The sequence below is a fragment of the Shimia sp. CNT1-13L.2 genome, assembly GCF_024331145.1.
GTDB lineage: Bacteria > Pseudomonadota > Alphaproteobacteria > Rhodobacterales > Rhodobacteraceae > Shimia.
Map to the genome: position 1 here is coordinate 115,344 of NZ_JANDJO010000002.1, position 115,343 is coordinate 230,686.

Here is a 115,343-nt window from a genome sequence, read left to right on the forward strand (position 1 = left end):
CTGGCGGCGGGCGATCAGGTGGCGGCGGTTCGGCTCGCCGCGTTCGAGGTGGTACTGGCGGGCCAGTTTGATGGCGCTTTCCACCGCTTCCGAGCCGCCGGAGACGAAATAGACCCGATCCAGCGTGCCGGGGGCGTTGGCGATCAGCAGATCGGCAAGCTGTTCTGCGGGTTCAGTCGTGAAAAAGCCGGAGTGGGCAAAGGCCAGTTGATCGACCTGTTTCTTGACGGCCTCGGCGACGCGCGGGTTGGAGTGGCCGAGGCAGGAGACGGCAGCGCCGCCCGAGCCGTCGAAATAGCGTTTGCCTGTCTGGTCGATCAGGAAGCAACCGTCGCCTGAGGTGGCGGTGGGTAAGCTGGCGTGACAGTGGCGCGGGAATACGTGGCTCATGCGGCCTTCCTTTCAAGCATCTGGCAGAGGGTGGCCACGGATGTGGCGTTGTCTGTGTGAGGGGTGCCGTTGGCGGCGGTGAGGCTGTTTTCAAAACCGACGCGCAGGTTGCCGCCAAGGGCGGCGGCAGCGGCGAGGCAGGCGTGTTCCTGCGGGCCGAAGGCGCAGACCATCCAGTTGGTGACCTGCGGCAGGGCGGCGCGGAAGGGTGCGATGTCTGCCGGGGACGAGCCGTCGGCGGTGGCGTAGCGGCCCAGCACGAAGATGGCGCTGGTCTGGTGGGCGTGGACGATGCCGCGATCCCACCAGTCCCGCAAGAGGGCGGCGTCATCGGTGTTGTAGAGGATATGCTGTACCTCGGTGCCCTGCGCGGCGCAGAGATCGTAGACGCGGGGCGCGAGGGCGGGATCGCGGGCCATTTCGCGTACCGAGATCGAGGCCCATTCCGGTTTCACATCCCGCAAGCAGGCATGTTGGGTGCGCACATCGAAAAGGCCTGCGGCCTCGGTGGTGATCTGGATGCGCAGGGTCGGTAGATGCGCCCCGAGTTCGGCCAGCGCCTCTTTGTAGCGGTCCGCGTCGAGGGTGTGCCTGCCGTCGGCGTCGCGGACGTGCAGGTGTAAACCATCCGCGCCTGCAAGGTGGCAGGCGCGGGCGGTGTCGAGGATGTCGGTCAGGGTGACGGGCAGGGCGGGGTGATCCGCCTTGCCGCGCCGGGCCCCGTTGGGGGCGACCATGATGAAGGGTCGGGACACGTGGGTCAGCCTTTCATGCGGGTGCCGTCCGGGTCGAACAGCGGCCCGTGGACGATGGTGGCATCAAAGAGGGTGCGGGCGATATCGATCTGCACGCGCGCGCCATCTTCGAGCGGGGTGTGGGTGTGGCCAAGGGCAACGGGTTTGCCGACCCGGTAGCCAAAGGCGCAGGAGGATGTCTGGCCGACGATCTTGCCCTCGAAATAGATCGGCTCGTGACCAAGGGGCATGGCGGCCTCGTCGTCGAGCCTGATCGAGACCACCTTGTTGGTTGCGCCGCCGTCGCGGGCTTCGGCAAGGGCCTCGGCGCCGATGAAGCCGCCTTTCTTGCGGGTGGCGAAATCGAGGCCGGTGGCGATCGGGGTGGTATCGCCGTCGAGTTCATGACCCATCGCGCAGAAGCCCTTTTCGATCCGCATCGAGGTCTGCGCAAACAGGCCCGCAGGCTTGGCCCCTGCTGCGGTGAGGGCGGCGTAGACGGCGGATGCGTTCTCGGCCTTCATGGTGATCTCCCAGCCGGCCTCGCCCACATAGGACATGCGGGCCGCACGGACGTGTTTGCCCGCGATATGGGCGGGGCCGACCTTGAAGTAGCCCAGCTCGTTCAGCTCGGGCGCACCGCATTCGGCGACGATGCGTGCGGCTTCGGGACCCATGAGACCAAGGACGGCATAGTCTTCGGTCGAGTCGGTCAGGGTGACGTCAAAGCCCTCAGAATGGCGACGGAACCACGCGAGATCGCGTTTGATTGCGGCGGTGCCGACGAAGAGGCGATAGTGGTCTTCGGCGATGCGTTGGGCGGTGATGTCACTTTCAAAAGTGCCACGTTCATTGAGAACAGAGGTATAGATCACCGACCCCGGTGTGCGGCCGAGGAAACCGGCGCAGGTTTTCAGAAGGAAGGCTTCGGCATCAGGGCCTTGCACTTCGATCTTGCCAAAGGGCGAGGCGTCGAAGATGGCCGCGCTTTCGTGGGCGGCGGCGACTTCGGCCTTTACATTTTCGAACCAGTCGGGCCGTTCGAAGGTCATGCGTGGCTCTTCGGTCTTGCCAAAGTAGAGCGGGCGTTCCCAGCCGTAGAACTGGCCCATGTGCGCGCCTGCCGCGCGGTATTCGCTATCGAGCGGCAGGGCGCGGAGGTTCCGGGCGGTTGAGAGCTGTTTGCCCGGATAGGCGATGTCGTAGTGGGTGCCGAGGATCTCGGGCGCGCGGGCCATAAGGTGTTCGACCGAGTTGAAGAACGGGGCAAAGCGTTTGGCGTCGGCTTCGCCGAGATCATAGGCGGTGTGGCCGTGCACGATGGCATGGGCGAGGTTCATGCCCGCGCCGCCACCCGAGGCGATGCCGACCGAGTTCATGCCGCAGCCAAGGAACAGGCCCTTGGTCTCGGCGGTTTCGCCCAGCATGAAGGTGCCGTCCGGGGTAAAGCTTTCGGGGCCGTTGAGGAGCATTTTGACTTCGGCGTTTTCCAGCGCGGGCAGGCGGTGGAGCGCGTTCATCATCATCGGCTCAAAGTGGTCCCAGTCTTCGGGCAGGAGGCCGAATTCGAAGCTTCCATCGAGGCGGCCGGGTTCGATGGGTTTGCCCATGGGCTCAAAACAGCCGACCAGAAGGCCACCGGAATCGTCGCGGATGTAGAGATGGTTGTCGTGGTCCGAGAGGGTGGGGGTGTTGCCGACGATGCCGTCGATCGGCTTGGTCAGCAGGTAGAAGTGTTCACAGGCCAGTGCGGGAACCTCGGCGCCTGCCATCGCGCCCACTTCGCGGGACCAGAGACCGGTGCAGAGCGCGATGGCATCGCACATGACCGTGCCTTGGGTGGTCTCGACCCCCTTGATGCGGCCGTTTTCTGTCAGGATGCCAGTGACGCCAGTGCGTTCGAACAGTTTTGCGCCAAGCCCCTTGGCGGCCTTGATCAGCGCGGCACAGACATCGGAGGGCGAAACGCGGCCATCGTCGGGCGACCAGACGGCGCCCAGGACGTCATCGGCATTCATCAGCGGCCAGCGTTCCTTGGCCTCTTCGGGGCTGACGGACACGGCGTCGATGCCGTAGGCGTGGGCGAGGGCCTCCTGACGTTTGACGTGGATCAGGCGGTCGGGATTGGTGGCAATCGAGAGCGAGCCTTTTTGAATCCAGCCGACGTTCTGGCCGGTTTCCTGCTCGAGTTGCGAGTAGAGATCGACGGAATACTGGATCATGCGGGTGAGGTTCTGCGAGTGGCGCAGGGCGCGCACCTGGGCCGCCGAGTGCCATGTGGTGCCAGAAGTAAGTGCATTGCGTTCCAGCAGGATCGCGTCGGAAACGCCCATCTTTGCAAGGTGATAGAGCGTCGAACAGCCCATGATGCCGCCGCCGATAACGACGACTGAAGCGTGTGCGGGCAGGGTTTGTGCCATTTTGGTATCTCTCGTGGCCTGCCGGTGGGCAGGGGTGGGGTGTGATACGAAAAGGATGGAGAAATTACGGAATCAGTCAATCTTTCGGAAAAATAACTTATGTTTTGAACTCGAGGATGGGCAAAGGGGATGATTCGCGATGGATCCGACATTAAAAAACAAAACGATTTCAGAGCTTAAGGCGACGCTGCCTGACCTTTCGCCGCGCCTGAAGTCGGTGGCGAAGTACATCGTGGACAACCAATCGGACTTTGGATTGGACTCGATCCGGGAGACGGCGCGCAAGGCGGGAGTGAGCACTTATACCCTTGTGAGGATGGCCGAGAGGATGGGGTTCGAGGGCTATGACGAGATGCGCGAGCCGTTTCGCCATGCGCTTGTTTCGGCCACCGCGGTGGTGGATCGGCCCGAGTGGATCGACACCCTGCGGGAAGACGGGGAGCTAGGGCGCGTGCAGGCAGATGCTGCGTTCAACACGATGGCGATTGTGGAGCGGTCTCTGGAACGGCAATCTTCGGACCAGATGGAGCGGGTGGCAGAGATGTTGCTTGGGGCGCGGAATGTTTACCTGACGGCAGTCCGTGCGAGCTATGCGTTGGCGTACTATCTGCATTACGTTGGCCGTATGGCTTTGCCATCATTACAATTAATTCCCAGACACATGAACAGCGCCATCGACGAGTTGAACTATGCCGGCGAGGGAGATGTGATGATTGCGATCACTTTCACGCCCTATTCGCGGGAAACAATCGAGGCCTGCAAGTTCGCGGTTCGCAAGGGCGTGAAGTTGATCATGATCTCGGACAGCGACGTGATTTCCTCAGAATTCACGGCCCAGGAGACGCTTGTTGCCTCGGTTCTGTCGACCCATCATTTCGGATGTTACGCAGGGGCAATGGCCGTCATCGAAAACCTGCTCGCGCTGTTGGTGGCGCAGGGTGGAGTTGATGCAAAACACCGAATCAAGTCTTATGAAAGCCTGCGCAAAGAAAATAACGCCTACTGGATCGCCCAAAAAAAACATTAGTTTTTAGGTGACATAAAAAATAACCTTGGCGACTCTGCGCATGTTCTTTAGGCGCCTCGGCGCTAGACCACTGACAGGGAGATTATCAGTATGTCGATCAAACAGACCATTTTTGGCGCAGTTGCCGTTGCGGCGATGGGCGTTGCGGGTGCAGCTTCGGCAGCAGACCAGCAGTTCGTGACCATCGGGACCGGCGGTGTGACTGGCGTTTACTATCCGACTGGCGGCGCGATCTGCCGTCTGGTCAACAAGGGCCGCAAAGAGCACGGCATCCGTTGCTCGGTGGAATCGACCGGTGGTTCGGTCTACAACACCCGCACCATCCGCCAGGGTGAGCTGGACTTTGGTGTTGTTCAGTCCGACGTTCAGGCCGCTGCTGTTGCAGGTACCGGCAAGTTCGCGGAAGACGGTGCTTATCCGGGCCTGCGCGCTCTGTTCTCGGTACACCCGGAGCCGATGCACCTGATGGCGCGTGCCGACGCTGGCATCGCATCGGTTGACGACCTGAAAGGCAAGAAGGTCAACATCGCGAACCCCGGTTCAGGTACCCGCGTTCTGGCGGAAACCCTGATGAAATACTCGGGTCTGACCGCGGATGACTTCTCGCTGGCAGCCGAGCTGAAATCGTCGGAGCAGGCAGCAGCGCTGTGCGACGGCAAGATCGACGCGACCATCTGGGCCGCAGGTCTGCCGAACGGCTCTTCGCAAGAGGCCACCTCGACCTGTGACGTGACCCTGGTTCCGCTGGCCGGCGCCAACATCGACACCCTGCTGGGCGAGAACTCGGCCTATGCCGCGGCCACCATCCCGGGCGGCATGTACCCCAACAACCCCAACGACGTTCCGTCGTGGGGCCCGAAAGCCACCTTTGTGACCTCGGCTGACGTGTCGGACGAAGTGGCTTATGCCGTTGTTTCGGCTGTCTTCGAAAACTTCGATGCCTTCAAGAAACTGCACCCTGCCTTCGGTCGTCTGAAGGAAAGCGAAATGATCGTTGACGGTCTGACCGCCGAGATCCACCCCGGTGCGATGAAGTACTACAAAGAGCGCGGCTGGAAGTAAGCCTGTGATTTGACGAAGAAATCGCCTCCGGCGCCCAAGCGGTGCCGGGGGTTTTTGTGATACGAATAAACGCAACGAGGGTGGTATGGCTCAGAACGAGACCGCAGCGGCGCAGGATACCTCGCTAGAGGATTTTGTAGCTGACAGCGACACCGGCGGACGGCTTCCGCAAGACAAATTCGGGCGCAGTGCGCTTTGGTATATTCCTCTGGTTTGGTCGCTCTACCAGTTATGGATCGCATCTCCGCTTCCGTTCATCCTTGGGGTGGGCGTGTGGAACGACACGCAGACACGGGCCATTCACCTCGGGTTTGCGGTGCTTCTGGCCTTCATCGCCTTCCCGGGTTTCAAGAACAGCCCGCGCAACCGGATTCCGATTGATACCTGGGTGATCGCCATCGTGGGCGCGCTTTGTGCCTCGTACCTGTTCTATGCCTATAGCGGCGTGGCGGCGCGGACCGGGAACCCGAACACAACCGATGTTGCTGTGTCGGTTGTCGGCATCGTGCTTCTTCTGGAAGCGGCGCGGCGATCGCTGGGCTTCCCGCTCATGGGCGTGGCCCTGTTCTTCCTGGCCTACGTGTTCTTTGGATCATGGGACGGGTTGCCGGAAGTGGTGCAATGGAAAGGCGCTTCGCTGAACAAGGCGATGAGCCATATGTGGCTGACCACCGAAGGGGTCTTTGGGGTCGCGCTGGGTGTGTCCTCCGGCTTTGTGTTCCTGTTCGTGCTGTTTGGTGCCTTGTTGAACCAGGCGGGCGCGGGCAACTATTTCCTGCAACTGGCCTTTGCGGCGCTGGGGCACCTGCGTGGCGGCCCCGCCAAGGCGGCGGTGATCGCGTCTGCGGCAACCGGCCTGATTTCGGGCTCGTCGATTGCCAACGTGGTGACAACCGGCACCTTTACCATCCCGCTGATGAAGAAGGTCGGTTTCCCGGCCACCAAGGCAGGCGCGGTTGAAGTCTCGTCCTCGATCAACGGGGTTCTGACACCGCCGGTGATGGGGGCCGTGGCCTTCCTGATGACGGAATATGTCGGCATCTCTTATGTCGAAGTGGTGAAAACCGCGATTGTTCCGGCGGCGATTTCCTATGTCGCGCTGGTTTATATCGTGCACCTTGAGGCCCTGAAGATGGGCATGACCGGCACCAGCCGCATGCACCCGATCAAGTTCATCCTTGGCGCGATCTTCATCATTGCCTCGTCGATCGTGATTGCCGGTGGCACCCTGTTCCTTTGCGGTGTGATCGTGGATACGCTGCAAGGTATGTTCGGCGGCGCGTCGACATGGGTTATCGTGGTGGCGATGGCGGTGCTTTACGTGCTGGCCGTGCGCTTTGCCGCGAGCCGTCCGGACCTTGAGATGAGCATCGAGTCGATGCAGCATCTGCCGCCCGCGCGCGAGATCTTCAAGACCGGCATCCACTATATCATGCCGATCCTCTTGCTGATGTACCTGCTGATGATCGAACGGAAATCGCCGGGCCTTTCGGCCTTCTGGTCGGCGATTGCGATGCTGGTGATCCTGGCAACGCAGAACCCGCTCAAGGCGTTCTTCCGTGGCAACAGCGACATCATGGGCGAGTTGAAGCGCGGCTTGGACGATATTGCCGAGGGGCTGATCATCGGCGCGCGCAACATGATCGGCCTTGCGGCCGCGATGGGTGTTGCGGGGATCATCGTTGGCGCCGTGACCCTGACCGGGATCGGGCAGGTGATGGCCGAGTTCGTCGAATTCCTGTCGGGCGGCAACCTGCTGGCGATGCTGTTCTTCGTGGCGCTGATCTCGATTGTGTTGGGTATGGGGCTGCCGACCACTGCGAACTATATCGTGGTGTCGTCACTCATGGCCGGTGTGGTTGTCGAACTGGGCGCGCAGTCTGGCCTGATCGTGCCGCTGGTTGCGGTGCACATGTTCGTCTTCTACTTCGGGATCATGGCGGATGTGACGCCACCTGTGGGGCTTGCGAGTTTCGCGGCCGCGGCGATTTCGAAAGGCGATCCGCTGCGCACAGGTTTCCAGGCGTTCTTCTATTCGATCCGGACCGCGCTGTTGCCGTTCCTGTTCATCTTCAACACCGATCTTCTGTTGATCGACGTTGGACCGGTGCAGGCGGTGTTCGTGTTCGTGGTGGCGCTGATCGCGATGCTTTTGTTCGCGGCGGGGACGATGAACTATTTCATGGTCAAGTCGCAGATTTGGGAAAGCGCGGTTCTTCTGCTGGTGGCCTTTACGCTGTTCCAGCCGGGGTTCTGGCTGGATCAGGTTTCACCCAAGTATTCGGTTGTGACCGGGTCTGATGGTCTGGCGCAGATGAGCGCGCAGGCCGATGGTCACGAGGTGCGATTGTCGATCTCGGGGCCGGACTTTGGCAGCGGAGAGATCACGCCAACCACGATCATCGTGCCCACCAAGGCGGGTGATGCCGAAGGGGCGCTGATGGATCAGGGACTTGCCGTGATGGAAGACGGTGGCCAGCTGGTTCTGGAAGAGCCGTTCCCGGGCACACCGCATTTCGAAACACTTGGCAATGATTACGATTTCTATGGTGATACGCCGGTCACGATCTCGGCCATCGAGATCGAGAACGAGCGGATGCCGAAAGAGGTGTTCTATCTGCCGGGGTTCCTGTTGCTGGGTCTTGTGTACCTGCTTCAGATGCGCCGCAAACGTAAAGAGACGGAAGGAGTGCCAGCATGACCGAACATGTTCTTTGCGCAATCGACCTGACCCACCTTGAAGACGAGGCCGGCCTGCTGAAGCAGGCCGCCGCCCTTGCCAAGTTTCACGATGCCAGCCTGAGTGTGGTGACCGTGGTGCCGGACTATGGGATGACCATTGTGGGGTCGTATTTCAAGGAAGGCACGATGCGGGAGGCGCTTGATGCGGCGAACGCGCAGTTGCATGACTTTGTCGCGCGGACCCTGCCGGATTTCGGAACGGTCCAGCATATTGTCGAGAAGGGGACCGCCTATGAGCAGATCCTTGCGGCGGCAGAGCTGAGCAAGGCGGACCTGATCGTGTTGGGGGCGCACAAGCCGAACCTGATGGATCACTTGCAGGGGCCGAACTCGGCCCGCGTGGCGCGTCACGCCAAGTGTTCCGTGCTGGTTGTGCGGGACTAAGAGAAGGCGGGCCGCCTGTTCCCTTCCCGATTCCGGGATGGGCGGCCTGACCGATTATTCGACGAGAATTGTCGCGTTCTCGAGAATGGCCGACTGCCAGGTTTCCGGATCGGTCACCGGGGTCAGAGCACCCCGCAGTGTCATGCGGCGGCTTTCGTCAAAGGTTTCGATCGGATCGGCCAGCGTGATTTGCAGGCTGGCACCATGTTCGGCGCTGCCACAAAGCGGGCAGAGGCCCATGTCGGAGACAAGGATCAACTCGCGGATGGCTTCGCCCGGCAGGGCAGGGACGGCATAGCCGGTGATTTCCACGTCCAGAGCGCCCTGTTGCAGGGCCTCGGGGAAGGTTTTGCGCACCTCGTAGGAGGTTTCGGTGACGATCTCTTCGATCTCGATCTGGTCGAGGATCTGCCAGGCATCGGCATGGGCCGTGGACCCGTAAGCGGCGGCGAAGGCGGCGGCAATGGCAATGGGTCTGGTGGTCATTGATATTGGTCCTGCGTGTCGTCTTGTCCGGCGCATATGACACCAAGGCCGCGCGGTTTTGAAGTCTCTTTGTCGACGAAGACGGGAATTAGGCCGATTCTTGCAGGTCGAAGAGAATTTCCGCAGCCATTTCAAAGGATTTTATGCGGGCGGCGGGGGCGTGGATCATGCCGGTGACCATCAGTTCATCAGGTTGGTAGCTGTCGATGATCTGTTTCAGACGCGCGTGGGCGGTGCCGGGGCTACCGGTGGCCGACACCGACAGGGCGTGCTGAACCTGCGCGAGCACCGGGCCGGGGATGTGATCGGCGATGGTGTCGACGGGCAGGGGGAGCTTGCCGGGCTTGCCGGTGCGCAAGCGGGCAAAGGCGAGCATCTGGGAGGACCGCAGGAAGGCGGCCTCTTCATCGGTGTCGGCAATGCAAACGCCGGCGGCCACGATGGCGTAGGGCTCTTTCAGGGTGTCGGACGGGCGGAAGGTGGTGCGGTAGACGTGCAGGGCCTCTTCCAGCATGGCGGGCGCGAAATGCGAGGCAAAGGCATAGGGCAGGCCCAGCATGGCCGCGAGTTGTGCGCCATAAAGGCTTGAGCCGAGCAGCCAGATCGGCACGTTGGTGCCCTGGCCGGGAATGGCACGGACGCGGGAGGTCTCGTTGGTGTCGGTCATATAGCCCATGAGTTCCTGAACGTCCTGCGGAAACCCGTCTTCCGGGGCCATGTGGCGGCGCAGGGCGCGGGCGGTGGCCATGTCGGTGCCGGGGGCGCGCCCGAGGCCAAGGTCGATGCGGTCGGGGAAGAGGGTGGCAAGGGTGCCGAACTGTTCGGCCACAACGAGGGGTGCGTGGTTGGGCAGCATGATTCCGCCCGCGCCGATGCGCATGGTGTTGGTGGCGGCGGCGACCTGTCCGATCATGATGGCGGTGGCGGAGCTGGCGATACCGGGCATGTTGTGATGCTCGGCCAGCCAGTAGCGGTGATAGCCCGCAGCCTCGGCCGCGCGGGCGAGGTTCAGGGTGTTGGTCAGCGCGTCGGCGGCGGTGCCGCCTTCGGGGATCGGGACGAGGTCGAGCAGGGAAAAGCGTTTCATGAATGGCAGTTAGGTGTGACGGGGCGGGGCTGCAAGGTGAAGGGGGACACAAAAAATCCCGCCGGGGCAGGGCCGCGGCGGGATCGGGATTTTCAGCTGTTCGCGATTTTTATTCGCGGTTGCCCAGCAGCGAGAGCAGCATCATGAACAGGTTGATGAAGTCCAGGTACAGGTTCAGCGCACCCATGATCGCCGCCTTGCCCAGCCATTCGGTGTCGCCGTGGTGGGCGTGAGCCAGGTAGGTGTTCTTGATGTTCTGGGTGTCGTAGGCGGTGAGGCCTGCGAAGACGAGAACACCGATCACCGAGATGGCGAATGCCATTGCCGAGGACGCCAGGAAGATGTTGACGATCGAGGCAACGATCAGGCCGATCAGACCCATGATCAGGAAGGCACCGATCGGGCCGAGATCACGCTTGGTGGTGTAGCCGTAAAGCGACAGACCCGCGAATGCGATCGAGGTGATCAGGAAGACCTGAACAATCGAGTCACCGGTGAAGACCAGGAAGATCGAGCTGATCGACAGGCCCATGACGGTTGCGAAGATGTAGAACACCAGCTGTGCGGCAGCGGCCGACATGCGGTTGATGCCCGCGCTGAAGCCGAAAACGAAGAGTAGCGGTGCAAACATGATGACCCATTTCAGCGGCGAGGCATAGATCGCGGCGCCGAAGCTGGTCAGGTATTTGGTTGCGCTGATCTGGGCCGCGGCATTGGCCGGATCCGTGGTGACGGCCAGGCCGGAAATTGCCCATGCAGCCAGGAAGGTGATGAACGTACCTACGGACATGGTGCCGTAGACCTTGTTCATGTGGGCGCGCAGCCCGGCGTCAATCTCGGCAGCGCGTGCACCTGCAACGCCGCGGATTGTGTCAAATTCAGCCATTCAAGCCTCCGATATTGAACCTTTTGGCCACCGCACCGTGGCGATGGCCTTTGGGGGGAATATCGGTGAGCTTGCCGCCGTTTTCAAGAAAATCCGCCCCAAAAGACGCGAATTTTCCATACCTTTTAGCGCAGCCAGGTGCTGGGCACGTCCCAGATCTTGCGGCGGGCTTCGGTGATGGCTTCCTGGCGGGTCAGGCCGAGGTCGCGCAGGGCGGCATCGTCGAGGCGGGCCAGGGCTTTGCGCTGACGGCGCAGTTCCGCGAGCTGGCCGAAGGTCGGGGCTTTCGGCGAGGAGAGGCCGACTTGGCGACCGAGGGTTGCAATGAGGGTCATCGTCTTGTCCTTTCTCTGCTTGCGATGAATTTTCAGTTTTTCATCAAGTTGCTTGATGTATATGGCAATGTGTGGTTATTTTGAAAACGAATGTTTGTGAGATGATACATCAAGGATGTTGATGAAATGCGGAATCTCGATGTCACCACGTTGCGTAGTTTCGTTGCGGTCGCCGATCTGGGCGGTGTGACCAAGGCTGCAGGGTTTCTTCACTTGACCCAGTCAGCGGTTTCCATGCAGTTGAAAAGGCTGGAGGAATTGATTGGCGTGTCATTGCTTGACCGGTCGGGGCGCGGGATCGCGTTGACGCCGGCGGGTGAGCAGCTGTTGGGCTATGCGCGGCGCATGGTGTCGCTGAATGATGAGGTGATCCGCCGCCTGACTCATGATGAATTCGAGGGATCCATTACGCTTGGTGTGCCGCATGACATCGTTTATCCGGTGATCCCGCGCGCGATGCAGCAGTTCGCGGCAGCCTATCCGCGGATCAAGGTGCATTTGATTTCGTCTTATACGCGGGCCTTGCGTGGTCAGTTCGAAAAGGGCGAATGCGATCTTATCCTCACGACCGAAGCGGAAACCGGGGCCGGGGCAGAGTTGCTGTGCACCCTGCCAATGGCCTGGATCGGTGCGCCGGGCGGGGCCACCTGGCGGCGGCGTCCGTTCCGGTTCGCAACGGGCGAGAACTGTCTGTTCCGTACGCCGTCTATCCGGGCCTTGGACGAAGCGGGAATCGAATGGGAGATGGCGGTCGAGACCACATCCGAACGCACAGTGGAGGCAACGGTCAGTGCTGACCTTGGCGTGTGTGCGATGATCAAGGGAACCGAGCCACCCTTTTTGGAAGTGATCGAGCATGGCGGCGCCTTGCCTGATCTCGGATGCCAGAACATCAACATGTACGGGGCGCAGGCCGGCAAGGGGGACGTGATCGCCTATCTTGCCGATCTGCTGAGAGCGGGGTTCCATCCGATGCGGGGCAACCTGGAACTGGTCACGCCGAAGCGGATGTCCGCCGTCGGACGTTAATCCATCGTCACCACGACTTTGCCGGTGGACTTGCGCGTGCGCAGCAGGTCCATCGCGTCGTTTGTCTGCTCGAGGGGCAGGATGTTGCTGACGTGTGGTTTGATCTTGCCTTGGGCGTACCAGTCAAAGAGCGTGGACAGGCTGTCGGTGATGACCTTGGGGTTGTGAGCAAGATAGGCCCCCCAGTAGAGGCCGATCACGGTCAGGTTCTTGACCAGCAGGTGGTTGGCCGGGATTTGCGGCACGTCGCCGCTGGCGAAACCGATGGGCAGCAGGCGCGCGTCGGGGTTGCAGGCCCGGAAGGCCGCTTTGAACTGATCTCCGCCAACCGGATCATAGACAACGTCAGCGCCGCCGAGGGATTTTACAACCTCGCGGATATCTTCCGTGGTGGCGTCGATCAGGTGATCCGCGCCCGCCTGCTTGGCAATTTGAAGCTTATCAGCGCCACGTGCGCAGGCGATCACCTTGGCGCCCATGACCTTGCCGATCTCGACGGCAGTGAGGCCGACCCCCCCGGCCGCGCCAAGCACCAAAAGGGTTTCGCCGGGCTGCATGCGGGCCCGATAATCAAGCGCGACGTGACTCGTTCCATATGCGACCAGAAAGGCAGCTGCGTCGGTAAATGACATCGTTTCCGGAATCGCGACACATCGTTTCACATCAAAGCAGCCATACTCGGCCAGGCCGCCTTTTCCCCCGAATACCGCTATGCGTGTGCCAACCGCAGGCCCTTCGGTGTCCGGCCCGAGGGCATCAACGACACCCGCCACTTCGAGACCGCCAACAAAGGGCAGAGGGGGGGTATCCTGATAGGTGCCCTTCTGCATCAGCAGATCGGCGAAATTTAGCCCGCATGCACCAATTTTAACGCGAATCTCGCCTTTTTGGGGTATTGGGAGTGGTAAATCGACGATTTCGGGCTTGGTTTCGAAAGAGGCGACCTGATACGCGCGCATTGATTTTCTCCTGGCTGGGTGACTGGCTTTTTAATGGGATATGACGCGCCGTCAAAAAACAATTGCAATCACGCACTTTACGTTTGTTCCGTTGCGTGCGGAAAACGCGCTATGATTGTATTGTTCACAACTTCGCTAGCGGCACACTTGTGTCAAAATTCTTGATCCGTGAGGAAAAACTGTTACATTGCCCATATCGCTGTAGGGATGCATAGCGACGCATAAAGGTACCCGGAATAGGTCAGATTAATGTCCTGACGGGGTTAAATTCGGCGGGGAGCCGGGAAGGTAATTAAGGAGTCGTGTGATGGCCCACCCAGTGGACGTGCATGTAGGTAAGCGGATTCGGCAGCGCCGATGGCTCACCGGAATGACGCAGCAGCAGCTTGCAAACCAGGTTGGAATCAAATTCCAGCAAATTCAGAAATACGAAACCGGTGCGAACCGCGTGAGTGCATCCCGTCTTTGGGACATCGCTGACGCACTGGATGTTCCTGTCAGCTTCTTCTTCGAGGGCATCGAAGGCGACGAGGGCGCGAACGAAGCGGCATCGGCAAAAGTGCCTGCGGACATCATGGGCGACAAGGAAGCTCTTGATCTGGTCCGTTCGTACTATGCGATCCCGGAAAACCAACGCCGCCGACTGTTCGAGCTGGCGCGGGTCTTATCTGACGTCGCTTGAGTTTAGGCCTTTGCTGCGATAGCGGGGATGCAAAGCGGCAAAGGGATGGCTCAGGTGGATCAAGACACTCAAAGAGATATTGTACGGGCGGCACACGCGATGGCGGATGCCGCCCGATCTGCGATCATGCCTTACTTTCGGCAATCGGGCCTTTCGGCGGACAACAAGCTGGAAGGGGGATTTGATCCGGTGACCGAAGGGGATCGCGCGGGCGAATTGGCCATGCGCGCGGTGTTGGCCGAGATGCGGCCCAATGACGGAATTCTTGGTGAAGAGTTCGGCCAGAGTGGGGGGACCAGCGGTCTGACCTGGGTTCTGGACCCGATCGATGGCACGCGTGGGTTCATCAGCGGTACGCCGACATGGGGCGTGCTGATTGCCGTGTCGGATGCGAACGGGCCGGTTTTCGGGATCATCGAACAACCCTATATCAAGGAACGGTTTGTCGGCGGTTTCGGCGAGGCCTATGTGGATGGGCCTTACGGAAAGAGCGACCTTGCCGTGCGCAAGGACAGCCGGCTTGGCGATGCGATTGTCTTCACCACCTTCCCCGAGGTCGGCACGCCTGCGGAAGCGGCCGGGTTCAAGGCGGTTTCGGAGCAGGCGAAGCTGACGCGCTATGGTATGGACTGTTACGGATATGCGCTCTTGGCGCTGGGTCAGATCGACCTGGTGATTGAGGCGGGGCTGCAATCCTACGATATTCAGGCACCAGTGGCCGTTGTCGAAGCGGCGGGCGGGATCGTCACGGACTGGCAGGGTGGCCCTGCGCATGAGGGCGGACGCGCCCTTGCGGCGGCGAACCCGGAAATCCATGCGGAAGCCTTGAAAATCCTCAAAGAATATTGAGTTGCGCGCGGCGCCGGTCTAACCTGTTCCGGCGTCGAGTCCTTTGCCCGTCTTCTGTCGGCGCGTTTCACACTTCACCTTACCGAAGCGGGCCACAGGAAGTGTGAAAGGACGTCTTATGCCCGAAATTCTGATCCGAAATGCCGACCACGTTCTGACGATGGATGACGCGCGCCGTGAATTGCGCGGGGCGGATGTGCGGTTGCGTAACGGGGTGATCGTCGAAATCGGTGTTGGGCTGGCAAGCGAGGGCGAGGTGGTCGAGGCCTCGGGCTGTGTTGTGACGCCGGGTTTGGTGAACACGCACCACCATCTTTACCAGACCCTGACGCGGGCCGTGCCGGGCGGGCAGGATGCGTTGCTGTTTGGCTGGTTGAAAACGCTCTACCCGATCTGGAGCCGGTTTGGTCCTGACGAGATGTTTGTCTCGGCGCAGGTGGGAATGGCCGAGCTGATGCTGTCGGGCTGTACGCTGACGTCGGACCACCTTTACCTGTATCCCAACGGTGCGCGGCTGGAGGATACGATCCATGCGGCGCGCGAGATCGGGATGCGCTTCCATCCAACCCGTGGCGCGATGAGCATCGGGGAGAGCGATGGCGGTCTGCCGCCGGATTCGCTTGTCGAGCGGGAGGAAGACATCCTGAACGACATGGTGCGCGTGGTGGATGGGTTCCATGATGCCAGCGAGGGATCGATGTGTCGCGTTGGTCTTGCGCCCTGTTCGCCCTTCTCGGTCAGTCGGGGGCTGATGCGGGATGCGGCGATCCTTGCGCGGGACAAGGGGGTGATGCTGCACACCCACCTTGCCGAAAACGACGAGGACATTGCCTATTCACTGGAGAAATTCGGCTGTCGGCCGGGGCAATACGCCGAAGACCTTGGCTGGACCGGAGATGACGTGTGGCATGCCCATTGCGTGAAGCTGGACATGCAGGAGATTGATCTTTTCGCGCGAAGCGGCACCGGGGTGGCGCATTGCCCCTGTTCCAACTGTCGCCTTGGCAGCGGTATCGCGCCGGTACGCCAGATGCGGGATGCGGGGGTGACTGTGGGCCTTGGCGTGGACGGGTCGGCCAGCAATGACACCAGCAACATGGTGCTTGAGGCGCGGCAGGCGATGCTGTTGCAACGGGTCAGCCAGGGTGCGGATGCGATGAGCGCGCGCGAGGCGCTGGAGATTGCCACACGCGGCGGGGCCGAGGTTCTGGGGCGTGATGACTGTGGCCAGGTGGCCGTGGGCAAGCGGGCTGATCTGGCGCTTTGGGATGTCACGGGGGTGGAGAGTGCCGGCAGCTGGGATTCGGCGGCGCTGTTGCTTGCGGGGCCAAGCAGGGTGCGGGATCTGTTTGTCGAGGGGCGACAGGTGGTGCGGGACGGGCATGTGACCACGGTTGACCTGCCGCGCGTGATTGAACGGCAGAATGCGCTGGCGCGACAGCTGGCCCAATAAATCGCGGTCTTGAAACGATGCCCTGAAAAACGAAAAGGCGCTGGAAAATCCAGCGCCTTTTTCGGTTTCTTTTGGAGCGGGCGAGGCGATTCGAACGCCCGACCCTAACCTTGGCAAGGTTATGCTCTACCCCTGAGCTACGCCCGCATGCCAAAAGACAACTTTTTTACTCAATGGAGCGGGCGAGGCGATTCGAACGCCCGACCCTAACCTTGGCAAGGTTATGCTCTACCCCTGAGCTACGCCCGCCTCCTTGAGTGAGGCGTGAGATATAAAGTCTGGGCCGGAGCCGCAAGAGGAAAAATGCGGTCAGGCGAAAAAAATTTCGAAACGGGCGACGGGATTTAGCGGGCGGTGCGTATCACCTGGCAGATGTTCAACAGGATGCGTCGTCGGGTGGTTGTCGAAGGGCCTTTGGTTATTGGGCTTTGCCGATCCCCGTGGCCACGACGCGGGGAAATTGCCGGTCAACGGCGTGGGAGAGAAAAGATGTGTGTGAGTCAAAACCTGCGGATGGGGCTTTTGGTTCTGGCGATCATGGCGGGGCTAGCGGCCGAGCGTCACATGCAGGAGATCGTTGCTGATCTTGATGCGGTGGTGGTTGTGCGGGTCGGCTGATTTCCGGTTGGTTTTCCAAGGCTTCCCACGCTTTGACGCATCGTCTGGATATGCTAGGGGAGAGGGCAAGAGCAGCCTTGGAAGGAACGGGATTTGAGCAGGTACATCATTACGCTCTCGTCGATCCCGCCACGATTCGACGTCCTGTCGGAGACGCTGGACAGCCTTCTGACGCAGACCGTTCCGGCAGAACGGATCATTCTTTACATCAACGACAGTTACCTGCGGTTCCCTGACTGGGATGGCACCCTGCCCGTGGTTCCCGACGGGGTGGAAATTCGCCGCGTGGCTGAGCATTGGGGGCCAGCGACGAAGGTTTTGCCGGCGCTGCGTGATTTCGCCGATGAGGATGTGGACATCCTGTTCTGCGATGATGACCAGATCTATGCGCCCTACCTTGCCGAACGGATGCTGAACGAACGCAAGCGGCGGCCCGAAGACTGTATCGGTATCAGCCCGATGGATGACTATGCCCCCCCAGAAGGGGAGACCCGCAGGACGTGGGATGCGCGACCGCGTGTGCTGCGACTCTGGAAAGTGACCAACGTGCTGCATCGTCTCCAGCTGGGCCTTGCCAACTGGCGGGCGCGGCGCACGGGTGTGTTTTGTGAGCCGCTGCGTCGGCACGTCATGCGGTCGGGCTATGCCGATGGGTTCGAGGGCTTCATGGGGGTGCTGGTGCGGCCCCGCTTTTTCCCGCCGGAGGTGTTCGACCTGCCCGATTTTGCGCGGCCTGTGGATGATGTCTGGCTGTCTGGTCATGCCACGCGCGCGGGGCATCCGCCGTGGATTCTGGGCGGGTTCTCGGAGCCGGTGCTGATGCCAAGGTCGAAACCGGCGCATCTTGATGAAACGGCGCTGCATCGCAACGATTTCGACGGGCGGGACCGGGATGATTCCAACCTCGAGGTGGTGCGCTACTTCCAGGAGACCTATGGTCTCTGGCGCTAGGATGGCGGGGAGCGTGTGAATGACGGCGGATGCGGGGACTGCAGGGATGGTGAACACCGGGCAACGGCCCTATGTGATTTCGCTGTCATCCATTCCGTCACGCTTTGACCGGCTGAGCGCCACGCTCGAGCTTCTGGTGCGCCAATCGGTGCCTCCGCTTGAGGTGCAGGTGAACATTCCGCACAGCTATCGCCGGTTCCCCGACTGGGACGGTGTTCTGCCAGAGGTGCCGGAGGGCGTGACGATCTTTCGCTGCAACGAGGATTTCGGCCCGGCGACCAAGCTTTTGCCGACATTGCAACGCTTTGAGGGGCAGGATGTCGATATCCTGTTTTGTGACGACGACATGCGCTATCCGCGCCACTGGGCCTCGTGGTTCCTGCGCCAGAGGGCCCGCCAGCCCGAGGCCTGTATCGCGCTATGTGGCGAGGATATCGAAGACATTGCGCTGGAAGATCGTACGGATGCCGCCTTTCCCCGCCCCAAGCTGATGTGGAAGATCACCGATCCCGAGCATTGGGTGCATCGGGGCATCGATGCCTTTGGCAAGCGGTGGCTTGGCTGGCCGGAGCGGTTCCTTGGCCGCAGGCAGTATCTGACCGGCGGCTATCTCGACATGTTTCAGGGGTTTGGTGGCGTCATGGTGCGTCCGCATTTCTTTGACGAAGGCGTCTTTGATATTCCGCCGGTTCTGTGGTCGGTCGATGACTTCTGGCTGTCCGGGAATGCGGTGAAGAACGGGCATCCGACATGGGTGATACCCTATCGCCGCGCGCCGAACTCGCATCAGCATTACATCGCGGATGCGCTGACCACCTCGGTGATTGACGGGCATGACAGGGACTCGGCCAACCTGTTTGCCGAACGCTATCTGCGCGAGCATTTCGACATCTGGCGGTAGTTTCAGGCGATGTGAGGCCCAGAAAAAAGCCCCGCCGGAGTGGCGGGGCTTTGTTTTGTCTTACTCGAACTCGACGAGGAGGTCTTTTGCGTCGATCTGCGATCCGGCGCTGGTGTGGACCGCCTTGATGGTGGCGTCCCGTTCAGCGTGGATGCCGGTTTCCATCTTCATCGCCTCGATGGTCAGCAGCAGGTCGCCTTCCTTGACGTCCTGGCCAGCCGAGACCGCGACCGAGGCCACGACGCCCGGCATCGGCGCACCGATGTGGTTGGCGTTGCCGACTTCGGCCTTGGGCCGCGCGGCGGTCGAGGATTTCACCAGACGGTTCGGCACGCGGATCACGCGGGGCTGACCGTTCAGTTCGAAGAACACCTTCACTTCGCCGTTCTCGTCGGTCTCGCCGATGGCCTGAAGGCGGATTTCCAGCGTCTTGCCCGGATCGATCTCGGCGTTGATCTCTTCGCCCGGCTCCATGCCATAGAAGAAGGTCTTGGTCGGCAGGGTGCGGACCGGGCCATAGGCGCGGTGGCGGCCCATGTAATCCAGGAAGACCTTGGGATACATCAGGTAGCCGTTGAGATCCTCGTTATCGACCTTGAAACCTTCGAGTTCCTTCGACAGCTCCTTACGGGTTGCTTCGAGGTCCACCGGTTCGAGGTGGGCGCCGGGGCGTTCGGTGTTGGGTGCTTCGTCCTTCAGAACCTTCTTGATGATGCCTTCGGGGAAGCCGCCCGGAGGCTGGCCGAGGTTGCCGCGCATCATGTCGATGACCGAGTCGGGGAAGGCCACGTCGTGTTTGGGATCTTCCACTTCCTCGCGGGTGAGGCCCTGGCTGACCATCATCAGCGCCATGTCGCCAACCACCTTGGAGGAGGGGGTCACCTTGACGATGTCGCCGAACATCTGGTTGACGTCCGCGTAGGACTGGGCCACCTGCGGCCACTTTTCCTCGAGGCCGAGGCTGCGGGCCTGTGCCTTGAGGTTGGTGAACTGACCACCCGGCATTTCGTGCAGGTAGACTTCGGAGGCCGGTGCCGCGAGGCCGGATTCAAAGGCGGTGTACTGTGCGCGCACGCCTTCCCAGTAGTCCGAGATTTCGCGGATCGCTTCGATGTCGAGGCCGGTGTCACGATCGGTGTGGCGCAGGGCTTCGACGATCGAGCCGAGGCAGGCCTGGCTGGTGCCGCCCGAGAAGGCGTCCATGGCCGCGTCGACCGCATCCACGCCGGCATCTGCCGCCGCAAGGATGGTTGCCCCGGCAATGCCCGAAGTGTCGTGGGTGTGGAAGTGGATCGGTAGGCCGACCTCTTCCTTGAGGGCCTTGATCAGAACCCGTGCCGAGGCCGGTTTCAGCAGGCCAGCCATGTCTTTCAGGCCGAGGACGTGTGCGCCTGCGGCTTCAAGTTCCTTGGCCATGCCGACATAGTAGTTGAGGTCGTACTTGGCGCGGTCGGGGTTCAGGATGTCACCGGTGTAGCAGACGGTGCCTTCACAGATCTTGCCCGACTCGACCACGGCATCCATGGCAACGCGCATGTTTTCGACCCAGTTCAGCGAGTCGAAGACGCGGAAGACATCAACACCGGTTTCCGCCGCCTGGCGCACGAATTCCTGCACCACGTTGTCGGGATAGTTGGTGTAGCCGACGCCGTTGGAGGCGCGCAGCAGCATCTGGGTCAGGAGGTTTGGCATCCGCTCGCGCAGGTCGCGCAGACGCTGCCAGGGGCATTCCTGAAGGAAGCGGTAGGCCACGTCGAAGGTCGCGCCGCCCCAGCATTCCACCGAGAACAGCTCGGGGATGTTGGAGGCATAGGCCGGGGCCGCCTTGATCATGTCGATCGAACGCATCCGGGTTGCCAGAAGCGACTGGTGGCCGTCACGCATGGTGGTGTCGGTCAGCAGCAGGCGCTGTTGGTCTTTCATCCAGTCGGCAACGGCCTGCGCGCCCTTGTCTTCCAGAAGGTTGCGGCTGCCGTAGGCCGGTTCCGCGCGTTTCGCGGGCGGGATCGGGGCCTTGAGATCCGCAGCCGGGGCCGGTCGATCGGTGGTTTCCGGGTGACCGTTCACCGTGATGTCGGCGATGTACGTCAGAACCTTGGTGCCCCGGTCCTTGCGCTTGGCAAACTGGAACAGGTCCGGCGTCTCGTCGATGAACTTGGTGGTGTACTGGTTCGTTAGGAACGTCTTGTGCTTGAGGAGGTTCTCGACAAAGGCGATGTTGGTGCTCACGCCGCGGATACGGAATTCGCGCAGGGCGCGGTCCATGCGGGCGATGGCCTTTTCCGGGGTGGGGGCCCAGGCGGTTACCTTGGTCAGCAGCGAGTCATAGTAGCGGGTGATCACGCCGCCCGCATAGGCGGTGCCGCCATCCAGGCGGATGCCCATGCCGGTGGCCGAGCGGTAGGCGGTGATGCGGCCATAGTCGGGGATGAAGTTGTTCTGCGGGTCCTCGGTGGTGATCCGGGTCTGCAGCGCGTGGCCGTTCAGGCGGATGTCGTACTGCGAGGCCTTGCCGGTGGCTTCGGCAATGGATTTGCCTTCGGCGATCAGGATCTGGGCCTGCACGATGTCGATGCCGGTGACTTCTTCGGTCACGGTGTGTTCCACCTGAACGCGCGGGTTCACCTCGATGAAGTAGAACTTGCCGCTTTCCATATCCATCAGGAATTCGACGGTGCCGGCGCACTCATAGTTCACGTGGGCGCAGATCTTGCGGCCCAGTTCACAAAGCTCTTCGCGCTGTGCTTCGGACAGGTACGGGGCCGGGGCGCGTTCGACAACTTTCTGGTTGCGGCGCTGGACCGAGCAGTCACGCTCGTAAAGGTGGTAGATGTTGCCCATCTTGTCGCCAAGGATCTGAACCTCGACGTGGCGGGCGCGGGTGATCATCTTTTCGAGATAGCCTTCTCCGTTGCCGAAAGCGGCTTCGGCCTCGCGGCGACCTTCGAGCACCTTTTCCTCAACCTCGTCTTCGGAAAAGATCGGGCGCATGCCGCGACCACCGCCACCCCAGGACGCCTTGAGCATCAGCGGGTAGCCGATTTCGGCGGCCTCTGCGCGGATCGCATCCATGTCGTCGCCCAGAACCTCGGTGGCGGGGATCACCGGAACACCAGCGGCAATCGCGACCTTGCGGGCCGAGGCCTTGTCGCCAAGCGCGCGCATGGTTTCGGCCTTGGGACCGATGAAGGTGATGCCGTTGGCGGCGCAGGCGTCCACGAAGTCCGGGTTCTCGGACAGCAGGCCATAGCCCGGGTGGATCGCGTCGGCGCCACATTCCTTGGCGACGCGGATGATTTCGTCGATGCTGAGATAGGCCGCGACCGGACCCATTCCTTCACCGATGCGATAGGCTTCGTCGGCCTTGAAGCGGTGCAAGGACAGCTTGTCCTCTTCCGCAAACACCGCGACCGTGCGTTTGCCCATTTCGTTGGCAGCACGCATGACGCGGATCGCAATCTCACCACGGTTGGCGATCAGGATTTTCTGAAAATCAGGCATGGGCAGGCTTCCCCTTCTTTGCTCTGTCCAAAACAAGTGCCCTTGGGTAGGGCGCGAGAAAATTCCGCGCAATACCAAGGACTGCGTATTTTTGTAACTTTTATGAAAGGATTTGTTCCCGTTTTTGCTCATCTCAACGGCAATTCTTTCTGCAGTTGCGACATGAGGGGGCAAAGGTGAAAGAATCTTCGATGGTTTTTTCACTGTTGAGTTGGGAAAGCATGTCTGGCACTGCTGTTTTGTATTTTGAAATTGGAATGTGAATCATGCAGAATCGCCGATCTTTCCTAATGGCCGTTGGGGGGCTTGCCCTTGTTCCGACTTTTGGCCGCGCTGACGCCGGCCACTTGACGGCACAAGCCGCGATGGACGGGATGGCGCGGGGCGAGTTGATCCTGATCGACATTCGCAGGCCGGAAGAATGGCAGCAGACCGGGGTCGCGAAAGGCGCCTGGCCGCTGGACATGACCGCGCGGGGTTTCGGGCCGAAACTTCTTGCCGTGCTTGAGCGCAACCCGAACCGCAAGATCGCCATCATCTGTCGGACGGGGAACCGTTCGAACTACCTCAGGGGCGTTCTGGCCAAGAATGGCATCAAGGGCGTGCTGGATGTGGCCGAGGGGATGGCCGGCGGGCCACGCGGCAAAGGCTGGATACCCTCGGGTCTTCCGGTTGTAAGCGGGGCAGAGGCGGTTGAGGCGCTGCCTCAGGATTTGATCGCTCAGTGATCAACCAGCGCGTTGCGGGCATCTGACGGGGTCTTGAGGCCCATCTGTCCCATGTTGGCCTCGAGGTCTTTGTGCAGGATGTCGATAAGGTGGTCGGGGCCCGCTTGTCCAAGGGCGGCAAGGGCATAGTGAAATCCGCGCCCCAGTATGACCAGATCGGCGCCAAAGGCCTTGGCGCGCAGGATGTCGAGGCCGGTTTCAAAGCCGCTGTCGATGACCAAGGGCAACGAGGTGGCGGCCCGGATGGCGGGCAGGGCCGAGATGCTGGCCGGGGCGGCGTCGAACTGCCGGCCCGCATGGTTTGACACCCAGATGGCGTCGGCACCTTCGGTTTCCAGACGAGCTGCATCTTCGGCGCGCATCACGCCCTTGATAATGAGCGGACCCTCCCAGTGATCACGCACCCATTTGTAATAGTCCCAATCGGGCGCGGCACGCAGTTGATAGCCTGCGTGAGCCGTGGACCCGAGACCGGTCAGGTTGCCGGCGTATTCGTCGATCAGGCGCATGCGGGGCATGCCGTGCCGGAGCGTGGCCAAAGCCCAGGCCGGGCGTTGCGCCACTTGCCACATCAGGCGCGGTGTCAGGCGGGGTGGTGTTGTCAGGCCTGAACGGACTTGCCTTTCGCGGCGGCTGGCTGCGGGGAGATCGACGGTGAGCACTAGCGTCGAAAAACCGGCACGTTTGGCGCGGGCCAGCATATCCTTGCGGATGTCGATGTCGCGGGGCGGGTAGAGCTGGAACCACGCGTGCGGGCCGATATGCGGGGCAACCTCCTCGGGGGTCTGGGCCGCGACAGTGGATAATGTGTAGGGAATGCCAAGGCGGGCGGCGGATTGGGCGAGGAGAAACTCGGCACCGGGCCACATCAGGCCCGACATGCCCACGGGGGCGATGCCGATGGGCAGGGCATATGTTTCAGCCAGAAAGCGGGTCGTGAGATCGGGTGTGATCTCGCCGTGCAGGATGGACGGGTTGAACAGGATTGCATCCAGAGCCGTGCGATTGCGGGCCTTGGCGCGTTCGTCCCCCGTGGCGCTGTCGAGGAATTCCCAGACAAAGGTGGGCAGGCGTTTGCGTGCCTTTTGGCGCAGATCGCTGAGGGCGGGATATTTGGCGTGCAGATCCATATGATCTTTGTTGGCAAGACGGCGGGATTTGTCTAGCGGGAGTATTCGGAAAGATGGGAAAATGCGAAAAGGGAACATAATGAGAACTTTTCAACAAATCCCGCAGGGAGTAGAGTGTCGCCATGAGCAGTTTCGACGAATTCGACGCCTTTGAAGGCGCTTCCCTGTCCGCGCGTGCGATGGCGGCGCGACCGATGCCTTACTTGGACGAGCTGAACCCGGCGCAACGTGAGGCCGTGGAGCAGTTGGATGGTCCTGTGCTGATGCTGGCCGGTGCGGGGACAGGCAAGACCAAGGCGCTGACGGCGCGGATCGTGCATCTGTTGAACACAGGGCGGGCGCGGCCCAACGAGATTCTGGCCGTGACTTTCACCAACAAGGCCGCCCGCGAGATGAAAAACCGCGTGGGCGGCATGCTGGGCGGCAACATCGAAGGGATGCCGTGGCTGGGTACGTTCCACGCGATCTGTGTGAAACTGCTGCGCCGCCATGCCGAGCTTGTCTCGATTGAGCGAGCCGCACCTATTCCTCCGCAAGTGTCTGGCACAGAGTTTGGACAACCAGTGGAGAATGTTGTTCAAAGGGATATTGGCTATCGCGAGGCCAATTTTGATGGCGCTGCCGCCGCCAGGGACACTTATGACGATGATCTTCATCTGAAAAGCAACTTCACGATTCTGGATACGGATGACCAGCTTCGATTGCTGAAACAGCTTATCGAAGCCGCGGGCATTGACCCAAAGCGTTGGCCTCCCAGATTGCTGGCAAATACAATCGACAGTTGGAAAAACAACGCTTGGTCTCCTGAACAGGTGCCGACGCGCGAAGCAAATGCGTTCAACAATCGAGGAATCGAACTGTATGCCCAATATCAGCGGCGTTTGCTGGAACTGAACGCCTGCGATTTTGGCGATCTCCTGCTGCATACAGTACAGATTTTCCAGCATCATTCAGACGTTCTGGAACAATACCAACGCTGGTTCCGCTACATTCTCGTGGACGAGTATCAGGATACCAACGTTGCTCAGTACCTGTGGCTGCGCCTGTTGGCGGGGGGGCATAAGAACATCTGTTGTGTCGGCGATGATGACCAGTCGATCTATGGCTGGCGCGGGGCCGAGGTGGGTAACATTCTGCGCTTTGAAAAGGATTTCCCCGGCGCACATGTTGTGCGACTGGAACAGAACTATCGCTCGACACCGCATATCCTTGCGGCTGCGTCGAATGTGATCAAGGGCAACGAGGGGCGGCTGGGCAAGACGCTTTGGACTGATCGTGATGACGGCGAGAAGGTACGTCTGATTGGCCATTGGGACGGCGAGGAAGAAGCGCGCTGGATCGGGGAAGAGATCGAGGCGATGCAGTCGGGCACGCGGGGCATGACGCCCCTGTCGCTGGATGACATGGCGATTCTCGTGCGGGCCTCGCACCAGATGCGGGCGTTTGAGGATCGGTTCCTGACGATTGGCCTGCCGTACAAGGTGATCGGTGGTCCGCGCTTCTATGAGCGGCTCGAGATTCGCGATGCAATGGCCTATTTCCGGCTAGTGGTGTCGCCCGAGGATGATCTGGCGTTCGAGCGTATCGTGAACACGCCCAAGCGGGGCCTTGGCAACGTGGCACAGCAGAAAATCCAGACCTGTGCGCGCGAAAATGGCGTGCCGTTGGTGGAAGGCGCGCGTATCCTGCTGGCCGAGAAGGGGATTGGCGGCAAGGGGGCGAAGGAACTTCAGATCCTTGTCGACAGTCTTGCGCGCTGGCACGCGATGCTGGCGGTGCCCGAGATCCCGATGCCGGATGACGATGACGTGCTGGACGACGATTCCGCGCCGATGCCGCAGGCCCTGCCGCTTGGGCAAAGCGAGGTGAGCCATATCGAGTTGGCCGAGATCATTCTCGACGAATCCGGCTATACGACGATGTGGCAGAACGACAAGACGCCGGAAGCGCCGGGGCGGTTGGAGAACCTCAAGGAACTGGTCAAGGCGCTGGAGAATTTCGACAACCTGCAAGGATTTCTCGAGCACGTCAGCCTGATCATGGACAACGAAAGCGAAGACGGGGAAGCCAAGGTCACCATCATGACCCTGCACGCCGCCAAGGGGCTTGAGTTCCCGGCAGTGTTCCTGCCGGGCTGGGAAGACGGGCTGTTCCCCTCGCAACGCAGCATGGATGAAAGCGGTCTCAAGGGCCTCGAGGAAGAACGGCGGCTGGCCTACGTGGGGATCACCCGCGCCGAGGAGCTGTGCACGATTTCCTTTGCCGGCAACCGTCGGGTCTATGGCCAATGGCAGAGCCAGATGCCCTCGCGCTTTATCGATGAACTGCCCGAAGACCATGTCGAGGTGCTGACACCTCCGGGGCTTTATGGTGGGGGCTATGGCGCGGCAGCAGCACCAAGCGCGACGAGCTTTGATCAGCGGGTGGCCAGTGCGAACACCTATAACTCTCCCGGCTGGAAGCGAATGCAGGCGCGGGCGGGGCAGCGTGGGCTGTCGCAACCCAAGGAAAGCCGCACCACGGTGATTGACCTGTCGGCGGTGTCGAGTTTCACGCTGGGGGATCGCGTGTTCCACCAGAAATTCGGCTATGGCACCGTTGAGCACATCGAAGGCGACAAGCTTGAGGTGGCGTTTGACAAGGCAGGCATCAAGAATGTCGTGGCCAGCTATGTGACAGCGGCGGACGACATTCCGTTCTAGGGCAGAGACACGAGACAGAACCAAGGCGCGTCCCCTTCGGAGGGCGCGTTTTTCGTTTGGCATCCGGGCAAAGAAAAACGGCGACGCCAGGGAGGAGGAAGGCGCCGCCGTTCTTGTCAACAAGATGCTTAGGGAGGAGGAGAAAGCACCTTGGTAGTCTGGACCCTTGGGCCCGTATTTTTGAGCGGCAGCACCAGGGAGGAGGAGAGGTGCTGCCGCTTAGTTACAAGATGCCAAAGGGAGGAGGAGGCATCTTGATCTCGTGGACCTTGCGGCCCGGTATTCTGTTGCGGCGACACCCAGGGAGGAGGAGGGGTGCCGCCGCTTAGTCACAAGACGCTAGGGAGGAGGAGAAGCGCCTTGATCTCGGTTGGGTCGTTCAGACCCGGAATTTTGGCGGCGACACCAGGGAGGAGGAGAGGTGTCGCCGCATGAATCGGAAAGCAGAGGGAGGAGAAGCTTTCCGAATTCGTTAACCTTCGTAGACCGCCTGATATGCCATCCGGCGGATCATCGAACGGTGCAGGCCCATATCCTTGAGCTGGGCGTCAGGAAGAGCGGCAAGCTCACGGTATGCCTTGTTGAATGCCCGGGCTTTCTGGATGTGCGCGAAAAGGTCGGTGACAAAAGTCGCGACGCGTTCGGCAAAACCATGCTTTGCGGGGCTGTATTCAGAGGCCAGAGCCATTACGTTTCCTTCAAATCCTGACAGCGTTCGCTGCTGCGTTGTTCGTGTTGAAAGAGATATAGGACTATGCTGCAGCTGCACAATGGATAGCTATGCAATGCTGCTATGCAGCAGGGGAATAGGCGACGCAAGGTCAGGTGTGGGTGGTTGTTTTTTATGCAAGTATCTGAAAATGGTTGCGAAAGTTGAAAAGAGGACTTCCAGATGAAGCTTTTTAAGCGCATGGGATGGTCGCAAAAGGAGAAAGAAATGGCGGTTTCAGAAGGGGCTGTTTTGGAGGCGCTCGGGCGTCTTGCCTTGCCTGATGGAGGCGACCTTGTTTCGCGCGATATGGTGCGTGCAGTTACGGTTGACGGCGAGTCGGTTCGCTTTGTGATCGAGGCGCCGAATCCCGATATCGCGCGCCAGATGGAGCCGCTGCGCAAGGCGGCGGAAGAGATTGTCGGGGCGCTGGACGGGGTGTCGTCGGTGTCTGTTGCTCTGACGGCGCACGGGCCGGCACCTGCGCCGCAGAAGGAACCGCCGAGTCTCAAGATCGGTGGCCACCCGAAACCCCAGCAGGGGCCGATGAAGGTCGCCGGTGTCAAAAGCATCATCGCCATCGGGTCCGGCAAGGGCGGCGTGGGCAAATCGACCGTGTCGAGCAACCTTGCGGTGGCGCTGGCCAAGCAGGGGCGGCGCGTCGGGTTGCTGGATGCCGACATCTACGGGCCGTCGCAGCCGCGCATGATGGGGGTCAACAAACGGCCTGCCTCGCCGGATGGCAAGACGATCATTCCGCTGAAATCCCACGGGGTAACGATCATGTCGATCGGCTTCATGCTGGAAGAGGATCAGGCAGTGGTCTGGCGCGGGCCGATGCTGATGGGAGCCCTTCAGCAGATGCTGGGCCAGGTGCAGTGGGGCGAGTTGGATGTTCTGTTGGTCGATCTGCCGCCGGGCACGGGGGATGTGCAGTTGACGCTGTGCCAGAAGACCGAAATCAGCGGTGCTATCGTGGTGTCGACCCCGCAGGACGTGGCGTTGTTGGATGCCCGCAAGGCCTTGAACATGTTCGACAACCTCAAGACCCCTGTGCTGGGGCTGATCGAGAACATGTCGACCTATGTCTGCCCAAGCTGTGGCCACGAGGCGCATCTGTTTGGTCATGGAGGCGTGGCGAGTGAGGCCGAGAAGCTGGGGGTTCCGCTGTTGGGGGCCTTGCCGATTGATCTGGACACCCGTCTTGCGGGTGATGGCGGTAGGCCGATTGCCGCCGGAGACGGGCCGATGGCCGAGGCTTATGCGCGGATTGCCGACGGGCTGGTGCGCGGCGGAATGGCCTGATTTTCCCTATCGGTATCACGTCGGTATTGCGACGGTATCGCGGCGGTGCGGATTTCGCATCGCCGCATTTTTTGTAGACCCGCCTTTAGGCGATGACCTCGCCGATCAGGGTATGCGGTTTCGAATTGGTAAAGTTCGGGATGTCCCCGACCACCGGACCGGCATTGGCCATCGCGGCCTTCATCGCGTCCTGATCGGCAAAGACGATGGTTGCGATGGCGTGGAAGGCGGGCGGGGTCTTGGGGCCACCGGCCAGACCCTTGGTGGCTTGCGCCGACTGCATGTGCGGACCGAAGTGCTCTGCCACCAGCGCCATGTGGGTCGAGGTGTAATAGTCATAGTCGAAATGGCTGTCTTCCGTGATCGGATAGATCACCTGCATGGAAACGGGCATCGTGGCGCTCCTGTTCGTTGGGGTTGGAGGTCAGGATAGCCTTGGTCTCGGGTCAGGGATAGGCCCGTTTCATGCGGGTTGTGTCTTCCTCGCGATGGCGCGCAACGTCACTTTGCCTGCTTCAGATAGTCATCCAGTTCGGTGAAAAGCACCTTGCGTTCGTCTTCGGAGAGGAAGCTGCCGATCTCGACGGTGCGGCCGTTGCCGGTGAGGGTGACGTAGTGGGGCAGGGGGCCGCCGTGGACGTGCATTTCGGGGCGGGCCCAGTAGATGTTGCAGTCCCATGACTGGGTCTGACCGCGGGCCGGGCGGTGGGTGAGGGTGAGGGTATCGCCGTCGCGACGCAGTTCTTCGAGGATGTCGCCATCCCTGTAGGAACGTTCCAGCCCGTACCAGAGTGCCCCGACCATTAGCAGGATGAAGGGCAGGATGCCCCAGAGCACGACCGAGCCCAAGAGGCCATAGAGCGGGATGGTGCCGAGGGTGAAGGCCATCATGACCATCGCCGCAAAGCCGCGGCGGGGCAGGGAGCGGTGCGGCCAGAGCGTGAGAACAGTGTGGGTGTCGGGGGTGTCGACGGTCCAGGTGTAGGGCATTGGGTTCGCGCGGATGATTGACGGCTAGGACGCCATCTAGAGTGTTGCCGGAAAAGAAAAGGCCCCGGGGCAGTGCCCGGGGCCTCTTGTTCATTTTGCCAGAGGCGAGGCGCTTAGTGCGCGTGGCCCTTGTCCCAGTCTTCCTGCTTCGGAAGCTGCTCGAAGGTGTGTTCGGGCGGCGGCGAAGGCAGGGTCCACTCGAGGGTGTCGGCGTATTCGTTCCAGTAGTTGTTCTCGGTGACGCGGGCACCACGCAGGAGCGTGTAGATCACGATGCCGAAGAACAAAACGAAGGATGCAAAGGAGAGCATCGCGCCCCAGGAGCTGATCTTGTTGAAGTAGGCGAATGCCTCGGGATAGTCGATGTAACGACGCGGCATGCCCTGACGACCCAGGAAGTGCTGGGGGAAGAAGGTCACGTTCACGCCGATGAAGAACATCCAGAAGTGAATCTTCGCCGCGAATTCCGGGTACTGACGGCCGGTCATCTTGCCCATGTAGAAGTAGATACCGGCAAAGATGGTAAAGGCCGCACCCATCGACATGGTGTAGTGGAAGTGCGCCACAACATAGTAGGTGTCGTGGTAGGCACGGTCGACACCCGCTTGCGACAGGACGATGCCGGTCACACCACCGATGGTGAAGAGGATCAGGAAGCCGAATGCAAACAGCATCGGTGCCTTGAACTCGATCGAGCCGCCCCAGACGGTGGCGATCCACGAGAAGATCTTAACACCGGTGGGCACCGCGATGACCATGGTGGCCAGCATGAAGTAGGACTGCTGGGTCAGCGACATGCCGACGGTGTACATGTGGTGCGCCCAAACGACGAAGCCCAGTGCGCCGATCGCGATGATCGCCCAGACCATCGGCAGGTAGCCGAAGACGGGTTTGCGCGCGAAGGTGGCGAACACGTGGCTGACGAGGCCGAAGCCGGGCAGGATCACGATGTACACTTCCGGGTGGCCGAAGAACCACAGGATGTGTTGGTACAGGATCGGGTCACCGCCACCAGCAGGATCGAAGAAGGTGGTGCCGAAGTTACGGTCGGTCAGCAGCATGGTGATGGCGCCTGCCAGAACCGGCAGCGACAGCAGGATGAGCCATGCGGTGACGAAGATCGACCACGAGAACAGCGGAACCTTGAACAGGGTCATGCCCGGGGCACGCATGTTCAGGAAGGTGGTGATCATGTTGATCGCGCCGAGGATCGACGATGCACCCGAAACGTGAACCGCGAAGATCGCGAGGTCCATCGAGTAGCCGCCTTCGGAGGTCGACAGCGGCGGGTAGAGAACCCAGCCAACACCCGAACCCAGTTGGTCGTTGCCGCCGGGAGACAGGAGCGAGGCCACGCCAAGCGCCACACCGGTGACATACATCCAGAAGGACAGGTTGTTCATGCGCGGGAACGCCATGTCCGGAGCACCGATTTGCAGCGGCATGAAGTAGTTGCCGAAACCGCCGAACAGTGCCGGAATCACGACGAAGAACATCATCAGGACACCGTGATAGGTGATCATGACGTTCCAGAGGTGCCCGTTGGGGGTACATTCTGCGTCGGATGCGATGAAACGTGCGCCTTCGAGGCACATGTACTGAACGCCGGGCTCCATGAGCTCGAGGCGCATGTAAACGGTAAAGAGGACCGCGATCAGACCGACCAGTGCCGATACGATCAGGTACAGAAGACCGATGTCCTTGTGGTTGGTCGACATGAACCAGCGCGTGAAGAAACCGCGCTCGTCTTCATGGTCGTGGCCGTGAATGGCTGCGTCTGCCATCAATTGCCTCCCTGAATGGTGGGTTGAGGGCGCACGAGTCTCCCCGCGTCCCAAGTTCATCATCGTTTTTAGATGTGAAGGGATGTAGCCGCAATCACCGTATTTGACACAGATCAAAAAAAAGTGTCGCACCCAGATTGATTTGGGTCAAAACGAACAGGTGTCCCGAGCGAGAAAAGCGGGTTTGGTGGGGTTGCTGGGCCGAATTGGCAGGGAAAGCAGCATTTTCTTGCGATGTTCTTAATTTGTTCTATTTTGGGGCGAGTTATCGCGAGGAGGTGTCATGCGGGACCAGAAGGCAAAATTCGCAGCGTTCAAGGAATTGCATGAGGGAGAGGGCGCTTTCGTGATGCCGAATCCTTGGGATGCGGGGTCGGCAAGGGTGCTGGCATCGCTTGGTTTCGAGGCACTGGCGACCACCAGTGCCGGATATGCCTTTGCCAAGGGCAAGCGCGACAGTTTCGCGGGATTGTCGCGGCGCGAGATTCTCGAGAATGCGCGCGAGATTGTCGAGGCGGTGGACCTGCCGGTGTCAGCGGATCTTGAAGATGGGTTCGGGGCTGCGCCCGAGGCCTGTGCCGAGACCATGCGCCTTGCGGCAGAGGTGGGGCTTGTGGGCGGGTCGATCGAGGATGCGACGGGTGATCCCGATGCCCCGATCTATGATTTCGATCTGGCGGTCGAGCGTGTGCGGGCCGCGGCCGAGGCTTCGGCGGACCTGCCGATCCTGCTGACGGCGCGAGCGGAGAATTTCCTGTGGGGGCGCGATGACCTTGGCGATACGATTCGCCGGTTGCAGGCGTTTTCCGAGGTCGGGGCGGATGTGCTTTATGCGCCGGGGTTGCCAAGCCTTGAAGCCATCCGGACGGTCTGTGCCGAGGTGGACAAACCGGTGAACGTGGTGATGGGGCTGCGGCCGCCGTTCTTTCCGGTGGCGGAGTTGCAGGCGGTTGGCGTCAAGCGGGTGAGCGTGGGGGGATCGTTTGCGCGGGCGGCTTTTGGTGCGGTCCGGCGGGCGGCGGTGGAAGTGCTTGAGGTTGGCACGTTTTCCTATACCGAAGATGCGATGCCGGGGGCCGAGATTGCCGCGCTGATGGCGCAGGATCATTTGGACGGGCGTGATGACTAAAGAAAAACCCCGCGCCAGCGGCACGGGGTTTCAAATTCTGTGAAGGGGATCGGGTTTATTCCGAAGCCGCTTCTTCCGCAGCCGGTGCCGGTGCAACCGATGCGAGGTAGGCCGCAACGTCTGCGCCGCCTTTTTTCAGCTTGAACGACATTTTCGATTTTGCCGCATAGCCGTTGTCTTTCAGCCAAGCTTTGGGGTCTGCAACGTAAGCTGCGACCAGCTCTTCGGTCCAGACAACGCCGGCTTCGCCAGCTTCAACCAGGCCTGCGCCGTATTTGAAATCTTCCGAGCCAACCGCGCGGCCGATTACGCCGTACAGGTTCGGGCCGGTTTTGCCACCTTTGTAGATGGTCTCGCCTTCCGGCGAAACGATGGTGTGGCAGGCTTTACATTTCTTGAAAGCTTTCTCGCCCTTGGCGGCGTCGCCCTCGGCGAAAGCAGGTGCAGCAAAAGCGATCGTCGCAGCGGCTACAGCGAAAAGGGTTTTCATCAGTTTACCTCTTTAAGGTTTGCGTACGCGTCCGAGGCGCACAATCGTTGATGTAGCGTGGATGTGCAACGGTCAAATCCGCGCGGTTGCGCGTCTCGGCGGAATTGTGATTGTCGGAACTTTTCTCGAAACCCTGAATTTGATCGAAAGTTGTCTTGAAAAGTTCTGTAGAATCGAAAATATTCTGGTCATGGATAAGATTGACCGAAAAATATGTGATTTTCTCCAGCGTGACGGGAAAACGTCCAGCGCCGAGTTGGCCGACTCGGTGGGGGTTTCCCTGTCGACGGCGAATGAGCGGGTGCGGCGTATGGCGGCCAATGGCGAGATTCTGGGCTGGCATGCGCGGGTCAATCCCGAGGTGGCGGGCGCGGGCCTTTGCTGCTTCGTGCTGATCGACATGGCCTATGACGGCGAAGAGGCGGCCTGTGCGGCATTGGTTCAGCGGGACGAGGTGATGGAGTTGCACCACATCAGCGGGGCGCATTCCTACATGATGAAGCTGCGGGTGCGCGATACGCGGGATTTGCAGCGGTTCCTGTCCGAGGTGGTGAAGCCGATCAAGGCGGTTCTGAAGACCGAGACAATCATTTCAATGGATGCGTTGAAGGAAAGTGCCGCAGTGAGAATCGCGGACGAGGGGTAACCCGATGGACATGGATGTATTGCTGCGCGGGATCGTGATGGGATTCGCGATTGCCGCGCCGGTGGGGCCGATTGGCCTTTTGTGTATTCGCCGAACGCTTGCCGACGGGCGCGCGGCGGGGTTGGCCACCGGGTTGGGGGCGGCAACCGCGGATGCGGTCTATGGCATGATGGTGGCGGTGGGATTTGCCGCGACCGGGCTCTTGGTGAGCTATGCCACGCCGATGGCAATTGGCGGCGGGGCGTTGATTGTATGGCTCGGGGCCATGTCGCTGCGCGGTTTCTGGAATAGCCGTGGTGGGGACGTCGCACCTGCGCCGGCGCGGGCACATAAGACGGTGCTGACCTCCTGGGCGACAACCTTCCTGCTGACGATGTCGAACCCGATGACGATCCTTGCCTTTGTCGGCATGGTGGCGGGGCTGGGGGCTGCGGCGGAAGGATCTGTCTGGGCGCCTTATTGGCTGGTGGCGGGTGTCTTTACCGGATCGGCCCTGTGGTGGCTTTTCCTTGTCCACCTTGCACTGTTCGCACGCACGCGGATCACGCCCGGCGTGACGCGTTGGTTCGACGCGGTCTCGGGGGCTGTTCTGGTGATCTGGGGTGCGAAGATCGTGTTCGGGGCCGTGGTTTAGGCCTCGTCGCCGAAAATCTCTTCGAACGTGCGTTTCAGGGCGACGTCGAGATCTTCCATCGTCACGGGCAGCCCGAGGTCGACCAGTGAGGTGACACCGTGTTCGGTGATGCCACAGGGGACGATGCCGCCGAAGTGATCGAGATCGGGTTCGACGTTGACCGAGATGCCGTGGAAGCTCACCCATTTGCGCAGGCGGATGCCGATGGCGGCAATCTTGTCTTCGGGTTTCTGGCCGGTGATGGTGAGGGGCTTGTCATCGCGTACGATCCAGACGCCGACGCGCCCGTCGCGGATTTCGCCGCGCAGGTTGAATTCGCCCAATGTTGCGATCACCCATTCCTCAAGCTGATGTACGAACTTGCGGACGTCGTGGCCGCGCTTGCCGACGTTCAGCATGACATAGGCCACGCGTTGTCCCGGACCGTGGTAGGTGTATTGGCCGCCGCGTTTCGAGGGATAGACGGGGAAGCGATCAGGGTCGGTCAGGTCTTCGATCTTCGCGGAAGTGCCCGCGGTATAAAGAGGCGGGTGTTCGACCAGCCAGATACATTCCTCTGCCTCGCCCTTGGCGATGGCTTCGGCGCGGGCCTCCATGAAAGTCACGGCCTCGTCATAGTCAAGAAGACCTTCGTGTACGATCCATTCCACCATTTTGCGCATCCCATATCCGAACTGCCTGAGAGATAGGGGAGTTGGCAGGGGAATGTCCAGTTGGCGGCACAATGAAAACTTCTCGCCAGATCGCGGAAGCTGGGCTAGGCTGGGTGGGTATTCAGAGCAGTGCTTGAACTCAATTCTTATCCCAAAGGGGGGATCGTTATGTTTGCAAAACCATTGAAGACAGCAATGGCTGCAGCCCTGATCGCGACAACCAGCACCGTGCCCGCCGCCGCGGACAACCTTGGCGCCGCCATCGTGGGGGGCATTCTTGGTGGTGTCATCGTGAACGAGGCCAACAAGAACAAGAAGCGTCCGCGCACCGTCGCGTCGTCTTCGACCCGCGCCTACAATCGCGAAACGCAGGTGGCGTTGAACTACTTCGGGTTCAATGCCGGGACGCCGGATGGCGTTATGGGCCAGCGCAGTCGTTCCGCGATCACGCAGTATCAGGTCTATGTCGGGTTTCCGGCAACCGGCCGCCTGTCGCAGTACGAGCGTGATTTCCTCGTGTCGTCCTACAACCGGGCACAGGTGGGTGGCCCTCAGGTCGTGAAGGCCATGCAGACCCATCAGCACGGGGTACGCAGCCTGCTTGCGGTCTGGCATGACGAAGCCACGGGCGCGCGGACGGCGACCTCGTCCTATGGCGGTATGCCGGTGGAAGTGTCTATGGCCATCGACGAAGTGGCCGCGAGCTCTGATCCGAGTGCCGAACAGCTTTTGCAACGCTCGGGCTTTATTCAGCTTGCCGATCTGAACGGCGACGGCAAGACCGACTATATCCTTGATACCTCGGTCTCGGGCAGTTCGTTCTGGTGTGGCGCGCAAAGCTGTACCGTGATGGTCTTTGCCTCGACCCCGCAGGGCTATTCGCGCAACGACTTCCTGTCGCATCAGGCCACGCCGGCCACCTTCTCGTGTCACCAGGGTGTGTGCCGGATGAACGATGCGGGCAACACGCAGATGGCGGTTGCCCCCGCGCCGGTGGCTCCGGCACCGCAGCAGCCCGAAACCGTGATGGCTTCGACCGAGCCGGTGGTTCAGGAACCGGCCGCGCCGCTTGGGGGGATCACCCTGTTTGAAACGGCGAAACCTGCCGATGCCGGCCCGTCGCTGGCCAGCCTTTGCAGCAAGGTGTCTCTCCTGACCAGCTCGAACGGCGGCTTCATCACCGCGGCATCGATGACTGATCCGGAACTGGCGCTGAGCGAACAGTTCTGCCTTGCGCGGACCTATGCGATTGGTACCGGTGAGCAGATTGTCAGCGGTCTTGGCAACGTGACCCCGGCGCAGGTGGATGCGCAGTGTGATGCCTTCGGTCCCGCGACCGAGCCCTATATCGCCAAGCTGGCGACGCAACCGGCCGCGCAGGTGATCGGCGAGGTACAGCGGTTCGTGCTGAAATCGAACATGTCGGTCGAGCAACTGGCGGGTACCGCCAAGATCTGCCTGTTCTCGGGCTATCGTCGCGACCGCATGGACGTGGCGCTTGGTTCGGCGCTGCTGATGGTGGGTCTTGGCCAGAAACCCTATGCAGAACTGGTAGGCCACCACGTTGGCCAGGGCTTTGGTCTTGGCGCGGATTCGGGCAAGGCGAAAGACTGGTATCTGACCGCGATCGAAGCGATGGAAGGCGGCGCCGAGGCGGTCTTTGCCCCAGGTCAGCCCGAGCGCGTGGCGCTTTTGCGGGCGGCCGTGACGGCGGATGATGCGGCCATGGCGGCACCGCAACCTGCGGCGGCCCTGCCAACCTTCAACATCACCGAATGACCTTTCAGGCGGGCGGGGATTTCCCCGCCCGTTTTGCCTCTGGCGGGCCTGTCCCGGAGCCGCCAAAGGAATTTTGCAAAACCGCGTTTTAAGTGCGTTTTCCGGGTTGGCATCCCCAGAACGACTCGTTATAGAACCCGACACCAAGCCTAGGCGTGCGGCCGTGGCGGAATTGGTAGACGCGCAGCGTTGAGGTCGCTGTGGGGTAACTCCCGTGGAAGTTCGAGTCTTCTCGGCCGCACCATTTCACTCCTTGAGAGTGGTCTTTCCCAGACATACCAAGATCTTAGCTCTGCCCTTTGCTATGGGGGGCTGGTCGTTCGCTTTGTTTTCCGTCAGTGCCGTCACGGCGATGTGTCGGTGCAGGTGCGAAAGGCATCGGCGAGGTGGCGGGTGCCGTGGGGATCGCCGACCATGTTCATGCCGCTGGCCGTGAGAAAGAAGTGGACGGGTCCGGCGATGCTGCGGGGGGCGATCTTGGGGACGATCCGGATGGCCGCGCGGCGCAGCCAGTCGGGCAGGTAGGTAATGCGGTCGGGCCTGTTCAGGGTGGCAAAGGCGAGGTGGGCCAGTTCGGTTTGCGTGAAGGTTTCGGGGCCGCCGATGTTGCACCATGTCGCGTTGGCGGCGATGGCATCGTAGACGGCCTCTGCCAGATCGGCCCCGTGGATCGGGTTGATGCGTTGCGATCCGTCGCCAAACAGCCAGACGCGGCCCCTGCGCGCCATGTCGAGGAATTCGACCATGTCCGAAAAATAACCCGTGGGGGCGATGACGGTGGCGCGGATCGGGGCGGCCTGAAGTTTGCGGACAAAGGCGCTCTTGGCGGCGACCATCGGGACGCTGCTCATCCGGTCGGCGTGCAGGACGTGGATATAGGCAAACCGGGGAACGCCTGCGCGCAGGGCTTCGGCCAGAAGGTTGGCATTGGCCTGATAGTCCACGTCCCAGTAGCCGACCCCGTCGGCCTGGCGGGTGATCCCGAGGCTTGAGACGACAAGGTCCATCCCCGCCATCAGCCCCTCCAGGGCTTCGGGCCAGGTGGCTTGCGCCTCGACGATGTGATCGGCGCAAAGGCCCTGGGCGTGTTCGGCGTTGCGGACCAGCGCAGTGACCCGCCAGCCCTGCCGTTTGTACTGCGAACAGATGTGGCGACCAAGGTATCCGGTGGCACCGGCGACAAACACGTGTTTCATGGCGGGCTCCTTGGTCAGTGGGGCGCAGGGACTGCGTGTTTCGCGGTTGGGCGGATGCTGGCGCGGGTGATGGCCCCCGCGATCAGGGCGCGCAGGGCATCAAAGCGGTGATGGCGGGTGGATAGAATCTGGAGCATGGATCAGGTCCTCAGCCGACAACCGGATGACCGCGGCGGCGCAGGCATTCTATCACGATGGTCTCGCGCTTGTCTGCCGCGTCGGAGGCACCGGCGGCGCCGCCGCTGATCGCGCCGACAATGGCCCCGCCGAGGGGATCGCTGTCGTTGTCGACTTCGCCGAGGACTGCGCCGATGCCCGCGCCGATCAGGACGGCCTGTTTCGTGGAGCGGTTCAGGTGCTGCTGGTCCCGGGCGAGGGTTTGGCATTCGGCGAGATCGGATGGGTAGGCGGCGTTGGGCTGGCCGTCGAGAACGGGCTGATAGGAGGCCCCGCGATCGGTGCAGCCGGCGGCAACAATCAGGAGGGGGAGGAGGTAGGCGGGTTTCATTGGGAATGGTCTTTCTGGAATGGGATCAGAGGAAGGAGAGGTCGGAGATGTCGGTGAGGCCGCGCAGGAAGATCGTGTCGCCGTCACCGTCAAGCGTGAGGGTGAGGCCGGTATCTTCGACGGTGTGGCTGGTGATGCCGCGGCCGTGAAGGGAGAGGTGATCGGTTCCGGCCTGATAGTCGGTGATGATGTCGTGATCGGCATGGCCGTCGCGTTGCGACGCCGAGAAGACAAAGACATCTGCGCCACGGCCGCCGGTCATCTTGTCGTCGCCGGTGCCGCCAGAGAGGACGTCTTTGCCCTGTCCGCCGAACAGCCGGTCATCCCCGTTGCCGCCCTTGAGGGTATCTGCGCCCTTGCCGCCGCGCAGGGTGTCGTTACCTGCCGCGCCAACAAGGATGTCATTCCCCCGTTGGCCGCTCAGCACGTCATGCCCGAAGCCGCCGTTTTCATTGTCGTCGCCCGATCCGCCCTTGAGGCGATCTTTGCCGGCGAAACCGCGCAGGTGGTGATCGCCTGACGCGCCTGTTGCGACGGTGAGGGTGTCGGACTGGTTCGTCCCAAGGTGCAGGGCGGAGCCATCGGTGAAGATGAAATCGTCGCTGTCGTAGGTCTGGATGTGCGCCGCCAGCTTTAGCCGTGCGTCCTCGGCAACAAGGAAGGAGACACCGTCGATGGTTTCGATCTGAAGGGCGGCGGCGCTGATCTCGTCGATGGTGATGTCTTCGCCTGTGGCCGGTTGCTGCCATGCGGTATCTTCTTGGAGTTCCAGAGCGGTGGAGAGGGCGAGGCCGGTGCTGGAGGCGTCGCCGTTGCCAAGGTTCACCATCGCCGAGAAGATGCGCCCGCTTTCAAGGTGCAGGTAGGTCGCGGATTCAGAGCCGAAGATGTGGCCGGAGAACCCGACGAAAGTGCCGATGCCGTCGAAGGTGAACTGACCGAGACCATAGTTGAAATCAAAGCCGCGCGGATCTGTGCTGCCGTTGTCGAAATCAAGCAGCATTTCAAGAACCTCGGGCGAGGCGAGGGTCTTGTCGACAAGCAGGGCCTTGAGGAAGGTGGTCATGCCTGCGGCGGTCGAGACCACACCGCCTTCGCCGTGGGCATGGGCCTTGACCCATGACATATCGACAATGTCGCCGTCGATGAGGAAGTGACCGTTGACGAGATCGGGATTGGCGCGGAAGTCGTTCAGATAGCTGTCCTCCATACCGAGGGGGGCAAAGATGCGATCGTGAAAGACCTGTCCAAGGCTCTTGCCGGTCACGGCTTCGATCACCTTGCTGAGGTAGAAGTAATTGGTGTTGGAGTATTCATAGGTTTGGCCCACGGGGGCGGAGGCCGGCAGCTCTTTGAGAAGGGCGAGGATTTCCGCAGTGCCGAATTCCTCGTCGGGGTTATCCGCGATGTGGCTGAGCTGGCTCGTGCCGTCGGGGCGCACCGCGCTGGTATAGTTCACGATGCCGGTTGTCATTTGCAGGGCCTGTCGCACCGTGGCGATGTCGGCGTTGGCGATGCCGTCGGTCAGGGTGGGATCAAGATAGCTGGCAAGCGGTGTGTCGAGGTCGATCAGACCTTCCTTGGCAAGTTCCAGAACCACTAGGCCGGTCATCATCTTGGTCTGGGAGCCGATCTCGTAGCTTTGGGCGTGGTGCAGGGGCGCGGCGTCAACTTCGTCGGTGCCGCTGGCGACAGTGGCCGTGCGCTGGCCGTCAGTGACCGAGATGATGGCGCCGGGAAGGCTGGAGGATTGGGTGAAATAATCGGCGATGGCCTGTGGCGAGAGGGACAGGCCCTTGGGGGAAAAGACGGTCATGTGATGTCCTTGCGTCTGGAGTGTGCAATCAGTTGGTCAGCGTCTGTGGCTGTTGGGGGCTGATATGCACGTCCGGCCCGTGACCGGCGACCGGACAGGCTGGACCAGACGTTCGGACAAGCTTGCTCGAACGGTCGTTTTATTTTTGGTATGTTTTACAGGTGTTTATGGCTGGTGGGTTCTGCGCCATTGGGAGGGTGTCTGGCCGGTGATCTTTTTGAAACTGGTGTTGAACGTGGATTTCGCGTTGAAGCCGACGGTTTCGCTGATCTCGAGAATGGTCATTTCGGTTTCGATCAGAAGGGCGCAGGCGTCGCTGATGCGACACTGGTTGATGTAGTCGTAAAAGGACATGCCGAGACGGGTGTTGAGCACTTCGGACAGGTGGATCGAGGGGACCGCGATTTCGGCGGCAAGGCGGCGCAGGTTGATATCGTGATCGCGCCAAAGCTGGTTTTGGGCGACGCGCTGTTCCAGCCGCTGGGCATAGCGGTCGAGATCCTCCGGTTGCAGACCGGAACGCGCGTAGCGCCGGTTTTCGGTGTCGGGTTGAGGCGTTTCCTGGGGCGCAGGTGGCGCTTCAGGAAGGACCTCGGCGGACCATTGGGGCAGGGGCGGAACAGCCCGCAGGGCGAAGATCCCGAAAGACCCGGCCAGTATCAGATCAAACGCCGCCGACACCCAGCCCGCGCGGATTTCCGGACGCCCCATCAGGAGGCCGATTTCATCCACGATCACGATGAAGGCCAGAAGGAAGATCGTGGCGACCAGCGCGTCCAGCCACCGCAATGTCTTGCCCTCCAGATCGGAAAACAGGGTTCGGATGTTGCGCTTGTGCCTGTAGAGGCGGTGCACGCTCAGGCCGCCGTAGAAGATCAGGAAGACAACCCACATCGCCCAGAAGGTGTTTTCACCGAGTTCGGCAAGCTGTTTGTAGGCGGGGGACAGATCGGAGGTCGACATGGTCCGGCGGATTGCGCCCGGTTGCAGCAGGCGCGGGGCGAGACACAGGAATGCGATTACAAAGGGCAGCAGGTGCAGGAGGTCACGGCGGCTCAGAGTTGGGTTCGAGCTGGTGAGGCCGCGGACGTAGAAATAGAGCGACAGGATGAAGCCGGGGATCAACACGTCCTGCCATTGATAGAGCGCGTCCGGACCAATCAGGACGGGGCCGTAGAGCAGGGAATCGAGCATGTCGAGGCTGTTGATGGTGAAAAAGGCCACCATCGCCCAGAGAAACATGCGGCGGTCGGGCGTTTCGTAGAGGCGCAGCGCAAGTCCCAGAAGGACAAACAGGGAAATGGCCAGAGAACCGGCCAGCCCGAGGTGTTCAAGGTAAAGATCGTAATCAATGGTCATGTTGAAAAAGAGGCTGGTCAGTTTTTCGCGGTTGGTTCTGGTCGTGGCTTGGGATCGACGAAACGAATGTCGAGATCAAAGAGTCGGGCCAGCTGGCGGAGGAAGCCGGGGGAGGCAGAGATAATGACGTCGGCACCCAGTGTCACGCGCAGGGTTTCGTGGAATGCGTGATCCGTTTCCCCGAGGATGACCTTTGTCGCGCCATTGAGGAGGGGGCGGAGTTCTTTGCCAAGCGCCTGTTCCAGGGCCTGTGCGGTCATGGTTTTGTCGATCAGCAGGTCCCGGTTGTCTTCGACAAGCCGTTCTGCGAGTTTTGTAAAGCCATCAGAGACAAGGATGTGCGAAGAGGTGCCAACGTCCTGTTTCACCTGGTTCAGGACGTTCAAGTGCGTTGGCGTATCTACAAACCTGCGCCGATCGGACCATGGCACATCAGTTTGCAGTGTCGAAGGAGTAAAGACCCCACGTCTATGCAGGATTTTGTCTGCCGCCACGGCCATGTCAAAAAAGTCGGGGAAGTCATTTGCTTCAATCTGCGAAACGTCACCGCGCCGCACATGAACGGCTATGCCACCTGCGCCGGTCTTGTGTTTTGAAATCTCTTCGAAAAGGCGGCCGTTGCGAGCCAGCCGGCGCAGTTTCGGGTGGCTTTCCTTATCTCTGTCACCAAGAGCACGTTTGATATCCGGGTTGTTGTAGCAGCCCAGATCAAAGGCGTAGGTGTCAGAGATGTCGGAAGCGATCATCGACAAGCTTGTCGCCTTCTTGCGCGCTATAGCAGGCTTTGGTGCCATGATGCTTTTGAAACCGAGCTGATGAAAGAAGTCGTGGTTTCCGAGGCTGTTGCGTTGGTTGTTTTCCGGGATGAAAACTCTGGGATCGAAACCAAACGCATCTGCAAGATGAAAAAAGGAGTTCACCTGTTTGAGCATGTCTCCGAATCCGGCATTCCGGACGTAGAGTGTTGACTGCTTCATGTTTCGCGCGGCCCTGGTTGCAAATGCCTGTTCGAGCGCATCGTGGCGCTTGTCCGGCTGTAAGGCAAGGGTGGCGGAACTGTGGAGGGGGGCGCGCGTCTCGCACCGGTCTGCGCAGGGTTGGATCAGATTTCGTCTTCCGGCTCGTCAACAGGGTCGAGCACCAGCAGCAGGCGTGTTTCGCCCGTCCCTTCAATGGGGGGCGAGCGGTGCAACAGGCCGCTGGCAGGGTGTTCGGGCCAGCGGGTGCCGCGCAGAATGATCGGGGAACTGGCCGGAACGGTGAAGACGCGGTCTGGGTCGGAGCCGGTCTGGCCTGTTCCATATTGCGTTCCCGTCCCACGATAGGTGCAGACCAGCCGAGCCTGCACGGCATCGACGTGGAACTTGCGGCAGGCGTTGGTGGTGACCAGATCAAGGCGCAACCGCAGCCAGCGCGCGCGCATCGTGCTCGCGAAGATGTCTGAAAGGGCGGCGATGTCGTCGATCAGCCGAGTCCGGTTGGCACAGTCGGGCGTGCCCGCCCTGTCGCAAAGGTGCGTGACTGCGTCACGCACGCCGTCCGGCCGCAGGATGATCCGTGCGCTGGGCAGGTTTTCCGGCGGCAGGGTGTCGATCCAGTTCTGGAACGATTTCAAAGGATGACGATGCCAGATCACCGCCGCATTGCCGGGGTGGTGGATGGCCGAAAGCCCTTCGATGTCGTCCACCTGCTGGACACCCACTGGGGCGCCCTGCAAGAGCGTGTGAACCGTGCTGTCGTGCATTAGCGGCGGCCCCAGCGCGGGAATGGATCATCCATGTCGGCCCAGAGGTCCGGTGTGAATGCCTCTGCATCCACGAGGGCGGCGTTCAGGCGGGCGCAGATGTCTTCGCGGTCCATGCCGGTTCCGATAAAGACGATCTCCTGGCGGCGGTCGCCCCAGGGTTCAACCCAATTGCTGGCGATTTCGGCCTGCGCCTGCGGATGCGTTGGCAGGCGATCTTCGGGAAGCGAGGCCCACCAGAGGCCAAGCGGCGCAATCGAAGACAGCGCACCGGCGAGGCTGAATTCTGCGGCCCATTCCGGACGGGTGGCGATCCAGAAGTGGCCCTTGGCCCGGATTACGCCGGGCAGGTCGCCGTTCAGGGCCGCATAGAGCTTGGCGGGATCAAAGGGCGCACGGGCGTGGTAGGCAAACGAGGTGATGCCGTATTCTTCGTCTTCGGGGGTGTGGTTTGCGAACCCATAAAGCTCCTTGGCCCACATCGGATGTTCATGTGCCGTGTCGAAATCAAACAGCCCGGTGTCTAGGATGGAGTCTGTCGGCACATCGGAGTGGTTGGTTTCAATGATCTTGGCGTCGCCGTTCAGGGCGCGGATGATCTTGCGCGCGTGATCGGTGCGTTCGGGGCCGGCATCGTCCACCTTGTTCAGAATCACCACGTCAGCGAATTCGATCTGTTCGGTGAGCAGGCTGACAAGGCTGCGGTTGTCTTCCTCGCCAAGGGATTCCCCGCGGTCATTGAGGAAGTCGTGGCTTGAGAAGTCCTGAAGCAGGTTCACCGCGTCGACGACAGTGACCATCGTGTCGAGGCGGGCGACGTCCGAGAGGCTTTGACCGTTCTCATCGCGGAAATCAAAGGTGGCAGCGACGGGCAGAGGTTCCGAAATTCCGGTGGATTCGATCAGCAGATAGTCAAAGCGGCCTTCCTCGGAGAGGTGGCGCACTTCCTTCAGGAGGTCATCGCGCAGGGTGCAGCAGATGCAGCCGTTCGACATTTCGACAAGGGTTTCTTCCGAGCGGGAGAGTTCGGTGCCTTCGCGCACCAGATCGGCGTCGATGTTGACCTCGGACATGTCGTTCACGATGACGGCCACGCGGCGGCCATCGCGGTTGTTCAGAACGCGGTTCAGGAGGGTGGTTTTGCCTGCGCCAAGAAAGCCCGAGAGGACTGTGACGGGCAGGCGGGGATCGGTGTTCGATGCATCTTTCATACTCTTTAATCCTGTTCGCGTGACGGGCTTGCGCCGCGCAGCATGTCGAAGCTGCGCTGAAGTTCGAATTGCGAGAGGTCGCGGGCGATCACCACGATGCGGGAACGGGTGTCGTCATGGGGCCAGTTTTTCACAGGCAGCGGCGGATCAAAGATGTTCTGGACGCCGTGGAAAACAAAGGGGGTCTCGATGTCTTCGAGGAACACGATGCCCTTGACGCGCAGGAGATCGGTGCCGCGCAGCATGACCAGCGTATTCAGCCAGTTGTCGAACACCTCGCTGCTGATTGGATCGTCGAGGATGATCGAGGCCGATTCAATGCGGGCATCGTGGTTCGAAAGCGTTGCCTGTGTGGGGGCAGGGGCGGCAAAGCCCGAGAGGTTGGCCAGGGGATCGACGGCCGGTTTGCGCCCGGTGGTCCATGTCATCACGTCGGTGGGCACCGCGCCCTTGCGCATGCCGCTCAGGCCCCAGAGTTTGCCGCTGAGGCCCGCGCCCTTGACGGAATGCACAATGCGGGCGGTTGCATTCAGTCCGCGCAGCCGTTCCTCGAGCATCATTGTCTGTTCCGGGGCCACGAGGTCAGCCTTGCTCAGCACCAGAAGGTCGGCCATCGCAACCTGCGACACGGCTTCGAACTGGTCATCCAGTGTCTGGGGGCCATTGGCGGCATCGACCACGGTGACGATCCCGTCCATGCGTGTGCGCTGGGCGAGGTAGCGTTCGACGAGAAGGGTTTGCAGGATCGGTCCCGGATCGGCGAGGCCCGTGGTTTCGATCACGATCCGGTCGAAATCGAAGTCACCGTTTTCGCGACGGCGGAACAGGTCGGAGACGGTGTCGGCAAGTTCGCCGCGCACCGTGCAGCACAGGCAGCCCGACTGCATCAACACCACGTCGTCTGTCGAGGTTTCCATGAGGTCGTGATCCAGCCCGGCCTCGCCGAACTCGTTCACGATCACGGCGATACGGCCAGCCGAGGCGTCGGACAGGATCGCGTTCAAAAGGGTTGTCTTGCCTGCGCCGAGAAAGCCGGTGAGCAGGGTGACGGGCATGCGGGAGTCCAATGGAGCCTCCTTGGTGTGGAAACCGTCTTTGACGCCGAGGGAACGTGGGCGCAAAGAGGGGCGGAATTCTGATCGGGATGTGATGTACGTTATAATATAACATTGCGCAAGAACCCCCGAGGCGGTTTCCGGGATTTTTCGCCGATGTGGAATGCTCGGAAGTGCCGAGGTCGCCCGTGGTGGGGGCGTTAACCTAGTCGTCGCTGTCGTTCAGGTCGTCCAGATTTGCGAGGAAGCGGCGCAGGTAATCGTTGAACTGTTCGACGTCCTGCGGGGAGAAACCCGCGAGGAGTTTTTTCTGGCGGTTGAGGGCGAGCGCCAGCATGTCGTCGTGCAGGGCCTTGCCCTTTGGTGTCAGGCTCCAGTCCTTGCGTCGCGGATCAGGGTGATCGCTTTTGGCTTCGGCCAGACCTGCGCCTTCTAGGCGGCGCAGGCTGCGGCTGACGGCGGCCTTGTCGATGCCGATGGTCTTGCTTGCGGTTGCCACGCTGCTGCCAGGGACGCGGGTCAGCATGACCAGCATTCGCCAGTCCATCGCGCCGATTCCGAAACGATCCTGATAGACACGTGCCGCGCTGCGGGTGAAGCGGTTGGCAGCAAAATTGAGAAGAACAGTCGGGGTGCGGGAAAAGCCGAGGGTTTCCGAGGCAACGCTGCCATCGTCGTTGGGAACCCCAACCAGGAACATGGAATCCGGGAGGTCTTGGGAGTTGTCAGCCATTGCGTGCCCTTGGGTTTTTCACAGTGGTATCGTGGATGTGTTGACATGACAACAAATATTGAGTTGTCATGTCAACACATGAGTCGTGAAACGATTGTCGGGAGGTTTTCATGTCCAACGCTCCGGTTTACGAAATTGATCCCAAGGCGTTTTGGGACGATCCCTATCCCGATCTCAAGAAGATGCGGGCCGCCTTTCCGGTGTGTTATGTTCCGCAGCTTGGGGCGACGCTGATCACGCGGCGCGACGACATTTTCGAAAACGAAAAGAAAATCGACGTGTTCTCGTCGGACCAGCCGGACGGGTTGATGACCAAGCTGATGGGGCAGAACCTGATGCGCAAGGACGGCGCGCCGCATATGGCGGAACGCAAAGCGATTTTCCCGACGGTGTCGCCGCGCACCGCCAAGAATGTCTGGCGGCAGAAGTTTGAAGAGATGACTCGGGAGGTGCTGGACGACATGCGCCCCCTTGGTCGCGCCGACATGGCCCGCGACATCGCCCGCCGGATTTCCGGTGAGGCGCTGAAGATCGTGACCGGGTTGACCAACATCACCTGGCAGGAGATGGATCGGGTCAGCCAGGGTATGATCGACGGCTGTGCCAACTATGCGGGGGATCCGGCCGTGGAGGCGAATTGCCATGAATGCACGGCGGCGATCGAACGTTATATTGATGAGATGACACCGGTGTTGCAGGCCGCGCCGGATACGTCTTTGCTATCGGTTCACCTGCAGGGCGGCATGTCGCAGGAACAGGTTTATGCCAACGTGAAGCTTGCAATTTCCGGTGGGCAGAACGAGGTCAGGGATGTGATTTCCGGGGTGATTTGGGCGCTGTTGACCCATCCGGACCAACTGGCCCTGCTCAAGAGCGGCGCTGTGCCGTGGAGCAATGCCTTTGAAGAATATTCGCGCTGGATTGCTCCGGTCGGCATGTCGCCGCGCCGCGTGGCGCAGAGGTACGAGTTGCACGGCGTGACGTTCGAGCCAGAAGACCGCGTGTTCCTGATGTTTGGGTCGGGCAATCGTGATGAAGAGGTGTTTGACCGGCCTGAGGTCTTTGACGTGACACAGGATTTCTCGGCGTCGATCTCGCTTGGGGCGGGGCCGCATTTCTGTGCTGGGGCCTGGGTGGCGCGGGTTCTGATTTCGGAAGTGGCTTTGCCGCTGATCTTCGAACAGCTGAAAGGGCTGCGGCTTGAGGGGGAAACCCCCTTTGGCGGATGGGCCTTTCGCGGGCCGTTGGCAATGCCTGTGGCCTGGGATGTGTAATTTCCGAGTTTATCTCTATATAATTGATATTGCGTCATAAAAACATGTCTCGCCACCTTGTGTGAACTCGAAATCACACGGGGATCACACCCGACGCTTAGGACATTCTTAATGTTTCTGAGTGGAGGGCTGAGAGTTGGCCGATTGGATCGTGAACCCCGACGAGGCGTCGATGCTGAACCTTCGGGCGGGGATCAAACCTGCCGAGGTGCGGGCCGTTCTCCCGGCTGGGACGTCAGTGGCCAAGCTGGGCACGCATCCGGATGATGCGGTCTGGTGGCATGTGCGCGCGTCGCTGGCTGGCGGCGACGTCGAGGGCTACCTGCATTCCGGTTACCTGACCGAGGCCACGGGCACGCCGGTGGCAGATGTGCCGGTTCCGGCAGGCATGCCGGCCTGTCATCTTGCCCCCAAGGGGAACCTCAGGACACAGGATTTCGGCAGGGCGCGTCCGCTGGATGAAAACACCATGCCCGAGCGCAGCGCGGCTGATCCGGCGCAGATCATTGCGATCATCCGCTATCTTGATCCCGGGCGCGGCACGCATCTGCGGTATCAACCCAAGTCTTCTGCCACTTACTGCAACATCTATGCGCATGACTATTGCGCGCGGATGGGCGTTTACCTGCCGCGCGTTTGGTGGCGCGAGAACGCCCTTGCCACGATTGCCGCAGGGGGCGCGCCGCAGGTTCTTTATGCCAACACCGTGCGCGAGTTGAACGCGAATTCCCTGCACGACTGGTTTGAAACCTATGGCGGCGCCTTTGGTTGGCGGCGGGTGTTTTCCGCCACGGCTCTTCAGGACGCGGCCAATGCCGGCGGTGTTGGCATCATCGTTGCCAAGCGCAAAGACGAGAGCCGCTCGGGCCATATCGCGGCGGTGGTGCCGGAACACGGCCATCTGAACGCGGCGCGCCATGGTTCGGAAGTCCTGCGCCCTGTCATGAGCCAGGCAGGCAGCCGCAACTATACCGCCGAAACGCCATCGTCGCGCTGGTGGCTTCACAGCAAATTCAAATCATTCGGGTTATGGGTCCATGACTGACGCTTTATCTTTCGACACCGATCTCGCCCCGATCCGCGATCTGCACATGTCGGAGGATTTGCTTAGGCGAATTTTTCCGAAACGGGCTAAGCTGCGGCAACGACAGCCCGATTGGGTATTTGCAGATTGGAATTCAGACGTGCATTGGCCGGATGCCCAGGTGCGTGCCCTGCGGGAGACCTGGGCGCGTCACGACAGGCGACAACAGATTTTTGCCCCCGGATTTTGCGTTTATCAGGCGCTGACCACCGATGGTAAGAGCGTGAGCGGCGCTGCGGAAACGGCCAAGGGTGCGGTGTCGCGTCTGTTGGGTGAGACTGCCGAGGCTGCGTATTTGTCTGCGGGGCCGGTCGTCGCGTTTGCAGCGGAGGCGGATGGATTGGCCGCCGGGCCGGACCGGGCCGCGACGGCGCATCGTGCGCTGATGGAGGCGGTGGAACGCAAGCGTATTCGTCAGTGGTGGCACTCCGAGGTTTCGGCCTGTCGGGTGGATGCGGCGTGGATGGCGGCGGTTGGACTGGATGGCTGGTTGCGTGATCTGCGCGAGGGTGCAGAGACCGTCCGGCAAAGTCGGCTTTGGCGGTTGCCATCGGTGGCGGGTGAGACCGTCATGATCGCGGCCAGTTTCGGGGCGCCCGACGAGGTACCTGTTGTGGGCTACGGAACAGCGGTTGATCCAGTTGCGGCGGCGCGCAAGGCGCTTCGCGAAACGCTTTTGATGGAAATGCGGGTTGTGGAACAGCGCGCCTACGAGAGTGGGGCGGAGGCGCCGGACGAGGTTATGGCGTGCCGTCTTGCCGAGACGCGCCGCGTTGGGGGCAGGGCGGCCGGGCTTTTGCCGCACGATGGCCCTCGCGATTACCCGGCCCCTGTGCCGGATGTGGATGTCGATGCGCTCGAGTGCTGGCTGGGGGGGGTGCACTATCATTTCCACGCCGATCTGCCCGTGGTGCATTGCAAAGTGAAAGGACAAAAGATCATGACCAGTGACGGCTTCCCCTTCTATCGCGACGCAGGCGACGCCCCTGGGGCCGCGCGCGCATCTGTGGGGTGTTGCCCTGTCTCCAAGGCGCAGTTTCAGAAGAAATCTGTGATCTCAGCCCCCACTGGTGGGGCCGGTAGCCCGGTGCCAAGCCGTCCTGCAATTGCGCATCTGGCCGGCAGCGCGGACTGGCGGGTGTTGTGCCAGCGCGAGGTGGCGCAGATCCCGTCCGGCTATACCTATCTGGCGCAGCTGGTGGGCCATGACATGGGGCACAGCACGCCGCTGGATCAGGTTGTCTATGCGCAGAAGAGCCAGCAGGGCGCGACCAACAACCTCCAGACGCCGATGCCGCAGGCCATTGCCGAGCGTCAGCAGGCAGAGGGCGTTTCGCCGGTTCGCTATAACCTGATCGAAAACCCGCTGACGCTTGAGACGGTCTATGGCACGGGGCCGGACCTGATGAACCACGTCTTTGATCAGGCGACCGGAAAATTCCATCTGGAACGCGGATCGCGGATTGCCAAGACCGCGACGGCGGGCGGTATGGCGGTGCGGGCGCTGTATGATCCGCGCAATCGCGACACGCTGATGCTACATGAGCTGACGGTGGCGTGGATGCAGTTTCACAACCGCACGATGGATCGCCTGAACGCGGCCGGTGTGGCGTGGGAGGATGCCTATAACATCGCGCGGGTGCATTGCGTGCTGGTCTGGCACGACATCATTCGCGAAGACCTGTTGCCGCGCTTCGTGCTGCCGGGTGTGATGAATGCCCCGCTGGATGCGTTGCATCAGGTGGACGAGGTGACGCTTTTGCACGCGATTTTCCGGGCGTTCCACTGTCTGCCGCTGGATGCCTATCGCCTGCGCCGTGGCAATATTCGCGGGCGTGCCCTGAAAGACCTGATGTCGACCAGCTTTGCGCCTTCTCTTGCGGAAAGGGAATGGGACATCAGCTGGGACTTCTTCTTTTCCAGTGACACTTTCCAGCACGGCAAGGCGCTGCCGACGACCGGCATTTCGCCCAGTTTTGCCCAATCGTTCAACGTGAATGGTAGCCATATCAGCCTGCTTGATTTCAACACCGCCGTCGAGACGCACCCGCTGTGCATCGCCGACCCGTGGTTCGCCGATCTGCGGGCAAACTGGACCGTGTCGGATGTGTCGGCGCCGATGACGGCGGCAGACCTCTGCGCGGCATTCGAAACCCGCTTTGGCACGGATCGGGCGATTGATCCGGCGGTGCTGGCCAATGCGCCGCTTTACGAGGTGCTGATGGTCGAGGGGCTGTTGCTGGGCGCGCGAGGTGGGTTTGGCCCGTTGGGAAGCTGCCTGCTTCGGGGATCGCTGGAAGCGGCGATGGCACGGGTGAAACTGCACCCGGAAAACAAGGCGCAGAGGGATGCACTGTTGGGGCAGTTGCACGCGCCAAAAACAATGTTGGACCTGATAAATTCAAAATAAAGGAAATGACCATGAAGGGTGGAAAATACATCATCGTCGGAGCCGATCTTGGCGATGAACAGAACACGATCACATTTGACGAAAACGGCGTGGGCGTGATTGTCGCCATGGCAGACAGCCTGTCTCCTGAGGGCACGGTGATGGCAACGCTTGCCGCCGATCCGGCGCTGGCCAAGGTGGTGGGGTCCGGGCCGCTGAACGTGGAAGCCATCGGGCGGCTGATGGTACACATGTCGGAAAACCCGTCCCCGTCCGAGGCGCAGAAGGCCAACTACGAAAGCGTCGTGAAATACGCGATGACGGTGCTTGAGCGGCCCAAGGACGGCAAGCTGGACGATGCTGACCGCGCTGCCCTACTTGCCGAAACGCAGGTGCGGATCGAGTTCGAAACCCGTGCGGCTGTCGAGAATGCCGCCGACAAGAACGTGCGTATCCTCGTGGTGCCGTCAGATGGCACCCTTGCGGAAGGGCAGAATGCCGCCAAGCAGATGGACCCGCATTATCAGCCGCCGCTGAGCTATGATCTTGACGAGTACCTGATGCTGTCGCATCTGCGCGACAAGGTCGAAAAGCTGCTGCGGGATTTCGATGGCTCGCAAGTGGCGGGCTGGGAGTGCACGCATCTGCCGGCGCTGCTGGGCCATGCCGAGGCGTGGATCAACGAAAACACCTATCATCACATTGATGGCGCGCCCGACGCGGATGATGCCTTCAACCAGATTCTCGACACGCCTGAGCGCGCGTTCCACCGTGCTGTCGGGATCTACGGCACCAATATGTGCCGCTAGGCAGCATGTGTCGCGACGGCCTGTAAAACCCCTCGTAGGTCGTCGCGCACGGCTTCGTCGCGGAATGGAAAGACCGAGACGAACCAGTCGATAAGAGATTGTTTTCCAAAACTTTCGTCGCCCTTCCACATGGGGGCGATTTCCTGCTGGTAGGCCTCGAGCCGTTCCGCGGCGTCGTCGTGTTGCCCAAGTTTCCAGAGCGAGGCCGTGTGCCAGCCGCCTACCGTGGTCATCAGGCCACGGCCTTCGGAACAGTTGCGTTCGGTCAGCGCGAAATCCCCGCACAGATAATCGGTGGCGGCAAGGTAGATCTTGTAGAAAGGCTCCATGCCTTCCTTTTGATCCCGCGTGCGGCGCGCCAGTTCGGCCGCGCGGTCGAGGCGGTGGGTAAAGGCAAAGCCAAGCGCCGTTGAGGCCATGGTCAGGGTGTTGTCCTGATTGAGGTTGAGGGCCTGTTCAAAGTGGAACTCGGTCAGCTCAAAGTCGCCCCGATGACAGTAGCACCACGCCAGAACCCTGTGGGCCCGTGTATCCAGCGGGTCGATCGTCACGGCCTCGATGGCGTGGTGCAGGGCCATCTGCTTGACGTCTTCGGTCTGGTAAGTGCCGGGCAACAGGATGTGGCGCACATTTAGCGCGCCCGCCAGTTCCGCATGGGCCGGGGCAAACTTGGGGGCTTCGGCGGTGACCTTGCTGAGCATTTGCAGGGCTTCTGCCTCGGTGTCCGGTGACCAGGCATCCAGAAGTGCCTGCGAGCGCAGCCAGTAATCATAGGTATCGGCGGCGGGGCTGACATCGGAGCGGCCCGCGACTTCGACAGACAGGGCGCGGGCGATGTTCATCAGAACGGGGTGCACCTTGTCGTCCCAGCCGACCTGCGGCGCGGCGATCACGTCGGACCAGACCAGTTCGCCACGGTCGGGGCGGCTGACTTCGACGTGCAGGGTCTGGGTGCCGGCCACGGGCAAAAGTTGCAGGTCCAGCGCGAGGTAGGCCGACGCGGTGTTGCGATCATCCAGGATCTGCCATTCGCGAAAGCGGCTGAGGCGGCGGCGAAGATCGGCGGCCAGCACCTTGAGCAGGCTGTTGTCCTGATCGCTGGCACCGGGGTCGATGGCCGGGGCAACCGAGACGGTCAGTTTCGGGCGGATGTCCTGCTGCCAGGTGAGATCTGCCTTCTTTTCGGGGTCGAGCTTGATCGCCGCGACAAGGGCCTGTGTCTCGGAATCGGGCTCGTGATCGTATTCGTCGCCAAGGTAGCGATACAGCGCGTTGTAGCATTCTAGGGCACGGGTGGGGGCCTGATTTTCCCAGTAGTGCTGCATCAGAAAGCGCACGGCCAGTTCGTTGGAGGGCTCGATCTCGAGGGCAAATTCGGCGGCTTCCACCGCGACTTTGCGCGCGGATCGTGACGAGAATGTCTTGTCCAGCGCCTCGCGCAGGTCGGTCAGAAAACGGCTGCGCTGGATCACAAGCCAACTGTCGAGAGAGCCGCTGAGGCCAAGAAGCGTGTCCATCTGAGCCAGACAGAGACGCACGATGTTGCCGTTTTCCGTGCACCATTCCTTGGGCGACAGGGAATGGGCCAGGTCACCCAGAAAATCCGATGTGCCGGGCCAGGCCAATGTGACCTGTCCCGCGCCGGTTTCAATCGCGATGCCGGGTGCGTTTTCCAGTGTCAGGCGAATCTGGCGCACGGTTTGCCGGAACGAGGCGTTTGCCTGTTTTTCCGCCGAATCCCGCCAGAGCAGGTCGATGATCTTGTCGGTGCGATGCGGTTGATTCGAGGTGCAGGCCAGATAGAGAAAGAGGGCGCGGGCTTTCTTAAGCCTTTGCGAAGAAATCACTTCAACCAATTCGACAGGTCGCATCCTCTGACCGCCTTACCCTTTAATCTATCCCCTCAAACTTCATTAACACTTTTTAAGAAAAAGCAAAAAACCTTTGAATTTGGCATGGTTCCACGGTTTGCGCCCTGCGCGTTTGGTAAATCACACGGGGATCACACACGAGTGGCATTACCGGATCACGGTCGCTACCGACCGCTGCGAGTTCTTCGCAGAAATCTCCCCAGCCCCCGGCGCGTAGGATGGCGACCAACTCCATTGCCACTACGCGTCGGGGTGTTTCTTGACGAAATCACGCGGCCGAGAAGACCCCTTGTTCCTGAAGGAAGGTGAGCGAAGGCATGACCTTGATCTCGAGGTATTCTTCAAGACCGGCCTTGCCGCCTTCGCGTCCGTTGCCGGATTGCTTGTAACCTCCGAATGGGCTGCCGTAGGTGGTGCCGCGCCCGTTGATTGCCACTGCGCCGGCACGAAGTTGCGAGGCGACCCGTGCCGCGCGTGAGGCGCTGCCTGTCTGGACATAGGCGTAGAGGCCATAGTCGGTGTCATTTGCAATCGCGATCGCCTCTTCTTCGGTGTCGAAGGGAATGATCACCAGTACGGGGCCGAAAATCTCTTCGCGTGCGATACGCATCTGGTTGTGCACGTCGGCAAAGATGGTCGGGCGTACGTACCATCCCTGTTCCAGACCCTCAGGTTTGCCAAGCCCCCCCGCGAGCAGTCGGGCGCCTTCATCGATGCCGATTTGGATCATGGCCTGAACGCGGTCGTATTGCATCTGGTCGAACATCGGGCCGATGTGGGCGCCTTCTTCCGCGGGATTGCCAACCGCCTGCGCCTTTGCCGCACGTTCCGCAATCTCCAGAGCGGCGGAATAGCAACTGCGTTCCACGAGAAGGCGCGTTGGGGCGTTGCAGGATTGTCCGGTGTTGTGAAAACAGGCCTGAACCGAGGCCGTGACCCGGGCTTCGAGATCGCAATCAGCAAACAGCAGGTTGGGAGATTTGCCGCCCAGTTCGAGGGTGACGCGCTTGATCGTGTCGGCGCTGTCTTTCGAGACGAGGGTGCCTGCGCGGGTCGAGCCGGTGAACGACATCATGGCAATATCAGGGTGGCGCGACATGGCGGCGCCGACCGACGGGCCATCCCCGAAAACGAGGTTGAAGACACCTGCGGGATAGCCTGCTTCGTGCACCAGTTCGGCAAACAGCGCGGCAGAGAGGGGCGTATATTCCGAGGGTTTGAGGACACAGGTCGCCCCCACGGCGAGGGCCGGAAGGACCTTTTGCGCGATTTGGTTGATCGGCCAGTTCCACGGCGTGATCAGACCACAGACGCCAATGGGTTCACGGGTCAGGATATCGCCGTTTGGCAGGGCTTCCTGTTTCTCCATCGCGGCAAGAAGGGTGGCGAAATCCTCGGCATAGGCGGGGCCACAGGCGGCCTGTTCCTCGCGTGCCATGCTGATCGGTGCCCCCATTTCCTGGCTGATGGCGGCGGCCATGTCGTCGTTGCGCGCCACCAACAGGTCACGCAGTTGGTGCAGAAGCGCCAGCCGCTCTGCGCGCGTTGTTTGCGAGAAACTCTCGAAAGCGCGGCTGGCGGCGGCGACGGCCCGGTCGACGTCGGCCTCGTTGCCAAGCGCAACCGTACCGATCTGCGTGTTGGTTGCCGGGTTCATGATTGGAAAGGCGCGCGGGTCAGTGGGCGCAACCCAAGCACCATCAATGTAGAATTTGTCGAGTTCCATGAGGAGATCCTGTTACTCGGCCGCCTGGGCCAGTGTTTGCGTGTCTTCCAGCACCATGTCCGCTGCCTTGTCAGCAAGCATCAGGGTTGGTGCGTTGGTGTTACCGGAGGTGATGTTGGGAAAGGCCGACGCGTCGATCACGCGCAGGCCGGAGAGCCCGTGGACCCGCAGGCGGGAGTCGACGACGGATGTGTTTGGATCGTCGCCCATGCGGCAGGTGCAGGTGGGGTGAAATACGGTGCCGGCGCGTGTGCGGAAGTTTTCCAGCAGCGCATCGTCATCCATCCCCACGATGTCCGGTGCGCAGCGGTCGCGGGTGACGGCCTGAAGGGCTGGTGTCATGGCCAGGTCCTGCAACAGGCGGCTGGCCCGGATGGCGGTTGCGCGATCTTCTTCGGTGGCAAGCGAGTTCGGTTTGATGACCGGCGCGGTCGTGGGATCGGCGGATCTCAGGGAGATTTCTCCACGGCTTGTCGGGCGGCAGGGCTGAACGCAGAGCAGGTAGCCGTTGTCGCGATCCATGTAGGGTTTGCCATTGGGCAAGGTGCCGTAGGATGCAGGGTTGCAATAGACCTGAACGTCGGCACGGTTTGCACCCCGGGTGCGGGCAAAGCCGCTGCACTGGTTGACCGGAACACTTAACGGGCCGCGTCTTGCAAGTGCGAATTGCAGCGCGGCGACGGCCTTGCCGGGAAAAGTACCCAGCTTGGCGTTCAGCGTGTCCTCTGTGGCCCGGAACAGGTGGGACACCGCGAGGTGATCTTGCAGGCCCTTGCCGACTGCGGGCAGAGCGTGGTGTAGCGCGATTCCGTGGGGTTTGAGGTCTGCCTCGTGGCCAATTCCGGAGAGCATCAAGAGTTGCGGTGAGTTCACGGCACCGGCGCTCAGGATCACGTCGCGGGCGGCCCGGGCGTCCTCAGTGCGGCCTTTGTGGCGGTAGCGGATGCCAGTGGCGCGCTTGCCGTTCAACAGGATGCGTTCCACCTGGGCCTTGCGTATGACCGTCAGGTTGGGGCGTTTCAGGGCCGGGCGCAGGAAGGCGTCGGCGGCCGACCAGCGCAGTCCACCTTTCACGGTGCTGCGCACATAGGTCAGACCTTCGCCAAACTGGCTGTCGTCGGCGTTGTCGGGGGCGGCGTTCATGTTGTGCGAGACCGGCCAGCCCATCTCTTCTGCGGCAGACAGGAAGTGGCGCGTGAACGGGTTCATGCGGTCCTGAAGGGAAGAAACCACAACGGGGCCAGTGCCGCGTTGCGCAGTTTGCTTCTGCGCACCGCTTTCAAGGTTGCATTCCAGTGCGTCAAAGCGGGCCTTGACGGTTTCCCAGTTCCATCCCTTTGCTCCGGCGGTCTCCCAATCATCGAAATCATGCGGCAGGCCGCGGACATAGGCCATGGCATTGATCGAGCTTGAGCCGCCAATGACCTTGCCGCGCGGCCAGTATCCTTCTCGGCCATCAAGGCCGGGGTCGGCTTCTGTTGTGTAGCGCCAGTTCACCGCCGGGTCGGCAAAGGTGTAGGCATAGCCCACGGGCACCTTGATCCAGGCGCGCCGGTCGCTGCCTCCGGCTTCGACCAAAAGCACCTGATGCCGTCCACTTGCCGTCAGGCGGTCTGCGAGCACACAGCCTGCCGATCCGGCTCCGACGATGATGAAGTCGTACGTCTGCGCCATGCGCGGTCCCTTCCTGTTCTTGCGTGAAGATGGGACGGGCGTTAGGTGTAAATCAAACAATGTGTTTTTCGCCTAAGGCTAAACTGAGGTTAATGGTAAATGGCCGATCTCCCACACGTGACATGGCTCAGGGCCTTTGATGCAGCTGCTCGTCACAGCAGTTTTTCGTCGGCGGCAGATGAACTTGGGCTGACGCCTGCTGCGGTGAGCCAGCAGATTAAACACCTTGAAAGCCGATTGAACGCGCAGCTTTTCAAACGGTTGCCAAGGGGCGTGGCCCTGACCGATGTCGGCCATGCCTACGCACAGGAAATTCGCAAGTCTTTCGAGGAGATGGCCCTTGCGACGAATGGGTTGTTCGGCGCCAAGCGCAAGCGGGTGGTGCGCGTTCGCGCGTCGATTTCCAGCGCGGCGCTTGTGATTGCTCCGCAACTGGCCCTGTTCAAGGCAGCGCATCCGGACATTCACGTTCAGATGACGACTTCGATCTGGACCGATCGGTTTGACGACGAGGGCCTGGATGTGGACATCCGGTTTGGGCAGGGCAACTGGGGCGAGGCGCGTATCCTTCATCTGGGACACGAATCCGCGATTCCGGTGTGTCGGGCGGACTATGCCGCCGGATTTGGACAGACGCCTGCGATAGAAGACCTCGCGTCATCCGAGGTGGTGCAGATCATTGGGTCGGAAACCGACTGGGGGCGGTTGGCGGAATTGCATGGGTTGGACCTGAAGCCGACAACCGACTGGCTGAAGGCGGATTCCTCGCTGATGGCCTTGCAGACCGTCAGCGCAGGACGCGGCGTGACCATGGTGCTTGAGAGCTTTGCACGGCCTTATCTTGAACGCGGCGACCTCGTGGCGCCGACCGAGTACAAGCTGCCCAAGCGGCGATCACATTACCTTGTGCTGAACGATCGCAAGGGGCCGCGTGACGAGGTGAGGCTGTTCTGCAACTGGGTGCAGTCGTTGTATTTGGATCAGGTTTCGGCCTTTGATCCGGGGGCGTGACGGGAATTCTGGGATCGTGACGCGCCGGAACTAAATTCCGCATATTGAAATTTGCAAAGGCGCAAGGTATTCCAGTTCACGTCGCATCCGGGAGGTAGGGAGGTCCGATGCAAAGACGAATTCATGACTTCTTGGATGAAGTGGTTGCCGTGAAACCCGAGGCAACGGCGATCATCGACCACGCGGATGTTGCTTATAGCTGGCAGGATCTGACGGGCGCTGTGGAGGACGCCGAGGCGGCGATGCGTGCGAGGGGGGTAAAGGCGGGCGACCGTGTTGTCCTCGTGTTCGAGAACACGATTTCCGTGCCGGCCTTCTTTCTCGCGGCGAGCCGTCTGGATGCGATTTCCGTGGTGATCAACGCGCGCCTGACGGAGGCCGAGTTGCAGCGCATTTTCGACCACAGTGATCCAAGCCTCGCGATGTTCAGCACCGACGTGTCCGATGCGGCACGCGCACATGCCGCGCATTTCGGTGCCGAGTGCGTGGAGGGACGCTTTGGGCAGGCCGCGTTGATGCAGAGGGATGGGGCCACGCCGGAACTCGTGTTCGAGACCGCAGCGGAACAAGTGGCGCTGATGCTTTATACGTCGGGCACGACGGGGGCACCGAAAGCGGCGATGCTCACCCATGGCAACCTTGTCAACGCAGCTCATGCCTCGGCAAAAGTGCGGGGGATGCGGGCGGATGATACTTGTTTCCTCGCTTTGCCGCTGTCTCATATCTACGGGTTCGTGACCTTTCTGGCGATGTGCAAGGCGCAGGGCGTCATGCGCATGGAAACCCGGTTCTCGGTCGAGCGGATGTTCCGGGCCCTGAATACGGATGTCACCTTTCTACCGGGGGTGCCGCAGATGCACGCGCATCTGTTTCACTACGCCAAGGAGCAGAATATCCCACGGTATGAAAAGGGATTGCTGCGTTATGTATCGTCCGGTGGTGCGCCGCTTGATCCGGTCTGGAAGCGCGAGGCCGAGGCCTTTTATGGTCTGCCGCTGCAAAACGGCTATGGTTTGACCGAAGGGGCGGCCGGGGTCTGTGCCACCAACAACGCCTTTGGAGACCCTGACATCAGCGTCGGCCGCCCGATGCTGAACTGCGCGTTCCGCATTGACATGGAAGCGCCCGGGGCCGAGCCGGACGAGGGGATTGGTGAAATCCTTCTTGGTGGGCCACAGGTGATGAAGGGGTATTTTCGTGACCCGGAGCAGACCGCCAAGGCCCTGACAGAAGACGGATTTTTCCGCACTGGTGATCTTGGGCGTTTTGATGCCGAGGGTCGGATGTATATCGTCGGACGCTCCAAGGAGTTGATCATCCGCTCAGGCTTTAACGTCTATCCTGTCGAGATCGAAGCGACCCTGACGGACCATCCCGAGGTTATCGTGGCGGGCGTTGTGGGGCGTGCGGTGGAAGGCAACGAAGAGGTGCTGGCCTTTGTCAAGGTCGCGCCGGATTGCTCGATCACAGAGAGCGATCTGAAGGCCTTCGTGAAGGATCGACTGGCCCCCTACAAACGGCCAAGCCGGATCATCGTGGCGCATGAGTTGCCCGCCGCGCCGACGGGCAAGATCCTCAAGGCCAAGCTGATCGAGAGGTTTCAGGATCAGCTCTGAGACGGGGAGCCATCCGGATGGCTCAGGACATGTAGCTGTTCAGCCAGTCCAGCACTTTGCGGCTTTCCCGTCGGCTGCGCGCGTCGTCGCGGATTTCTGCGAAATACCCGTGGGTGGCGGGCATGTCCTCGTCGAAGAGACGCACCACGCGACCTTCTTTGAGGTCCTGTTCGATCAGCGGCAGCCACCCGATGATCGCGCCCTGACCTTCGGCTGCGCCGCGAATAAGGACATTGGCGTCTTCAAACACCGGACCGCGAAGAGGCAGGGAGATCGGGACGTCCTGCGCCGAGAACCAATCCATCCAGCCCCAGTGATTGCGTTGATGCAGGATTGGAACAGACAGCAGATCTTGCGGATTGGCGAAGGGCCCGTGTTTTTCCACGAATGCAGGCGCGGCCACGGCGATGGGTTGCAGGGCGACCAGAGTGGCGGCTGCGTGGGGCATGTTTTGCAGACGGTCCCAGCGGATGATGATGTCGGTTGTGGCACCGCCGGATTCTCCTGGTCGGTAGGTTGGCGTGAATTCCAGTTCGATGCCCGGATGCTGATCCCAGAAATCGCTGATCCGTGGCATGAGCCAGCGGGCGGTGAAAATGGGGCCGGCGGCGATCCGCACGACCTTCCGGCTGCGCTGTGTGAAGCTGTCGACCGCATCTTCGAGACGGGCAAAGGCCTCTGACGTGGCTTCGGCCAGACGCTGGCCGTCTTCGCTCAGTTCCACGTTGCGACCAACGCGGTGGAAAAGCTGCGCATTCAGGTGGTCTTCGAGGCCGCGCACGTGGTGGCTGATGGCGGTTGTGCTGACCGACAGGGCGTCTGCGGCGGCGCGGAAACTGCCAAGGCGGGCTGCGGCGTCAAAGGCGCGAAGGGCGGAGAGAGAAGGCAGCATGGCAGTCTACTGTTAAGTTTGGCTCATCATTTGGTGAGAACACTGTCTTTGTAAAGAGGATTTTGGCGTGGTTTCCTGTGAGAAATCTTGAGCGAAAGTCATGAGATCATGTCAGAACCAGCACGCAGGCGCGGTCGTAAGACCCGACTGAGCCAAGCCAGTGACGTCGAAGAGAACCCGCCGGTATGGGCTGGTGTGGAAGCCGGGCGTTTCAAGCCGCTGTCGGAAAGCGAGGTGCGGCTGGTTGACGAAAGTGCTCTGACGCTGCTGGAAACGCTGGGCCTGAGCCAGGCCATTCCCTCTATGAAGGAGCGCGTGATCGCGGCCGGTGGCAGCGTAACCGAGGATGACCGGCTGTTGTTTCCGCGCGAATTGGTGGCTTGGGCCATCGAGGGGGCGAGCCGGAGTTTCAAACTGTGCGGGCAGATTGCCAAGAACGATCTGACCTTGTCTTCGGCGCGTGTTCACATGTCGACCGGTGGGGCGGCGCCGGGCGTGTTCGACCTCGATACGCACGATTATCGGGATTCGACGCTTCAGGATCTCTATGATGCGGCGCGGATCGTGGACCAGATGGACAATATCCACCATTTCAGCCGCTCGGTGGTGGCACGCGATATCGAAGAGAACGCGGTGATGGATCTCAACACCGCCTATGCCTGTCTGATGGGAACGTCAAAGCACGTTTCCATTTCCATCACCGAACCCGAGAACGTGCAGCAAATTGCCGAGCTGTGTTACCGGATTGCCGGAGGTGAGGCGGCGTTCCGGGCGCGGCCGTTCCTGACGGTGATGGTGTGCCACGTGGTGCCGCCGATGCGGTTTGCCGAAGAGGCCTGTGAGGTTCTTGAACTGGCGATCCAGGCAGGGTTTCCGGTGCAGTTGATCAGCGCGGGGCAGGCGGGGGCAACTAGCCCGGCCACCATCGCAGGATCGCTGGTGCAGGCGGTGGCGGAAACGCTGGCGGGGCTGGTGTTTGCCCGGTTGGTCGACCCGGAGGTCAAGGCGATCTTCGCCCCCAAGCCGCTTGTTGCCGATCTGCGGACTGGATCAATGAGTGGTGGCGGCGGCGAACAGGCGATCCTGATGGCGGGCGCGGCCCAGATGGGGCGACACTGGGATTTGCCGACCAGTTCGATCGCCGGGATCACTGACGCCAAGCGGCTGGATGCGCAATATGGCGCCGAGAAATCGCTGGCGGTGACGATGGCGGCGCATGCGGGGTCAAACATCGTGACGCAGGCGGCGGGCATGATGTCCTCGCTACTCGGGGTCAGCCATGCGGCCTATGTGAGCGACAATGACCTTCTGGGCAACATCCTGCGGACCATTCGCGGGATTGAGGCGACACCCGAGAACATCGCGGCCGATGTGATTGCCGGGGTGTGCCGTGGCGAAGGGCATTACCTTGGCGAAACCCACACCTTCAACCGGATGAAATCCGACTATTTCTACCCCGAGGTCGGGGATCGTCGCAGCCCGCGGGATTGGCAGGACAGTGGCGGGCAGAGAGTGGGAGATGTGGCCCGTGAAAAGGCGCGGGAGATACTTGCCAGCCATTTTCCAACCCATATCCCGGATGCGCTGGATCTGGGCGTGCGGGAGGCGTTCGACATCCGCCTGACGCGCGAACAGATCGGAAGAGGGTGAGGTCCGTGCCCCTTTCAACCCAAGACCTCGGCGTGTGGATGCGCGGCGCACTTCGGGAAGGCGAGGGCGCTGAGCGCGTCTTGATCGACCCGGCGCATGAGACGCCGCTTACGCCGTTTCGCGAAGCCTCTGCGGATCAGGTGTCGCAGGCGGTGGCCTCAGCCGCGTCTGCCCTGCCGATCTGGGCCGCGACGCCGCCAACAGAGCGTGCGGAGGTGTTGCACCGGCTTGCGGATATGATTGCAAGGAATGCCGACCACCTGGCGCGGATCGAAGCTGCGAATGTGGGCAAACCCCTGTCGCAGGCGCTCAGGGATGTTGGGCGCGCGTCGGACTATTTCCGGTTCTACGCAGGGGTGTGTGACAAGCTGAATGGCGAAACGATCCCGCTTGGGCCGGATCAGACCGCACTGACAGTGCCCGAACCGGTGGGCGTCACGGCGCATATTCTGCCTTGGAATTATCCGATATCGACCCTTGCGCGCGGCGTGGCTCCGGCGCTGGCGGCAGGTGCGACGGTGGTGGCCAAACCATCGGAACTCACACCGTTTACGGCTTTGGAAGTGGCGCGTCTTGCAACACAGGCGGGGCTTCCGGACGGGGCATTCAACGTGTTGACGGGCGGCGGCGAGATCGGTGCAGCCCTGGCAGGGCATGAGGGGATTGCCCACGTGACCTTTACAGGGGCCACTGCAACCGGGCGCAAGGTGATGCAGGCCGCATCCTCGCCGGTGGCAGGTGTGACGCTTGAACTCGGGGGCAAATCCCCGGTGATCGTGCTGGAAGATGCAGACCTTGATGCCGCCGCAGATGGGGTGGTGCGCGGGATTTTCTTCAACGCGGGGCAGGTTTGTGCGGCGGGCGCACGCCTTATCTGTGCGCGTAGTGTTCATGATGCGCTGTTGGCCAAGGTTGCGGCAAAGGCCCATGCAATGGGGTTTGGTGATCCGCTGGACGATCCGCACATCGGCCCCCTGATCTCGAGCGGGCAGTTGGCCCGGGTTGAAGGCTTCGTTGCGCGGGCCAAGGCCCAGGGGCTGACCTGTGTGTTGGGCGGGGCGCGTGTTGATCGGCCCGGCTTTTTCTTTCCTCCGACGATTTTTGCCGATGTCCCAACCGATGCAGAGATCGCGCGGGACGAGATTTTCGGCCCGGTTCTGGTTACCCATCTTTGTGATGGTGCCGAAGATGCCCTGCGCATTGCCAATGACAGCCCCTATGGGTTGGTGGCCGGCGTCTATACGCGCGCCCATGACACCGCCCTCTGGCTGGCCCGCAAGCTTGAGGCCGGACAGGTGTTTATCAACGGCTTTCTAACCGGTGGCGACACTGTCCCGTTTGGTGGCGTGAAGCACTCGGGCATCGGGCGGGAAAAGGGGCTGGCGGGTCTGGCTGCCTACCTCGCGCCGAAATCTATCATCCTTAACCATGCGAGGCCGACATGAGCCATAAGAACGCCGATTGGGCTGCGCGCGCCCGCGCTGTCATGCCGGGTGGCGTCAGCCACGAGTTACGCTATCGCGCGCCTTACCCGGCCTATTTTACACGGGCCGAAGGGGCCGAAAAATGGGACGCTGACGGCAAGCGTTACATTGACTTCAAGCTTGGCGCGGCGAGTCAGTTGCTGGGCCATGCGCATCCAGAGATCGTCGAGGCGGTGTCGCGACAGATGGGGGCCATGCCCTATACCGGAGACTGTCATCCGCTAGAGGTCGAATGGGCCGAATGGCTATGTCGGCTGTTTCCCTGTGCGGAACGGGTGCGTTTCACCGGGTCCGGGACGGAATCAACCATGCTTGCCCTGCGTCTTGGTCGCGCCCATTCGGGGCGTGACAAGGTCCTGCGCATGGACGGGCATTTCCACGGCTGGCATGACATGCTTCTCAAAGGGGCCAAGCCCGGTGCCAACACCGCGCCGTCGCTTGGGGTGCCGCAGGCCATCAGCGACCTGACGGTTGTCGCGCCGCCTTCGGTCGAGGCCATTGCCCAGGTGCTTGCCGATGACTCGCAGATCGGCACGGTCTTTGTCGAAGCATCAGGTGCCAACTATGGTTCGGTGCCGCTGCCGGATGGGTTCCTGCAAGGTATCCGGGCGCTGACGGCGGAAACGGGTCATGTGCTGATCTTCGATGAGGTGATTACCGGTTTGCGGTGGTCCCCGGGTGGCCGACAGGCACGTGACGGCGTGACACCGGACCTGACGACGCTTGCCAAGGTGGTGACGGGTGGGATGCCAGGTGGTGCCGTGATTGGCCGCGCCGAGATCATGAACCTTTTGTCGCCTGCCGAAACCCGCGATGGTCTTTCGCCACCGGTGAGCCACAAGGGCACCTTCAACGCCGCCCCCATGGTGGCCGCAGGTGCCGTGAAGGCGATGGAACTCCTCTCGACCGGTGATGTACAGGCCCATGCAGATGCCATGGCCGCCCGATTGCGGGATGGGTTCAACGCAAGCTTCGAACGCCATGGTGTCGCGGCGCTGGCGTATGGCGATAGTTCGACCTGCCACCTCTATTTCGGGGGCACCTCCATCGACGGTCTCGACGCTGCCGCGATCCGCAGAACGCCGCCGGCGCTGGTGAAAGCCCTTCGCGATGGCTTGTTGGCGCGGGGTGTCGATTTCATGTCGTTCACCTCTTGCGTGACCGGCCTGCCGCATACGCCTGATCTGATCGACGAGGCGGTAAGCCTGTTCGACGATGCCATTTCCTCGCTCATTCGTGACGGAGTCCTGACATGACCCTGCCAACACATGCCCGCACCGTGATTATCGGTGGAGGCGTTATCGGCTGTTCCATCGCCTATCACCTCGCGCGTGAGGGGCGCAAAGACATCGTGGTGCTGGAACGGTCAAAGCTGACCAGCGGTACTACGTGGCACGCGGCGGGCCTGGTGCGCCGGTTGCGGCCGTCTGCGACGCTGACCAAGCTGATCAACTACTCGATTGATCTTTATGGCGAGTTGGAGGTTGAAACCGGACAGGCGACTGGATGGACCCAGACCGGGAGCCTGACGCTGGCCACCAACGAGGACCGGCTGACCAATATCAAGCGGCAGGTGTCGCTGGGGCGGGCCTTTGGGCTTGAGGCAGAGGTAGTCGATGCGGCCCGCGCCAAGGAACTTTGGCCGCTGATCGAGGTGGATGACGTGATCGGGGCGGTCTGGTCCCCTGCGGATGGGCGGGTGAACCCGTCGGACGTGGCGCTGGCACTGTCCAAGGGCGCACGCGCACGCGGTGTAAAGATCTTCGAAGACACCGCCGTGACCGGCTTGCAAAAGAAGAGTGGCCGCATTTCCGGTGTCGAGGTGGGAGATCATCTGATCGAGGCCGACGAGGTGGTCATCGCCTGTGGTCTGTGGTCCCGGGAGGTGGCGGCAATGGCGGGTGCGCATATGCCGCTTTATGCCTGCGAACACTTTTACATCCTGACCAAACCACTGCCTGAGGTGCAGGCGCTGGGCAAGGGCGCGCATCTGCCGACACTGAACGATCAGGATGCCTTTCTCTATGCGCGTGACGACGTGGAAGGGCTGTTGGTTGGCAGCTTCGAGCCGCATGCCAAGGGGCTGCCGCTGGATCGTCTGCCCAAGGATTTCTCATTCGATCTTCTGGACGAGGATTGGGACCACTTCATGCCAATGATGGAAAATGCGTTGCGGCGGATTCCTGCACTGGAGAAGGCCGAGGTGAGGATGCTGCTGAATGGCCCCGAAAGTTTCACGCTGGACAGCCAGTTCATGCTGGGCGAAAGCCCCGAGGTGCCGGGCCTGTTCCTGATGGGCGGTATGAATTCGACCGGTATCGCGCTGGCCGGTGGGGCGGGCAAGGCGATGGCCGAATGGATCATCGCCGGTGAGCCGACGATGGAGTTGAACGAGGCCGACATCCGCCGTTTCAGCCCCGAGATGAACGTGCTGGGGGCGCTTGAGGCGCGGATTCCCGAGGTGCTTGGTCGTCACTATGACAACCCCTATCCCGGGCGCAGCATGGAGACCGCGCGTGGCCAGCGCCGTTCGCCCATTCACGCGGGCCTTGTTTCGGCAGGCGCGCGGTTCGAGGCGCGGGGGGGCTGGGAACGTGCGGTGCATTTCGGCGGCGAAGATGCGCATCTGCCCCTGAGCTTTGGCGTCCCGAAATGGCGCGAACAGGTCGGGTGGGAAGTGGAGGCCTGTCGCAACGGCGCCGCGATTCTGGATCAGAGTGCCTTTGGCAAGATCATGGTGCAGGGGCCGGATGCATGTGCCTTCCTCAATCACCTTTGCGCGGCACAGATGGATATTCCCGAAGGCCGTATCGCCTATAGCCAGATCCTGAACCGCAGGGGCGGGGTGGAAAGCGACATCACCGTGCAGCGGCATGGGCCGGACACGTATTTGATGATCGTGGGCGCGGGCGAAGTGGTGCGCGATCTGAAACGTATGCGTGAGACGCGCGGGGCGTTCCGCGTTGAATTCACCGATGTCACCAGCGGTTATGCCATCATCGGTCTGGCTGGGGCCGAGGCGCGTCGGGTCTTGCAAGCCACATCGAATGCCCCGGTGCCGGAACTTAAGCGCTTTGGCTTTGCCCCTGTCGAGATCGGGCTGGCCCGTGGCTGGGCGGGACGGTTGAGTTTCACCGGAGAAGAGGGATACGAGCTCTACATCCCGGCAGAAATGGCGATGGCGGCCCACGAAGCGCTTGTCGCGGCTGGCGCAACACATGCGGGGCTTTATGCGAGTGGCTCCCTGCGGATCGAAAGCGGGTTCCGGGCGTTCGGGCACGAATTGTCCCCCGGCACCACGCCGTTCGAGGCCGGTTTGAGGGCGTTCTGCGCCTTTGGCACGGGGTTCGTTGGCGAGACGGCGCTGGAAGGGCCTTCGAAGGCCCTTGCGGAAGGCGTTTCCAAACGCCTTCCCGCGGCGCGGCAGATCGTGACGGTTTTGTTTGACGATCCGGACGCCATCCCGATCCATGACGAACCGGTCTACTTTGGGGGCCGCGTGGTGGGCCAGATCACCTCGGCCGCGTGGAGCTATCGCTTTGGGCGTTCCGTGGCGCTGGCGATGGTCGAGGCGCCCTTGGATCAGCTTGCGGAAAAAACGGTTGTGTCCGGCTTCGAAGTCGAGATCGCCTGTACCCGCTTTGCCGCCAAGGCTTCGTTGAAACCCGCCAAGGAGGCATTCTGATGTCTGACACCCTGCGCACCACCCAGGTCGCCATCATCGGCGGCGGTATCATGGGCGTGGCCACCCAGTTCCAGCTGGCCGAGAACGGCTGGACCGACACCATTCTCTTCGAGAAGGCTGAGCTGACCTCCGGGTCGACCTGGCACGCCGCCGGGCAGATCGCGCACGCGGTTGGCAGCCGGTTGGCTGGCTGGATCAACAAGACCTCGATCGAGACCTACAAGCGGGTTGAGAAAGAAACGGGCCAGAGCATTGGCTGGCACGAGGTTGGCGGCTTTCGCATTGCCACAACGGATGACGAAGTGGATTGGATGAAGTCCATCATGGGGGTCGGCAAGCTTTTGGATCTGCCGATGGAACTGGTCGGCCCTGAGGAGGTCGCGAAGGTCAATCCGTTCTACAAAGTGGATGACGTCAAGGCGGCGGTGCAAACCTTCGAGGACGGGCATATCGACCCCTCGGGCGTGACCATGGCGCTTGCCGCCGCGACGCGTGCGCGGGGTGCAAGGATCGAACGCCACAATCAGGTTCTTGGTGCCTCTCGCAAGGGCGATGGCTGGTTGCTGCGCACCGAAAAGGGCGATGTTTGGGCCGAACACGTCGTCATCGCGGCGGGCAGCTATGCCAACCAGGTCGGGGAATGGTTCGGGTTGAAAATTCCCTCGGTCTCGTGCCTGCACCACTATCTGGTGACGGACACGGTGCCGGAGTTCATGGATCGACCGGAATTGCCCGTGATGCGCGACAATGCCTATGGCGGCTATATCCGGCAGGAGCAGAAATCGGGTCTGATCGGTATCTACGAAGGCCACGTCTGTCCAACCGTCTGGGAAATGCCGCAGGGGGCGCCCTGGGCGGCGGAGAACGAGCTTTTCGAAGCCGATTACGACAGTATTGGCGATTTCCTGATGGTGGCCTTCGACAAGATGCCCATTCTGGCGGACCTCGGAATCAAGCGCGTGGTGCGCGGGGCGATCACCCATACGCCGGATGGCGGGATGCTGGTCGGTCCTTCGGGCGCACCGAATGTCTGGCTGTCCTGCGGATCGTCAATCGGTCTGGCCTGGGGGGGCGGTGCCGGCAAGGTGCTGGCCGACTGGATGGTGCATGGCGAAACGCCGATCAACACACGGGGCATGGACCCGCGGCGGTACGGCGATTTCAGCACCGATCACTTCATCGTCGAGCGCACCAAAGACGAATTCATGCGCCGTCATGACACGCCTTGTCCGGGCAAGCAGTTCCAGAGCCTGCGCCCACTCAATCGCCATGTCCTTTACGATCGGCTGGCCGCCAAAGGGGCTGTGTTTGGTGAGGTCGCCGGCTGGGAGCGCCCGCGTTATTTCGGTGCCTTGGGTGAGAGTGAACAGATTGGCTGGGGGCATCAGGGGTGGCATGAAAACGCCCTGAACGAGGCAAAAGCCACTCGCGAGGCGGCGGGGGTGATTGATCTTTGCGCCTTTGCCCAGTTCGAGATCACGGGCAAGGACGCAGGCGCTTTGCTGGATCGCCTTTCGGCCAACAAGATCCCGGCACGCGACGGGCGGATGAGCCTCAATCACCTGCTGACGGAAAAGGGACGGTTCGAAACCGAGATCACCATCTGGCGGATTGCCGAGGATCGTTATTTCACCGGTTCTCCGATTGCACGGGCCAATCCCGATTTCGACTGGATCAAGAGCAACATCCGCGCAGGTGAAGATGTGCAGATGGTCAACCGGTCGGCAGACTGGGGCATGCTGGCATTGTCCGGCCCGGCCTCGCGCCGTATCCTTGGCGAGTTGACTGATGCCGACCTGTCAAACGCCGCTTTCCCGTGGTTGTCGGGGCAGGAAATCACGGTGGCAGGAGTGGCCTGCTATGCGCTGCGCGTGTCCTTCGTGGGAGAACTGGGATGGGAATTGCACGCTCCGCTCGAGCACATCGGAACGCTTTATGACGCTCTGTTCGACGTGGGTGCCAAGCACGGGCTGGCCGATCTTGGCAGCTATGCCTTCAACGGGATGCGTATGGAAAAGGCCTATCGTGCCTCGGGCGAGCTGACCACGGATGTGGGGCCCTTTGATGTCGGGCTTGAGCGGTTTGTCGTGACCGAGGGGCGCGAGTTTGTCGGGCGGGATGCGCTTGTGGAGGCTGCGCCCGAATGGGAGCTGTTCTACGCCGAACTTCACGCAGAAGATATCGATATCCACGGCGGTGAGCCTGTGTTGCTGAATGGTGAGGCCGTCGGCCTGACCACCTCGGGGGGCCATGGCTATACTGTCGGCAAGTCACTGGGCTGGCTTTTCGTTCGCAAAGGTACGCCCCGCGAGGGCCTGAGCGTTCAGATTCTGAACCGCGCCATACCCGTTACCGTCCACTCGGACGCCATTTTTGATCCGCAAAACCAGCGGCCCCGATCAGAGGACTGACTCATGACCAACATCACTGGCGGCGAAGCCGTCTATCGCGTTCTCAAAGCCAATGGCATCGATACCGTCTTCGGCCTGCTTGGCGGTTCGATGCTGGAACTGTACGACGCCATGTATCAGGGCGGTGACATTGCCTATGTCGGCGCGCGTGACGAAAGGGCGGCGGGGCATATGGCGGATGCCTGGGCCCGGATGACGGGCAAACCGGGCGTGGTCCTGGGCGCACAGGCCGGGCCGGGGGTGGTGAATATCGTCACCGCCGTGGCCGAGGCGCAGCTGGCATATTCACCCATGGTGGTGATCGCCGGTGCCATCACTCGGGCCGACCAATGCAAGGACACCTTTCAAGAGGTCGACCAGGTTGCCTTGTTTGCCCCGATTTCAAAGCGCTCGGTGATGGTGACCGATCCGTCGCGCCTCGCGCCGATGCTGGAAGATGCGATCCGCCTTGCCAATACGGGCCGGCGCGGGCCGGTAGTCCTGCATGTGCCGCGTGATCTGTTTGCGGAAGAGGTTCCCGACATCCAGCCGCACCCCCTGAACATCGCCCGCCCGGGGCCAGCTGCTCCGCGCGACATCGACGCCATTGCATCCATGCTCTCAACCGCAGAGCGTCCGGTGATCTTTGCGGGCGGTGGTTTCAAATGGGGAGAGGGACGCGCGGCCCTTGTTGCGCTCGCCGAAACCCTCGAAGTGCCGGTTGTGGCCTCGACCGGCCACGCCGATGTCATGCCGCACCGCCACCCGTGGTTTGCCGGTCAGGCCGGGCCGCGCGGCAACCGCGTTGCCAGCCGTCTCACGAAAGAGGCCGATGTGATGGTGGTTCTTGGGGCGCGGCTTGGGTTCAATTCGACGTTTCACAGCAATGACTATGTCGGGGCGGAAACACGGATTGCGCATGTGGATGTGGAAGGATCGGCCGTTGGGCGATATTTCCCTGCCGAAATCGCGGCGCAGGGGGATGCCCGGCTGACGGCAGAGGCCTTGACGCAAACCCGCTGTCGCCCGGAATGCGATACGTGGCGCGCGGCGTTCAAGGCGGACATGGACAGCCTTTGGGCCGAACGGGCCGAGGAAGCCGCTATCGACACCCTGCCAATGCACCCGCGCCGCGCGTTGGGGGAACTCCGCGAGGCTCTTCCGGAAAACGCGATTGTCACGCTGGACACCGGCAACACCTGTCTTCAGGCGGCGGACCGCCTTGCGCATTATGCGCCGACGTCGCTGATCACGCCGCTCGATTTCGGCCTTGTCGGATTTGGCCTTGCCGCGGCGATCGGGGCCAAGGCCGCCGCGCCGGAACGGCCGGTGGTGGCGATCATGGGTGACGGGGCCGTGGGCTACACGATGATCGAAATCCAGACCGCGATTTCGCATGGCTTGCCGATCACCATCGTTGTGCTCGACAACGAAGCCTGGGGGGCAGAAAAGGCCTATCAGCAGGAGTTTTACGGCGGGCGTCTGCTTGGGGCGGAAATCCAATCGCCCCGCTATGACAGGTTCGCCGAACTGTGCGGCGGCAAGGGCATCTGGGTCGAGGGGCCGGGCGGAATGGGGCCTGCGCTTGAGGACGCGATGGCCTCTGGAGAGACCACGGTCATTCAGGCCAAGATCGATCCAGGCGCATTGATGACCCTTCGCAAGGATCTCTTCAAAGCCCCAACCGAGGACTAAATCACGACCTGTGACTGGCGGGCGCGTGCCAGCCAGTCATGCACATGGCGTTTGCCAAGATCACAGGCCGTTTGCAGGTTGTGCCCAAGGGCGAGGTGGCAGGCGATGGCGGTGGCCAGAGTACAGCCGGTGCCGCGCTTCTGCACCTCCAGACGCGGTGCGGACATTGCCTGGTGGGTGTCCCCGTCGAAAAGGTGGTCTGTTGCCTCGTTTCCGCTTGCGTGTCCGCCTTTGACCAGAACGGCCCGAGCGCCAAGGGCTTGCAGGGCGCGCGCCTGAAGGGTGATTTGGGCAAGGTCCGCGGCCTCGTGCAGGCCGGTCAGGGCCGCGCTTTCGGGCAGGTTGGGCGTGATCAGGGTAGTCACGGACAAAAGCGCCTTGGGGAGACCTCCCTCCAGCAGGGTTCCTCCGGATGTGGATTTCAGAACCGGATCAAGAACGATGGGCAGGTTGCGGTCTGCCAGTGTTGCGGCGACGATTTCGGCAATCGCGGATGAGCCCAGCATGCCGATCTTGATGGCCTCTGGCTGCGCGGTTTCGAGGGAAGCGGTGATTTGTGACTGCACGAGATCGGGCGGCATCAGCTTCGCGGCAACAAGGCCCTTGTGGGTTTGCGCCGTGACGGCGGTGACGACCGGGGTGACCGTGACGCCAAGGGCCGCTGCAACAGACACATCGCGCGTGAGCCCCGCGCCGCCGCTGCTGTCGGTGCCTGCAATAACGAGGAGGCGGGTCATAGGTCGGCCTTTGCCGCCAGAAGGGCGAGGGTGTGATGGCCCTTGGTTTGCAGGTCCAGCGCCGCGCGCCATGCGCGCAATCCCGTGGCACAGCACAGGACAATGCGGCGGTCGGTTGGGGGCAGATCGTCCGCGATCCTGTCCGGTGCCAGCCGCAGGGCATTGGGCGTGGGCACGTGCGGGGCCTCGTCCTCGCTGCGAAGGTCGATCACGATGTCCTGTTCGGTGATCTGTGTTCTGGACAGGAAAGGCAGGTGGCTATCGGGTTCCGGCGTGCCGAGAAAGCTGAAATCGGAAATGCGCAGGGTGGCGAGGTCGAGGGATACCAGTTTGCCAAGCGGGGAGGGGGTGGTTTCGAGAAGGAATTGCAGGGTGATCTGGGCCTGCAGTGCGCCGATCACGCCGACCACGGGGCCGAGGACGCCGGCGGTGGCACAGGTGGCGCCGGACGAAGGCAGATCGGGGAAGACCGCCCGCAGCGACGGCGCACCACCGCAGAAGGCACCGACATAGCCGCCTTGTCCCAATGCGCTTGCCGACACGAGCGGTGTCTGTGCCGCCAGACAGGCGTCGGACAGGATGTAGGAGACGGCATAGCTGTCGGCGGCGTCGATCACGAGATCGGCTGTTTCTGCCAGATCCGGGGCGGTGATCGGTGTCAGCGGGACGGCGTGGGCCTCGACGTGAATGGTCGGGTTGGTGGCCAGAAGGGCATCGCGGGCGGCTTCGGCCTTGGGGCGTCCGATGTCGGACATGCGGTAGAGCGGCTGGCGGTGCAGGTTGTGTTCTTCCACGTGATCGGGGTCAATCACCGTGATCTGGCCGACACCAGCGCCCGCAAGGTACTGCAACACAGGACAGCCCAGACCACCGGCCCCCACCACGACCACATGCGCCGCGCCAAGCCGCGCCTGGCCGTTTTCGCCCACCTCGGGCAGGATCATCTGGCGGGCATAGCGGTTCATGCGCTGCACGCCCTGATCCATTCCCGCGTGCGGGCTTCGGGATCGTCAGCCTGCTGGATATCGGTCACCACGGCCGCGCTGTCGGCCCCGGCCTCGAACACACCCGGCACCCGGTCAGGTGTTAGGCCGCCAATCGCAACAAGCGGCGTGGTGCCTGCCATCCTCTTCCAGCGCGCGACGTTCTCAAGGCCCTGCGGCCCCCATTTCATCTTTTTGAGCAGGGTGGGATAGACCGGCCCCAAGGCCACGTAGGTCGGATCGTGCGACAGGGCGCGATCCAGTTCGCTTTCGTCATGTGTGGAAAGGCCGAACCGGACACCGGCGCGGCGCAGGGCGGCAAAATCGGCGGTGTCCATGTCTTCCTGCCCGAGATGGACGAACCCGCAGTTGAGATCGAGAGCGGCCTGCCAGTAGTCGTTGACCACCAGTTGCGCGCCATGCACTGCACAGAAATCGCGGGCGCGGGCGATCTGTCGGCGTACTTCGGTCTCTGGCAGGTCCTTGATCCGCAGTTGCACCAGTTTCACGCCATGGGGCACCAGCAGTTCCAATGCGCTGACGTGGCTGACGATGAGGTAGAAACGCTCCATTATCCAAGCTCCGCAAGGCCAAGTATCGGGGTCGAAGGCACGGCCATGTCGCGCCGTTCCATCGGGTCTGCCGTGTGGCCAAGGCGGCCCGCCTCGATCGCCAGCGCCATTCCGCGAGCCATGGCTGCCGGATCACCGGCCCGTGCAACGGCGGTGTTGAGAAGAACCGCGTCCATGCCCAGTTCCATCGCCTGCGCTGCGTCAGAGGGGCGGCCGATGCCGGCATCCACGATCAACGGGGTATCGGGGAAATGCGCCCGCATCGCGCGCAGGGCATCCGGCGTGCGCAGCCCTTGGCCCGAGCCAATCGGCGCCCCCCAGGGCATCAGCACCTCGCAGCCAGCATCCAGAAGGCGTTCACCAACCACCAGGTCATCTGTGGTGTAGGGAAAGACCGCGAAGCCCTCGTTTGTAAGTTCCCGCGCTGCATCGACCAGTGCGAAGACATCAGGCTGGAGGGTGTCGGAATGGCCGATCACCTCGAGTTTGATCCAGTTGGTGCCAAAGATCTCGCGGGCCATATGGGCGGTGGTGATGGCTTCTTGTGCGCTGTGGCATCCGGCGGTGTTGGGCAGCACGCGGGCGCCCGTGTCGCGCAGCATGTCCCAAAACCCCGCCCCAGACCCTTGGGCGGTTTCCCGACGCAGCGAGACCGTGACGATCTGGGTGCCGCAGGCGTGGATCGCCTCGGCAAGGATTGCGGGGGATGGGTATTGCGCGGTGCCCAGCAAGAGGCGCGAGGCGATGTCTGTGCCGTAAAACTGCATCGTCATCCCCCCTGCATCGGTGCCAGCACTTCCAGCCGGTCGCCTTCGGCAAGCGGGGTCGTGGGGCGGGCGTCGCGGGCGACAAACTGGCCGTTGATGGCGGTGGCGATGGCGGGGCTATGAAAGCCCAGCTCGGTCAGGGCCTCGGCGAGGGTTACAGAGGTGATGTCACGCGGTTCTGCGTTGACGAGAATGTTCATCGGAATGTTCCTGAAAGAAGTGCTGTGCCAGTTGGGTCGCCAGGGCCGGTGCGATGAGAAAGCCGTGGCGGTAGAGGCCGTTCACATGGGTGGTCTCGCCGAGTTGGGTCAGACGGGGAATGTTGTCGTCAAAGGCGGGGCGCAGGCCGACACCGGTTTCGATCACGCTGGCCTCTGCCAGGGCGGGATGGAGCACAAAGGCCGCGCCCAGAAGTTCAAGGAGCGAGCGGACCGTGATAGGGGTCCAGGCGCCGCTTTCAATCATGGTCGCGCCGATCATGTAGATGCCTTCGCCACGCGGCACGAGGTAGAGCGGGATACGTGGGTGCAGCAACCGCAGGGTTCGCGTGATCTCGACCTCTGGCGCCTCGATCACCGCCATTTCCCCCCGGATGGGGCGCAGGCCGGGCAGGGCAGACGCCATGCCGCGACAATCGACATCAACGGTCGGGGGCGCGGGGGTGTCGTAGAGGATCGAAACCCCCATGCCCTGAACTGCGCGGGTGAGGTCCAAAAGCGCCTTGCGCGGATCAAGATGCGCCTCGTCTGCAAAGAACAGACCCGAGGTGAACCGCCCTTGCAGCGCAGGTTCAAGCGTGGCGATTTCCGCGCTGTCCACGGTGCGATGCGCCTCTGTGCGACGGGCGAAACGGGTCAGTTCGGCACGGTCGCGGGGCGGTGCAACCACGAGGGTACCGCGCTTGGTGACAGGGGTGATCTGCTCCCACCATGCGATCGCGCCCTGACCAAGGCGGACGACCTCCGGCTCGGCGGTTTCGCCCTCGCACCACGGTGCCAGCATGCCGCCGGCGAACCATGAGCTTGGGTTGTCAGAGGGGGCTGCGCCCGCCTCGTAGATCGTGACCGCCGCGCCGCGTCTGGCCAGTTCATAGGCACAGGCGAGGCCGGCAACGCCGGCCCCCGCGATGGTGATCATGCCTCGTCCTCCGCAAGCGGCACATAAAGCTCTCCGCCCTCACGGAACTTGGCGGCCATGGCCTCCATGCCTTCCTTCTGGGCTTCGGCGCGAATGTCGTGGCTGATCCGCATCGAACAGAACTTCGGCCCGCACATCGAACAGAAATGAGCGACCTTATGGGCCTGTTTGGGCAGGGTCTGATCGTGGAATTCGCGCGCGGTGTCGGGATCGAGGGAGAGGTTGAACTGGTCCTCCCAGCGGAATTCGAAACGGGCGCGCGACAGCGCATCATCGCGGCGCTGGGCACCCGGCAGACCCTTGGCCAGATCGGCGGCATGGGCGGCGATCTTGTAGGTGATCACGCCGGTTTTCACGTCGTCACGATCCGGCAGGCCAAGGTGTTCCTTGGGCGTCACGTAACACAGCATGGCACAGCCGAACCAACCGATCATCGCCGCGCCGATGCCGCTGGTGATGTGGTCATAGCCCGGCGCGATGTCGGTGGTCAGCGGCCCAAGCGTGTAGAACGGGGCTTCGTGGCAGCACTCGAGCTGCTTGTCCATGTTCTCCTTGATCTTGTGCATGGCCACGTGGCCCGGCCCTTCGATCATCACCTGGCAGTCCTTGGCCCAGGCGATTTTGGTCAGTTCGCCAAGGGTTTCCAGTTCGGCGAACTGGGCCGCGTCGTTGGCATCGGCAATTGAACCGGGCCGCAGGCCGTCACCAAGCGAGAAGCTCACGTCGTACTGGCGGCAGATGTCGCAGATTTCCTCGAAATGCTCGTAGAGGAAGCTTTCCTTGTGGTGATGCAGGCACCATTTGGCCATGATCGACCCGCCGCGCGAGACGATGCCGGTGACGCGGGTGGCGGTCATCGGGACCATGTGAAGGCGCACGCCCGCGTGGATGGTGAAATAGTCGACACCTTGTTCGGCCTGTTCGATCAGCGTGTCGCGGAACACTTCCCAGGTCAGGTCTTCGGCGATGCCGTTCACCTTTTCCAGCGCTTGGTAGAGCGGCACGGTGCCGATGGGCACGGGGCTGTTGCGGATGATCCATTCGCGGGTGTTGTGGATGTTGCGCCCCGTCGACAGGTCCATCACGGTATCCGCGCCCCAGCGGATCGCCCAGACCATCTTGTCGACCTCTTCCTCCATGCTTGAGGTGACGGCAGAGGTGCCCATGTTGGCGTTGATCTTCACGAGGAAGTTGCGGCCGATGATCATCGGCTCGGATTCGGGGTGGTTGATGTTGGCGGGAATGATCGCGCGGCCCGCGGCGATTTCGCTGCGCACGAATTCCGGCGTGACATAGTCGGGGATGTTCGCGCCCCAGTCGTTTCCGTCGCGGTGGCAGGGGGCGGTTTCGCGCAACTGGTTCTCGCGGATTGCCACGAACTCCATTTCCGGCGTGATGATGCCGGCGCGGGCATAGGCAAGCTGGGTCACGGCCGCGCCATCCTTGCCACGCAGGGGCGGGCGGATCGAGGGAAATTCAGGGGTCAGGCGGTCGCCTTCGACAAATCCGTTGTCTTCCGGTTTGACGGCGCGGCCGGTGTATTCCTCGATGTCGGCGCGGGCGTCGATCCATGCGCGGCGCAGTGGTTCGAGACCCTGCCGGATGTCTGTGAGGATGTCGGGGTCGGTGTAAGGCCCCGAGCTGTCATAAACGGGCAGGGGCGGTTCGCCCGCGGTGGGATGCACGGAAATCTCGCGCATTGGCACGCGAATGTCGGCGTGGATGTCGCCGGACACGTAAATCTTGCGCGAGGCGGGCAGTTCACCCGTGGTGATCTTGGGGTTGGGGACGTTCATTTTGGCGCTCCTCAAGTGGTCTACTCAAAAAGACACCAATTGAGGAAAGGCTGGGAAACAGAGGGTGTACGGCCCCCTTGTTCGGTCAACGCCGCCCTTGGGTGTACAGGTCCCGCGGGTGAGCGCACCTAGCTTCCTACGCCAGCATCAACTGGGTCAGGTTCAAAGGGTCGCGTCACCTTGATCGGATCGCTCCGACCAACTTCAGCCTCTCAGTCCCATGGGCGGGACTCCCCTGCGTGCCTCAAGTCATAGGAGATGATTTTGGCTTCGGCAAGGGGGTGGTTTGCGGGGGCTTGCGAGGGGTTTGAATGGGGGGCTAATGAGCCGTGCCGTGTTGGATGAACGGTTGCGAAGTGAGTTTGGGAGTTCTTGAAATGAAAATAATTTCAGTATGTTAATCCGGTTTTGAAGGCGTTTTCCTTTTGGGTGACGTCGGTGAGTTCTGAGCATTCTAACCGTCGGAAATTCGTGTGTCCGATGCGTGCTCGCGCCTAGGCCAGTTTCGCTGAACACCTAGCGCCAGTCGAGAAAATCACTGCGCTCACCCCCGTCGAGAATCACAATTTCAGGTGCGTGTCAGAAAAGTGTGGACAGGAATGTCCAGAATCGCGGATACAATTGGACAGAGTTGTCCAGTTTCGGGCGCGACGCGTTGCGAGACCCATCGGATCAGGGAGAAAGATCATGAAGTCGCATTATCGCGCAGTTGTCATTGGCGGTGGCGTTGTCGGCGCGTCCGTTCTGTATCACTTGGCCAAATTCGGCTGGACCGATGTCTGCCTGATCGAACGGTCGGTCCTTACCGCGGGCTCAAGCTGGCACGCGGCGGGCGGCTTTCACGCGCTGAACGCCGATCCCAACATTGCCTCGCTTCAGGCCTATACCATTGACCTCTTGTCCGAGATCGAAAAGGAAAGCGGCCAGTCCGTCGGGATGCACATGACCGGCGGTATGACGCTGGCAGGGACGCCGGACCGTTGGGAATGGTTGCAATCGGCCTATCGCACCTTCCAGTCGATCGGCATCGACGATTGCCGCCTGATCACGCCGCAGGAAGCCAAGGAGCTCTGCCCGATCATGTCGACCGACGGCATCATCGGCGGCATGTGGGCCGACCGTGAAGGCTATGTCGACACCACCGGCACGGTTCACGCCTATGCCGGCGCGGCCAAGAAACGCGGCGCGGAAGTGATCGAGCACAACCGCGTTCTGGAACTGCATCAGGTCGAGGGTGGCTGGAAAGTGGTGACCGAGAAGGGCACCATCCACGCCGAGAACGTGGTGAACGCGGCAGGCCTTTGGGCCAAGCAGGTTGGGCGCATGGCAGGCATCGAACTGCCGGTATCGCCGCTTAACCACCACTACCTGATTTCCGATACCATCCCCGAGTTGGAACAGCTTGATTTCGAAGTGCCGATGACCGTCGACCTCGAAGGGTTCACCTATATGCGGCAGGATCAGAAAGGCATCCTGCTTGGCATCTACGAGATCGACCACGAACACTGGATGGTGGATGGCGCGCCGTGGGAATACGGGTTCGAGCTGCAACAGGAAGACCCGGATCGCATCGAGAAAGAGCTGATCCTTGGGTTTGAACGCTATCCGGCCTTGCAGGAGGTCGGGGTGAAGACCTGGGTCAACGGTGCCTTTACCTTTGCGCCGGATGGCAACCCGCTGGTCGGCCCCGTGCGCGGCAAACCGGGGTATTGGTGCGCCTGTGGCGTGATGGCGGGCTTCCTTCAGGGCGGCGGGGTCGGCAAATCGCTGGCCGAATGGATGATCCACGGCGAACCCGAGGCGGATGTCTTTGGCATGGATGTTGCCCGTTTCGGCGACTATGCCCAGAACAAGCGTTTCATCAAGGAAACCACCGGCCAGTTCTACACCCGCCGTTTCGTGATGACCTATCCGAACGAGCAGTTGCCCGCGGGCCGCCCGTTGAAGAAGGCCCCCGCCTATGACGGCATGACCGCCGCTGGCTGCCGCTGGGGTGTTGGCTATGGGCTGGAACAGCCGCTTTACTTCGCACCCACCGAGGATTTTGTCGAAACCCCGACCCTCAAACGCTCCAACGCTTTCGATATCGTCGCTGGCGAGTGCAAGGCTGTGCGCGAGGCGGTGGGCCTGCTCGACATTTCCGGCTTCTCGCGCTTCGAAGTTTCGGGCGAGGGCGCCGAAGCCTGGCTTGATAACATCATGGCCTCCGCACTCCCGGCGCCAGGTCGTGCCAAACTTGCCCCGATGCTGGGCCACGATGGCCGCATGAAGGGCGATCTGACCGTCTTCAACTGGGGCGATGGCACATGGTGGATCATGGGCAGCTACTACCTGCGGGAATGGCACATGCGCTGGTTCCATGACCATATGGGAGAGGGCGTTGATGTACGTGACCTGTCCGATGCGACCGTGGGCTTTAGCCTGTCCGGCCCCAACAGCCTCAAGGTGCTGGAGACGCTCACCGAAAGCCCCATCGGCGACCTCAAGTTCATGGGTTGCGGCACCTTCGATATCGGCATGTTGCGCTGCAAGGTGGGCCGTCTCTCGGTTGCGGGGGAACTTGGCTATGAAATCCATTGCTCGGCGGCAGAACACATCACCCTGCGCGAAACCCTTCTGGAAGCAGGGGCTGCGTTCGGGATGAAAGAAGTTGGCTTCAATGCCCTTCTGAGCCTGCGTCTTGAGAAGAGCTTTGGCATCTGGAGCGCGGAATTCACCCAAGGCTATACCGCTGGCCAGACCGGCATGGATCGCTGGATCGACTGGAACAAAGGCGAGTTCATTGGTCATGCAGCAGCTCTGAAGGAGCGCGAGTCCAACGGCCCGAACCAGCGTGTGGTTACCTTGGAGGTGGATGCCGTGGATGCGGACGCCAGCGGGTACGAACCTGTCTGGAAAGACGGCAAACGCGTGGGGTTTGTCACCTCGGGCGGCTATGGTCACACGGTTGGCAAATCGCTGGCCATGGCCATGATCGACAGCGACGTGGCGGGCGAAGGATCGGAACTGAGCGTGCATATCGTGGGGGCGGAACGGCCCGCGCGGGTGATTGCGCCGTCCCCCTATGATCCGCAAGGCAAGGCGATGCGAGGATAAGTCATGAGCATGGAAAACTCTGGCCCAACACGCGGGCGTCGACGGCGGGGGCGTGGGGGCGCGGATGCGGCACCCGAGGTCAAGCGCGAGGTGAACTATCGGCAGTTGCGCAATCCCTTTCCCCCGATGAACGTGTTCTCGGAGGACGAGATCGGCAACATGCACGAAACCGCGCTTCGGATGCTGGAAGAGCTTGGCATGAAGGTGCTGCACGCAGAGGCGCGCAAGATCTATGCCGCTGGCGGCGCGCGGGTCGATGAAGACAGTGAAATGGTCTTCATCGGGCGCGACATGATCGAGGCGGCGCTGGCCTCTGCGCCGCGTTCGATCCAATGCCGTGCCGGCGCGAGAGAGCGTGACATCACCCTTGAGCTGGGCAGTCTGGTGTTCCAGGCGGGCGCAGGGGCCCCCAATGCCACCGATCTTGAGCGGGGCAGGCGGCCGGGCAGTGAGCGGGACTATATCGAGTACCTGCAGCTGACCCATCATTTCGACGTGTTCCAGATGATTTCGCCACAGGTCGAACCCCAGGACGTTCCCGTCCATCTGCGCCACTATTTCACCACCCAGGCGCAGATGACCTATACGGACAAGTTCCCCTTTATCTTTTCGCGTGGCACGCCGCAGGTGATGGACAGTTTCGAGATGATCCGCGATTTCCGCGGGCTGAGCGACGACGCCTTCATGGCCAACCCGCACTGTTACACGATCATCAACACCAACAGCCCCCGCACGCTTGATATTCCGATGGCGCAGGGGCTGATCGATTTCGCCCGCAATGGGCAGGTGTCGATCATCACGCCGTTCACCCTGATGGGGGCGATGGCGCCTATCACCGTGGCGGGGTCGATCACCCTGTCACATGCTGAGGCGCTGGCGGCACTGACGCTGACCCAGTTGGCAAGGCCCGGTGCGCCTGTCTGCTACGGTACTTTCACGTCGAACGTGGATATGAAGTCTGGTGCGCCTGCATTCGGCACGCCCGCGCATTTCCAGGCGTCGCTGGCGGCAGGACAGCTGGCACGGTTCCTCGGATTGCCCTGGCGCTCTGCGGCAGGGTCGGCGGCAAATATCAACGACGTTCAGGCCGCGAATGAGAACCAGATGGGCCTTTGGGGCTGCCTGATGGCCGGTGCCACGGTGGTGATCCATTCCGCAGGGTGGCTCGAGGGCGGGTTGAGCGTGTCTTATGAGAAGCTGGTGACGGATGCCGAGGTTCTCAACATGATTGCCGAACTCTGTGCCGGGGCGCAGGCGGGCGAGGACGAGATCGGGTACGAGACCGCGATGAAGGCGGTTGAGCCACAGGGCCATTTCTTTGCCGCACCGCAGACGATGGCGCGCTACAACACCGAGTTCTACGAACCGGTGGTGCATGACTATGCCAACTTTGGCACCTGGACAGAGCGCGGTAGTCTTGATGCAAACCAGCGGGCGACGCAGGTCTGGAAGGAAATCGTTGCCGCCGACGCGCGTCCGGAGATTGACCAAAACCGCCTTGAGGCATTGAAATCCTTTGTGGCAAAGCGTACCGCCGAAGGTGGCGCCCCACCTGAGAGTTGATATGACCAAACGAGCAACCCCGCTGCTGCACCGAGACGACCCCAACAAGGATCCGCTTGTCGGCCATGTGAAGGTCACCCGCGAAGACTGGCTGAACGTCGCGCGGGATGTTCTGGTCAGTGACGGGGTGGCCGAAGTGAAAGTGCTTGCGCTGGGCGAGCGTCTCGAGGTGTCGCGCTCGAGTTTCTACTGGTACTTCAAGAGCCGCAAACACCTTCTCGAGGTGCTGTTGGACGACTGGGAAGAGCGCAATACCAAGACTATCGTCGACAACTGCGCCCTGCCTGCCGAGACCATCACCGAGGCGGTCTGCAATTTCTTTCGCTGCTTCATTGATCCTGCTCTGTTCGATCAGGGGCTGGATTTCGCGGTGCGGGAGTGGTCGCGCCGTGACGGGGCCGTGCGCCAGCGGATCGATAATGCCGACAAAACGCGTCTCGCTGCCTTGGCCCAGATGTTCGAGCGGCACGGCTATGATGCGCAGGAAGCGGATGTGCGCGGGCGTATCCTTTATTTCATGCAGCTTGGCTACCACGCCTTGGAAGTGCGCGAGCCAATGGAGGCACGGATCGGGCGTCTGGACGGCTATCTGGAGTGCTTCACCGGGGTGAAACACGATCCGGAGTCGCTGGCGGACTACAAGGCCTATAGCGAAGTTCTGGGCAAGACGACCTAGGGCAAATCAGGGTGATTTGCAGGCGAGTAGAGTTCGCAAATCGGGCTGTGCGCACCATGAGAACTGCGCAGGATTACACGTCAAAGTTACTGACGCCATTTAGCGACACAACCCATTGTGGAAAGTGTGACATCTTTTCGACGGCCTAGATATGGTGATGCGAAGGGATAGCACAAAACTATCTAGTATTTTTTCGAAGGCAGAAGTATAAAGATTTTCAATTAAAGGCGCGTTAAAGCGCTATATATCGAGCGGTGAAATGTCATGAGTGGTATTGGATTTGCCGTCCGCAGTGCGGACGGGGTAGTTGTGCGCGGTCAAGCGATTGATGGAACGGTCGAGGCGCGCCACGCACAGGAATTGTCTTTGAACCTGTCACCCGAAGAGGTGAAGGTGATCTCACGCCGGGGCGGCGATCTGGTGATCCAGACGCAGGACGGCGAAATTGTTGTTCTCGAGGGGTATTTCCAAGGCCCTCTTTCGGATGAGCGCGAACTCTTTCTCAGTAAAAGCGGCCAATTGCACAAGGTCGATCTGGACGACGACGCCGGCCAGCTTGTCGCCAGTTTCGATGCGATCCCGCTGACTGAAAAGTGGAGCCAGTATGACGAGCTGACCTTCCTCAACCTTGAGCGCGTCGAACCGGTGGTTGCACCGATTGGCGGCCCTGTGATTGGCGGGCTGGGCAGCTTGCTGGGCATTGGGGGCGCGGCGGCCGTCGCAAGCACGATCGTGCCGGGTGGCGACAGTGGCCCCGCGACGCCGACGGTGGATGATGTCGATGTAGACCGGATCATCGGCGGCACCGGACCTTCGGATGTCGTGGTGACCGGCACTGGCGAGCCGGGGTCGGACGTGGTGGTGGAAATCGGCGGCGAGACCGTGACGACCACGATTGGCGACGACGGTATCTGGAGTGCAACCTTCCTTGGTGTCGATCTGCCGGACGACGGGGTCTACCAGACCTCGGTGACGGTTACGGGCCCGACTGGGGAAGTGCACGACCTGACCGGACCGACCGTGGACATCGATACGACTGCGCCCGATGTCCTGGTGCAGTCGGGCACGCAATCGACGTCGGACATCGTGAACGCGGTTGAACACAACGACGGCCCAGTGATCACCGGAACGGGCGAGCCGGGGGCCAGCGTCAGCGTTGAAATCAACGGCGCAACTCACAGCACAACGGTGCTTGATGATGGCAGCTGGAGTGTGGTCTTCGACGCCAGCGAAATCACGACGGGTGAGTATGAAACCGTTGTCACCATCACGACAACGGATGCGCGTGGCAACGTGAACGTGGTTTCGGACGTTCTGGTTGTGGACACCGTTGCCCCCGATGTCGACCTTGGTGTCACGGCGGGCGATGACGTGATCAATGCCAATGAAGCCGCCGCCGGCGTGCAACTGAATGGTTTCGGCGAGGCCGGTACGACGCTCAGCGTCACATTTCAGGGCCTGACCCGCGAGGTGACCGTGGGCGCGGACGGCAACTGGTCGCTGGCCTATGACGCCTCTCAGATCGCCCCTGGCACCTATGACAGCGCTGTCGTGATCACCGCAACCGATGCGGCGGGCAACAGCACGACCGAAACCTTCACCGTTCATGTGGACACCGAAGGCGGCGTGACCTTCTCGACTCCGGTTGCCGGGGACAACATCGTGAACCAGAGCGAATTGAACGCGGGTTTCGCAGTGAATGGCTCGGCCGAGCCGAATGCCGAAGTGCAGGTCACCCTGCACGGTGTGACACATACCGTCACTGCAGACGCAAGCGGCAACTGGACCACGACCTATCTTGCCAGCGAAATCCCGCAGGGAGACTACGAGGCGCAGGTCAGTGTCACCTCGACCGACGCGGCGGGCAATGTTTCGACCACCTCGGGCACGATCCACGTGGATACGCAAACCAGCGTCGGGATCGACGCCACGCAGGTGGGCGACAATATCGTCAACGCCAACGAACAGGGCAGCGGCTTTGCCCTCACCGGAACCGCCGAGGCGGGATCGCAGGTTCAGGTCACTCTGGAAGGAGTCACCCATACTGTCACTGCCGGGACAGACGGCACCTGGGTGGCGAACTTCGCCGCCAACGAAATCCGTCAGGGCACTTACGATACTACCGTGACAGTCGTTTCGAACGATGCCGCAGGCAACGTCGCGAGCAGCAGCAGCAGCCTGCATGTCGACACCGAGATGACGGTTGGTCTCGATGCCGGGCAGGCAGGGGGTGACGACATCGCCAATGCCGGTGAGGTGGCCAGCGGCGTAACCCTGACCGGCACTAGTGAACCGGGAGCCGAAGTGGTTGTGACCCTTGCCGGTGTCGCGCGCACCGTAACGGCGGGCGGCGATGGAAGCTGGGCCGCGACCTTCACGGCCGCCGACATTGCCCAGGGCGAGTATGACGCGCCGGTCTCCGTGGTTGCAACGGACGCGGCCGGAAACGTCGCCTCCACGTCGGGCACGCTGCATGTCGACACGAGTACCCAGATCGATATTGATGTCACGGCCTCGGGCTTTGCCGGCGGCACGGTCAATGCCGAGCAGATCCAGAGCGGGCTTGTCCTGACCGGCACCAGCGAGCCGGGCGCGAATATCGTCATCACGGTAGATGGCATCGTGCGCACCACAACGGTGGACAGCAACGGGAACTGGTCGGTGACTTACGAACCGGGTAGCCTGCCGGAGGGCACCTACGAGGCAACGGCGACCCTGCAAGTGACCGACCTTGCCGGGAACACCGCGACCTCGTCGACCACTTTCCTTGTCGATACCGAAATCACCAATCCGGTTGTCCAGTCGGTGACCTTCTCGGATGACGACGTGACATCGGTGTCGCTTCTGACGGGAAGCGAAGAAGACTACTCGATCACCGCCCTGAACGGTGATGGCAGCAGCAGTGCGCTTGCCACGACCGAGGTGCCGCTGGCAGGAGATGAATCGCTCTTTGTCCTGAACCCGGCCGCGTCAGATGGCACGCATCTTGTGGTTTCGGCCGAGGATGGCGCGGGCAACAAGTCGGATACGCTGCTTGTGCTGGACGACAACATGACCAATGCGGGCACGCTGGATCATGCCGGGCTTGGCGCGTTCAACATCGAAGGTATCGAACTCGACTATGCGTCCGACACCTCGCTGACCCTGACCGAGGCACAGATCAAGGATCTGTCTGACACCTCTGACAGCCTGACAATTCACGGCGGATCGGACGATCAGGTCAATGTGTCCGGCGCGGTCAAGACGGGGCAAACGGTTGATATCGAAGGGGAAGCCTATGATGTCTACACCGTTGGAGATGATGGCGTCACGCTGGTCGTCGATCAGGACATCAACGTCGTGATCTGATGTCCCGCAAGGGAGTGGGGCGCCGGTGGCGCCCCTTGGGAAACTGGGCTTTGGGGCGAACCACATGACTTTGCGACGCGGTGCATGTCTTCTGATGGGATTTGCCCTGCTTGGCGGTTGCAACCTGTCCTTGCCGTTGCAGGGGCGGGCACCGCAGGAAGTTAGCCACCGGACCAGCAGCTTTGAACCCTTGGCCGAAGCCCCGCAGTCCGAGATCCTGTCAAACCTGATCCAGCGCCGTTCGGTGATTGCCGAAGACAGCGCGCTTGGCGATGTGGCGCGTGTCGCCCTTTCCTCTGGCGCGCGGCCGTCCGAGGCCAAGCTGCGCACGGCCAAGCTTCGGGCCGAGGCCGAGAACAAGAACTGGCTGCCCACCATCGGCCCGGTGGTGAGTCTCACAAGCCTTGGCGACGTTCTGGCAAGCCTTGTCGTGGATCAGGTGCTGTTTGATCACGGTCGCAAAAAGGCTGAACGGGAATTTGCCTGGGCCGACGTCGAGGTTGCCGCCGTCACCCTGTCGCAGGATATGAATGACCGCGTGTTCACCGCGCTTTCGCTCTATGTCACCGCCTTGCGTGGGCAGGAAAAGGCGCAGGTTGGTGACAGGGCCATGCGCCAGATGCGGGCGTTCAACCGTATCGTTGCGGGCCGTGTGACGGGCGGGGTGTCGAACCTTGGCGACCTGCGTATGGTCGAGGACAAGACCCAGTCGATCCTGTCGATGCGGGACACCGCGAAGGACGAGGCAACCGCGGCCCTTGCCGAACTGGAGGCCATGACCGGAACCCGTTTTGACGGCCAGCCAGTGGCGGCTCTGGCGGGTCTTCACGACGACGGCGGTGCTCCGCTTGAGGTACTCAAGGCCGATGCCGAGGCCAAGCGAAGCGTTGCGCAGGCCACCATTCAGCGAGCCTCTCTCCTGCCGGGATTGAACGCAAGCGGTACGGTCTCCAACAGCGGGTCTTCTGCGACACTTGAAGCCTCGGGCGAGACAGGCATCGGGCTTGGCACCGGCGGCAAGCTGAAGGCGATTGAGGCCAGCAAAGAGACCGCCCGGCGTCAGGTGGCCGAAGCGCAGGAAGACGCGGCACGCAAGCAGAGCCGTCTGGAACAGCGTATCGCCAGTCAACAACGCCAGCAGGCCGAGGCGCAGCGCCTTGCGCAGCAGGGGCAGGAAACCTATCGCCTGTTCCAGGCCCAGTTCCGGGCTGGCCAACGCTCGGTTCTGGAGGTGGTCAACGTCTACGAACAATCGGTGCGCCGTGCGCTGGAAGGCGTGGATGCGAAATACGACGTGATCCTTGCCCAGCTGGAACTGGCGCGCGACATGGGGCTTTTGGCGGATGGAGATGCCATTTGATCCCGCCGACCTCTTCAACTGTTCTCTCGATCAATTCTCTGAAGGCCAAGCAATCGGATCGGCCGGTGCAGGCCCCTGTTGACGCGCCTAAGCCCTCCGGCATTGCCAACCCGGTGGACGGGTTTCAGGAACTTGTCGAAACCACCGCCAAGCGAATCCAACATCGGGCGACGCTGATCTCGACGCTGGCGGCGCTGAACGGTGCGGAAATCCCGGTTTCGGACGTTGCCGAATACATGTGGAGCACGTCGCCCGGTGATGTCTCGGAAAAGGCGCTGGCCAAGGCGCTTCAGAATGCCGGGGTCGAGCCGCGTATCGCCACCCGTGTTCCGGTGCAGCCGACCTCATGGCCCGCGATTGCGTGGATGACCAATGGCCAGTCTGTCCTCGTGCTGTCGCAGGAAGATGAAACGCTCACCCTGTTCGATGCCACCTGTCCCGACAATCGCACCGAGGTGCCGCTGGCCGAGTTTGCACCCTATTTCGCGGGCACCACGCTCGCGGCAAAGGTCAGCCTCAAGCAGCTTGCCGAACGGCACGTACCGCAACTGGCGGGGGGGCATTGGTTCTGGGGGCAGTTCCGCGACTACCGCGGCCACATGGCCGAGATCATGCTGGGCTCGCTGGTGGCAAATCTATTGGCCGTGGGCGTCGCGCTGTTCTCGTTGCAGGTCTATGATCGCGTGATCCCGCACCAGTCCGAGGCGACGCTTTGGGTGCTGGCGATTGGCGCGCTTATGGCCATCGGTCTGGAAGGGGTTCTCAAGCTGGCGCGGGCCAAGATGAGCGATACCGCCGGACGCCGGATGGAGCTTTCCATCCAACATCGCCTGATGCAGCGCTTGCTGGGGATGCGGTCGGACAAACGCCCGCTGCCGCCCTCTGGCCTCTTTGCGGCCATGCGGGATTTCGGGGCGGTGCGCGATTTCTTTACCTCCTCCACGATTTCGGTTCTCGCCGATATTCCCTTCATCGCGATCTTCCTGCTTCTGGTCGCCACCATTGCGGGCAACGTGGTCTGGGTGCTGGTCTTGGGCGGGCTGTTGATGATCCTGCCCGCCTATGCGCTGCAAAAGCGGATGATCGCCCTGACGCGCAGCACGCAAGGGGCCTCGGCCAAGGCCGGGCGTCTCTTGCAGGAGGTGATCAGCGAGATCGACACCGTCAAAACCCAACGCGGGGAAGAACGGGTCATGCGCCTTTGGGACGAGCTGAACCTGCTGTCCTCGCAAAGCTCGGCCGAGCAGCGCAAGCTCAGCAGTATGCTGACCTTCTGGTCGCAGGGGGTGCAGCAGGCGACCTATGTGGCAACCGTGGTGATCGGGGCTTACCTCGTGTTCCGGGGGGATTTTACCGTCGGCACGATCATCGCCACCGGCATTCTGACCTCGCGGACACTTGCCCCGCTGACCCAGTTCGCGGGCATTCTGGCGCGTTGGAGCAATGTGAAAGGCGCGTTGGAAAGCCTCGACACGATCGCAACCGCGCCGCAGGAAAAGGAGGCCGGTCGCTCGTACTTGCGCCGCCAGTCCCTGCAGGGGCAGTTCGAACTGCGCGAGATGACCTTTGCCTATGACCCCGAAGCCGCGCCCACGCTGGATGTGCCGGGGGTGATCATCAAGCCGGGGCAACGGATCACCATCCTTGGCGCGAACGGATCGGGCAAATCGACCCTACTGAAGCTGCTGGCCGGTCTCTACAGCCCCGACAAGGGGCGCATCCTGTTGGATGGCACCGACATGTCGCAGATCGATTCCCGCGATCTAAGACGCGCTATTGGCTATCTTGGGCAGGACGTTCGCCTGTTTGCGGGAACCCTGCGGGATAACCTGAACCTGACCCAGCTTGAGCGCGATGACGACCGCCTGATGGAGGCGCTGGATTTCGCGGGGTTGGGGCCGTTCTTGCGCAATCACCCAAAGGGCCTTGATCTTGAAGTGCGCGATGGGGGTGAAGGTCTTTCCATTGGTCAGCGTCAGTCGATCGGCTGGGCGCGGCTTTGGCTGCAAGACCCCTCGATCGTGCTGCTGGACGAACCCACCGCCGCGCTGGACCAGACGCTTGAGCGCACGTTGGTGAGCCGCCTTGGCACCTGGCTCAACGGGCGGACCACCCTTATCGCGACGCACCGCACGCCGATCCTTGCGCTCAGCAACCGCACCCTCATTCTTCAATCGGGGCGTCTTGTGGTGGATGGTCCGCGCGAACAGGTTCTGGCCCACCTTGCCGCCGGGGAGCGCGGATGAGCGAGATGACCCACCCTTCTTCTGACCTGTTCGACGATCAGATGCGCACGTCTCGCCTGACCATTCGGATTGTCGCGGCGGCCGTGGTGCTGTTCCTGTTGTGGTCGGCCTTTGCCTGGATCGACGAGATCGTGCGCTCGGACGGGCAGGTTGTGTCCTCATCGCGGTCCCAGAGCGTGCAGAACCTTGAAGGCGGCATCCTTGCGGAACTCTCTGTACAGCAGGGCGATGTTGTCGAGGCAGGGCAGGTTCTGGCCACGCTTCAGGACACCCGCTTTCGCACCACCTTTGACGACCTTCAGGATCAGCTTGACGGCCTTGAAATCCGTCGCCTGCGCCTTGAGGCCGAGAGGGCGGGGCGGTTTACGTTCGAGGTTCCGGACGACCTTGCGAAACGCTCGCCGAATATTTTGTCGTCGGAACGTGCCCTTCTCGAGGCCCGCCAGACCGATCTCGACAGCCGCCGCGAAGGGGCCTTTGTTCAGCTGGAACAGGCCAAGGAAGAGCTGTCCAACATGGAGCGCCTCTATCGCAAGGAATTCGTTGCCCTTCTCGAGGTCAACAAGGCGCGCGACAAGATGTCGGAGACCGAGGTGCGCTACATGGATATCCTGACGCAGGCCGAGCTCAGGCTGGCCGAGGAGTATTCGGAGACCACGAAAGAGATCACCTCGCTGCGCCAGGAGATGCGCATCGCGCAGGATCAGCTTGACCGCACCGTGATCACGGCCCCGATGCGTGGCATCGTGAACAGCCTTGCGGTGACAACGATTGGCGGCGTGATCCGTCCGGGCGAGGAAATCGTCGAGATCATTCCGATGGGCGAGGACCTGTTCATCGAAGCGCGAGTGCGTCCGGAAAACATCGCCAGCGTGCAGCCGGGACAGGATGCAACGATCAAGCTGACGGCCTATGACTACACGATCTATGGAACGCTCAAGGGCAAGGTCGATTTCATCTCGGCGGATACTTTCGAGGACGAGCGTGATCCGCGTGCGCCGCCCTTCTACAAAGTGAGCGTGACCATCGACACCAAGGACATGACCGAGCGCCAGAAGGCCATAGAAATCCGTCCGGGGATGCGGGCACAGGTCGAATTGCACACAGGCTCAAAAACCGTTCTGCAATACCTGCTCAAGCCGCTTTACAAGTCGCGTGAAGCCCTTCGTGAACCCTGAGGCGGCTTATCCGCCCGGCATCAGGTCTTTTAGGATGCTCGCGCTGAGCGTGGTGCTGATCGAGACCGGTTTGCCACCCATGTCGGCGCGGGACGAGACCACCGAGACCACCGTGGGGCGGTTGTCCTTGTTGAGGGCCAGAACCGGCGCGCCGGAGGCCCCGAAATCAACCTCGCAGGACATCACCAGCGTCTCGCCGCGACGGGCCAGAACCTGGCAGGGGAACTCCATCGCCGGCTCACCCGCGTTGGAAATCGCGTAGGACAGCACGCCAAGACGGTCGCCGCGTTTCAGGCCGGTCTGGTAGCGCAGCGGCAGTACCGCATCCGAGGCAATCGGGCGCTCGAGGCGCAGAAGCGCAAGATCGTAGCCCACCTTGCGGTTGGCGGCCGTGGTGCCATGACGATAGCGGGGGTGTTGCTTGGTATGCGACACCTGCCGCACGGCCTTGGCCTTGCCGCCCCGCAGGCCGGCCTGGTACTGGATCTTGTTCGGTGTGATTTTCTTGCCCGTATAGGGATCGTAAAGGCAGTGCGCGGCCGTCAGGACAAGGTCCGACGAGACAAGCGCCCCGGTACACATGGCCACCCCAGACACAAGCAGGCGCCCGACGGCTGCTTCTTTTACATTGGTGCTATAGGCACCAGTGGCCGTTTCGGCAGACATCTGGCCCGGAAGCAGCAACATTGCCGCGGTTAGTAAAGCAGACACTCGCATACAGGGTTCCTCTTACAGTCTCGAGAAGAAGACCTGCCATGTGGGGCGAATTTGGGGCGAAAGCTGTTCGTTTTGAGGCTCACGCCCCAAAGTCGGGAAACGCTTCGTTGCCGGTTTGGAACCAATGCGGCAAGATTGGCCTAGCCAGTGGCCTTGAACAGCTCGCGACCAATCAGGATACGCCGGATTTCAGAGGTGCCGCCACCGATCTCGAACAGCTTGGCATCCCGCAGCAGCCGTCCTGTCGGATAGTCGTTGATATAGCCGTTCCCGCCGAGCAGCTGTATCGCGTCGAGCGCAACGCGCGTGGCGGCTTCCGAGGCAAAGAGGGCGCAGGCCGCCGCATCCTGACGGGTGATTTCTCCGCGATCCGCAGCCATCGCCAGCATGTACGCATAAGAGCGTGACGCGTTCATGCTGGCATACATGTCGGCAATCTTGGCCTGCACCAGTTGGAATTCGCCGATGGGCTGCCCGAACTGTTCGCGCTGGTGCACATAGTCCAGCGCGATATCCAGCGCGGCGCGCATGATGCCGATCGGGCCTGCGGTCAGGATGGTGCGTTCATAATCCAGACCGCTCATCAGGACTTTGACACCTTCGTTCTCGGCGCCGAGAATGTTTTCTTCGGGCACTTCGCAGTCTTCAAAGATCAGCTCCCCGGTGTCAGACCCCCGCATACCCAGCTTGTCGAGCTTGGGCGCGACCGAAAAGCCCTTGAAGCCCTTCTCGACGATAAAGGCGGTGATGCCGTGCGGGCCTGCCTCGGGGCGGGTTTTGGCATAGACAACCAGGGTGTCGGCCACCGGGCCATTGGTGATCCACATTTTCGTGCCGTTCAGAATGAACCGATCCCCGCGCCGTTCGGCGTGTAGTTTCATGGCAACCACGTCTGATCCTGCGCCACTTTCGGACATGGCGAGGGCGCCGATATGTTCGCCCGAGCATAGTTTTGGCAGGAAACGCGCCTTCACGTCCTGCGATCCGTTCAGCGTGATCTGGTTCACACAGAGGTTCGAATGCGCCCCGTAGGACAGGCCGACCGAGGCCGACCCGCGAGAGATTTCCTCGGACACGAGGACCTGCGCCATGTAGCCCTGACCCGATCCACCGAATTCCTCGGGTGCGGTGATCCCAAGAAGGCCCATTTGCCCCAGCTCTGGCCAAAGATCGGCGGGAAAGTCGTTGCTGCGGTCGATCTCCTCGGCGCGGGGGACGATCTTGTCATTGACCCAGCGGCCAACGGTGTCACGGATTTCCTCAAGTTCCGGTGTCAAGCCGAACGACATGTCGGCGGGGGAATTGCGCAGCATGGGGGCTCCTCAATGGGTCGGTATTGTTTCCTCAGGGGGCTGTAAAACGTGTGCCCTTGGCGGGTGGTGTTTCAGGTGGTCCGGCAAAACACTGGGCGATCTGCATCCACCCGTTTGCGATTTCGCCGGTGACTGTCAGGCTGGTGTCCGCGATGTTGCGGGTCTGGGTAACGACCTGCGCGAATTCGATGGCATCGCCGGTGATCGCATTGTCCTGCCCGTCGTCGCCAAACTGCCAGATCGCTCCGGAGGGGGCGGTCAACGAGATTGCCGGCACCTGATCGGGCACGTCTTGCCCGTGCACCTTGTGCGACCATCCGAAGGTATTGACGCCCAAAACAACGATATTGCGGACGCGGTCGCTTTTCGGCTGCTGCGCGCCAAGCAGGTCGAAAACCTCCTGGCCATGCGCCCATGTCTCCATCTGTCGTGCCGTCATCATGGAGCGCGCGGACATTTCCGGACCCGCCCATTGCAAACGAGCCTTCGGGTCAAGTGCCTGCCACCTTGGAGCCATGTCGCGGTACAGCGTTCGCCACGCGTCGAAAAGATCCGGGCCACGTTCCGCAATCTCGGCATTTTCGATGGCACGCATGCCGCGCGTCGGAATCTCGCGCATGAGAGACGTCACGTAGGCCCTGAACTCCTTTGGCGACCTCAGGGAAAGGTCGGCGGCCTTGTTCCAGAAATGCAGGTGCGTGATGACGTCATTGATCGTCCAGCCCTTGAACTGGGTGGTCTGATCCCATTGACCCGCGGGCAGGGCCTCCAGAAGCTTGGCGAGCGCCTCGCTTTCGTCATGGAAGTCTGTTGCCTGCTGGAGCGTGATTGCCTCTGTGCTCATGTCTCGGCCTCGATTTCTATCATGATCTGCCCGTTGCCAAGTTGTTGTCCCTCGGCAACGTGCACTGCGGACACGCGGCCCGCGATGTCCGCCATGATCTGGTGCTGCATCTTCATGGCCTCGAGAACCGCCAGCGTCTCTCCCTTGGCCACCTGCGCGCCCTCCTGAACCGAGAGGGACTGGACAAGTCCCGGGATCGGGGCGGTGATTTTCCCGTTGGCCGCGCGATCTTCGGGCCTTTGGCCGGGGCGTTGGCGGTCAACCGTGATCTGGCGTCCGTCGCGCCAGAGCGCCAGTCGGTCGCCCTTGAGGACATAGCGGGCGCGAAGGGTTTGGTCCGCGATCCTTACCTCAACGTCGTTAGGGCCAAGCCTTTCCAGAACAACGGTCATCTCGTCCTCATCCGCGTGGACGCCCCATCCGTTGGAGCAGGCGGAGACTTCCAACGGCATCTGGGTCTCCCCCGAAGTCAGCACCATATCCGCGGCAACAAGTGGCGCGCTGGACCAGTGCAACTGGTCGGTCGTGACGTGACCGACCTTTTCAAGCGCCGCCTGTTTGTCCGCTTCCGACATCAGGGCCGCCGCCAAGGCGAAATCCAGTGTCTGAGTTCCGGCGTCCGACACGCCGTCGGGATAGGCAGTTTCCAGCAAGGCGGTGGTGGCTTGTCCGGCGACGAACTCGGGTGTTTTCAGAACGTCGATAAGAAAGGCGGCGTTTGTGGTGGTCCCGAGCAGCGCCGTTTCCTCGACCGCCCTGATCAACCGCTGCCGTGCCACCTCGCGGTTGGGGCCAAAGGCGATGATCTTGGCCAGCATCGGATCGTAGAAGGGCGAGACCTCCTGACCTTCGCGAATGCCCGCATCAACACGCACCCCTTCGCCTGTTGCCGGCTGCCAGAGGTCGATCGGCCCGATCGTAGGCAGGAAATCATTGGCGGGGTCCTCGGCATAAAGGCGCACTTCGATGGCGTGGCCCTGCAACGTCACGTCGTCCTGCGAAAAGGGCAGCGGTGCGCCCTGTGCAACGGCGATTTGCAGGGCAACGAGATCCAGCCCGGTCACCAGTTCCGTCACCGGATGTTCGACCTGAAGACGCGTGTTCATCTCGAGGAAATAGAATTCTCCGGCGTCATCGAGCAGGAACTCAACGGTTCCGGCGCCGTAATAATCAACGGCCTTTGCCGCATTGACCGCCGCAGCGCCCATCCTGTCCCGCAGGTCCGGTGTCATGATCGGGCAGGGGGCTTCTTCGACAACTTTCTGATGGCGGCGCTGCACCGAGCAGTCACGCTCTCCAAGATGCAGGCAGGTGCCGTGCTGATCGGCAAAGACCTGAACCTCGACGTGGCGCGGGGCGATGATGGCTTTCTCGAGGATCAACTCGCCCGAGCCAAAGGCGTTCTGGGCTTCCGACCGTGCAAGGGCCAACGCCTCTGGCAACTGGTCGGGTTCGGTGACAAGGCGCATGCCGCGCCCGCCGCCTCCGGCAGAGGCCTTGACCATGATCGGAAAACCAATGTCCTGCGCGGCGGCGATCAGGGCCGCGTCTGACTGGTCCGCGCCCTCGTAGCCCGGAACACAAGGCACCCCCGCGGCGATCATCAGGCGCTTGGCCTCGGCCTTGTTGCCCATCGCACGGATCGCGGTGGGCGAGGGGCCGACAAAGACCAGCCCGGCATCAGCAACAGCCTCGGCGAAGGCGGCATTTTCGGAAAGAAACCCGTATCCCGGATGGATCGCACCGGCACCGCTTTGTCTTGCCGCGGCAAGGATTTTGTCCGCATCAAGATAGCTGTCGCCAACCGGTCCATCGCCGATCAGAACGGCGTCGTCGGCAAGGGCGACATGGGGGGAAAGGGCATCGGCAGTGGTGTAGACAGCTACCGTCTTCAGGCCAAGATCCCGCGCTGTGCGGATCACGCGCACGGCAATCTCGCCCCGGTTTGCAATCAGGATCCTGTCAAAAGAGGTCTGTGCGTTTGTCATGATCAGAACCTCGCCACGCCATAGGAATTCGGTTTCAGGCTGCGTTGCCGCGCTTCGCGGCAGGTTGCGAGACAGAAGCCCAGAATGCGCCGTGTGTCGCGCGGGTCGATCACGCCATGATCAAGGCACTGCCCCGAGGTATAGAAGGCGTCCGACTGCCCGTCGAAATGGGCCTTGATGGCGTCGAACTGGGCCTTGAGACGGGTCTCGTCCACCTCGATCCCCTTGCGCCTTGCGCCCGCACGCGCCACCACGTCCATTGTCCGCGCCGCCTGTTCGCCGCCCATGACGCCGGTCAGGGCATTGGGCCATGAAAACAGGAAGTCCGGCTCGTAGGCATAGCCCGACATGCCATAGTTGCCTGCCCCGAAACTCGCACCGATGTAGAGCGCGATCTTGGGCACCTCGACGTTGGTCACCGCCTGGATCATCTTGGAGCCGTGCTTGATCATGCCGGCCTGTTCATACTGGGTGCCGACCATGAAACCGGTGGTGTTGTTCAGGAATATCAACGGCGTATCGGACTGGTCGCACAGCTGGATGAACTGCGCCGCCTTGTTGGCACCTGCGGGGTCAATCGGGCCGTTGTTGCCGATCAGGCCAACCGCCATGCCGTGAATGGCGGCCTGCATACAGACCGTTGCCGCGCCGAAATCCGGTTTGAAATCAAGGAAGTCAGAGCCATCGACGATACGGGCCACGACCTCGCGCACGTCATAGGGGATGCGATAGTCGACCGGGACCACACCGGCCAGTTCCTCGGGCGCATAAAGCGGGGCTTCGGCGTCAATGGGCATCGGTTTGCTGTCACGGTTCCAGTGCAACTGGCCGACAATGGCGCGGACCTGTTCAATCCCGTGCGCATCGTCCTCTGCCAGGTATTCGACAAGCCCCGAGGTGGCCGCGTGCATTTCCGAACCACCAAGATCACGGTCGTTTGCTGTCTCGCCCGTCGCCGCATTGACCAGCGCCGCGCCCGCCAGCGCCGCCATGCCGTTTTTCTTGACGCCCACCACATAGTCGGCAAGACCCGGCATATAGGCCCCACCCGCCGTGGAAGGCCCGTGCAACAGGGCGATGTTGGGGATGCCCGCCGCGCTCAGGCGTGCGAGGTTGCGGAACATCGCCCCCCCATGCGCCCAGAGCGAGACCTGATATTCCATCAGGTTGGCGCCTGCGCTTTCCACGAGGTGAATGAACGGCAGTTTCTGCTTGAGCGCCATTTCCTGAACGCTCAGCACAACATCGACTGTCATCCGCCCCATCGCACCGGCCTTGATGCCCGAGTCATCGACAAGGATCATGCAGCGGGTGCCGGAGACAAAGCCGATGCCGGCAATGAGCGACGAGCCGGGAACACTTTTTTCCTCGGTCTCTCCATCAGCCATGTAGCCGGCAAGGCTGTGCAGCTGGACGAAAGGCAGGCCGGGATCCAGCAGGGCAGACAGGCGCTTGCGCGGTGTCATCTGGCCGCGCTCTTTCATGCGCTCACGGCGCTGTTCAGACAGCTGTGGCGCCCGCGCTTCAAGCGCGCGCAACCGGTCAATCAGCCCAAGCATCTCCTGTTTGCGGGTTTCAAAGCCGGGAGAGCCGACAATCACCTTGGTCTCAAAGCGCATCGGGCGCTCCTTTCATGTCATGCGTCAACCGATCGCTCGGGATCGGGACCGACGTGTTCAACAGAACCTGTGCAAAGCTCTTGGCTTGCGGGTCATTGCGCAGGCTGGCAACGCCACCCCCGCCAAGCGCCGCGTGCAGCAAGAGGTTCATCGAATGTGTTCCGGGTAGATAGAAGCGTTCAACCGGCCCTTGAATCAAGTTTCCGAACACGTCGGCAACCCTTTCCGGGGTCAGCGCCTGCCAGATCCACGGCAGGAATTCCGGATCGCGGGCGATGACGCCGATGTTGGCCTTGTCCCCCTTGTCGCCCGACCGCGCCCAGGCCAGACGCTCAAGGGGGACTGCGGTGAGAGGGGCTGTGGTTGTCGCGATTTCGGGTTCCGTCGCAGGTGTAGTGGGTGCCTTAGAAGACAGGGATGTTGGTGCTTCGAAAGATACAGACGCGCCTTCCAGCGTGACGGAGAGTTGCACGTCTTCGGCGGGCACCAGAAAGGAAAACAGTTCGACAACCGGTGATGGGCGGGGCCGTCCGCCGCCGGTGAACATGTGCATCCCCGGCGGTGTTGCCAGCGCCGCGCCCATGGTCTCCTTGAGGAACAGGCCCACGGCGCGGGCATCCTCGTGACGTACCGCGGTCTTGAGGGTGATTTCCTCGTATCCATCCGGTCCGGCCGTGCCGCCAAAGGTCTCGACACAGACGTCCGAGAACTCCGGCACCCCCAATTGCGTCATCTTTGCCCGCGCTCGTGCCAGCCCCATGTTGGCATAACTCTCGGCCTTGCGGCGTGCGTCACGCCCGTTGAAGAAAAACACGTGCCCGGCGCGGTAGCCGTTCATATGGGTGAGGGATACCTTCAACTGGCCTGTCGGGGATTGCCCCTTCGCGCCGGTGATGCGCACGCGGGTCGCGTCCTCTTGTTCCAACTTTACTTCCGAGAAATCACAGGTGACGTCTGGCAGAACATAGGCCCGCGGGTCGCCGATTTCATAAAGCATCTGTTCCGCGACGCTGGCCGGGGTCACGCAACCGCCGGTTCCGGCAGGCTTGGTCAAGGTGATCACGCCGTCATCTTCGATTTCGATCACCGGATAGCCAATCGCGGCCAGATCACCGGCCTCTTGCCAGTCGGTAAAGTTGCCACCCGTCGCTTGTGGTCCGCATTCCAGCAGGTGGCCCGCAAGCGACCCGGCTGCCAGCCTGTCAAAATCGTCCATGCCCCAGCCGAAGTGATGCGCCGCCGCCGCAAGTGTGAGCGCACTGTCCACGCAGCGTCCGGTGATCACGATATCAGCCCCCGCATCCAGCGCGGCGATGATCGGGCCTGCACCGAAATAGGCATTCATCGAGGTGATCTTGTCGGCATCGGGAAAGGCGCGGTTGGAAAACATCTCGCGCTTGTCCGTATACCGGTCGCGCCGTGGCATGAGGTCATCACCCTCGACCGTCGCCACCTTGAGATCCAGACCAAGGCGCGTGATCTCGATTTGCAACGCCCTGGCGCAGGCCTGCGGATTGAGGCCGCCGGCATTCGAAAGCACCTTGATGTTCCGCTTGGCGATGTCGTGCAGGTTGGGGGCCATGGCATCGGTCACGAAGTCACGCGCATAGCCGGCGGTTTCGTCCTTTGCCTTGGCGCGGGCGAGGATCGACATGGTGATTTCGGCCAGATAGTCAAAGACAAGCACGTCCAGACCTTCATGCCCAAGCAATTGGGGCACCGACTGGGCCGTTTCCCCCCAGAAGCCCGAGGCACCGCCAATCGTCAGTTTTCCTGCCACGTCGATCTCCTCCATATCGGCGTATTCAGACTTTTTGTCCTGTAACAGAACGTACGTTCGGTTTGTTGCACGTTGAAACCAGACCTGTCAACGGCTAGACCAAGGAAAAGGATCGGAGGAACGTGGTGTCACGACCGACGCAGGAACAGGCGGAAACCCTTCAGGAGCGCCGCTCGCGTGAAACGCAGGTCATGGTGATCAAGGCAACGGTGAAGTGCCTTGATGAATTCGGCTATGCCGAAACCACGATTTCGAAAGTGCAGGACAGTGCCGGGGTGTCGCGCGGGGCGTTGACCCACCATTTCCCGAACAAGCAATCGCTGATTGTTGCGACAAGTGTCTGGCTTCTTGAAAACGCAACGCGGCCTCTGACCGAGTTGCAATCAGGTGGCGGCCCGATGCCCGACATCGAAGACCTTGTCTTTGAAATGTGGAGCAGGGTGGCGGACAATCAGGGTGGCCGCGCCTTCCTTGAGATCCTGCTTGCCTGTCGCACCGATACGGAGTTGCAGGAGATGCTTTCACCCATGCTTCAGGCGTGGGACCGTGACGTTGGTCTGGCCTTTCGCGACGTCCTGCGCGCCCACGGGCGCAAGACCGATCAGGCCGAGATGCTCTGGGCACTGGTGCGCACCTTCTGCCGGGGGCTGATCCTGCATCAGAACTTCGTCGACTCGACCGACTATACCCGCGAAATGATTGCGCAGTTCGCCCGGATGCTCGAGACCGAGCTGGGAGCGTGATCTTATCGCGAGGCGGCGCTGACTCGTGGATTGGTTGTTTCGGCCCCGAAGAACCGCGCCTTGCGCATGCGTGTCGGGGAGATGCCAAAGGCTTTCTTGAAGTTCTCGACAAAGGTTGCGTAGTTCTGGAAACCCGACGCAACCGCCACGTCCAAGACGGCCATGTCCGAGCGTGACAGCAGGTTTTGGGCGTATTGCAGGCGAATATCGCGGTACACGGCCTGAGGCGAGAGGTCGGTCTTGGCCTTGAACCGGCGTTGGACCTGACGCACCGAGGTGCCGACACGGCGGGCGATCTCGTCTATCGGAAGCGGGTCTTCGATATGCGAGTTCATCGCCTTGAGCGCGTTGCAGACAATGCGGTCGCCGTTCGAGCGCTGCACGTATTTCCACGCGGCGCTGTTTACAGGTTTTGTCGACGCTTCCTCTAGGCCGAGATGCACGCCAACGGCGCGGGCGGTGTGCTCGCCCTGATCCTTGCGCAGCAAGTCCATGAACAGTGACTGGGCCGCAAGCCCACTGATCGCGCTACAGATCCGCCCCTGAACCGAGGTCGGGGCCGCTGCGACCTGCTGGTCCGGAAACTCTTCGGACATCGGCGCAAGAAAGTTCGGATGGATGGCAAGGCAGCTTTGGTCGTGCATTCCGACTTCGCGCAGGAGGTAGGCAGCGCTGCCCACCAGAACGATACGGTCCGCCCCGATGAAGATCTTGCGCAGCGTTTCGCGATTGTTTGCGTCCAGCCGCCAGCGGCTGTCGACGCCGCCAAGAAAGACAACTGTCTGGAACTTGCGAAAATCCGGTGTTGGGCGGGTGAACCTGTCGTGCAGTTCCACGTCGTAGAGCGGGGTTTCCGCGATCTGGTTCGCGGCGCGCAGGATCGAGGCCAGGAGATGTGCGCTTGCCGTTTCGAGACTGCCTTGGGAATAAATGTGAAAGTGGCGCGTCTGCTTTGGTACGAGGGTGTCCCTGTCGGCACGGCCGATCTGCGTTACCTGGGATTGCTGGGTCATGATTGCGCCTCCTTGGGTCTGATAAGACAAGGGAAGCTTCCGGCGACGGGTGCCGCCGGAAGCCAGTTTGGTTATGCGTCCTCTTCGTAGTCCGACATCGGCGGGCAGGTGCAGATCAGGTTGCGGTCGCCATAGGCGTTGTCCACGCGGTTGACCGGAGACCAGTACTTGTCCACGCCAAGGTTGCCCGGAGGGAAGCAGGCCTGTTCGCGCGAGTAGGGACGATCCCATTCCCCGACGAGGTCACGTACCGTGTGCGGCGCGTTCTTCAGCGGGTTGTTCTCGGCGTCGATCTTGCCGTCGATGATGTCCTGTGCTTCCTTGCGGATCGAGATCATCGCCTCGCAGAAACGGTCGATCTCTTCCTTGGGCTCGGACTCCGTCGGCTCGACCATCAGGGTGCCAGCGACAGGCCAAGACATGGTCGGCGCGTGGAAGCCCGAGTCGACAAGGCGCTTGGCCACGTCATCCACGGTCACACCGCCTTCGTCGTTGAGCGGACGGGTGTCGAGAATGCACTCGTGCGCCACGCGGCCGGTGGTCGAGGTGTAGAGCACCGGGTAGTGATCCTTCAGGCGCGCGGCGATGTAGTTGGCGTTCAGGATCGCCACCTTGGTCGCCTGCGTCAGGCCGGCACCACCCATCAGCAGCAGGTAAGCCCAGCTGACTGGGAGGATCGACGGCGAGCCAAAGGGCGCTGCCGAAACCGGACCAACGGCGGTGCCGTACTCCGGGTGGCCGGGAAGGTGCTCAGCCAGGTGCGCCTTGACGCCGATCGGGCCCATGCCGGGGCCGCCACCGCCATGCGGAATGCAGAAGGTCTTGTGCAAGTTCAGGTGCGAAACGTCGCCGCCGATCTTGCCCGGCTGAGACAGACCCACCATCGCGTTCATGTTGGCACCGTCGATATAGACCTGGCCGCCATGCTCGTGGGTGATGTCGCAGACTTCCTGAACGGTCTCTTCGAACACGCCATGGGTCGACGGGTAGGTGATCATGCAGGCAGCAAGATTGTCACCGTGCTGGATCGCCTTGGCGCGGAAGTCCGCGACGTCGATGTTGCCATCGTCGTCCGCCTTCACGGGAACCACTTTCCAGCCAACCATCTGTGCCGACGCCGGGTTGGTGCCATGCGCCGAGGTCGGGATCAGGCAGACGTTGCGGTGCCCCTGACCATTGGCCATGTGGTAGTTGCGGATGGTTAGAAGACCCGCGTATTCACCCTGCGCACCCGAGTTGGGCTGCTGGCTGATCGCGTCATAGCCGGTGACCTGACACAGTTTCTCGTTCAGGTCGCGGATCATCTCGTGATAACCGGCGGCCTGATCTTCCGGGCAGAAGGGGTGCAGGTTGCCAAATTCCGGCCATGTGACCGGGATCATCTCGATGGTCGCGTTCAGCTTCATGGTACACGAGCCAAGCGGGATCATCGCACGGTCGAGCGCGAGGTCACGATCCGCCAGGCGACGCATGTAGCGGGTCATCTCTGCCTCGGCCCGGTTCTTGTGGAAGATCGGGTGGGTCAGATATTCGCTGTGGCGCAGGTTTTCCTCGGGCAGGCGATAGAAGCGGTTGGCTTCGCTGTCGTCCGTCTTCTGGATGCCAAAGGCCCCCCAGACCGCTTCGATGGTTTCCGAACGGGTCTGTTCGTCAAGCGAGATGCCGACCTTGGTCTCACCTACCTTGCGCAGGTTGATGCCTCGGGCGACGGCCGCTTCCATCACGGTGTTCTGCAACGCGCCCACTTCGACGGTGATCGTGTCAAAGAACACGTCCGGTTCGATTGCGAAACCGGCCTCTTCGAGACCAGCGGCAAGGCGCGCGGTCTTGCGGTGCACGGATTGTGCAATCGCCTTGATCCCGTCGGGACCGTGATAGACCGCATACATCGACGCGATAACGGCCAGAAGCGCCTGGGCGGTACAGACGTTCGAGTTCGCCTTTTCGCGGCGGATGTGCTGTTCGCGGGTTTGCAGGGCAAGGCGGTAGGCCTTGTTGCCACGGGCGTCAATGGACACACCGATGATCCGGCCGGGCATGGCGCGCTTCAGCTTGTCGGTGGTCGCCATATAGGCCGCGTGCGGGCCACCATAGCCCATCGGGACGCCAAAGCGCTGGGTCGAGCCGATGGCAATGTCCGCGCCCATTTCACCGGGCGACTTCAGCAGCGCCAGCGCAAGGATATCGGCCGCGACAACAGCGATGCCCTTGTGCTCGTGAATGGCTGCGATTTCCTTGGAAAAATCACGTACGTGGCCGTGGGTCCCGGGATACTGGAAGATCGCGCCAAACACTGCGCCCGCGTCCAACTCGTCAGGATCGGCCACATGCACGTCGATGCCCAGCGGCTCGGCGCGGGTCTTGATCACGGCCACCGTTTGCGGGTGGCAGTTCTTGTCGACGAAGAAGGCCGCGTTGTTGGCCTTGGAGCGCGAGCTGCGGTGCGCCATCGCCATGGCTTCGGCCGCCGCGGTGGCTTCGTCCAGAAGCGAGGCATTTGCGATATCAAGGCCGGTCAGGTCGCTGACCATGGTCTGGAAGTTCAACAACGCCTCGAGACGGCCCTGCGAGATTTCCGGCTGGTAGGGGGTATAGGCCGTGTACCAGGCGGGGTTCTCAAGGATGTTGCGCAGGATCGGGGCCGGCGTGGTGGTGCCATAGTAACCCTGGCCGATCAGCGAGGTCAGAACCTTGTTCTTGCTCGCGATCTCTTTCATGTGGAACAGCGCGTCGCGCTCCGACATCGCGTCCCCCCACTCCAGCGGTTCCTGCTGGCGGATGGCGGGGGGGACGGTCGCATCAATCAGTGCGTCGAGCGTGTCAAAACCGATCACCTTCAGCATCTCGTCCATTTCGCTGGGCGAGGGGCCGATGTGGCGACGGTTGGCAAAGTCATAGGCTTGGTAGGTCGTCAGTTCGAATGCCATTGTCCGATCCTTTGAAAACGAAAGAGGGCCCCGCGACCTGCGCCGCGAGGCTGTCAGATCAACCGATCAGGGCTTTGTAGCCGTCCAGATCCATCAGATCGTCGAGCTGTGCGGCGTCCGCCAGCTTGATCTTGTAGATCCAGGCATCGCCTTCCGGAGCGTCGTTCAGGGCGCCGGGATTGTCGGCCAGGGCTTCGTTGGCTTCGACAACTTCGCCGTCTACCGGCGCATAGATTTCCGAAGCCGCCTTGACGGATTCGATCACGCCGATCTCGTCGCCTTTTTCAAAGTCGTCGCCGGCTTCTTTCTGTTCGACGAAAACGATCTCGCCCAGTTGGTCGGCGGCGTGTTGGGTGATGCCGACGGTGGCGATGTCGCCTTCAACGGTGACCCATTCATGTTCTTCCGAGTAATAGGTGGTCATGGATATTCTCCTGATGCCTTAGCGTTTGTAGTTTTGGGTAACAAAGGGCAGGGCGACGATTTCCGCCGTTTGTGCCTTGCCGCGAATGATGAGGTTCACTTTTTCGCCGGGCTCACCATGGCCTGCCGAAACATAGCCCATGGCGACAGGAGCGCCGACGGTCGGGCCAAAGCCGCCCGAGGTGATCGCGCCGATGGTGTTGCCCTCAAGGCATTGCACCTCGACACCCTGACGGGCCGGTGCGCGGCCTTCCGGCTTGATGCCAACCAGTTTCTTGGCAGCGCCTTCAGCCAGTTCTTTCTGAACCCGTGCCGCGCCCGGGAAACCGCCGTCTTCCTTGCGGCGCTTCTGGATCGCCCAGCCCAGCGAGGCTTCGATCGGCGAGGTCGACTGGTCGATATCGTTGCCATAAAGGCAGAGACCGGCTTCGAGGCGCAGGCTGTCGCGCGCACCAAGGCCTGCGGGTTCACAGTCGTCGTGGGCGAGGAAGGCGCGCGAGACTTCGATGGCCCTGTTTTCCGGGATCGAGATTTCGTAGCCGTCTTCGCCGGTATAGCCGAGACGCGAAATCCGGCACTCGACGCCGAGGATGTCTGCGACAGTGGTTTCCATGAACTTCAGCTCACGCGCTGCCGGGCAGAGGTCGCCCACCACGTCTTCGGCTTTCGGGCCTTGCACGGCCACCAGGGCACGGTCGAAGATCTCGGTAACCTCGACTCCGTCCAGGTTGGCCTGCATATGCGGGATGTCCTGATGGCGCAGGGCGGCGTTGACCACGACGAAGTAGTGATCGCCGGCGTTCGAGACGATCAGGTCATCCATGATGCCGCCGTCTTCGTTGGTGAAGAACCCGTAGCGCGCCTTGCCCTCCTTGAGGGTGGCATAGGCCTGCGGGCAAAGGGTCTCGAGCTTTTCGCCGACGTTCTCGCCGCGCAGGATCACCTGGCCCATATGGCTCACGTCAAACAGCGCGGCCTTTTCACGGCATTGCTTGTGTTCGCCCATGATGCCCATGGGATATTGGACCGGCATTTCCCAGCCGGCAAAGTCGACCATCTTGCCGCCGAGTTCGACGTGCAGGTCATAAAGCGGGGTGCGTTTGGGCGCGTCTGTCATGACGAGGCCTTTCCTGAGTTGGAGAATGAACGATCAGTCACGGACAACGGTGACCGTGCAATGGGCATTGCGCACCACGCGGGCAAGGTTCGGGCCGATCTCGTAGTTCGGGAAATCACCTTTGGCCGAGGCCATGATGATCAGGTCATAGCCGTCCTTGTGGGCCAGCTTGAGGATTTCGCGGTACACGCTGCCTTCCTGGATATGCACGGGCACATGGGCCGCATCGTTGGCCGCGAGGATCGCTTCGATCTTGCCGCGCACGAAATCCTTGGCGCCTGCGCCATAGCCTTCGGGCAGGTTCGGCAGCTGGATGATCTCTGGAATGACTTCGACCGCGTGCAGTTCGGCGCCGTAGAATTTGGCCTGCTCGAGGGCAAGCGGCAGTGCTTTTTTCCACGAACGGTCATCGGTGTGGTCAAGCGGAAGCAGGATTTTAGTCGCCATCTGTTGTCTCCTCGAAAGGGAATGTCTTTTGGATAGCGGGGGCCGCACGGGCGGCCCCCGGCGAGGATTATTCGGCCGCGGTCTCACCGCTTTCCGAAGCGCCGTTCGATGCGAAGAACGCCTTGGTCAGCTTGAAGACAACCGGGCTCAGAAGCGCGAGGGCGATCAGGTTCGGGATGGCCATCATGGCGTTCAGCGTATCTGCCAGCAGCCAGATGAAGCCGAGGTCCGCAGTTGCGCCGAAGTAGATCATCACGATCCAAGCGATGCGGTAGACCATGAGAATCTTGTGCCCCATCAGGAAGCCCACGCATTTCTCGCCGTAGAACGACCAGCCAAGGATGGTAGTGAAGGCAAAGATCGACAGCGCGATGGCAATCAGGTAGCCGCCGATGCCGGGCAGGGTGGTCTCGAATGCCAGCGAGGTCAGAGCCGCGCCGCTTTCACCCGAGGTCCATGCACCCGAGGCGATGATCGCCAGACCGGTGATCGAGCAGACGATGATGGTGTCGATGAACGTCCCCAACATCGCGATCAGGCCCTGGTTGACCGGACCTTTGGTCGAAGCTGCCGCGTGTGCGATCGGGGCCGAGCCCAGACCGGCTTCGTTCGAGAAGACACCGCGTGCCACACCAAAGCGGATCGCCATCCAGACCGCCGCACCGGCAAAGCCGCCTTCGGCAGCCGAAGGGGTGAAGGCGTGGGTGAACACGAGGTTCAGCGCGTAACCGATGTTGCCGATGTTGATCAGCAGAACCAGCAGGCCGGCGACGATGTAGGCAACGGCCATGAACGGCACGAGCTTCCCGGCAACCGCACCGATGCGGGTGATGCCGCCAAGGATCACGGCTGCGGTCAGGATCATCAGGACAACGCCGGTGACCGAGGTGTTGAGGCCAAAGTTGGCTTCGAGAACCTGCGCCACACCGTTGGCCTGAACGCCATTGCCGATGCCGAAGGCCGCGATTGCGCCGAACAGGGCAAAAGCAACACCCAGCCAGGCCCACTTGGCGCCAAGACCGTTCTTGATGTAGTACATCGGGCCACCGACGTAGTTGCCCAACTCGTCCTGCTCGCGGTACTTCACGGCGAGAACGGCTTCGGCGTACTTGGTTGCCATGCCTACCAAGGCGGTCATCCACATCCAGAACAGGGCGCCTGGACCGCCCAAGAAGACAGCGGTGGCAACACCGGCAATGTTGCCGGTCCCGATGGTGGCCGAGAGCGAGGTCATCAGCGCGTTGAAGGGGCTGATCTGCCCTTCGCCCTGACCTTCACGGCCCTTGAACAGCAAGCTGAAGCCGGTGCCCAGCTTGAGGATCGGCATGAACTTCAGGCCGACTTGCAGAAAGAAGCCGACGCCGAGGATGAGAACCAGCATCAGCGGCCCCCATACGACGCCATTGATGGCCCCTACGATTGAATTCAACGCTTCCATGGATATTCCTCCCAACTGCGTCTTGGTTATGCCCCTTTGGCCAATGCCTGCTGGCGGGCCTGTTTGAGGGCGGCAAAATCTTCATCCGCGTGGAACGATGAACGCGTCATCGGCGTGGCCGAGACGTGCAGAAAGCCCTTGGCACGGGCCAGTTGTTCCAGTCGGGCAAAGTCCTCCGGCGTCCAGAAACGGTCGACCGGGTGGTGTTTCGGGGTGGGTTGCAGGTATTGCCCCACGGTCAGGAAATCGACGTTCGCGGCGCGCAGGTCGTCCATCACCTGACGCACTTCCTCCATCGTTTCCCCGAGGCCGACCATCAGGCCGGACTTGGTGAACAGCTCGGGGTTGGCGCGTTTGGCATCGTCCAGCAGGCGCAACGACTGATAATAGCGCGCGCCGGGGCGAACCGTCGGATAGAGGCGCGGCACGGTTTCAAGATTGTGGTTGAACACGTCAGGCGCGGCCTCGAACACCGCGTCTGCCGATGCGCCCTTGCCAAGAAAGTCCGGCGTCAGAACTTCGATGGTTGTGCCCGGGTTCTGGTGGCGCACGGCGCGGATGGTCTGGGCCATGTGATCGGCACCACCGTCCGCCAGATCATCGCGGTCCACGCTGGTGATGACCACGTGGCGCAGGCCAAGCTTTTTGACGGCAGCAGCAACACGCCCCGGTTCGAAAACGTCAAGCGCGTCCGGCCGGCCGGTGGCCACATTGCAGAACGAACATCCACGGGTGCAGATTTCGCCCATGATCATCATCGTGGCGTGGCGCTTGGACCAGCACTCGCCGATGTTGGGGCAGGCGGCCTCTTCGCAGACCGTCGCCAGCTCGTGATCCCGCATCAGGCGACGGGTCTCATAGTATTCGGCGCTCTCGATCTTTTTCTTGCGAATCCAGCGCGGTTTCCGGGCGATTGCCGTGTCGGCCTTGTGGGCTTTCTCGGGGTGGCGCAGACGAGGGACGTTCATCGCTTGGTCTCCCTTAGACGTGGATCGCGCGGCCAAGCGCATCAAGGCAGGCTTCCTTGACGGCTTCGGCCATCGACGGGTGGGCATGGCAGCTGTGGATGACGTCGGCCAGGGTCGCCCCCTTGGTCATTGCGAGAACCAGTTCCGCAATCAGGTCTCCGCCATGCGCACCGCAGATATGGGCGCCAAGGATCGTGCCTTCGGGCGTCGCCAGAACCTTGACCGCGCCATCGGTTTCCCCGCTGGACCGCGCCCGCGAGTTGGCCATGAAAACGAACTTGCCGCTGATGTAGTCGGTGCCGGCCTCTTTCAGGGCCTCTTCCGTCAGTCCAACCGAAGCCACTTCGGGATCGGTGTAGACCACGCCCGGAACCTTGCCGTAATCCACGTGAGCCAAGTGACCGGCCAGCATTTCGACGCAGGCAACGCCGTCTTCCTCGGCCTTGTGCGCGAGCATGGGGCCCGGAACACAATCGCCAATCGCATAGATGCCGGGAATGCTGGTCTGGAAGGTTTCGTCCACTTCGACAAACCCCCGGCCATTCACCGCGACACCAAGGTCTTCCAGCCCTAGGCCCCGTGTCACAGGGCGTCGGCCGATTGCGACCAGAACTTTGTCGGCCTCCAGCGTTTCCTGCGTGTCCTTGCCAACCCGATCCATGGTCAGGGTCAGGCCGCTGTCACCGGTTTCTACCGATGTCACCGCGCGTCCCAATTGGAACTTCAGCCCACGTTTGGACAGGGCGCGCTGAGCCAGTTTGGCGATCTCACCGTCGATGCCCGGCAGGATGCGGTCGAGATACTCGACGACGGTGACCTTGGCGCCCAGACGCGCCCAGACCTGGCCAAGTTCAAGGCCGATCACACCGGCACCGATGACCACCAGACGCTCGGGCACCTCTTGCATGGCCAATGCGCCGGTGCTGCTCAGGATGCTGTCTTCGTCAATCTCGATACCGGGCAAGGGGGTCGGCTCTGATCCGGTGGCGACAAGGATGTTCCTGGTCGTAAGGACATCGCCGCCCACCTTGACCTTGCCCGCTTCCGGGATCGAGGCCCAGCCTTCGATGAGGTCGACATTGTTCTTCTTGAACAGGAAGGCGATGCCCTTGGTCAGGTCACCAACGATCTTGTCCTTGCGTGCCATCATGCCGGGGACGTCCAGGGACGCGCCTTCAACTGAAATGCCGTGACCTGCAAGGTGGCTCAGTTCTGCATATTTTCCGGATGAGGTCAGCAGCGCTTTCGAAGGGATGCAGCCGACGTTCAGGCAGGTGCCGCCGAGCGCACCGCGGCCTTCTACACAGGCCACTTTCATTCCCAGTTGCGCCGCGCGGATCGCTGCAACGTAACCGCCCGGTCCACCACCGATCACGACCAGATCATATTCGCCCATGATTTTCCCCTCCTGGGCATCCGTATTCCGTATTGGGAATGTATGCCCTTGTATGCATCTCAATTCCCCTTTAGGAAACTTTTCCACTAATGGCAACAAAAATGGCCTCTGGTGAATTTTGACGGAGCGCGGGAAAGGAGATAAGTCTTGGTGGCGAATGGAGAATCCGAGTTCATGGAACCTGTCAGCTTTGAAGACGAAGGCCCTGCAATGGATGCCGCGGAGGCACCCGACGGTACTGTTTTGGGCAAAATGATTCGTGAGGCCCGTAAGGAAAAGGGCCTCACGCTCGAAGAAGCTGCCAAGGCCGCGGGTATTGGCCGGTCGACGCTTTCCAAGATCGAGAACAACCAGACCAAGCCCAGTTTCGAGATCATCCGCCGCCTGATGCAGACCCTTGAGTTGCAGACCCCGCAACTGTTTGTGCAGTCCGGTCAGAGCGATATTTCTGGCCGTCGTGACTATACGCGTTCAGGCCTAGGTGAGCCGCAGGAAACGCCGACCTATTCTCACGAACTGCTGTGCACCGAACTCACAAGCAAAAGCATGCTACCCTACATCAGCACGATCAAAGCGCGTGATGTTTCCGAGTTCGAAAACTGGGTGCGCCACCAGGGCGAAGAGTTCATGTTCGTGCTCAGCGGTGAACTCACCCTCTACACCGAACACTATCGCCCCCTGCACATGAAAGCAGGGGACTCGGTCTACTATGACAGCGGTATGGGCCACGGCTGTGTGTCCACCAGCGAAGAAGATGCCCGCGTCTTGTGGGTCTCTCTGGAACGGTAAGGCCGTAACCAGTCTCAGAACAGTTGATTGATTTCTTCCAGCTCCGCGCAGAGCTGTCCTGCGAACTCGGTGGCCAGCACCGAGGGCGGGCGGTGCGCGGGCTGTAGCACCGAAACTTCCAGCACCACGCGCGGGCGAAACGGGCGAAAGACAATCGGGTGAGGCGTCGGGCTGGTCTTGAGATACCCGGCTGCCGTAATCGGGTCACACACGCAATAGCACAGTTCCTGCTCGACCAGCGTCAGGGCCGGATGAAACGTTCTCAACTCAAACCGATGCTCGAACGTGGCTTTCTGGGAGGCAAAGGCAGCCTTTGTGGCGATCAGGTTCGGGTGCCCTTCCTGAAGGGCGGCCATCGGCCTGCCGGAAAGGTGCCTCGGCTCGATTGCCTCCAAGTCGGCCAGCGCGTCGCCCTGTGGAACGGCACACACGCAATCCAGTTCAAAGTTGTCGGCCTTCAGGGCCGAAGAGGGCGAAGGCGTTTCGGCAAGACCAATGTCATATTGCTGCGACAGGACCCATTCCTCGATCACCGGTGAGGCCCGCATCATGAGAGAGGCCTTCACATCCGGTTTGTCCTTCAGAAATTCGCCCAGCAACCTTGGCATCATCATGGTGGCCGCCGCGGGCATGCAGGCGACGTTCAGCCGCCCCTTTTCCAGCGCGCCGATCTCTTTCATTGTCCGGGTCGACAGCGACAGCCGGTCAAGGATCGCTTCCGCCTCTTCCACGAAGAACTTTGCCTCGGGCGTTGGTTCCAACTTGCCGCGCTGTCGTCGGAACAACGGCAGTTCCAATTCCGCTTCGAGGTTCGCAATCAGCGCGCTGACAGCAGGCTGCGTGCGCCCGAGGATTCGTGCCGCATCCGAGACGGAACCCGCCCGCATAACCTCTCGAAAGGCCTGAAGCTGTCGAATGCTGACGTTTTGAACCATTGGAAACACTCACGTTTTTTCACACCTATAAAGCAACTCTATTCAAGTATCAATTTAATCGTTTTGACTTAATGAGGTGCGTTTGCATGCTTTTCCGAAAGCTTTTGGCACCGGCATGGGCCGGTCCACGGAGGAGAAAATGGAACGCTTTGCCAGCATCACGCTGACCATTCTGATCTGCCTGGTTGCGCTGGGTCAGTTCGTGCAGGTGATCACCCGCTACGTGCTGGAAATCCCGGTCATGGGCCTGGAAGAAAGCCTGCTCTACCCAACCATGTGGCTCTACATGCTTGGGGCGGTGAATGCCTCGCGGGAAAACACCCACATCCGCGCCAATGTACTCGAGATCTTTCTCAGCACCGAGCGGCAACATCAGGTCCTTGCCATCATCGGTGAAGTGATCAGCCTTGCCGTCGGTATCTGGCTCACGACCTGGGCGTGGGACTTTACCCAGTACTCACTGCGTGTGTGGCGTGAAAGCCCGACCCTCTACCTCCCCACCTTCTATCTCGATGTGGCCCTGACCGTTGGGCTGGTCCTGATGATGATCTTTACCGCGTGGCACCTTCTCGGGCACCTGCGCGCCGTTTTTGCCAAGGAGTCCTGAGATGGTTGAGATTGCGCTTCTCGCGGTACTGGTTCTTGTCGTCCTGCTGACGCTTGGTGTGCCATTGCCCTACTGTTTCGGGGCCGGTCTGATGGTGATGTATTTCATCGGCGACGTGGTCATGAAGGGCAACATGCTCTGGGGCTTTCAGCAACTCGGCAACCCGGTGCTGCTCGCTATCCCGCTCTTCGTTCTGGCGGGGACCATCATGTCGGTCTCGGGCATTGCGGCTTCGCTGTTGAACTTCGTCAATATCTTCATTGGCCACCTGCGCGGCGGATTGGGTGTCGTAGCAACCGTGTCCTGCGCGCTGATCGGTGCGATTTCGGGCTCGGGCCTGACCGGTGTGGCTGCCATCGGCCCGCTGTTGATCCCCGAGATGGAGAAACAGGGCTACCCGCGTGAATACGCAACGGCACTGATTGCCAATGCCTCCCTGCTTGGTCTGCTGATCCCGCCGTCGGTCACCATGATCGTCTACGGGTGGGTCACCGATACCTCAATTCTTGCCTGCTTCCTCGCGACGCTTGGTCCCGGCCTCCTGATCATGACCAGCTTTTCGGTTGTGAACATCCGCATGGCGCGCAAGTTCCCGCTGCAACTGAACGAACCCCTCAAGGGGCGGGCATTTGTGGCCGAAGCCACCGGTCGCGGCCTCAAGGCAACCCCGGCGCTGCTGATGCCGGTGATCATCCTCGGCGGCATCTACGGTGGCATCATGACCCCAACCGAGGCAGCGGCCGTTGCTGTTATCTATGCTGTGCCGGTGGGGTTCCTGATCTACCGCGGCCTGTCACTCAAGACGTTCCTCGGGGCGGGGCGCGAGGCAGCAACATCTGTTGGCGCGATCATGCTGATGATCCTGTTCTCGATGATCCTGAGCCAGATGTTCGTTCTTGAAAGCGTGCCGCAAGCCCTGGTCCAGGCGATCTTCTCGATCACCGAGAACAAGACGATCCTGCTGATCCTGATCAACATCCTGCTGTTCCTTGTGGGCATGGTGGTCAACGACGTGACGGCCATCATCCTGATTGCCCCGCTGCTGTTGCCGCTGATGCAGGCGATCGGCGTGAGTCCGATCCAGTTCGCCGCGATCATGGGCGTCAACACCGCGATGGGCGGCGTGACACCGCCCTATGCTTCGATCCTTTACCTCGGTGCGCGGATCGGACGTGTGCCTGTGACCAAGGTGATCCGTCCCGCAATGACGCTGATCCTTCTGGGCTACCTGCCGGTGGTGTTCCTCACCAGCTTCTGGCCCGACCTCTCGCTCTGGCTGCCGCGTGTCTTCGGCTACTGAGCTCACTTTCCCAAGACTTCATCACTCACGGAGGAGACCTACCATGATGAACTTCCTTAAATCGACCTGCCTTGCTGCGGCTGTTCTGGCGACGGCTGGTGTGGCAGCGGCGGATACGCTGAAACTCAGCCACATCCGACCGCAGGGCGCGACCATCGACAACGAACTGCGCGCCTTTGCAGAGGGTCTGTCGGCATCAACCAACGGGTCGCTTGAACTCAACCTGTTCCCGGCCTCTGCCCTAGGCGACTACACCTCGGTTCAGGAGCGTATCTCGGTTGGCGCCATCGACATGGCGGTTCAACCGGCAGCAACCGCCGTTGACCGCCGCATGCAGATTTCGGCCTTCCCCTATGTCGCGTCGAACTGGGCCGAAGCCAAAAAGATCTACGGCCCCGGTGGTGCGATCTACGAAGCAATGAAAGGTCTGTATGCCAAGCAGGATATCACCATGCTGGCCGCGTATCCGGTGTATTTCGGCGGCATCGCGCTGAACACCGACGCCGTGAACCCCGGTGATCCGACCGCAGCCAAGGGCATCAAGGTCCGCGTGCCGGGTATCAAGAGCTTCCAGCTGACCGCTGATGCACTGGGTTACATTTCCTCGCCCATCCCCTTCTCGGAAGCCTTCACCGCGGTTCAGACCGGTGTTGTTGACGGCGTTGTCGGTTCGGGTGCCGAAGGCTACTACGCTTCGTTCCGCGATGTGACTACCACCTATGTGCCCGTGAACACCCACTTCGAAGTTTGGTACATGATCATCAACTCCGGTGCCCTTGCAGACCTGTCCGACGCCGACCGCGCTGCGCTTGAGCAGGCCGCTGTCGATTTCGAAGCCAAGCGTTGGGAAACCGCCGAGGCAGACCAGGGCGCCTTCGAACAGAAACTCGTCGACAATGGTGCCTCGATTGTATCACTGAGCGACGCGGAACTGGCCAAGACCGCCGAGCACGTACGTGCGCAGGTATGGCCGCAGGTTCTGGCAGACGTTGGTCAGGACTGGGGCCAGTCGATCCTCGACAAGATCGCCGAGTAAGCGCCAGACGCGAAAGGGGGCCTTCCTCCCCGGTCCCCTTTCGCCTTGCAGGAGTTGGGTCATGTTCAGGTCACTTCGAACCGACAATCCGGAATTGGTCCGCGTGAGCGTCAATGGTCACGCCGTCGAGATCGCCAGCGGTCAATCCGTCTGGTCCGCGCTGGCCCTCTCCGGGCAGACCACGACCCGAAAGGCCGCCCTGTCCGGTGAGGACCGGAGCGCCTATTGCGCGATGGGCGTCTGCTTTGAATGCATGGTCGAAATCGACGGTATCCCGAACCAGCAGGCCTGTCTGCGCCGCGTTGCAGACGGCATGACCATCGCAACCCAGACTATTACTGAGACCTCGGTGGCCAAATAACATGGCATTTGATTGCGTCATTATCGGTGCAGGGCCTGCAGGCATGTCCGCGGCTCTTACCCTGTCGGAACACGGT

General features: G+C 61.5%; 96 protein-coding genes, 3 tRNA genes and 1 riboswitch (2 of these 100 cut by a window edge). Of the genes, 45 read left to right on the top strand and 54 right to left on the bottom strand.

Features of this window, described 5'->3' with window-relative positions; translation table 11 throughout:
* The 3 genes in view from NNA36_RS04400 to NNA36_RS04410 are tightly spaced (at most 5 nt apart) and all read right to left on the bottom strand, a layout consistent with a single transcriptional unit that may run on beyond the window.
* Nucleotides 1–390, bottom strand: partial view of an aspartate aminotransferase family protein gene (locus tag NNA36_RS04400; RefSeq protein WP_255104567.1) — the 5' portion only. The gene continues 948 nt to the left of window position 1, outside the view; only the first 390 of its 1,338 coding nucleotides appear in the window; its start codon is at nt 388–390; the stop codon falls past the left edge of the window.
* Nucleotides 387–1,145, bottom strand: coding sequence for a 3-keto-5-aminohexanoate cleavage protein (locus tag NNA36_RS04405; RefSeq protein WP_255104569.1), 759 nt, complete (start codon nt 1,143–1,145; stop codon nt 387–389). Before NNA36_RS04405 ends, NNA36_RS04400 begins: the two co-directional genes overlap by 4 nt.
* 5 nt (nt 1,146–1,150) lie before the next feature.
* Nucleotides 1,151–3,544, bottom strand: a complete 2,394-nt coding sequence (locus NNA36_RS04410; protein WP_255104571.1) for an FAD-dependent oxidoreductase — start codon at nt 3,542–3,544, stop codon at nt 1,151–1,153.
* 139 nt (nt 3,545–3,683) lie between these two features.
* Between NNA36_RS04410 and NNA36_RS04415 the strand changes: the two genes are divergently transcribed.
* The 4 genes from NNA36_RS04415 (at nt 3,684) to NNA36_RS04430 (ending at nt 8,759) form a co-directional block, all read left to right on the top strand.
* Nucleotides 3,684–4,571, top strand: a complete 888-nt coding sequence (locus tag NNA36_RS04415) for a MurR/RpiR family transcriptional regulator (protein ID WP_255104572.1) — start codon at nt 3,684–3,686, stop codon at nt 4,569–4,571.
* A 90-nt stretch (nt 4,572–4,661) separates the two neighbouring features.
* Nucleotides 4,662–5,633 carry a TAXI family TRAP transporter solute-binding subunit gene (locus NNA36_RS04420; RefSeq protein WP_255104574.1) on the top strand — a complete coding sequence of 324 codons (972 nt, stop codon included), beginning with the start codon at nt 4,662–4,664 and terminating at the stop codon, nt 5,631–5,633.
* Nucleotides 5,634–5,718: 85 nt separating this feature from the next.
* A complete protein-coding gene (locus NNA36_RS04425; protein WP_255104576.1) occupies nt 5,719–8,334 on the top strand; it encodes a TRAP transporter permease in 2,616 nt (871 codons plus the stop codon).
* Nucleotides 8,331–8,759 (top strand): universal stress protein, encoded by a 429-nt coding sequence (locus NNA36_RS04430; RefSeq protein WP_255104578.1) that lies wholly within the window; start codon nt 8,331–8,333, stop codon nt 8,757–8,759. The genes NNA36_RS04425 and NNA36_RS04430 overlap by 4 nt, the downstream gene beginning before the upstream one ends.
* 54 nt (nt 8,760–8,813) lie before the next feature.
* Here NNA36_RS04430 and NNA36_RS04435 read toward each other — a convergent pair whose 3' ends face one another.
* From NNA36_RS04435 to NNA36_RS04450, 4 genes are all read right to left on the bottom strand, one after another.
* The gene (locus tag NNA36_RS04435) at nt 8,814–9,245 is read right to left on the bottom strand and encodes a hypothetical protein (protein WP_255104579.1); all 432 of its coding nucleotides are present in this window, start codon (nt 9,243–9,245) and stop codon (nt 8,814–8,816) included.
* 88 nt (nt 9,246–9,333) lie between these two features.
* Entirely contained in the window at nt 9,334–10,332 is a 999-nt protein-coding gene (locus NNA36_RS04440) for an LLM class flavin-dependent oxidoreductase (protein ID WP_255104581.1), read from the bottom strand.
* Between the two features lie 109 nt (nt 10,333–10,441).
* Nucleotides 10,442–11,218 carry a Bax inhibitor-1/YccA family protein gene (locus NNA36_RS04445; protein WP_255104583.1) on the bottom strand — a complete coding sequence of 259 codons (777 nt, stop codon included), beginning with the start codon at nt 11,216–11,218 and terminating at the stop codon, nt 10,442–10,444.
* A 125-nt stretch (nt 11,219–11,343) separates the two neighbouring features.
* Nucleotides 11,344–11,553 (bottom strand): DUF1127 domain-containing protein, encoded by a 210-nt coding sequence (locus NNA36_RS04450; protein ID WP_255104585.1) that lies wholly within the window; start codon nt 11,551–11,553, stop codon nt 11,344–11,346.
* Between the two features lie 126 nt (nt 11,554–11,679).
* Here NNA36_RS04450 and NNA36_RS04455 point away from each other — a divergent pair, with 126 nt between their 5' ends.
* Nucleotides 11,680–12,582 (top strand): LysR family transcriptional regulator, encoded by a 903-nt coding sequence (locus tag NNA36_RS04455; protein WP_255104586.1) that lies wholly within the window; start codon nt 11,680–11,682, stop codon nt 12,580–12,582.
* On the opposite strand, the gene NNA36_RS04460 is transcribed toward NNA36_RS04455, so the two are convergent.
* Nucleotides 12,579–13,541 (bottom strand): NADPH:quinone oxidoreductase family protein, encoded by a 963-nt coding sequence (locus tag NNA36_RS04460; RefSeq protein WP_255104588.1) that lies wholly within the window; start codon nt 13,539–13,541, stop codon nt 12,579–12,581. The genes NNA36_RS04455 and NNA36_RS04460 overlap by 4 nt on opposite strands.
* 307 nt (nt 13,542–13,848) lie before the next feature.
* Here NNA36_RS04460 and NNA36_RS04465 point away from each other — a divergent pair, with 307 nt between their 5' ends.
* The 3 genes from NNA36_RS04465 to NNA36_RS04475 all read left to right on the top strand — a co-directional run bounded on the left by NNA36_RS04465 (nt 13,849) and on the right by NNA36_RS04475 (nt 16,525).
* Nucleotides 13,849–14,223: a helix-turn-helix domain-containing protein gene (locus tag NNA36_RS04465; RefSeq protein WP_255104590.1), complete on the top strand. Its 375-nt coding sequence runs from the start codon at nt 13,849–13,851 to the stop codon at nt 14,221–14,223.
* A gap of 54 nt (nt 14,224–14,277) precedes the next feature.
* Entirely contained in the window at nt 14,278–15,072 is a 795-nt protein-coding gene (gene hisN / locus NNA36_RS04470; protein ID WP_255104592.1) for a histidinol-phosphatase, read from the top strand.
* 118 nt (nt 15,073–15,190) lie between these two features.
* Nucleotides 15,191–16,525, top strand: a complete 1,335-nt coding sequence (locus NNA36_RS04475) for an 8-oxoguanine deaminase (RefSeq protein WP_255104594.1) — start codon at nt 15,191–15,193, stop codon at nt 16,523–16,525.
* Between the two features lie 72 nt (nt 16,526–16,597).
* Here NNA36_RS04475 and NNA36_RS04480 read toward each other — a convergent pair.
* Together NNA36_RS04480 and NNA36_RS04485 are read right to left on the bottom strand one after the other, a co-directional pair.
* Nucleotides 16,598–16,672: transfer RNA gene (locus tag NNA36_RS04480), tRNA-Gly, on the bottom strand.
* Between the two features lie 27 nt (nt 16,673–16,699).
* Nucleotides 16,700–16,774, bottom strand: a tRNA-Gly gene (locus NNA36_RS04485).
* 240 nt (nt 16,775–17,014) lie between these two features.
* On the opposite strand from NNA36_RS04485, the gene NNA36_RS04490 reads away from it, so the two are divergent.
* From NNA36_RS04490 to NNA36_RS04500, 3 genes are all read left to right on the top strand, one after another.
* The gene (locus NNA36_RS04490) at nt 17,015–17,143 is read left to right on the top strand and encodes a hypothetical protein (protein WP_255104596.1); all 129 of its coding nucleotides are present in this window, start codon (nt 17,015–17,017) and stop codon (nt 17,141–17,143) included.
* Between the two features lie 93 nt (nt 17,144–17,236).
* Nucleotides 17,237–18,094, top strand: coding sequence for a glycosyltransferase family A protein (locus NNA36_RS04495; protein ID WP_255104599.1), 858 nt, complete (start codon nt 17,237–17,239; stop codon nt 18,092–18,094).
* Nucleotides 18,095–18,113: 19 nt separating this feature from the next.
* Complete coding sequence (locus tag NNA36_RS04500) at nt 18,114–18,995, top strand: glycosyltransferase family 2 protein (RefSeq protein WP_255104601.1); 882 nt, start codon at nt 18,114–18,116, stop codon at nt 18,993–18,995.
* Nucleotides 18,996–19,055: 60 nt separating this feature from the next.
* Here NNA36_RS04500 and NNA36_RS04505 read toward each other — a convergent pair whose 3' ends face one another.
* Nucleotides 19,056–22,496 carry a pyruvate carboxylase gene (locus NNA36_RS04505; RefSeq protein ID WP_255104603.1) on the bottom strand — a complete coding sequence of 1,147 codons (3,441 nt, stop codon included), beginning with the start codon at nt 22,494–22,496 and terminating at the stop codon, nt 19,056–19,058.
* Between the two features lie 266 nt (nt 22,497–22,762).
* Between NNA36_RS04505 and NNA36_RS04510 the strand changes: the two genes are divergently transcribed.
* A complete protein-coding gene (locus NNA36_RS04510) occupies nt 22,763–23,224 on the top strand; it encodes a rhodanese-like domain-containing protein (protein ID WP_255104604.1) in 462 nt (153 codons plus the stop codon).
* Here the strand turns inward: NNA36_RS04510 and NNA36_RS04515 are convergent.
* On the bottom strand, nt 23,218–24,354 hold the full coding sequence (locus tag NNA36_RS04515; RefSeq protein ID WP_255104606.1) for an alpha-hydroxy acid oxidase: 1,137 nt from the start codon (nt 24,352–24,354) through the stop codon (nt 23,218–23,220). The two genes, NNA36_RS04510 and NNA36_RS04515, sit on opposite strands and share 7 nt — an antisense overlap.
* Nucleotides 24,355–24,476: 122 nt before the next feature.
* Between NNA36_RS04515 and NNA36_RS04520 the strand changes: the two genes are divergently transcribed.
* Entirely contained in the window at nt 24,477–27,056 is a 2,580-nt protein-coding gene (locus NNA36_RS04520) for an ATP-dependent helicase (RefSeq protein WP_255104608.1), read from the top strand.
* Between the two features lie 472 nt (nt 27,057–27,528).
* Here the strand turns inward: NNA36_RS04520 and NNA36_RS04525 are convergent, their stop codons facing one another.
* Entirely contained in the window at nt 27,529–27,744 is a 216-nt protein-coding gene (locus NNA36_RS04525; protein ID WP_255104610.1) for a DUF1127 domain-containing protein, read from the bottom strand.
* 249 nt (nt 27,745–27,993) lie between these two features.
* On the opposite strand from NNA36_RS04525, the gene NNA36_RS04530 reads away from it, so the two are divergent.
* On the top strand, nt 27,994–29,070 hold the full coding sequence (locus tag NNA36_RS04530) for an Mrp/NBP35 family ATP-binding protein (RefSeq protein ID WP_255104612.1): 1,077 nt from the start codon (nt 27,994–27,996) through the stop codon (nt 29,068–29,070).
* Nucleotides 29,071–29,155: 85 nt separating this feature from the next.
* Here NNA36_RS04530 and NNA36_RS04535 read toward each other — a convergent pair whose 3' ends face one another.
* From NNA36_RS04535 to NNA36_RS04545, 3 genes are all read right to left on the bottom strand, one after another.
* Nucleotides 29,156–29,464, bottom strand: a complete 309-nt coding sequence (locus NNA36_RS04535; RefSeq protein ID WP_255104614.1) for an EthD family reductase — start codon at nt 29,462–29,464, stop codon at nt 29,156–29,158.
* Nucleotides 29,465–29,571: 107 nt separating this feature from the next.
* Nucleotides 29,572–30,060: a DUF2244 domain-containing protein gene (locus tag NNA36_RS04540; RefSeq protein ID WP_255104616.1), complete on the bottom strand. Its 489-nt coding sequence runs from the start codon at nt 30,058–30,060 to the stop codon at nt 29,572–29,574.
* Between the two features lie 113 nt (nt 30,061–30,173).
* Nucleotides 30,174–31,844, bottom strand: coding sequence for a cytochrome c oxidase subunit 1 (locus NNA36_RS04545; protein ID WP_255104617.1), 1,671 nt, complete (start codon nt 31,842–31,844; stop codon nt 30,174–30,176).
* A gap of 283 nt (nt 31,845–32,127) precedes the next feature.
* Here NNA36_RS04545 and NNA36_RS04550 point away from each other — a divergent pair, with 283 nt between their 5' ends.
* Nucleotides 32,128–32,973 (top strand): oxaloacetate decarboxylase, encoded by an 846-nt coding sequence (locus NNA36_RS04550; RefSeq protein WP_255104618.1) that lies wholly within the window; start codon nt 32,128–32,130, stop codon nt 32,971–32,973.
* Between the two features lie 55 nt (nt 32,974–33,028).
* Here NNA36_RS04550 and NNA36_RS04555 read toward each other — a convergent pair whose 3' ends face one another.
* Nucleotides 33,029–33,463 (bottom strand): cytochrome c family protein, encoded by a 435-nt coding sequence (locus NNA36_RS04555; RefSeq protein ID WP_255104619.1) that lies wholly within the window; start codon nt 33,461–33,463, stop codon nt 33,029–33,031.
* Between the two features lie 190 nt (nt 33,464–33,653).
* On the opposite strand from NNA36_RS04555, the gene NNA36_RS04560 reads away from it, so the two are divergent.
* Together NNA36_RS04560 and NNA36_RS04565 are read left to right on the top strand one after the other, a co-directional pair.
* Entirely contained in the window at nt 33,654–34,109 is a 456-nt protein-coding gene (locus NNA36_RS04560; protein ID WP_255104620.1) for an Lrp/AsnC family transcriptional regulator, read from the top strand.
* 4 nt (nt 34,110–34,113) lie between these two features.
* Nucleotides 34,114–34,743, top strand: coding sequence for a LysE/ArgO family amino acid transporter (locus NNA36_RS04565; protein ID WP_255104621.1), 630 nt, complete (start codon nt 34,114–34,116; stop codon nt 34,741–34,743).
* On the opposite strand, the gene lipB is transcribed toward NNA36_RS04565, so the two are convergent.
* Nucleotides 34,740–35,396: a lipoyl(octanoyl) transferase LipB gene (gene lipB, locus NNA36_RS04570; protein ID WP_255104622.1), complete on the bottom strand. Its 657-nt coding sequence runs from the start codon at nt 35,394–35,396 to the stop codon at nt 34,740–34,742. The genes NNA36_RS04565 and lipB overlap by 4 nt on opposite strands.
* A 195-nt stretch (nt 35,397–35,591) precedes the next feature.
* Here lipB and NNA36_RS04575 point away from each other — a divergent pair, with 195 nt between their 5' ends.
* Together NNA36_RS04575 and NNA36_RS04580 are read left to right on the top strand one after the other, a co-directional pair.
* Nucleotides 35,592–37,175, top strand: coding sequence for a peptidoglycan-binding protein (locus tag NNA36_RS04575; protein WP_369681624.1), 1,584 nt, complete (start codon nt 35,592–35,594; stop codon nt 37,173–37,175).
* A 157-nt stretch (nt 37,176–37,332) separates the two neighbouring features.
* Nucleotides 37,333–37,419 (top strand) — tRNA-Leu (locus NNA36_RS04580).
* Between the two features lie 100 nt (nt 37,420–37,519).
* Here NNA36_RS04580 and NNA36_RS04585 read toward each other — a convergent pair.
* The 10 genes from NNA36_RS04585 to NNA36_RS04630 all read right to left on the bottom strand — a co-directional run bounded on the left by NNA36_RS04585 (nt 37,520) and on the right by NNA36_RS04630 (nt 46,797).
* Entirely contained in the window at nt 37,520–38,371 is an 852-nt protein-coding gene (locus tag NNA36_RS04585) for an SDR family oxidoreductase (protein ID WP_255104625.1), read from the bottom strand.
* Between the two features lie 14 nt (nt 38,372–38,385).
* Entirely contained in the window at nt 38,386–38,508 is a 123-nt protein-coding gene (locus NNA36_RS04590) for a hypothetical protein (protein WP_255104628.1), read from the bottom strand.
* A gap of 11 nt (nt 38,509–38,519) precedes the next feature.
* A complete protein-coding gene (locus tag NNA36_RS04595; RefSeq protein WP_255104630.1) occupies nt 38,520–38,879 on the bottom strand; it encodes a glycine zipper family protein in 360 nt (119 codons plus the stop codon).
* A gap of 25 nt (nt 38,880–38,904) precedes the next feature.
* Nucleotides 38,905–40,695, bottom strand: coding sequence for a serine hydrolase (locus NNA36_RS04600; protein WP_255104631.1), 1,791 nt, complete (start codon nt 40,693–40,695; stop codon nt 38,905–38,907).
* Between the two features lie 165 nt (nt 40,696–40,860).
* Complete coding sequence (locus tag NNA36_RS04605) at nt 40,861–42,054, bottom strand: AraC family transcriptional regulator (protein ID WP_255104633.1); 1,194 nt, start codon at nt 42,052–42,054, stop codon at nt 40,861–40,863.
* 17 nt (nt 42,055–42,071) lie between these two features.
* A complete protein-coding gene (locus tag NNA36_RS04610) occupies nt 42,072–42,986 on the bottom strand; it encodes a hypothetical protein (RefSeq protein WP_255104635.1) in 915 nt (304 codons plus the stop codon).
* A 170-nt stretch (nt 42,987–43,156) separates the two neighbouring features.
* A complete protein-coding gene (locus NNA36_RS04615) occupies nt 43,157–43,798 on the bottom strand; it encodes a DUF1826 domain-containing protein (protein ID WP_255104637.1) in 642 nt (213 codons plus the stop codon).
* Nucleotides 43,798–45,009 carry a GTP-binding protein gene (locus NNA36_RS04620; RefSeq protein WP_255104639.1) on the bottom strand — a complete coding sequence of 404 codons (1,212 nt, stop codon included), beginning with the start codon at nt 45,007–45,009 and terminating at the stop codon, nt 43,798–43,800. Before NNA36_RS04620 ends, NNA36_RS04615 begins: the two co-directional genes overlap by 1 nt.
* Before the next feature lie 5 nt (nt 45,010–45,014).
* Complete coding sequence (locus NNA36_RS04625; protein WP_255104641.1) at nt 45,015–46,064, bottom strand: GTP-binding protein; 1,050 nt, start codon at nt 46,062–46,064, stop codon at nt 45,015–45,017.
* Nucleotides 46,065–46,269: 205 nt separating this feature from the next.
* Nucleotides 46,270–46,797 (bottom strand): MarR family winged helix-turn-helix transcriptional regulator, encoded by a 528-nt coding sequence (locus tag NNA36_RS04630; protein WP_255104643.1) that lies wholly within the window; start codon nt 46,795–46,797, stop codon nt 46,270–46,272.
* A gap of 110 nt (nt 46,798–46,907) precedes the next feature.
* Between NNA36_RS04630 and NNA36_RS04635 the strand changes: the two genes are divergently transcribed.
* The 4 genes from NNA36_RS04635 (at nt 46,908) to NNA36_RS04650 (ending at nt 52,353) form a co-directional block, all read left to right on the top strand.
* A complete protein-coding gene (locus NNA36_RS04635; protein WP_255104645.1) occupies nt 46,908–48,071 on the top strand; it encodes a cytochrome P450 in 1,164 nt (387 codons plus the stop codon).
* Nucleotides 48,072–48,207: 136 nt separating this feature from the next.
* Entirely contained in the window at nt 48,208–49,116 is a 909-nt protein-coding gene (locus NNA36_RS04640; protein ID WP_255104647.1) for a hypothetical protein, read from the top strand.
* On the top strand, nt 49,109–51,565 hold the full coding sequence (locus NNA36_RS04645) for a YcaO-like family protein (RefSeq protein WP_255104648.1): 2,457 nt from the start codon (nt 49,109–49,111) through the stop codon (nt 51,563–51,565). Before NNA36_RS04640 ends, NNA36_RS04645 begins: the two co-directional genes overlap by 8 nt.
* A gap of 11 nt (nt 51,566–51,576) precedes the next feature.
* Nucleotides 51,577–52,353 (top strand): hypothetical protein, encoded by a 777-nt coding sequence (locus NNA36_RS04650; RefSeq protein ID WP_255104649.1) that lies wholly within the window; start codon nt 51,577–51,579, stop codon nt 52,351–52,353.
* Here the strand turns inward: NNA36_RS04650 and NNA36_RS04655 are convergent.
* From NNA36_RS04655 to NNA36_RS04665, 3 genes are all read right to left on the bottom strand, one after another.
* On the bottom strand, nt 52,350–54,224 hold the full coding sequence (locus NNA36_RS04655) for a BTAD domain-containing putative transcriptional regulator (RefSeq protein ID WP_255104651.1): 1,875 nt from the start codon (nt 54,222–54,224) through the stop codon (nt 52,350–52,352). The two genes, NNA36_RS04650 and NNA36_RS04655, sit on opposite strands and share 4 nt — an antisense overlap.
* A gap of 268 nt (nt 54,225–54,492) precedes the next feature.
* Entirely contained in the window at nt 54,493–55,950 is a 1,458-nt protein-coding gene (locus NNA36_RS04660; protein WP_255104653.1) for an aldehyde dehydrogenase family protein, read from the bottom strand.
* 12 nt (nt 55,951–55,962) lie between these two features.
* The gene (locus tag NNA36_RS04665) at nt 55,963–57,624 is read right to left on the bottom strand and encodes a GMC family oxidoreductase (protein WP_255104655.1); all 1,662 of its coding nucleotides are present in this window, start codon (nt 57,622–57,624) and stop codon (nt 55,963–55,965) included.
* A 99-nt stretch (nt 57,625–57,723) separates the two neighbouring features.
* Between NNA36_RS04665 and NNA36_RS04670 the strand changes: the two genes are divergently transcribed.
* Nucleotides 57,724–58,635, top strand: a complete 912-nt coding sequence (locus NNA36_RS04670; RefSeq protein WP_255104657.1) for a LysR substrate-binding domain-containing protein — start codon at nt 57,724–57,726, stop codon at nt 58,633–58,635.
* 107 nt (nt 58,636–58,742) lie between these two features.
* Entirely contained in the window at nt 58,743–60,251 is a 1,509-nt protein-coding gene (locus NNA36_RS04675; RefSeq protein ID WP_255104658.1) for a class I adenylate-forming enzyme family protein, read from the top strand.
* 22 nt (nt 60,252–60,273) lie between these two features.
* Here the strand turns inward: NNA36_RS04675 and NNA36_RS04680 are convergent, their stop codons facing one another.
* Nucleotides 60,274–61,143, bottom strand: coding sequence for a LysR family transcriptional regulator (locus NNA36_RS04680; RefSeq protein ID WP_255104660.1), 870 nt, complete (start codon nt 61,141–61,143; stop codon nt 60,274–60,276).
* Nucleotides 61,144–61,251: 108 nt separating this feature from the next.
* Here NNA36_RS04680 and NNA36_RS04685 point away from each other — a divergent pair, with 108 nt between their 5' ends.
* From NNA36_RS04685 to NNA36_RS04710, 6 genes are read left to right on the top strand one after another with little or no spacing between them, the layout of a single operon-like run.
* Complete coding sequence (locus tag NNA36_RS04685) at nt 61,252–62,793, top strand: trimethylamine methyltransferase family protein (protein WP_255104663.1); 1,542 nt, start codon at nt 61,252–61,254, stop codon at nt 62,791–62,793.
* A 5-nt stretch (nt 62,794–62,798) separates the two neighbouring features.
* A complete protein-coding gene (locus tag NNA36_RS04690; protein WP_255104665.1) occupies nt 62,799–64,238 on the top strand; it encodes an aldehyde dehydrogenase family protein in 1,440 nt (479 codons plus the stop codon).
* Nucleotides 64,235–65,533, top strand: coding sequence for an aspartate aminotransferase family protein (locus tag NNA36_RS04695; RefSeq protein ID WP_255104667.1), 1,299 nt, complete (start codon nt 64,235–64,237; stop codon nt 65,531–65,533). The genes NNA36_RS04690 and NNA36_RS04695 overlap by 4 nt, the downstream gene beginning before the upstream one ends.
* The gene (locus NNA36_RS04700) at nt 65,530–67,962 is read left to right on the top strand and encodes an FAD-dependent oxidoreductase (RefSeq protein WP_255104669.1); all 2,433 of its coding nucleotides are present in this window, start codon (nt 65,530–65,532) and stop codon (nt 67,960–67,962) included. The genes NNA36_RS04695 and NNA36_RS04700 overlap by 4 nt, the downstream gene beginning before the upstream one ends.
* Complete coding sequence (locus tag NNA36_RS04705) at nt 67,962–70,373, top strand: FAD-dependent oxidoreductase (RefSeq protein ID WP_255104670.1); 2,412 nt, start codon at nt 67,962–67,964, stop codon at nt 70,371–70,373. Before NNA36_RS04700 ends, NNA36_RS04705 begins: the two co-directional genes overlap by 1 nt.
* 3 nt (nt 70,374–70,376) lie before the next feature.
* Nucleotides 70,377–72,047 carry a thiamine pyrophosphate-binding protein gene (locus NNA36_RS04710; RefSeq protein WP_255104672.1) on the top strand — a complete coding sequence of 557 codons (1,671 nt, stop codon included), beginning with the start codon at nt 70,377–70,379 and terminating at the stop codon, nt 72,045–72,047.
* On the opposite strand, the gene NNA36_RS04715 is transcribed toward NNA36_RS04710, so the two are convergent.
* Genes NNA36_RS04715 through thiC form a run of 7 tightly spaced genes read right to left on the bottom strand, consistent with a single transcriptional unit; the run spans nt 72,044 to nt 78,039 of the window.
* On the bottom strand, nt 72,044–72,784 hold the full coding sequence (locus tag NNA36_RS04715; protein ID WP_255104673.1) for a hydroxymethylpyrimidine/phosphomethylpyrimidine kinase: 741 nt from the start codon (nt 72,782–72,784) through the stop codon (nt 72,044–72,046). The two genes, NNA36_RS04710 and NNA36_RS04715, sit on opposite strands and share 4 nt — an antisense overlap.
* Nucleotides 72,781–73,749, bottom strand: a complete 969-nt coding sequence (locus tag NNA36_RS04720; protein ID WP_255104675.1) for a HesA/MoeB/ThiF family protein — start codon at nt 73,747–73,749, stop codon at nt 72,781–72,783. The genes NNA36_RS04715 and NNA36_RS04720 overlap by 4 nt, the downstream gene beginning before the upstream one ends.
* Nucleotides 73,746–74,339, bottom strand: coding sequence for a thiamine phosphate synthase (locus tag NNA36_RS04725; RefSeq protein WP_255104677.1), 594 nt, complete (start codon nt 74,337–74,339; stop codon nt 73,746–73,748). The genes NNA36_RS04720 and NNA36_RS04725 overlap by 4 nt, the downstream gene beginning before the upstream one ends.
* A complete protein-coding gene (locus NNA36_RS04730) occupies nt 74,339–75,106 on the bottom strand; it encodes a thiazole synthase (RefSeq protein ID WP_255105586.1) in 768 nt (255 codons plus the stop codon). The genes NNA36_RS04725 and NNA36_RS04730 overlap by 1 nt, the downstream gene beginning before the upstream one ends.
* Nucleotides 75,107–75,108: 2 nt before the next feature.
* Nucleotides 75,109–75,306, bottom strand: a complete 198-nt coding sequence (gene thiS, locus NNA36_RS04735) for a sulfur carrier protein ThiS (protein ID WP_255104679.1) — start codon at nt 75,304–75,306, stop codon at nt 75,109–75,111.
* Nucleotides 75,275–76,243 carry an FAD-dependent oxidoreductase gene (locus NNA36_RS04740; protein WP_255104681.1) on the bottom strand — a complete coding sequence of 323 codons (969 nt, stop codon included), beginning with the start codon at nt 76,241–76,243 and terminating at the stop codon, nt 75,275–75,277. Before NNA36_RS04740 ends, thiS begins: the two co-directional genes overlap by 32 nt.
* Nucleotides 76,240–78,039: a phosphomethylpyrimidine synthase ThiC gene (gene thiC / locus NNA36_RS04745; protein WP_255104683.1), complete on the bottom strand. Its 1,800-nt coding sequence runs from the start codon at nt 78,037–78,039 to the stop codon at nt 76,240–76,242. The genes NNA36_RS04740 and thiC overlap by 4 nt, the downstream gene beginning before the upstream one ends.
* 116 nt (nt 78,040–78,155) lie before the next feature.
* Nucleotides 78,156–78,286: riboswitch (TPP riboswitch) on the bottom strand.
* Between the two features lie 440 nt (nt 78,287–78,726).
* On the opposite strand from thiC, the gene NNA36_RS04750 reads away from it, so the two are divergent.
* The 7 genes from NNA36_RS04750 (at nt 78,727) to NNA36_RS04780 (ending at nt 91,506) form a co-directional block, all read left to right on the top strand.
* A complete protein-coding gene (locus NNA36_RS04750; RefSeq protein ID WP_255104685.1) occupies nt 78,727–81,135 on the top strand; it encodes an FAD-dependent oxidoreductase in 2,409 nt (802 codons plus the stop codon).
* Between the two features lie 3 nt (nt 81,136–81,138).
* Nucleotides 81,139–82,698, top strand: coding sequence for a trimethylamine methyltransferase family protein (locus tag NNA36_RS04755; RefSeq protein ID WP_255104687.1), 1,560 nt, complete (start codon nt 81,139–81,141; stop codon nt 82,696–82,698).
* Nucleotide 82,699: 1 nt separating this feature from the next.
* Nucleotides 82,700–83,374 (top strand): TetR/AcrR family transcriptional regulator, encoded by a 675-nt coding sequence (locus tag NNA36_RS04760; RefSeq protein WP_255104689.1) that lies wholly within the window; start codon nt 82,700–82,702, stop codon nt 83,372–83,374.
* Between the two features lie 264 nt (nt 83,375–83,638).
* Nucleotides 83,639–86,722: an Ig-like domain-containing protein gene (locus tag NNA36_RS04765; RefSeq protein ID WP_255104691.1), complete on the top strand. Its 3,084-nt coding sequence runs from the start codon at nt 83,639–83,641 to the stop codon at nt 86,720–86,722.
* Nucleotides 86,723–86,786: 64 nt separating this feature from the next.
* On the top strand, nt 86,787–88,082 hold the full coding sequence (locus NNA36_RS04770) for a TolC family protein (RefSeq protein WP_255104693.1): 1,296 nt from the start codon (nt 86,787–86,789) through the stop codon (nt 88,080–88,082).
* 113 nt (nt 88,083–88,195) lie between these two features.
* Nucleotides 88,196–90,328 carry an ATP-binding cassette domain-containing protein gene (locus tag NNA36_RS04775; RefSeq protein ID WP_255105587.1) on the top strand — a complete coding sequence of 711 codons (2,133 nt, stop codon included), beginning with the start codon at nt 88,196–88,198 and terminating at the stop codon, nt 90,326–90,328.
* A gap of 5 nt (nt 90,329–90,333) precedes the next feature.
* Nucleotides 90,334–91,506: an HlyD family type I secretion periplasmic adaptor subunit gene (locus NNA36_RS04780; RefSeq protein ID WP_255105588.1), complete on the top strand. Its 1,173-nt coding sequence runs from the start codon at nt 90,334–90,336 to the stop codon at nt 91,504–91,506.
* Between the two features lie 6 nt (nt 91,507–91,512).
* On the opposite strand, the gene NNA36_RS04785 is transcribed toward NNA36_RS04780, so the two are convergent.
* The 6 genes from NNA36_RS04785 to NNA36_RS04810 all read right to left on the bottom strand — a co-directional run bounded on the left by NNA36_RS04785 (nt 91,513) and on the right by NNA36_RS04810 (nt 99,767).
* Nucleotides 91,513–92,223 carry a serine protease gene (locus NNA36_RS04785; protein WP_255104695.1) on the bottom strand — a complete coding sequence of 237 codons (711 nt, stop codon included), beginning with the start codon at nt 92,221–92,223 and terminating at the stop codon, nt 91,513–91,515.
* A gap of 140 nt (nt 92,224–92,363) precedes the next feature.
* Nucleotides 92,364–93,536: an isovaleryl-CoA dehydrogenase gene (locus tag NNA36_RS04790; protein WP_255104697.1), complete on the bottom strand. Its 1,173-nt coding sequence runs from the start codon at nt 93,534–93,536 to the stop codon at nt 92,364–92,366.
* A 31-nt stretch (nt 93,537–93,567) separates the two neighbouring features.
* Nucleotides 93,568–94,380 carry a TIGR03084 family metal-binding protein gene (locus NNA36_RS04795; protein ID WP_255104699.1) on the bottom strand — a complete coding sequence of 271 codons (813 nt, stop codon included), beginning with the start codon at nt 94,378–94,380 and terminating at the stop codon, nt 93,568–93,570.
* Nucleotides 94,377–96,368 (bottom strand): acetyl-CoA carboxylase biotin carboxylase subunit, encoded by a 1,992-nt coding sequence (locus NNA36_RS04800; RefSeq protein WP_255104701.1) that lies wholly within the window; start codon nt 96,366–96,368, stop codon nt 94,377–94,379. Before NNA36_RS04800 ends, NNA36_RS04795 begins: the two co-directional genes overlap by 4 nt.
* A gap of 2 nt (nt 96,369–96,370) precedes the next feature.
* Nucleotides 96,371–97,987 (bottom strand): acyl-CoA carboxylase subunit beta, encoded by a 1,617-nt coding sequence (locus NNA36_RS04805; RefSeq protein WP_255104703.1) that lies wholly within the window; start codon nt 97,985–97,987, stop codon nt 96,371–96,373.
* The gene (locus NNA36_RS04810; RefSeq protein ID WP_255104705.1) at nt 97,977–99,767 is read right to left on the bottom strand and encodes an acyclic terpene utilization AtuA family protein; all 1,791 of its coding nucleotides are present in this window, start codon (nt 99,765–99,767) and stop codon (nt 97,977–97,979) included. The genes NNA36_RS04805 and NNA36_RS04810 overlap by 11 nt, the downstream gene beginning before the upstream one ends.
* Before the next feature lie 125 nt (nt 99,768–99,892).
* Between NNA36_RS04810 and NNA36_RS04815 the strand changes: the two genes are divergently transcribed.
* Nucleotides 99,893–100,510: a TetR/AcrR family transcriptional regulator gene (locus NNA36_RS04815; protein ID WP_255104707.1), complete on the top strand. Its 618-nt coding sequence runs from the start codon at nt 99,893–99,895 to the stop codon at nt 100,508–100,510.
* 2 nt (nt 100,511–100,512) lie between these two features.
* On the opposite strand, the gene NNA36_RS04820 is transcribed toward NNA36_RS04815, so the two are convergent.
* From NNA36_RS04820 to lpdA, 8 genes are all read right to left on the bottom strand, one after another.
* Nucleotides 100,513–101,523 carry a helix-turn-helix domain-containing protein gene (locus NNA36_RS04820; protein ID WP_255104710.1) on the bottom strand — a complete coding sequence of 337 codons (1,011 nt, stop codon included), beginning with the start codon at nt 101,521–101,523 and terminating at the stop codon, nt 100,513–100,515.
* Nucleotides 101,524–101,594: 71 nt separating this feature from the next.
* Nucleotides 101,595–104,450 (bottom strand): aminomethyl-transferring glycine dehydrogenase, encoded by a 2,856-nt coding sequence (gcvP, locus tag NNA36_RS04825; protein WP_255104712.1) that lies wholly within the window; start codon nt 104,448–104,450, stop codon nt 101,595–101,597.
* 58 nt (nt 104,451–104,508) lie between these two features.
* Nucleotides 104,509–104,874 carry a glycine cleavage system protein GcvH gene (gene gcvH, locus NNA36_RS04830; RefSeq protein WP_255104714.1) on the bottom strand — a complete coding sequence of 122 codons (366 nt, stop codon included), beginning with the start codon at nt 104,872–104,874 and terminating at the stop codon, nt 104,509–104,511.
* 18 nt (nt 104,875–104,892) lie between these two features.
* Nucleotides 104,893–105,990: a glycine cleavage system aminomethyltransferase GcvT gene (gene gcvT, locus NNA36_RS04835; protein WP_255104716.1), complete on the bottom strand. Its 1,098-nt coding sequence runs from the start codon at nt 105,988–105,990 to the stop codon at nt 104,893–104,895.
* 33 nt (nt 105,991–106,023) lie between these two features.
* A complete protein-coding gene (locus NNA36_RS04840) occupies nt 106,024–106,437 on the bottom strand; it encodes a universal stress protein (RefSeq protein WP_255104718.1) in 414 nt (137 codons plus the stop codon).
* 67 nt (nt 106,438–106,504) lie between these two features.
* The gene (locus NNA36_RS04845; RefSeq protein ID WP_255104720.1) at nt 106,505–107,875 is read right to left on the bottom strand and encodes a sodium:alanine symporter family protein; all 1,371 of its coding nucleotides are present in this window, start codon (nt 107,873–107,875) and stop codon (nt 106,505–106,507) included.
* Nucleotides 107,876–107,901: 26 nt separating this feature from the next.
* The gene (gene lipA, locus NNA36_RS04850) at nt 107,902–108,843 is read right to left on the bottom strand and encodes a lipoyl synthase (protein WP_255104722.1); all 942 of its coding nucleotides are present in this window, start codon (nt 108,841–108,843) and stop codon (nt 107,902–107,904) included.
* A gap of 13 nt (nt 108,844–108,856) precedes the next feature.
* Complete coding sequence (lpdA, locus tag NNA36_RS04855; RefSeq protein WP_255104724.1) at nt 108,857–110,239, bottom strand: dihydrolipoyl dehydrogenase; 1,383 nt, start codon at nt 110,237–110,239, stop codon at nt 108,857–108,859.
* Nucleotides 110,240–110,413: 174 nt separating this feature from the next.
* Between lpdA and NNA36_RS04860 the strand changes: the two genes are divergently transcribed.
* The gene (locus NNA36_RS04860) at nt 110,414–111,028 is read left to right on the top strand and encodes a helix-turn-helix domain-containing protein (protein WP_255105589.1); all 615 of its coding nucleotides are present in this window, start codon (nt 110,414–110,416) and stop codon (nt 111,026–111,028) included.
* A 14-nt stretch (nt 111,029–111,042) separates the two neighbouring features.
* Here the strand turns inward: NNA36_RS04860 and NNA36_RS04865 are convergent, their stop codons facing one another.
* Nucleotides 111,043–111,963, bottom strand: coding sequence for a LysR substrate-binding domain-containing protein (locus NNA36_RS04865; RefSeq protein ID WP_255104726.1), 921 nt, complete (start codon nt 111,961–111,963; stop codon nt 111,043–111,045).
* 139 nt (nt 111,964–112,102) lie between these two features.
* Here NNA36_RS04865 and NNA36_RS04870 point away from each other — a divergent pair, with 139 nt between their 5' ends.
* From NNA36_RS04870 to NNA36_RS04890, 5 genes are all read left to right on the top strand, one after another.
* Entirely contained in the window at nt 112,103–112,570 is a 468-nt protein-coding gene (locus tag NNA36_RS04870) for a TRAP transporter small permease (protein ID WP_255104728.1), read from the top strand.
* 1 nt (nt 112,571) lies between these two features.
* The gene (locus tag NNA36_RS04875) at nt 112,572–113,870 is read left to right on the top strand and encodes a TRAP transporter large permease (RefSeq protein WP_255104730.1); all 1,299 of its coding nucleotides are present in this window, start codon (nt 112,572–112,574) and stop codon (nt 113,868–113,870) included.
* A 43-nt stretch (nt 113,871–113,913) separates the two neighbouring features.
* Nucleotides 113,914–114,906, top strand: a complete 993-nt coding sequence (dctP, locus tag NNA36_RS04880; RefSeq protein ID WP_255104732.1) for a TRAP transporter substrate-binding protein DctP — start codon at nt 113,914–113,916, stop codon at nt 114,904–114,906.
* 61 nt (nt 114,907–114,967) lie between these two features.
* On the top strand, nt 114,968–115,267 hold the full coding sequence (locus NNA36_RS04885) for a (2Fe-2S)-binding protein (protein WP_255104734.1): 300 nt from the start codon (nt 114,968–114,970) through the stop codon (nt 115,265–115,267).
* 1 nt (nt 115,268) lies between these two features.
* Nucleotides 115,269–115,343, top strand: the 5' portion of a protein-coding gene (locus NNA36_RS04890; RefSeq protein WP_255104736.1) for an NAD(P)/FAD-dependent oxidoreductase. The gene runs 1,323 nt beyond the window's last position; the window shows 75 of its 1,398 coding nt (coding positions 1–75); the start codon lies at nt 115,269–115,271; its stop codon lies beyond the right edge, outside the window.

Coding starts and splice junctions, on each gene's coding strand:
- NNA36_RS04410 (WP_255104571.1), bottom strand. CDS start 3,544: ATGGCACAAACCCTGCCCGCACACGCTTCAGTCGTCGTTATCGGCGGC.
- NNA36_RS04415 (WP_255104572.1), top strand. CDS start 3,684: ATGGATCCGACATTAAAAAACAAAACGATTTCAGAGCTTAAGGCGACG.
- NNA36_RS04420 (WP_255104574.1), top strand. CDS start 4,662: ATGTCGATCAAACAGACCATTTTTGGCGCAGTTGCCGTTGCGGCGATG.
- NNA36_RS04425 (WP_255104576.1), top strand. CDS start 5,719: ATGGCTCAGAACGAGACCGCAGCGGCGCAGGATACCTCGCTAGAGGAT.
- NNA36_RS04430 (WP_255104578.1), top strand. CDS start 8,331: ATGACCGAACATGTTCTTTGCGCAATCGACCTGACCCACCTTGAAGAC.
- NNA36_RS04435 (WP_255104579.1), bottom strand. CDS start 9,245: ATGACCACCAGACCCATTGCCATTGCCGCCGCCTTCGCCGCCGCTTAC.
- NNA36_RS04440 (WP_255104581.1), bottom strand. CDS start 10,332: ATGAAACGCTTTTCCCTGCTCGACCTCGTCCCGATCCCCGAAGGCGGC.
- NNA36_RS04445 (WP_255104583.1), bottom strand. CDS start 11,218: ATGGCTGAATTTGACACAATCCGCGGCGTTGCAGGTGCACGCGCTGCC.
- NNA36_RS04450 (WP_255104585.1), bottom strand. CDS start 11,553: ATGACCCTCATTGCAACCCTCGGTCGCCAAGTCGGCCTCTCCTCGCCG.
- NNA36_RS04455 (WP_255104586.1), top strand. CDS start 11,680: ATGCGGAATCTCGATGTCACCACGTTGCGTAGTTTCGTTGCGGTCGCC.
- NNA36_RS04460 (WP_255104588.1), bottom strand. CDS start 13,541: ATGCGCGCGTATCAGGTCGCCTCTTTCGAAACCAAGCCCGAAATCGTC.
- NNA36_RS04465 (WP_255104590.1), top strand. CDS start 13,849: ATGGCCCACCCAGTGGACGTGCATGTAGGTAAGCGGATTCGGCAGCGC.
- NNA36_RS04475 (WP_255104594.1), top strand. CDS start 15,191: ATGCCCGAAATTCTGATCCGAAATGCCGACCACGTTCTGACGATGGAT.
- NNA36_RS04490 (WP_255104596.1), top strand. CDS start 17,015: ATGTGTGTGAGTCAAAACCTGCGGATGGGGCTTTTGGTTCTGGCGATC.
- NNA36_RS04500 (WP_255104601.1), top strand. CDS start 18,114: ATGACGGCGGATGCGGGGACTGCAGGGATGGTGAACACCGGGCAACGG.
- NNA36_RS04505 (WP_255104603.1), bottom strand. CDS start 22,496: ATGCCTGATTTTCAGAAAATCCTGATCGCCAACCGTGGTGAGATTGCG.
- NNA36_RS04510 (WP_255104604.1), top strand. CDS start 22,763: ATGCAGAATCGCCGATCTTTCCTAATGGCCGTTGGGGGGCTTGCCCTT.
- NNA36_RS04515 (WP_255104606.1), bottom strand. CDS start 24,354: ATGGATCTGCACGCCAAATATCCCGCCCTCAGCGATCTGCGCCAAAAG.
- NNA36_RS04520 (WP_255104608.1), top strand. CDS start 24,477: ATGAGCAGTTTCGACGAATTCGACGCCTTTGAAGGCGCTTCCCTGTCC.
- NNA36_RS04525 (WP_255104610.1), bottom strand. CDS start 27,744: ATGGCTCTGGCCTCTGAATACAGCCCCGCAAAGCATGGTTTTGCCGAA.
- NNA36_RS04530 (WP_255104612.1), top strand. CDS start 27,994: ATGGCGGTTTCAGAAGGGGCTGTTTTGGAGGCGCTCGGGCGTCTTGCC.
- NNA36_RS04535 (WP_255104614.1), bottom strand. CDS start 29,464: ATGCCCGTTTCCATGCAGGTGATCTATCCGATCACGGAAGACAGCCAT.
- NNA36_RS04540 (WP_255104616.1), bottom strand. CDS start 30,060: ATGCCCTACACCTGGACCGTCGACACCCCCGACACCCACACTGTTCTC.
- NNA36_RS04545 (WP_255104617.1), bottom strand. CDS start 31,844: ATGGCAGACGCAGCCATTCACGGCCACGACCATGAAGACGAGCGCGGT.
- NNA36_RS04550 (WP_255104618.1), top strand. CDS start 32,128: ATGCGGGACCAGAAGGCAAAATTCGCAGCGTTCAAGGAATTGCATGAG.
- NNA36_RS04555 (WP_255104619.1), bottom strand. CDS start 33,463: ATGAAAACCCTTTTCGCTGTAGCCGCTGCGACGATCGCTTTTGCTGCA.
- NNA36_RS04560 (WP_255104620.1), top strand. CDS start 33,654: ATGGATAAGATTGACCGAAAAATATGTGATTTTCTCCAGCGTGACGGG.
- NNA36_RS04565 (WP_255104621.1), top strand. CDS start 34,114: ATGGACATGGATGTATTGCTGCGCGGGATCGTGATGGGATTCGCGATT.
- lipB (WP_255104622.1), bottom strand. CDS start 35,396: ATGGTGGAATGGATCGTACACGAAGGTCTTCTTGACTATGACGAGGCC.
- NNA36_RS04575 (WP_369681624.1), top strand. CDS start 35,592: ATGGCTGCAGCCCTGATCGCGACAACCAGCACCGTGCCCGCCGCCGCG.
- NNA36_RS04585 (WP_255104625.1), bottom strand. CDS start 38,371: ATGAAACACGTGTTTGTCGCCGGTGCCACCGGATACCTTGGTCGCCAC.
- NNA36_RS04590 (WP_255104628.1), bottom strand. CDS start 38,508: ATGCTCCAGATTCTATCCACCCGCCATCACCGCTTTGATGCCCTGCGC.
- NNA36_RS04595 (WP_255104630.1), bottom strand. CDS start 38,879: ATGAAACCCGCCTACCTCCTCCCCCTCCTGATTGTTGCCGCCGGCTGC.
- NNA36_RS04600 (WP_255104631.1), bottom strand. CDS start 40,695: ATGACCGTCTTTTCCCCCAAGGGCCTGTCCCTCTCGCCACAGGCCATC.
- NNA36_RS04605 (WP_255104633.1), bottom strand. CDS start 42,054: ATGACCATTGATTACGATCTTTACCTTGAACACCTCGGGCTGGCCGGT.
- NNA36_RS04610 (WP_255104635.1), bottom strand. CDS start 42,986: ATGCTCAAACAGGTGAACTCCTTTTTTCATCTTGCAGATGCGTTTGGT.
- NNA36_RS04615 (WP_255104637.1), bottom strand. CDS start 43,798: ATGCACGACAGCACGGTTCACACGCTCTTGCAGGGCGCCCCAGTGGGT.
- NNA36_RS04620 (WP_255104639.1), bottom strand. CDS start 45,009: ATGAAAGATGCATCGAACACCGATCCCCGCCTGCCCGTCACAGTCCTC.
- NNA36_RS04625 (WP_255104641.1), bottom strand. CDS start 46,064: ATGCCCGTCACCCTGCTCACCGGCTTTCTCGGCGCAGGCAAGACAACC.
- NNA36_RS04630 (WP_255104643.1), bottom strand. CDS start 46,797: ATGGCTGACAACTCCCAAGACCTCCCGGATTCCATGTTCCTGGTTGGG.
- NNA36_RS04635 (WP_255104645.1), top strand. CDS start 46,908: ATGTCCAACGCTCCGGTTTACGAAATTGATCCCAAGGCGTTTTGGGAC.
- NNA36_RS04645 (WP_255104648.1), top strand. CDS start 49,109: ATGACTGACGCTTTATCTTTCGACACCGATCTCGCCCCGATCCGCGAT.
- NNA36_RS04650 (WP_255104649.1), top strand. CDS start 51,577: ATGAAGGGTGGAAAATACATCATCGTCGGAGCCGATCTTGGCGATGAA.
- NNA36_RS04655 (WP_255104651.1), bottom strand. CDS start 54,224: ATGCGACCTGTCGAATTGGTTGAAGTGATTTCTTCGCAAAGGCTTAAG.
- NNA36_RS04660 (WP_255104653.1), bottom strand. CDS start 55,950: ATGGAACTCGACAAATTCTACATTGATGGTGCTTGGGTTGCGCCCACT.
- NNA36_RS04665 (WP_255104655.1), bottom strand. CDS start 57,624: ATGGCGCAGACGTACGACTTCATCATCGTCGGAGCCGGATCGGCAGGC.
- NNA36_RS04670 (WP_255104657.1), top strand. CDS start 57,724: ATGGCCGATCTCCCACACGTGACATGGCTCAGGGCCTTTGATGCAGCT.
- NNA36_RS04675 (WP_255104658.1), top strand. CDS start 58,743: ATGCAAAGACGAATTCATGACTTCTTGGATGAAGTGGTTGCCGTGAAA.
- NNA36_RS04680 (WP_255104660.1), bottom strand. CDS start 61,143: ATGCTGCCTTCTCTCTCCGCCCTTCGCGCCTTTGACGCCGCAGCCCGC.
- NNA36_RS04685 (WP_255104663.1), top strand. CDS start 61,252: ATGTCAGAACCAGCACGCAGGCGCGGTCGTAAGACCCGACTGAGCCAA.
- NNA36_RS04695 (WP_255104667.1), top strand. CDS start 64,235: ATGAGCCATAAGAACGCCGATTGGGCTGCGCGCGCCCGCGCTGTCATG.
- NNA36_RS04700 (WP_255104669.1), top strand. CDS start 65,530: ATGACCCTGCCAACACATGCCCGCACCGTGATTATCGGTGGAGGCGTT.
- NNA36_RS04705 (WP_255104670.1), top strand. CDS start 67,962: ATGTCTGACACCCTGCGCACCACCCAGGTCGCCATCATCGGCGGCGGT.
- NNA36_RS04710 (WP_255104672.1), top strand. CDS start 70,377: ATGACCAACATCACTGGCGGCGAAGCCGTCTATCGCGTTCTCAAAGCC.
- NNA36_RS04715 (WP_255104673.1), bottom strand. CDS start 72,784: ATGACCCGCCTCCTCGTTATTGCAGGCACCGACAGCAGCGGCGGCGCG.
- NNA36_RS04720 (WP_255104675.1), bottom strand. CDS start 73,749: ATGAACCGCTATGCCCGCCAGATGATCCTGCCCGAGGTGGGCGAAAAC.
- NNA36_RS04725 (WP_255104677.1), bottom strand. CDS start 74,339: ATGGAGCGTTTCTACCTCATCGTCAGCCACGTCAGCGCATTGGAACTG.
- NNA36_RS04730 (WP_255105586.1), bottom strand. CDS start 75,106: ATGCAGTTTTACGGCACAGACATCGCCTCGCGCCTCTTGCTGGGCACC.
- thiS (WP_255104679.1), bottom strand. CDS start 75,306: ATGAACATTCTCGTCAACGCAGAACCGCGTGACATCACCTCTGTAACC.
- NNA36_RS04740 (WP_255104681.1), bottom strand. CDS start 76,243: ATGATCACCATCGCGGGGGCCGGCGTTGCCGGCCTCGCCTGTGCCTAT.
- thiC (WP_255104683.1), bottom strand. CDS start 78,039: ATGAACGTCCCCAACCCCAAGATCACCACGGGTGAACTGCCCGCCTCG.
- NNA36_RS04750 (WP_255104685.1), top strand. CDS start 78,727: ATGAAGTCGCATTATCGCGCAGTTGTCATTGGCGGTGGCGTTGTCGGC.
- NNA36_RS04755 (WP_255104687.1), top strand. CDS start 81,139: ATGAGCATGGAAAACTCTGGCCCAACACGCGGGCGTCGACGGCGGGGG.
- NNA36_RS04760 (WP_255104689.1), top strand. CDS start 82,700: ATGACCAAACGAGCAACCCCGCTGCTGCACCGAGACGACCCCAACAAG.
- NNA36_RS04765 (WP_255104691.1), top strand. CDS start 83,639: ATGAGTGGTATTGGATTTGCCGTCCGCAGTGCGGACGGGGTAGTTGTG.
- NNA36_RS04770 (WP_255104693.1), top strand. CDS start 86,787: ATGACTTTGCGACGCGGTGCATGTCTTCTGATGGGATTTGCCCTGCTT.
- NNA36_RS04780 (WP_255105588.1), top strand. CDS start 90,334: ATGACCCACCCTTCTTCTGACCTGTTCGACGATCAGATGCGCACGTCT.
- NNA36_RS04785 (WP_255104695.1), bottom strand. CDS start 92,223: ATGCGAGTGTCTGCTTTACTAACCGCGGCAATGTTGCTGCTTCCGGGC.
- NNA36_RS04790 (WP_255104697.1), bottom strand. CDS start 93,536: ATGCTGCGCAATTCCCCCGCCGACATGTCGTTCGGCTTGACACCGGAA.
- NNA36_RS04795 (WP_255104699.1), bottom strand. CDS start 94,380: ATGAGCACAGAGGCAATCACGCTCCAGCAGGCAACAGACTTCCATGAC.
- NNA36_RS04800 (WP_255104701.1), bottom strand. CDS start 96,368: ATGACAAACGCACAGACCTCTTTTGACAGGATCCTGATTGCAAACCGG.
- NNA36_RS04805 (WP_255104703.1), bottom strand. CDS start 97,987: ATGCGCTTTGAGACCAAGGTGATTGTCGGCTCTCCCGGCTTTGAAACC.
- NNA36_RS04820 (WP_255104710.1), bottom strand. CDS start 101,523: ATGACCCAGCAATCCCAGGTAACGCAGATCGGCCGTGCCGACAGGGAC.
- gcvP (WP_255104712.1), bottom strand. CDS start 104,450: ATGGCATTCGAACTGACGACCTACCAAGCCTATGACTTTGCCAACCGT.
- gcvH (WP_255104714.1), bottom strand. CDS start 104,874: ATGACCACCTATTACTCGGAAGAACATGAATGGGTCACCGTTGAAGGC.
- gcvT (WP_255104716.1), bottom strand. CDS start 105,990: ATGACAGACGCGCCCAAACGCACCCCGCTTTATGACCTGCACGTCGAA.
- NNA36_RS04840 (WP_255104718.1), bottom strand. CDS start 106,437: ATGGCGACTAAAATCCTGCTTCCGCTTGACCACACCGATGACCGTTCG.
- NNA36_RS04845 (WP_255104720.1), bottom strand. CDS start 107,875: ATGGAAGCGTTGAATTCAATCGTAGGGGCCATCAATGGCGTCGTATGG.
- lipA (WP_255104722.1), bottom strand. CDS start 108,843: ATGAACGTCCCTCGTCTGCGCCACCCCGAGAAAGCCCACAAGGCCGAC.
- lpdA (WP_255104724.1), bottom strand. CDS start 110,239: ATGGGCGAATATGATCTGGTCGTGATCGGTGGTGGACCGGGCGGTTAC.
- NNA36_RS04860 (WP_255105589.1), top strand. CDS start 110,414: ATGGAACCTGTCAGCTTTGAAGACGAAGGCCCTGCAATGGATGCCGCG.
- NNA36_RS04865 (WP_255104726.1), bottom strand. CDS start 111,963: ATGGTTCAAAACGTCAGCATTCGACAGCTTCAGGCCTTTCGAGAGGTT.
- NNA36_RS04870 (WP_255104728.1), top strand. CDS start 112,103: ATGGAACGCTTTGCCAGCATCACGCTGACCATTCTGATCTGCCTGGTT.
- NNA36_RS04875 (WP_255104730.1), top strand. CDS start 112,572: ATGGTTGAGATTGCGCTTCTCGCGGTACTGGTTCTTGTCGTCCTGCTG.
- dctP (WP_255104732.1), top strand. CDS start 113,914: ATGATGAACTTCCTTAAATCGACCTGCCTTGCTGCGGCTGTTCTGGCG.
- NNA36_RS04885 (WP_255104734.1), top strand. CDS start 114,968: ATGTTCAGGTCACTTCGAACCGACAATCCGGAATTGGTCCGCGTGAGC.